116 protein-coding genes and 1 pseudogene (1 of these 117 only partly in view) are annotated in these 111320 nt (G+C 60.5%); 36 read left to right on the top strand and 81 right to left on the bottom strand.

Going from position 1 to position 111320, the window contains the following annotated elements; all coding sequences use genetic code 11:
- A protein-coding gene (locus KI797_RS02860; RefSeq protein WP_226172978.1) for an MATE family efflux transporter crosses the window boundary here: on the top strand, positions 1-1202 show its 3' portion. It extends 133 nt beyond the left edge of the window; 1202 of the gene's 1335 nt are visible here — the last part of the coding sequence; the start codon falls outside the window, past its left edge; it ends in the stop codon at positions 1200-1202.
- Positions 1203-1239: 37 nt separating this feature from the next.
- Here the strand turns inward: KI797_RS02860 and KI797_RS02855 are convergent, their stop codons facing one another.
- On the bottom strand, positions 1240-1716 hold the full coding sequence (locus KI797_RS02855; RefSeq protein ID WP_226171353.1) for an FxsA family protein: 477 nt from the start codon (positions 1714-1716) through the stop codon (positions 1240-1242).
- Between the two features lie 448 nt (positions 1717-2164).
- On the opposite strand from KI797_RS02855, the gene aspA reads away from it, so the two are divergent.
- Positions 2165-3607, top strand: coding sequence for an aspartate ammonia-lyase (gene aspA, locus KI797_RS02850; protein WP_005331800.1), 1443 nt, complete (start codon positions 2165-2167; stop codon positions 3605-3607).
- A gap of 129 nt (positions 3608-3736) precedes the next feature.
- Positions 3737-5056, top strand: coding sequence for an anaerobic C4-dicarboxylate transporter (locus KI797_RS02845; RefSeq protein WP_041206386.1), 1320 nt, complete (start codon positions 3737-3739; stop codon positions 5054-5056).
- A gap of 128 nt (positions 5057-5184) precedes the next feature.
- On the opposite strand, the gene gshA is transcribed toward KI797_RS02845, so the two are convergent.
- Genes gshA through KI797_RS02825 form a run of 4 tightly spaced genes read right to left on the bottom strand, consistent with a single transcriptional unit; the run spans position 5185 to position 11084 of the window.
- Positions 5185-6783: a glutamate--cysteine ligase gene (gshA, locus tag KI797_RS02840; RefSeq protein WP_226171351.1), complete on the bottom strand. Its 1599-nt coding sequence runs from the start codon at positions 6781-6783 to the stop codon at positions 5185-5187.
- A 60-nt stretch (positions 6784-6843) separates the two neighbouring features.
- Entirely contained in the window at positions 6844-9657 is a 2814-nt protein-coding gene (locus KI797_RS02835) for a M16 family metallopeptidase (protein ID WP_226171349.1), read from the bottom strand.
- A gap of 27 nt (positions 9658-9684) precedes the next feature.
- A complete protein-coding gene (locus KI797_RS02830) occupies positions 9685-10122 on the bottom strand; it encodes a YqaA family protein (RefSeq protein WP_226171348.1) in 438 nt (145 codons plus the stop codon).
- The gene (locus KI797_RS02825) at positions 10119-11084 is read right to left on the bottom strand and encodes an NADP-dependent oxidoreductase (RefSeq protein WP_226171345.1); all 966 of its coding nucleotides are present in this window, start codon (positions 11082-11084) and stop codon (positions 10119-10121) included. The genes KI797_RS02830 and KI797_RS02825 overlap by 4 nt, the downstream gene beginning before the upstream one ends.
- Before the next feature lie 56 nt (positions 11085-11140).
- Here KI797_RS02825 and KI797_RS02820 point away from each other — a divergent pair, with 56 nt between their 5' ends.
- Complete coding sequence (locus KI797_RS02820) at positions 11141-11308, top strand: hypothetical protein (RefSeq protein WP_162472074.1); 168 nt, start codon at positions 11141-11143, stop codon at positions 11306-11308.
- A 45-nt stretch (positions 11309-11353) separates the two neighbouring features.
- Here KI797_RS02820 and KI797_RS02815 read toward each other — a convergent pair whose 3' ends face one another.
- A complete protein-coding gene (locus tag KI797_RS02815; RefSeq protein ID WP_226171342.1) occupies positions 11354-12352 on the bottom strand; it encodes a Preprotein translocase subunit SecY in 999 nt (332 codons plus the stop codon).
- A 246-nt stretch (positions 12353-12598) separates the two neighbouring features.
- On the opposite strand from KI797_RS02815, the gene KI797_RS02810 reads away from it, so the two are divergent.
- The 3 genes from KI797_RS02810 (at position 12599) to KI797_RS02800 (ending at position 13774) form a co-directional block, all read left to right on the top strand.
- The gene (locus tag KI797_RS02810) at positions 12599-12889 is read left to right on the top strand and encodes a hypothetical protein (RefSeq protein WP_226171339.1); all 291 of its coding nucleotides are present in this window, start codon (positions 12599-12601) and stop codon (positions 12887-12889) included.
- 26 nt (positions 12890-12915) lie between these two features.
- Entirely contained in the window at positions 12916-13296 is a 381-nt protein-coding gene (locus KI797_RS02805) for a hypothetical protein (RefSeq protein WP_005331789.1), read from the top strand.
- A 280-nt stretch (positions 13297-13576) separates the two neighbouring features.
- Positions 13577-13774 (top strand): hypothetical protein, encoded by a 198-nt coding sequence (locus KI797_RS02800; protein WP_226171336.1) that lies wholly within the window; start codon positions 13577-13579, stop codon positions 13772-13774.
- A gap of 16 nt (positions 13775-13790) precedes the next feature.
- Here KI797_RS02800 and KI797_RS02795 read toward each other — a convergent pair whose 3' ends face one another.
- From KI797_RS02795 to rpsF, 4 genes are all read right to left on the bottom strand, one after another.
- Positions 13791-14534, bottom strand: coding sequence for a ferredoxin--NADP reductase (locus KI797_RS02795; protein WP_226171333.1), 744 nt, complete (start codon positions 14532-14534; stop codon positions 13791-13793).
- Between the two features lie 113 nt (positions 14535-14647).
- Complete coding sequence (gene rplI, locus KI797_RS02790; protein WP_005331773.1) at positions 14648-15094, bottom strand: 50S ribosomal protein L9; 447 nt, start codon at positions 15092-15094, stop codon at positions 14648-14650.
- A gap of 49 nt (positions 15095-15143) precedes the next feature.
- The gene (gene rpsR / locus KI797_RS02785) at positions 15144-15374 is read right to left on the bottom strand and encodes a 30S ribosomal protein S18 (protein WP_005313392.1); all 231 of its coding nucleotides are present in this window, start codon (positions 15372-15374) and stop codon (positions 15144-15146) included.
- A 32-nt stretch (positions 15375-15406) separates the two neighbouring features.
- The gene (gene rpsF / locus KI797_RS02780; RefSeq protein ID WP_005331771.1) at positions 15407-15793 is read right to left on the bottom strand and encodes a 30S ribosomal protein S6; all 387 of its coding nucleotides are present in this window, start codon (positions 15791-15793) and stop codon (positions 15407-15409) included.
- A gap of 236 nt (positions 15794-16029) precedes the next feature.
- Between rpsF and KI797_RS02775 the strand changes: the two genes are divergently transcribed.
- Positions 16030-17253, top strand: coding sequence for an Nramp family divalent metal transporter (locus KI797_RS02775; RefSeq protein WP_042648813.1), 1224 nt, complete (start codon positions 16030-16032; stop codon positions 17251-17253).
- A gap of 113 nt (positions 17254-17366) precedes the next feature.
- A complete protein-coding gene (locus KI797_RS02770; protein WP_226171330.1) occupies positions 17367-18215 on the top strand; it encodes an alanyl-tRNA editing protein in 849 nt (282 codons plus the stop codon).
- 27 nt (positions 18216-18242) lie between these two features.
- Here KI797_RS02770 and KI797_RS02765 read toward each other — a convergent pair.
- The 5 genes and pseudogenes from KI797_RS02765 to rnr all read right to left on the bottom strand — a co-directional run bounded on the left by KI797_RS02765 (position 18243) and on the right by rnr (position 23412).
- Positions 18243-19079 (bottom strand): annotated as a pseudogene (locus KI797_RS02765) (EamA family transporter).
- A gap of 104 nt (positions 19080-19183) precedes the next feature.
- Positions 19184-19639, bottom strand: coding sequence for a GNAT family N-acetyltransferase (locus KI797_RS02760; protein WP_226171328.1), 456 nt, complete (start codon positions 19637-19639; stop codon positions 19184-19186).
- Between the two features lie 56 nt (positions 19640-19695).
- The gene (locus KI797_RS02755) at positions 19696-20262 is read right to left on the bottom strand and encodes a Crp/Fnr family transcriptional regulator (RefSeq protein WP_171274276.1); all 567 of its coding nucleotides are present in this window, start codon (positions 20260-20262) and stop codon (positions 19696-19698) included.
- Positions 20263-20272: 10 nt separating this feature from the next.
- Positions 20273-21022, bottom strand: a complete 750-nt coding sequence (rlmB, locus tag KI797_RS02750) for a 23S rRNA (guanosine(2251)-2'-O)-methyltransferase RlmB (RefSeq protein ID WP_226171325.1) — start codon at positions 21020-21022, stop codon at positions 20273-20275.
- Positions 21019-23412, bottom strand: a complete 2394-nt coding sequence (rnr, locus tag KI797_RS02745; RefSeq protein ID WP_042648815.1) for a ribonuclease R — start codon at positions 23410-23412, stop codon at positions 21019-21021. Before rnr ends, rlmB begins: the two co-directional genes overlap by 4 nt.
- Positions 23413-23545: 133 nt before the next feature.
- Between rnr and KI797_RS02740 the strand changes: the two genes are divergently transcribed.
- The gene (locus KI797_RS02740; RefSeq protein WP_226171323.1) at positions 23546-24568 is read left to right on the top strand and encodes a GGDEF domain-containing protein; all 1023 of its coding nucleotides are present in this window, start codon (positions 23546-23548) and stop codon (positions 24566-24568) included.
- A 58-nt stretch (positions 24569-24626) separates the two neighbouring features.
- Here the strand turns inward: KI797_RS02740 and luxS are convergent, their stop codons facing one another.
- The 8 genes from luxS to KI797_RS02700 form a co-directional block, all read right to left on the bottom strand.
- Entirely contained in the window at positions 24627-25136 is a 510-nt protein-coding gene (luxS, locus tag KI797_RS02735; protein WP_226171321.1) for an S-ribosylhomocysteine lyase, read from the bottom strand.
- A gap of 17 nt (positions 25137-25153) precedes the next feature.
- Positions 25154-25747 (bottom strand): transglycosylase SLT domain-containing protein, encoded by a 594-nt coding sequence (locus KI797_RS02730; protein WP_139751230.1) that lies wholly within the window; start codon positions 25745-25747, stop codon positions 25154-25156.
- A 61-nt stretch (positions 25748-25808) separates the two neighbouring features.
- On the bottom strand, positions 25809-26147 hold the full coding sequence (gene glnB / locus KI797_RS02725; RefSeq protein WP_005308848.1) for a nitrogen regulatory protein P-II: 339 nt from the start codon (positions 26145-26147) through the stop codon (positions 25809-25811).
- Positions 26148-26156: 9 nt separating this feature from the next.
- Positions 26157-27779 (bottom strand): NAD+ synthase, encoded by a 1623-nt coding sequence (locus tag KI797_RS02720; RefSeq protein ID WP_226171319.1) that lies wholly within the window; start codon positions 27777-27779, stop codon positions 26157-26159.
- A 156-nt stretch (positions 27780-27935) separates the two neighbouring features.
- Positions 27936-30041 carry a type IV pilus modification PilV family protein gene (locus KI797_RS02715; RefSeq protein WP_226171317.1) on the bottom strand — a complete coding sequence of 702 codons (2106 nt, stop codon included), beginning with the start codon at positions 30039-30041 and terminating at the stop codon, positions 27936-27938.
- 14 nt (positions 30042-30055) lie between these two features.
- On the bottom strand, positions 30056-31171 hold the full coding sequence (locus KI797_RS02710; protein ID WP_226171315.1) for a PilX N-terminal domain-containing pilus assembly protein: 1116 nt from the start codon (positions 31169-31171) through the stop codon (positions 30056-30058).
- Complete coding sequence (locus tag KI797_RS02705) at positions 31168-31785, bottom strand: prepilin-type N-terminal cleavage/methylation domain-containing protein (RefSeq protein WP_226171313.1); 618 nt, start codon at positions 31783-31785, stop codon at positions 31168-31170. Before KI797_RS02705 ends, KI797_RS02710 begins: the two co-directional genes overlap by 4 nt.
- Positions 31779-32300 (bottom strand): GspH/FimT family pseudopilin, encoded by a 522-nt coding sequence (locus tag KI797_RS02700; RefSeq protein WP_226171312.1) that lies wholly within the window; start codon positions 32298-32300, stop codon positions 31779-31781. The genes KI797_RS02705 and KI797_RS02700 overlap by 7 nt, the downstream gene beginning before the upstream one ends.
- 87 nt (positions 32301-32387) lie before the next feature.
- Here KI797_RS02700 and KI797_RS02695 point away from each other — a divergent pair, with 87 nt between their 5' ends.
- A complete protein-coding gene (locus KI797_RS02695) occupies positions 32388-32774 on the top strand; it encodes a type IV pilin protein (protein WP_319003245.1) in 387 nt (128 codons plus the stop codon).
- A gap of 190 nt (positions 32775-32964) precedes the next feature.
- Here KI797_RS02695 and ispH read toward each other — a convergent pair whose 3' ends face one another.
- The 6 genes from ispH to murJ form a co-directional block, all read right to left on the bottom strand.
- Positions 32965-33900: a 4-hydroxy-3-methylbut-2-enyl diphosphate reductase gene (ispH, locus tag KI797_RS02690; protein ID WP_226171311.1), complete on the bottom strand. Its 936-nt coding sequence runs from the start codon at positions 33898-33900 to the stop codon at positions 32965-32967.
- Positions 33900-34352: an FKBP-type peptidyl-prolyl cis-trans isomerase gene (gene fkpB / locus KI797_RS02685; RefSeq protein ID WP_226171310.1), complete on the bottom strand. Its 453-nt coding sequence runs from the start codon at positions 34350-34352 to the stop codon at positions 33900-33902. Before fkpB ends, ispH begins: the two co-directional genes overlap by 1 nt.
- Positions 34349-34852, bottom strand: coding sequence for a signal peptidase II (lspA, locus tag KI797_RS02680; RefSeq protein WP_171272651.1), 504 nt, complete (start codon positions 34850-34852; stop codon positions 34349-34351). The genes fkpB and lspA overlap by 4 nt, the downstream gene beginning before the upstream one ends.
- Positions 34852-37713, bottom strand: coding sequence for an isoleucine--tRNA ligase (gene ileS / locus KI797_RS02675; protein ID WP_226171308.1), 2862 nt, complete (start codon positions 37711-37713; stop codon positions 34852-34854). The genes lspA and ileS overlap by 1 nt, the downstream gene beginning before the upstream one ends.
- Entirely contained in the window at positions 37713-38687 is a 975-nt protein-coding gene (gene ribF / locus KI797_RS02670) for a bifunctional riboflavin kinase/FAD synthetase (RefSeq protein ID WP_041206402.1), read from the bottom strand. Before ribF ends, ileS begins: the two co-directional genes overlap by 1 nt.
- A gap of 120 nt (positions 38688-38807) precedes the next feature.
- On the bottom strand, positions 38808-40370 hold the full coding sequence (gene murJ / locus KI797_RS02665; protein WP_226171306.1) for a murein biosynthesis integral membrane protein MurJ: 1563 nt from the start codon (positions 40368-40370) through the stop codon (positions 38808-38810).
- A gap of 191 nt (positions 40371-40561) precedes the next feature.
- Here murJ and rpsT point away from each other — a divergent pair, with 191 nt between their 5' ends.
- Positions 40562-40825 (top strand): 30S ribosomal protein S20, encoded by a 264-nt coding sequence (gene rpsT / locus KI797_RS02660; protein ID WP_005308808.1) that lies wholly within the window; start codon positions 40562-40564, stop codon positions 40823-40825.
- Positions 40826-40874: 49 nt separating this feature from the next.
- Here the strand turns inward: rpsT and KI797_RS02655 are convergent, their stop codons facing one another.
- The 8 genes from KI797_RS02655 to rppH form a co-directional block, all read right to left on the bottom strand.
- Positions 40875-41177: an ArsR/SmtB family transcription factor gene (locus tag KI797_RS02655; RefSeq protein WP_005332359.1), complete on the bottom strand. Its 303-nt coding sequence runs from the start codon at positions 41175-41177 to the stop codon at positions 40875-40877.
- Positions 41178-41226: 49 nt separating this feature from the next.
- On the bottom strand, positions 41227-42159 hold the full coding sequence (nhaR, locus tag KI797_RS02650; RefSeq protein WP_005332358.1) for a transcriptional activator NhaR: 933 nt from the start codon (positions 42157-42159) through the stop codon (positions 41227-41229).
- Positions 42146-42526: a Rossmann-fold NAD(P)-binding domain-containing protein gene (locus KI797_RS02645; RefSeq protein ID WP_171269505.1), complete on the bottom strand. Its 381-nt coding sequence runs from the start codon at positions 42524-42526 to the stop codon at positions 42146-42148. The genes nhaR and KI797_RS02645 overlap by 14 nt, the downstream gene beginning before the upstream one ends.
- A gap of 20 nt (positions 42527-42546) precedes the next feature.
- Positions 42547-43737, bottom strand: coding sequence for a Na+/H+ antiporter NhaA (gene nhaA, locus KI797_RS02640; protein ID WP_171272654.1), 1191 nt, complete (start codon positions 43735-43737; stop codon positions 42547-42549).
- Positions 43738-44022: 285 nt separating this feature from the next.
- Positions 44023-44817: a thymidylate synthase gene (thyA, locus tag KI797_RS02635; RefSeq protein ID WP_171272655.1), complete on the bottom strand. Its 795-nt coding sequence runs from the start codon at positions 44815-44817 to the stop codon at positions 44023-44025.
- Positions 44814-45641, bottom strand: a complete 828-nt coding sequence (gene lgt / locus KI797_RS02630; RefSeq protein ID WP_041207083.1) for a prolipoprotein diacylglyceryl transferase — start codon at positions 45639-45641, stop codon at positions 44814-44816. Before lgt ends, thyA begins: the two co-directional genes overlap by 4 nt.
- A 67-nt stretch (positions 45642-45708) precedes the next feature.
- A complete protein-coding gene (gene ptsP, locus KI797_RS02625; protein WP_226171304.1) occupies positions 45709-47988 on the bottom strand; it encodes a phosphoenolpyruvate--protein phosphotransferase in 2280 nt (759 codons plus the stop codon).
- 13 nt (positions 47989-48001) lie between these two features.
- A complete protein-coding gene (gene rppH, locus KI797_RS02620) occupies positions 48002-48529 on the bottom strand; it encodes an RNA pyrophosphohydrolase (RefSeq protein ID WP_041206409.1) in 528 nt (175 codons plus the stop codon).
- A 733-nt stretch (positions 48530-49262) separates the two neighbouring features.
- Here rppH and mutH point away from each other — a divergent pair.
- Together mutH and KI797_RS02610 are read left to right on the top strand one after the other, a co-directional pair.
- The gene (mutH, locus tag KI797_RS02615; protein WP_226171300.1) at positions 49263-49937 is read left to right on the top strand and encodes a DNA mismatch repair endonuclease MutH; all 675 of its coding nucleotides are present in this window, start codon (positions 49263-49265) and stop codon (positions 49935-49937) included.
- An 83-nt stretch (positions 49938-50020) separates the two neighbouring features.
- The gene (locus tag KI797_RS02610; protein WP_171269301.1) at positions 50021-50350 is read left to right on the top strand and encodes an isoamylase early set domain-containing protein; all 330 of its coding nucleotides are present in this window, start codon (positions 50021-50023) and stop codon (positions 50348-50350) included.
- Positions 50351-50455: 105 nt separating this feature from the next.
- On the opposite strand, the gene rplS is transcribed toward KI797_RS02610, so the two are convergent.
- The 5 genes from rplS to ffh form a co-directional block, all read right to left on the bottom strand.
- Positions 50456-50803, bottom strand: a complete 348-nt coding sequence (gene rplS, locus KI797_RS02605; protein ID WP_005313505.1) for a 50S ribosomal protein L19 — start codon at positions 50801-50803, stop codon at positions 50456-50458.
- A 32-nt stretch (positions 50804-50835) separates the two neighbouring features.
- A complete protein-coding gene (gene trmD, locus KI797_RS02600; RefSeq protein WP_011704631.1) occupies positions 50836-51585 on the bottom strand; it encodes a tRNA (guanosine(37)-N1)-methyltransferase TrmD in 750 nt (249 codons plus the stop codon).
- Between the two features lie 34 nt (positions 51586-51619).
- Positions 51620-52141 carry a ribosome maturation factor RimM gene (rimM, locus tag KI797_RS02595; protein WP_005332346.1) on the bottom strand — a complete coding sequence of 174 codons (522 nt, stop codon included), beginning with the start codon at positions 52139-52141 and terminating at the stop codon, positions 51620-51622.
- 24 nt (positions 52142-52165) lie between these two features.
- The gene (gene rpsP / locus KI797_RS02590; RefSeq protein ID WP_042649810.1) at positions 52166-52414 is read right to left on the bottom strand and encodes a 30S ribosomal protein S16; all 249 of its coding nucleotides are present in this window, start codon (positions 52412-52414) and stop codon (positions 52166-52168) included.
- A 179-nt stretch (positions 52415-52593) separates the two neighbouring features.
- Positions 52594-53973 carry a signal recognition particle protein gene (ffh, locus tag KI797_RS02585; protein WP_226171298.1) on the bottom strand — a complete coding sequence of 460 codons (1380 nt, stop codon included), beginning with the start codon at positions 53971-53973 and terminating at the stop codon, positions 52594-52596.
- 286 nt (positions 53974-54259) lie between these two features.
- Between ffh and KI797_RS02580 the strand changes: the two genes are divergently transcribed.
- The gene (locus tag KI797_RS02580) at positions 54260-55051 is read left to right on the top strand and encodes a cytochrome C assembly family protein (RefSeq protein WP_226171295.1); all 792 of its coding nucleotides are present in this window, start codon (positions 54260-54262) and stop codon (positions 55049-55051) included.
- Between the two features lie 39 nt (positions 55052-55090).
- On the top strand, positions 55091-56371 hold the full coding sequence (locus KI797_RS02575) for an HlyC/CorC family transporter (RefSeq protein ID WP_041206412.1): 1281 nt from the start codon (positions 55091-55093) through the stop codon (positions 56369-56371).
- A gap of 31 nt (positions 56372-56402) precedes the next feature.
- Here KI797_RS02575 and KI797_RS02570 read toward each other — a convergent pair whose 3' ends face one another.
- Positions 56403-56870 carry an Rrf2 family transcriptional regulator gene (locus KI797_RS02570; protein WP_041206413.1) on the bottom strand — a complete coding sequence of 156 codons (468 nt, stop codon included), beginning with the start codon at positions 56868-56870 and terminating at the stop codon, positions 56403-56405.
- Positions 56871-56981: 111 nt separating this feature from the next.
- Here KI797_RS02570 and hmpA point away from each other — a divergent pair, with 111 nt between their 5' ends.
- Positions 56982-58175, top strand: a complete 1194-nt coding sequence (hmpA, locus tag KI797_RS02565; RefSeq protein ID WP_226171293.1) for an NO-inducible flavohemoprotein — start codon at positions 56982-56984, stop codon at positions 58173-58175.
- Between the two features lie 86 nt (positions 58176-58261).
- Here hmpA and KI797_RS21070 read toward each other — a convergent pair whose 3' ends face one another.
- The 6 genes from KI797_RS21070 to KI797_RS02535 form a co-directional block, all read right to left on the bottom strand.
- Positions 58262-58852 carry a tetratricopeptide repeat protein gene (locus tag KI797_RS21070; RefSeq protein ID WP_139751261.1) on the bottom strand — a complete coding sequence of 197 codons (591 nt, stop codon included), beginning with the start codon at positions 58850-58852 and terminating at the stop codon, positions 58262-58264.
- Positions 58853-59259: 407 nt separating this feature from the next.
- Positions 59260-60195 carry a malate dehydrogenase gene (gene mdh / locus KI797_RS02555; RefSeq protein WP_041206414.1) on the bottom strand — a complete coding sequence of 312 codons (936 nt, stop codon included), beginning with the start codon at positions 60193-60195 and terminating at the stop codon, positions 59260-59262.
- A gap of 242 nt (positions 60196-60437) precedes the next feature.
- Positions 60438-61100: an arginine ABC transporter permease ArtM gene (gene artM, locus KI797_RS02550; protein ID WP_226171289.1), complete on the bottom strand. Its 663-nt coding sequence runs from the start codon at positions 61098-61100 to the stop codon at positions 60438-60440.
- Positions 61101-61102: 2 nt separating this feature from the next.
- A complete protein-coding gene (gene artQ, locus KI797_RS02545) occupies positions 61103-61753 on the bottom strand; it encodes an arginine ABC transporter permease ArtQ (RefSeq protein ID WP_226171288.1) in 651 nt (216 codons plus the stop codon).
- Between the two features lie 3 nt (positions 61754-61756).
- Positions 61757-62494, bottom strand: a complete 738-nt coding sequence (locus tag KI797_RS02540) for a transporter substrate-binding domain-containing protein (protein WP_005332335.1) — start codon at positions 62492-62494, stop codon at positions 61757-61759.
- Between the two features lie 24 nt (positions 62495-62518).
- Positions 62519-63259, bottom strand: coding sequence for an ATP-binding cassette domain-containing protein (locus KI797_RS02535; RefSeq protein WP_226171287.1), 741 nt, complete (start codon positions 63257-63259; stop codon positions 62519-62521).
- Between the two features lie 200 nt (positions 63260-63459).
- Between KI797_RS02535 and argR the strand changes: the two genes are divergently transcribed.
- Entirely contained in the window at positions 63460-63930 is a 471-nt protein-coding gene (gene argR / locus KI797_RS02530) for a transcriptional regulator ArgR (RefSeq protein WP_005308670.1), read from the top strand.
- Between the two features lie 80 nt (positions 63931-64010).
- On the opposite strand, the gene KI797_RS02525 is transcribed toward argR, so the two are convergent.
- The 5 genes from KI797_RS02525 to glnK form a co-directional block, all read right to left on the bottom strand.
- Positions 64011-64916 (bottom strand): Dyp-type peroxidase, encoded by a 906-nt coding sequence (locus KI797_RS02525; protein ID WP_226171286.1) that lies wholly within the window; start codon positions 64914-64916, stop codon positions 64011-64013.
- An 81-nt stretch (positions 64917-64997) separates the two neighbouring features.
- The gene (locus KI797_RS02520; protein ID WP_226171285.1) at positions 64998-66032 is read right to left on the bottom strand and encodes an ABC transporter ATP-binding protein; all 1035 of its coding nucleotides are present in this window, start codon (positions 66030-66032) and stop codon (positions 64998-65000) included.
- Between the two features lie 72 nt (positions 66033-66104).
- A complete protein-coding gene (locus KI797_RS02515; protein ID WP_171269306.1) occupies positions 66105-67730 on the bottom strand; it encodes an ABC transporter permease in 1626 nt (541 codons plus the stop codon).
- 39 nt (positions 67731-67769) lie between these two features.
- Positions 67770-68777 (bottom strand): Fe(3+) ABC transporter substrate-binding protein, encoded by a 1008-nt coding sequence (locus KI797_RS02510; protein ID WP_081805780.1) that lies wholly within the window; start codon positions 68775-68777, stop codon positions 67770-67772.
- A gap of 232 nt (positions 68778-69009) precedes the next feature.
- Positions 69010-69348, bottom strand: a complete 339-nt coding sequence (gene glnK / locus KI797_RS02505; protein ID WP_005332325.1) for a P-II family nitrogen regulator — start codon at positions 69346-69348, stop codon at positions 69010-69012.
- Between the two features lie 201 nt (positions 69349-69549).
- Between glnK and arfB the strand changes: the two genes are divergently transcribed.
- The gene (gene arfB, locus KI797_RS02500) at positions 69550-69966 is read left to right on the top strand and encodes an alternative ribosome rescue aminoacyl-tRNA hydrolase ArfB (protein ID WP_005332323.1); all 417 of its coding nucleotides are present in this window, start codon (positions 69550-69552) and stop codon (positions 69964-69966) included.
- Between the two features lie 27 nt (positions 69967-69993).
- Positions 69994-70488 (top strand): methylated-DNA--[protein]-cysteine S-methyltransferase, encoded by a 495-nt coding sequence (locus KI797_RS02495; protein WP_226171284.1) that lies wholly within the window; start codon positions 69994-69996, stop codon positions 70486-70488.
- Between the two features lie 420 nt (positions 70489-70908).
- Here KI797_RS02495 and KI797_RS02490 read toward each other — a convergent pair whose 3' ends face one another.
- The 7 genes from KI797_RS02490 to KI797_RS02460 form a co-directional block, all read right to left on the bottom strand.
- Positions 70909-72105, bottom strand: coding sequence for a NupC/NupG family nucleoside CNT transporter (locus KI797_RS02490; protein WP_226171283.1), 1197 nt, complete (start codon positions 72103-72105; stop codon positions 70909-70911).
- Positions 72106-72287: 182 nt separating this feature from the next.
- A complete protein-coding gene (locus KI797_RS02485) occupies positions 72288-73223 on the bottom strand; it encodes a LysR family transcriptional regulator (RefSeq protein WP_226172974.1) in 936 nt (311 codons plus the stop codon).
- 82 nt (positions 73224-73305) lie between these two features.
- Complete coding sequence (locus tag KI797_RS02480) at positions 73306-73842, bottom strand: glutathione peroxidase (RefSeq protein ID WP_025325677.1); 537 nt, start codon at positions 73840-73842, stop codon at positions 73306-73308.
- A 59-nt stretch (positions 73843-73901) separates the two neighbouring features.
- Positions 73902-74465, bottom strand: a complete 564-nt coding sequence (locus KI797_RS02475) for an NnrU family protein (RefSeq protein ID WP_043128944.1) — start codon at positions 74463-74465, stop codon at positions 73902-73904.
- Positions 74466-74682: 217 nt separating this feature from the next.
- Complete coding sequence (locus tag KI797_RS02470) at positions 74683-75816, bottom strand: glycerate kinase (RefSeq protein ID WP_226171282.1); 1134 nt, start codon at positions 75814-75816, stop codon at positions 74683-74685.
- Positions 75817-75825: 9 nt separating this feature from the next.
- Positions 75826-77088, bottom strand: coding sequence for a GntP family permease (locus tag KI797_RS02465; RefSeq protein ID WP_025325674.1), 1263 nt, complete (start codon positions 77086-77088; stop codon positions 75826-75828).
- 119 nt (positions 77089-77207) lie between these two features.
- Positions 77208-78323: a sugar diacid recognition domain-containing protein gene (locus tag KI797_RS02460; protein ID WP_226171281.1), complete on the bottom strand. Its 1116-nt coding sequence runs from the start codon at positions 78321-78323 to the stop codon at positions 77208-77210.
- Between the two features lie 348 nt (positions 78324-78671).
- On the opposite strand from KI797_RS02460, the gene KI797_RS02455 reads away from it, so the two are divergent.
- The 3 genes from KI797_RS02455 to KI797_RS02445 all read left to right on the top strand — a co-directional run bounded on the left by KI797_RS02455 (position 78672) and on the right by KI797_RS02445 (position 80419).
- Positions 78672-79046, top strand: coding sequence for a YacL family protein (locus tag KI797_RS02455; RefSeq protein WP_005332296.1), 375 nt, complete (start codon positions 78672-78674; stop codon positions 79044-79046).
- Positions 79047-79096: 50 nt separating this feature from the next.
- Positions 79097-79393 (top strand): hypothetical protein, encoded by a 297-nt coding sequence (locus tag KI797_RS02450; protein ID WP_005332293.1) that lies wholly within the window; start codon positions 79097-79099, stop codon positions 79391-79393.
- Between the two features lie 195 nt (positions 79394-79588).
- Positions 79589-80419, top strand: a complete 831-nt coding sequence (locus KI797_RS02445; protein WP_226171278.1) for a CPBP family intramembrane glutamic endopeptidase — start codon at positions 79589-79591, stop codon at positions 80417-80419.
- Positions 80420-80498: 79 nt separating this feature from the next.
- On the opposite strand, the gene KI797_RS02440 is transcribed toward KI797_RS02445, so the two are convergent.
- The 5 genes from KI797_RS02440 to KI797_RS02420 all read right to left on the bottom strand — a co-directional run bounded on the left by KI797_RS02440 (position 80499) and on the right by KI797_RS02420 (position 83493).
- The gene (locus KI797_RS02440; RefSeq protein WP_041206420.1) at positions 80499-80918 is read right to left on the bottom strand and encodes a DUF4426 domain-containing protein; all 420 of its coding nucleotides are present in this window, start codon (positions 80916-80918) and stop codon (positions 80499-80501) included.
- Between the two features lie 4 nt (positions 80919-80922).
- A complete protein-coding gene (gene yggU / locus KI797_RS02435; protein WP_226171276.1) occupies positions 80923-81231 on the bottom strand; it encodes a DUF167 family protein YggU in 309 nt (102 codons plus the stop codon).
- On the bottom strand, positions 81231-81782 hold the full coding sequence (locus KI797_RS02430) for a YggT family protein (protein ID WP_025325667.1): 552 nt from the start codon (positions 81780-81782) through the stop codon (positions 81231-81233). The genes yggU and KI797_RS02430 overlap by 1 nt, the downstream gene beginning before the upstream one ends.
- Positions 81783-81805: 23 nt before the next feature.
- Positions 81806-82633, bottom strand: a complete 828-nt coding sequence (gene proC / locus KI797_RS02425) for a pyrroline-5-carboxylate reductase (RefSeq protein WP_226171273.1) — start codon at positions 82631-82633, stop codon at positions 81806-81808.
- 158 nt (positions 82634-82791) lie between these two features.
- On the bottom strand, positions 82792-83493 hold the full coding sequence (locus tag KI797_RS02420) for a YggS family pyridoxal phosphate-dependent enzyme (RefSeq protein WP_226171270.1): 702 nt from the start codon (positions 83491-83493) through the stop codon (positions 82792-82794).
- A gap of 39 nt (positions 83494-83532) precedes the next feature.
- Between KI797_RS02420 and tapT the strand changes: the two genes are divergently transcribed.
- The 3 genes from tapT to yaaA are packed head-to-tail and all read left to right on the top strand — an operon-like array spanning position 83533 to position 86509.
- Entirely contained in the window at positions 83533-84567 is a 1035-nt protein-coding gene (tapT, locus tag KI797_RS02415) for a type IVa pilus ATPase TapT (RefSeq protein WP_041206426.1), read from the top strand.
- Between the two features lie 26 nt (positions 84568-84593).
- Positions 84594-85703, top strand: coding sequence for a PilT/PilU family type 4a pilus ATPase (locus KI797_RS02410; protein WP_042649788.1), 1110 nt, complete (start codon positions 84594-84596; stop codon positions 85701-85703).
- Positions 85704-85735: 32 nt separating this feature from the next.
- A complete protein-coding gene (gene yaaA / locus KI797_RS02405) occupies positions 85736-86509 on the top strand; it encodes a peroxide stress protein YaaA (protein WP_043128932.1) in 774 nt (257 codons plus the stop codon).
- A 185-nt stretch (positions 86510-86694) separates the two neighbouring features.
- On the opposite strand, the gene srmB is transcribed toward yaaA, so the two are convergent.
- Positions 86695-87918 carry an ATP-dependent RNA helicase SrmB gene (gene srmB / locus KI797_RS02400; protein WP_005332263.1) on the bottom strand — a complete coding sequence of 408 codons (1224 nt, stop codon included), beginning with the start codon at positions 87916-87918 and terminating at the stop codon, positions 86695-86697.
- A 128-nt stretch (positions 87919-88046) separates the two neighbouring features.
- Between srmB and KI797_RS02395 the strand changes: the two genes are divergently transcribed.
- Positions 88047-88757 (top strand): tRNA1(Val) (adenine(37)-N6)-methyltransferase, encoded by a 711-nt coding sequence (locus KI797_RS02395; RefSeq protein WP_171275399.1) that lies wholly within the window; start codon positions 88047-88049, stop codon positions 88755-88757.
- Between the two features lie 236 nt (positions 88758-88993).
- Entirely contained in the window at positions 88994-90256 is a 1263-nt protein-coding gene (gene brnQ / locus KI797_RS02390) for a branched-chain amino acid transport system II carrier protein (protein WP_042649820.1), read from the top strand.
- 88 nt (positions 90257-90344) lie between these two features.
- On the opposite strand, the gene KI797_RS02385 is transcribed toward brnQ, so the two are convergent.
- The 3 genes from KI797_RS02385 to zur are packed head-to-tail and all read right to left on the bottom strand — an operon-like array spanning position 90345 to position 91487.
- The gene (locus KI797_RS02385; RefSeq protein WP_005332257.1) at positions 90345-90572 is read right to left on the bottom strand and encodes a hypothetical protein; all 228 of its coding nucleotides are present in this window, start codon (positions 90570-90572) and stop codon (positions 90345-90347) included.
- 5 nt (positions 90573-90577) lie between these two features.
- On the bottom strand, positions 90578-91039 hold the full coding sequence (locus KI797_RS02380) for a chemotaxis protein CheX (RefSeq protein WP_005332255.1): 462 nt from the start codon (positions 91037-91039) through the stop codon (positions 90578-90580).
- Positions 91029-91487 carry a zinc uptake transcriptional repressor Zur gene (gene zur / locus KI797_RS02375; protein ID WP_041206428.1) on the bottom strand — a complete coding sequence of 153 codons (459 nt, stop codon included), beginning with the start codon at positions 91485-91487 and terminating at the stop codon, positions 91029-91031. Before zur ends, KI797_RS02380 begins: the two co-directional genes overlap by 11 nt.
- 136 nt (positions 91488-91623) lie before the next feature.
- On the opposite strand from zur, the gene dusA reads away from it, so the two are divergent.
- Both dusA and KI797_RS02365 read left to right on the top strand, forming a co-directional pair.
- The gene (gene dusA, locus KI797_RS02370; protein ID WP_171275398.1) at positions 91624-92610 is read left to right on the top strand and encodes a tRNA dihydrouridine(20/20a) synthase DusA; all 987 of its coding nucleotides are present in this window, start codon (positions 91624-91626) and stop codon (positions 92608-92610) included.
- Positions 92611-92612: 2 nt separating this feature from the next.
- Positions 92613-92762 (top strand): hypothetical protein, encoded by a 150-nt coding sequence (locus KI797_RS02365; protein ID WP_005332250.1) that lies wholly within the window; start codon positions 92613-92615, stop codon positions 92760-92762.
- Positions 92763-92837: 75 nt separating this feature from the next.
- On the opposite strand, the gene KI797_RS02360 is transcribed toward KI797_RS02365, so the two are convergent.
- Entirely contained in the window at positions 92838-93263 is a 426-nt protein-coding gene (locus KI797_RS02360; RefSeq protein WP_042649818.1) for a hypothetical protein, read from the bottom strand.
- A gap of 113 nt (positions 93264-93376) precedes the next feature.
- A complete protein-coding gene (gene hupA / locus KI797_RS02355) occupies positions 93377-93649 on the bottom strand; it encodes a nucleoid-associated protein HU-alpha (protein ID WP_005305063.1) in 273 nt (90 codons plus the stop codon).
- Positions 93650-93987: 338 nt separating this feature from the next.
- Here hupA and KI797_RS02350 point away from each other — a divergent pair, with 338 nt between their 5' ends.
- Both KI797_RS02350 and KI797_RS02345 read left to right on the top strand, forming a co-directional pair.
- Positions 93988-94470: an Rsd/AlgQ family anti-sigma factor gene (locus tag KI797_RS02350; RefSeq protein ID WP_041206431.1), complete on the top strand. Its 483-nt coding sequence runs from the start codon at positions 93988-93990 to the stop codon at positions 94468-94470.
- Between the two features lie 102 nt (positions 94471-94572).
- Positions 94573-94956 carry a PilZ domain-containing protein gene (locus KI797_RS02345; protein ID WP_041207087.1) on the top strand — a complete coding sequence of 128 codons (384 nt, stop codon included), beginning with the start codon at positions 94573-94575 and terminating at the stop codon, positions 94954-94956.
- A 57-nt stretch (positions 94957-95013) separates the two neighbouring features.
- Here the strand turns inward: KI797_RS02345 and radA are convergent, their stop codons facing one another.
- Entirely contained in the window at positions 95014-96378 is a 1365-nt protein-coding gene (gene radA / locus KI797_RS02340; RefSeq protein ID WP_171275397.1) for a DNA repair protein RadA, read from the bottom strand.
- Positions 96379-96478: 100 nt separating this feature from the next.
- Between radA and KI797_RS02335 the strand changes: the two genes are divergently transcribed.
- Positions 96479-98845, top strand: coding sequence for a PilZ domain-containing protein (locus KI797_RS02335; RefSeq protein ID WP_171275396.1), 2367 nt, complete (start codon positions 96479-96481; stop codon positions 98843-98845).
- 59 nt (positions 98846-98904) lie between these two features.
- On the opposite strand, the gene KI797_RS02330 is transcribed toward KI797_RS02335, so the two are convergent.
- Complete coding sequence (locus KI797_RS02330; protein ID WP_171275395.1) at positions 98905-99810, bottom strand: alpha/beta fold hydrolase; 906 nt, start codon at positions 99808-99810, stop codon at positions 98905-98907.
- 28 nt (positions 99811-99838) lie between these two features.
- Positions 99839-100843 carry a phosphoserine phosphatase SerB gene (gene serB, locus KI797_RS02325; protein WP_171275394.1) on the bottom strand — a complete coding sequence of 335 codons (1005 nt, stop codon included), beginning with the start codon at positions 100841-100843 and terminating at the stop codon, positions 99839-99841.
- Between the two features lie 126 nt (positions 100844-100969).
- On the opposite strand from serB, the gene KI797_RS02320 reads away from it, so the two are divergent.
- The 3 genes from KI797_RS02320 (at position 100970) to KI797_RS02310 (ending at position 104735) form a co-directional block, all read left to right on the top strand.
- On the top strand, positions 100970-101608 hold the full coding sequence (locus KI797_RS02320; RefSeq protein ID WP_041207088.1) for an AhpA/YtjB family protein: 639 nt from the start codon (positions 100970-100972) through the stop codon (positions 101606-101608).
- Between the two features lie 506 nt (positions 101609-102114).
- Positions 102115-103794 (top strand): DUF3300 domain-containing protein, encoded by a 1680-nt coding sequence (locus KI797_RS02315; protein ID WP_226171267.1) that lies wholly within the window; start codon positions 102115-102117, stop codon positions 103792-103794.
- Positions 103794-104735 carry a DUF2950 domain-containing protein gene (locus tag KI797_RS02310; RefSeq protein WP_081805783.1) on the top strand — a complete coding sequence of 314 codons (942 nt, stop codon included), beginning with the start codon at positions 103794-103796 and terminating at the stop codon, positions 104733-104735. Before KI797_RS02315 ends, KI797_RS02310 begins: the two co-directional genes overlap by 1 nt.
- A 352-nt stretch (positions 104736-105087) precedes the next feature.
- Here the strand turns inward: KI797_RS02310 and deoD are convergent, their stop codons facing one another.
- From deoD to KI797_RS02280, 6 genes are all read right to left on the bottom strand, one after another.
- Positions 105088-105801 carry a purine-nucleoside phosphorylase gene (gene deoD / locus KI797_RS02305; protein WP_005332225.1) on the bottom strand — a complete coding sequence of 238 codons (714 nt, stop codon included), beginning with the start codon at positions 105799-105801 and terminating at the stop codon, positions 105088-105090.
- Between the two features lie 77 nt (positions 105802-105878).
- A complete protein-coding gene (locus KI797_RS02300; protein ID WP_171275392.1) occupies positions 105879-107087 on the bottom strand; it encodes a phosphopentomutase in 1209 nt (402 codons plus the stop codon).
- Positions 107088-107101: 14 nt separating this feature from the next.
- Positions 107102-108433 carry a thymidine phosphorylase gene (gene deoA, locus KI797_RS02295; RefSeq protein ID WP_005332220.1) on the bottom strand — a complete coding sequence of 444 codons (1332 nt, stop codon included), beginning with the start codon at positions 108431-108433 and terminating at the stop codon, positions 107102-107104.
- A gap of 72 nt (positions 108434-108505) precedes the next feature.
- Positions 108506-109279 carry a deoxyribose-phosphate aldolase gene (gene deoC / locus KI797_RS02290; RefSeq protein WP_043128921.1) on the bottom strand — a complete coding sequence of 258 codons (774 nt, stop codon included), beginning with the start codon at positions 109277-109279 and terminating at the stop codon, positions 108506-108508.
- 390 nt (positions 109280-109669) lie between these two features.
- Positions 109670-109840, bottom strand: coding sequence for a XapX domain-containing protein (locus KI797_RS02285; protein WP_005332215.1), 171 nt, complete (start codon positions 109838-109840; stop codon positions 109670-109672).
- A 123-nt stretch (positions 109841-109963) separates the two neighbouring features.
- The gene (locus KI797_RS02280) at positions 109964-111238 is read right to left on the bottom strand and encodes a NupC/NupG family nucleoside CNT transporter (RefSeq protein WP_042649780.1); all 1275 of its coding nucleotides are present in this window, start codon (positions 111236-111238) and stop codon (positions 109964-109966) included.
- Positions 111239-111320 lie beyond the last annotated feature (82 nt).

Below are 111320 nucleotides of genomic sequence, written 5' to 3'. Positions count from 1 at the left end.
CCATCAGCTTCACCTTCCCGGTCACCTTCGTGGTCACTTCCCTCACCATGGGGCTGGGAGCGGGACTGTGCGCCCTGCTCGGCCATGCCCTGGGCCAGGGCCGTCACGACGAGGCCGCCCGCATCACCACCGACTGCCTGTTCCTTGCCGTCATCCTGGTGACCCTGCTCGCCGTGCTGGGGACGCTGACCATAGAACCCCTCTTTACCTTGCTGGGCGCCAGCGCCGAGCTCATTTCGCTGATCCACGGCTACATGCTGATCTGGTATCTGACCGTACCCATGCTGGTCATTCCCATGGTCGGCAATGCCGCCATCCGGACCACGGGGGATACCAAGACCCCCAGCCTGGTGATGGGGGTGGCCGGTCTGGTCAACGGGGTGCTGGATCCCCTGCTCATCTTCGGGCCCGGCCCTTTCCCCGAATGGGGCATTCGCGGCGCCGCCATCGCCACCTCCCTCTCCTGGTTGATGGCCATGCTGGTCAGCCTGCACATACTGCGCCAGCGGGAAGGGCTTCTGCTGTGGCAGCTATCCCCCCGTTCACGACTGCTGGCTCACTGGCGCGCCCTGCTGCAGGTGGCCGTGCCCGCCTCCTTTACCAACATGCTCAATCCGCTGGCCAGCGCCGTGCTGATGGTCATCTTCGCCGGTCTGGGTACCGAGGTGGTGGCCGCCTACGGAGCCGCCTCCAGGGTGGAGGCGCTGCTGCTGATCGTGATGATGGCGCTCTCCTCGGTGCTGGCACCCTTCGTCTCGCAGAACTGCGGGGCGGGCAATCCGGCGAGGGCCAGGGCCGCCCTGCTGCTCTGCATGCGGTTCGCCCTGCTGTTCCAGCTCATCATCTACGGCCTCGTCTGGTTGCTGGCGCCGCTCATCGCCAACCTGTTCAGCGATCACCCTCAGGTCGTTCGGCTGATCGTGCTCTACCTGCATTTGGTGCCCATCGGCTACGGTTTTCAGGGCATGGTGATGTTGCTAGCTTCGGCACTCAACGGCGTCAGGGCCTCGACGGTGTCATTCGTCTTCAACGGCATGCGGCTGTTCGTCTTCTTGCTGCCAGGGGCCTGGCTGGGCGCAAAACTGGGGGGAGAGCAGGGGATCTATCTGGGGATATTGCTGGCAAACCTGGCGGCGGGGCTGCTGGCCTGGGGCTATGCCCACCGCAGGTTTGAGAGGCTCTGCCATCAGGTCAACCCCTGACGGCAAGGGCCCCGGGATGGCGGCCGATTCCGCTCACTCACTCTTTGCGTTCAAATTCCCCTTCAATCGTGGTTCCACCACCCTTGGCCCGATCCGGCTGCCCCTCGCCAGGGTGCGCTCCGAACGGCGGTTGCTGTGCCTGGAAGCCACCCATCTGCATCCTGAACTGGCTGCTGCCCACCAGCTTGTCGGCCAGCCGGTTGCGCAGCCAGGGCTGCAGCAGCAGGATGCCGAAGAAGTCGGTCACGAAGCCCGGAATGATCAGCAGCAGACCGGCCAGCGCCAGCAGCATGCCCCCCATCACCTCGCGGCCCGGCATCTCGCCCTGCTGCATCTTCTGCTGGGCGCTGAACAGGGTCTTGATCCCCTCGCTGCGCACCAGGGAAGAGCCCAGCACCGCGGTCAGTACCAGCAGGCCCACGGTCGGCAAGGCACCTATCACCGAGCCCACCTCTATCATCACGGTGAGCTCCAGCAATACCAGGCCAACCAACAACAGTAACAACTTGCCCATAGCAACCTCAGTGCGGTGAATAAATGAACCTGCAATCACACAGTCAGCGGAGTATGGCCCATACCAACTCGCCATCACGCAGGTCTCTTGTTAGTAAAATGGGGAGTCATACCGGTTTTTCAAGTCTGCGACGCCAGACACCTCGGGATCGGAAGAAATATTTGGTCGACCAACTGTGATTGAAGTGATTGTTCTGTCAAAGTTAATCGCTCAATTGCAATATCTGTTTAATGACCACAAGATATTTGAGGTTGCCTCAAATTTAGTGATCCAAGTCTAATATCAGATACCCCAATTGAGGTAAGATCTATTCCAGTCATTGCACAGGGAACCACGGGTTCCCCACTGCCCCACCCGATGTGTGGTGCTTCAGGATGAAATGTGCGTAAGGATGTCGCGGCCACTCGGTGAGGATCGTTTCCATTTATCTGATTTCTGAGGCATTACAATGAGCGACATCAAGAACGTCCGCATTGAAGAAGACCTGCTGGGCACCAAAGAAGTTTCCAACGATCTCTATTACGGTGTGCATACCCTGCGCGCCGTCGAGAACTTCAAGATCAGCACTCAGAAGATTTCTGACGTTCCCGAATTTGTCCGTGGCATGGTGCTGACCAAGAAGGCCGCCGCACTGGCCAACGGTGAGCTCGGCACCATCCGTCCCGAAATTGCTGACAAGATCATCGAAGCCTGTGATCTGATGCTGAATACCGGCAAATGCTTCGACCAGTTCCCGGTCGATGTCTATCAGGGCGGCGCCGGTACCTCCGTCAACATGAACACCAACGAAGTGCTGGCCAACATCGCTTTGGAAATCATGGGTCTGGAGAAGGGACGTTACGACGTCATCAACCCGAACGACCACGTCAACAAGTGCCAGTCCACCAATGACGCCTACCCCACCGGTTTCCGCGTCGCCGTGGTCAACAGCACCGACACCACCCTGTATGCCCTGGAAGCGCTGATCGCAGCCTTCGATACCAAGGCCCAGGAATTCAAGAGCATCCTGAAGATGGGCCGTACCCAGTTGCAAGATGCTGTTCCCATGACCCTGGGTCAGGAGTTCCATGCCTTCGCCGTGACCCTGCGCGAAGAGATCAAGTCCATCAAGCGTTGCCAGGAGCTGCTGCTGGAAGTGAACCTGGGTGCCACCGCCATCGGGACCGGTCTGAACACCCCGCCCGAGTACTCCGCCCTGGCCATCAAGCGGCTGGCCGAGATCACCGGTCGCGCCTATGTGCCGGCAGAGGATCTCATCGAAGCGACCTCCGACTGCGGTGCCTATGTGATGCTGCACGGTGCCATCAAGCGTCTGGCCATGAAGCTGTCCAAGATCTGCAACGACCTGCGTCTGCTCTCCTCCGGTCCGCGCACTGCCCTGAAGGAAATCAACCTGCCGGAAATGCAGGCAGGCTCCTCCATCATGCCGGCCAAGGTCAACCCGGTCATTCCGGAAGTGGTCAACCAGTCCTGCTTCAAGGTGTTCGGCAATGACGTCACCATCACCTTCGCCGCCGAAGCCGGTCAGCTGCAGCTGAACGTCATGGAGCCGGTGATTGGTCAGGCCATGTTCGAATCCCTGAGCCTGATGGAAAAAGCCTGCATTTCCCTGCGCGAGAAGTGTGTGGAAGGCATCACCGCCAACCCGGACATCTGCATGAACCACGTGCTGAACTCCATCGGCATCGTGACCTACCTGAACCCCTTCATCGGTCACCACGAGGGTGACATCGTCGGCAAGATCTGTGCCCAGACCGGCAAGAATGTCCGCGAAGTCGTGCTTGAGCGCGGCCTGCTGACCGCCGAGCAACTGGACGAGATCCTCTCCATCGAGAACCTGATGAACCCGCAATACAAGGCCAAGCGTTACACCCGCGAAGCCACCGTATAAGCGAGCAGATGGGCCGGGTTTATCCCGGCCCATTAAAGTCAATTCCCGAGCGACCTCCTGCAAGTCCCATCGGGAATTGGCTTTTCAGCCCAATAAAACCTAAAAAAACTGGAAAATGGAGTGTTCGCTATGATTGGAATCGAGTTACTTGTGGTGCTCGCCGCTATCTATCTGGGAGCCCGGATAGGCAGCATAGGTATCGGCTTCGCCGGTGGTCTGGGGGTATTGGTGCTGACCTGGGGGCTGGGCATGCCCATCCCGAGCGATCAGCTGGTGACCTACCTCCCCTGGGACGTGATCATGATCATCGCGTCCGTCATCTGCGCCATCGCCTGCATGCAGCTCGCCGGCGGGATGGACTATCTGGTGCACCTGGCCGAGAAGGCCCTGCGCAAGAATCCCAAGCACATCACCTTCGCCGCCCCGGTCGTCACCTACCTGATGACCATGCTGGCCGGTACCGGTCACACCGCCTTCTCCACCCTGCCGGTGATCGCCGAAGTGGCCAAGGAGCAAGGCATCCGCCCGTCCCGTCCGCTCTCCATCGCGGTCGTTGCCTCCCAGATCGCCATCACCGCTTCCCCCATCTCGGCGGCCGTGGTTGCCTTCTCCGGCATGCTGGAGCCGCTGGGCGTTGACTACCTGACCCTGCTGGCCATCTGCATCCCGTCCAGCTTCATCGCCTGCCTGCTGGGGGCCTTCGTGGCCAACATGCTGGGCAAGCCGCTGGAGCAGGATGAAGTCTATCTGGAGCGCAAGGCCAAGGGCCTGATCAAGCTGCGGGGCACCAGCAAGGTGGAGCTCAAGCCCTATGCCAAGCTCTCCGTCGGCATCTTCATCGTCGCCATCGTCGCGGTCATGGCCTATGCCACCGCCATCTCAGGCAACGTGGGCCTGATCGCCAGCCCGCCCATCCCCCGCGATGGCGCCATCATGGGCATCATGCTCTCCGCCGCCACCCTGATGGTGCTGTTCTGCAAGCTGGACGCCGCCCAGATCACCAACATGCCGACCTTCAAGTCCGGCATGTCGGCCTGTATCTGCGTGCTGGGCGTGGCCTGGCTCGGCAACGTCTTCGTGAAAGGCAACATGGTCGAGATCCAGGCGTTCGCCGGCGATCTGCTGAGCCAGTACAGCTGGCTGCTGGCCGTGGTGCTGTTCTTCTCCTCCATGCTGCTTTACTCCCAGGGCGCCACCACCAAGGCCCTGATGCCGGCTGCGCTGGCACTGGGTGTCAGCCCGCTGGCGGCCATCGCTTCCTTCGCCGCCGTGAGCGCCCTGTTCGTGCTGCCGACCTACCCGACCCTGCTGGCGGCGGTCGAGATGGACGACACCGGCTCCACCCGGATTGGCAAGGCGGTGTTCAACCACCCCTTCTTCATCCCGGGCGTGGCCACCATCGCCATGGCAGTGGCACTGGGCTTCTTTTTCGGCGGTCTCATCCTCTGATAGCGGTCCCCTCCTTTGCGAAACGGCCCTCCGGGGCCGTTTTTTTATGTCCGGCCGCCGCGGATGGTTCCTGAACGCCCATGAAAAAGCCGCTCAAGGGAGCGGCTCTCGTCACTGTGATGGCACCCTCAGGCAGTGGTCTGCCGGGTCCCGAAATAATCGGCGAGGAAGTCGTCGAAGGAGAGGCTGTCGCCGCGCTCCCGCTCCCGCTGCTTGGCCAGGGACTCCCGCGCCTCACCGGCGAAGTAGGCCTCATCCCAGTACTGCAGCTCACCGGCCAGCATCTCTTCCCGGTAGCAGCTCGCCAGCTCGTCGCCGAAACAGCCGTTGTCCTGGCCGCTTTCCAGCAACTGCTTGAGCAGGCGGGCGGAATAGGTCAGCTCGGGATTGAGCAGCTTCTCGCGGTGCATGGCCAGCGTCTCGCGGTAGCGGTTGCGGCCGCAGCAGCGATCCAGCAGCCCGGCGACCTGGTCCAGCTCGTCGAACAGCTGGAGTCCGAACTCCTTGAGGCCAATGGCAGCACCCTGTTCATCTTCCAACTCCAAACCAGGACGGCGCCCTTCCAGCACCACCTTGTTCTGGTTGCGGCGGTTACGGGCAATCTCCTCCTCGGTCAGCAGCGGGGAGGGGCGCAGCAGGCACCAGACCAGGAACAGATCGAAGAAGCGGATCTGATCCACCTCGATGCCGAACGGGGTGAAGGGGTTCACGTCCACGGTGCGCAGCTCGATGTATTCGATACCGCGCTGCTCCAGCGCATCCGAGGGCTTCTCGCCGCTGCGCGGGGTGCGCTTGGGCCGGATAGGAGCATAGAGCTCGTTCTCCAGCTGCAGCACGTTGTCGTTGAGCTGGCGGTACTCGCCGTTCACCTTGACCCCAATCTTGGCAAACTCGGGATCATGGGTGTTGATGGCGCGGCGCAGGCTGCTCACGTAGGCCGGCAGGTTGTCATGGCTGATCTTGAGCCCCGCCTGGGCGCTGTTGGTGTAACCGAGATCGGACAGTCGCAGGGCGGTAGCATAGGGCAGATAGAGGGTCCCCTTGCCGGTCTTCTGGAATGGCAGGCTGCTCTTGCGCCCCTTGAGGAAGGAGTCGCAGATGGCCGGGGAGGCGCCGAACAGATAGGGCACCAGCCAGCCGAAGCGGTAGACGTTGCGAATAAGCCCCATGTACTTGTCGGAGATGAAGCGCTGGCTGCAGCACCCCTCTCCCACCAGATCCTGCCACTCGCACCAGAAGCTGTCCGGCATGGAGAAGTTGAAGTGCACCCCGGCGATCACCTGCATCAGGCTGCCGTAGCGGTTCTTCAAGCCTTGGCGATAGAGGGTCTTCATCCGGCCTATGTTGGAGCTGCCGTACTGGGCCAGGCGAATGCTCTCCTCGTCGCCGACGAAGCAGGGCATGGAGAGCGGCCAGATCCGCTCATCCCCCAGGTGGTGAATGGCGTGACGGTGGATGTCGCCAAGCTGCTCGATCAGGCTCTCGATGGAGTCGGTCGCCGGGGTGATGAACTCCAGCAGGCTCTCGGAGTAGTCGGTGGTGATGTTGGCATGGGTCAGCGCCGACCCCAGGCCTCTGGGGTGATCGGTCTGGGCCAGGGTCCCTTCGGGGGTGATGCGCAGACATTCACGCTCGATCCCGCGCCGGATCCCCTTGAGGGCGGTCACCCGTTCCGGGGTTCCCAGCGCGGTCAGCAACTCGGTGAGCGACAAGCTAGTAGTAGTCATATTCACGGCTCATGTATGGCCGCCCCACCTGGGGCGGCGCTCATTTTTATGCAACGCCCCTCAAGGCAATTGCAGTGGATAGATGGGAAGATGAAGCTCGCTCAAGGGTTTTTCAAGCTTTTGCTTGTCCCCCACCACCACAATCACCATGTCGGCGGGATCGAGCCAGCGGGCTGCACTGGCTTTTAGCGTCTCGGGTGACACCGTTTTGATCAGCTGATTCTGGGCCTGCACATAGTCCGGCTTCAGGTCATACATGATCATCTGCAGCAGGAAGCCCGCCTTCTGGCCAAGGGTCTCGTAGGAGAGCGCATCCTGCTGGGAGACGGCGTTGCGCATGTAGGCCAGCTCCACCGGGGTGGGTCCGCTCGCACGGTAGCCGTCCATCTCCTTGAGGAACTGACGGATGGCATCCGCGGTGGCGTCAGTGCGCACGTTGGCGCCGGTGGCGAAGATGCCGGCCTCGCGGTTCGCCTGGAAGCCCGAGCTGGCGCCATAGGTGTAGCCCTTGTCTTCCCGCAGGTTGAGGTTGATGCGGCTGTTGAAGTTGCCCCCCAGGTTGAAGTTCATCAGGTTTGCGACGAAGTACTCTCCCGTGGTGTCAAACGGCATGGCACGGCGACCGATGCGGATCACCGACTGGGGCGCCCCCGGCTTGTCCACCAGGTAGATGCCCACCTTGGCCTGCTCCCCCTTGAGCTTGAGATTCCCCAGAGTCGGTGCCGCCCCCTGCCACTCGGTGAGGAAACCCAACTGCTGTTCCACCTGCTGCTGGGTCACGTCCCCGGTCACCACCACCTTGGCATTGGTCGGGTTGTAGTAGGCATGATAGAAGCGCTTCACGTCCGCCAGGGTCAGCTTCTCGACGTCGGTCAGCACCCCGTCGGTCGGCTGGCCGAGGCGGTTCTGCTTGCCGTACACCAACTCCCGGAACGCCTGCCCCGCCAGCCACTCGGGCTGCTGTTCGCTCTGTTTCATTCCTTGCAGCGTCTGTGCCTTGAGCCGCTCGAAGTCCGCCTCCCGCAGACCGGGTTGCAGCAACACCTCGCGCACCAGTGCCAGCGTCTGGGGCAGCTTGTCGGTCAGGCTGCTGATGGTGATGAGATTATTGTACTGGGCGGTCGAGACGCTGATGCTGGCGCCGAGCTTTTGCAACTCGTCGCTGAGCTCGGCCTCGGAGAGGCGCGCCGTCCCCTGCCCCAGCATGGCGGCGGTGAGGCTGGCCAGCCCCAGCTCGCCCTTGCCCTCGGCCCGGATGCCCCCCGGCAGGGCGATCATGATGGAGACGGCCGGGATCTCGTCACTTCGGGTACCGATGATCTCGATGCCCTTGTCCAGCTTGCCATGCCAGATGGCGGGCACCTTGACGCTGACCGCCTCTGCCGTCTTGGGCTGCACGCTGCGCTCGAAGTTGTCCTTGACCGATTGCTGGACCAGCGGCTCCCCATGCTGGCTGTAATCCGGCAGCTCGCGCTTGGCCGGGGTGAAGTTCGGCGTGCCCGCCTGCCACTGGGTCTTGCCCTTGGGCACCACGCTCAGCACCACGGAGTGCCTGTTCGCGATGAACTTGTCGTAGGCTGCCTTGACCTGCTGGGCATTCACCTGGCTGATGGCATCCAGGTTCTTGAACACATAGTTGGGATCCCGGGTCAGCACCTGACCCATGGCGAGCTGGCTCACCTTGCCCTCGATGCTGTCCAGCCCCCAGATGGCGGAGGCACGGTAGCTGCTGATGGCCTTCTCCAGATCCGCGGGCTTGATGCCGCGTTGGGCAAATTCGCCGATCACCTTGTCCACCTCCCCCTTGAGGGTCTTGAGGCTGCCATCCACCGCCGGGTTCGGATAGGCATAGACCGCCAGGGTACAGGCCAGCTCTTCGCAGGAGTGGGAGGCCCCCACCTCGATGGCCTTGCCGGTCTTGACCAGGGACTGATAGAGCATGGAGCTGGCGGAGCCACCGAGCACGTCGGCAAAGATGTCCAGCGCCGGCTCCTGCGGATCACCAAGGGACACTGTCGGGTAGCTGATATAAAGCAGCGGCAGGTGCACCTTGTCTTCCAGTGTCACATAACGGGTCTCGGGTAGGACCGCAGGTTTCGGCGTCGGCTCGGCGACCTCGGGGCCACGGGGGATGGGGCCGAAGTATTGCTCAATCCAGGCCAGCGCCTGCTTGGTGTCGAAGTCGCCCCCCAGGGTCAGCGTGGCGTTGTTCGGGCCATACCAGCGCAAGAAGAACTGCTTGAGGTCGTTCACATCGACCCTGTCCAGATCCTCCACATAGCCGATGGGCTGCCAGGAGTAGGGGTGGGTGCGCGGATAGAGCGCCTCCCCCACCTTCTCGCTGAGCAGGCCGTAGGGCTGGTTGTCGATGCGCTGGGCCCGCTCGTTCTTGACGGTGGCACGCTGGATCTCGAACTTCTTCTGGCTCACCGCATCGAGCAGGAAACCCATGCGATCCGCCTCCAGCCAGAGCACCTTCTCCAGCTGGTTGGCCGGTACCGTCTCGAAATAGTTGGTCCTGTCCTTGTTGGTGGTGCCGTTCATCTCGCCACCGGCCTCATTGATGATCCGCATGTGCTCCTGATCGCCCACGTGTTTGGAGCCCTGGAACATCATGTGCTCGAAGAAGTGGGCAAAACCCGACTTGCCGACCGTCTCCCGCGACGACCCCACGTGATAGGTGACATCCAGGTGTACCAGGGGATCGGATTTGTCCGGCGCCAGGATCACGGTCAGGCCGTTGTCCAGCCTGTACATCTGATAGGGAATGCCAAGCTTGCCTTCCTGCCTGACCTGCTCGGACACCAGGGTGGGCGCTGCCAGCACGGGCAGGGAAAGTCCCAGGAGAATGCTTAATGGAATGAGTTTGTTCACGGTTACCTCGTGAGTGACAAAAATGGGCTAGAAGATCTGGCTGGCCAGCAGAAACACCAGGGCATAACGAAACAATTTACCGAGCCCGATCAGGATGAGAGAGCGCCAGAAGGAGAAGCGAAGCCAACCGGCCAGCAGGCAGAGGCCATCGCCGATCACTGGCGTCCAGGCGAGCAGCAGGCACCAGTGACCATGCTGTTTGAGCCAGGCAAGCGCCTTTTGTTCCCCACGGCCTTGAAAATCTTCCGGTTTTTTCTTGTGTGTGGCGAGCCGGCCGAGCCACCAGGTGGTCATGGAGCCCAGGGTGTTGCCCAGCGTCGCCCACAGCAGCAGGCTGGCCATGCTCCACTCTCCCTGGGTAGCCATGGCCCCCAGCAGCACTTCCGAGCTGCCGGGCAGCAGGGTGGCGGAGGTGAAGGCGCTCAGAAACAGCCAACCCAGCCCCATCTCGGCAATGTCGTTCATCCGGGCTGGCTGTCGGCGGCAGGCATGCGCAGCAGCAGCTTGCCCCGCACATGACCGCCCTCGATGGCGCCATGGGCCAGTGCCCCTTCCGCCAGGGGGAACTCACCGGAGAGGGTGACATGCACATCTCCCTGACGCAGCAGCATCAGCACCTGGGTCAGCTGTTTTTGATCGGGGTGGACCAGCATGCCGAGCACCTCTATGCCCGCCTCGGCCCCCGCCTCCTTGATCTGCTGGGCCGTGATGGTGGGTACAGTCACCAGGCGGCCACCCGGTTTGACGCAGGCCAGCGCCGCCATGCCACTCTCGCCCCCCATCAGATCCAGCACCAGATCGACCTGACCCACCTGGGCAACCCAGTCTGCATCATGGTAATCCACCATCTGGCTGGCCCCCAGCCCGTGCAGGAAGCTGTGGTTGTCGCGACTCGCCGTCGCAACGACCTCGGCGCCATAAGCGCTGGCAAACTGCACCGCCAGATGGCCCACACCGCCGGCACCGGCCAGGATCAGCACGCGCTGCCCCCCCTTGAGGGCACCGTGTTCGAACAGCCCCTGCCAGGCGGTGAGGCCCGCCAGCGGCAGCGCAGCCCCCTGCTTGAGACTGACCCCGTCGAGCCTGACCAGCTCGTCCTCGCGTACCACCACAGATTCCGCATAGCCACCGGCCGTCAGGGGAAAGCCCACCATGCCGCACACCGCATCCCCTTCCACCAGGGTGGCGACATGGGGGCCGACCTTCTCCACCACGCCGGAGACGTCATAGCCCGGGGTCCAGGGCAACTTGTCCTTGTTCTGGGCCGCCGCCCAGCCGAGGCCGGCCCGGGTCTTGGCATCGATGGGGTTGACCCCCGCAAAACAGATGCGTACCCGGACCTCCCCCTCGGCGGGCACCTTGTCCAGGGAGGGGTTGAGCCGAAGTACCGAGGGGTCGCCGAATGCGGTAATCTGTAGCTGCGTCATTGCACAATCCATCCTGTTGATTGATCAAGGGTCAACAGAATAACAGCGAGGACACCATGGCTCGAATGTTTCTTATTCCTCTGTTGCTGGCCCTGGGGTGGTGGGCGTTTCTGCTCTACTTCCGCATTCCGCTCAAGCAGGGTGCCAAGGGGTTTTACTGGATCATCGGCATAGGTGGGGGACTTGCCGCCTTCTTCAGCCTGATGATGGTGCTCACCCACTGACGCCGCCTGCGGCAACAAAAAGGCCACCCTGAGGTGGCCCGGATCTCAACCCGCCTGCGCACTGAGGTGGTAGTGGCGATTGCTGCCCTGCCCCAGCACCCCCTGGGCCAGCAGATGCTGGAACACCCTGTCCACCTCTTCCAGCGACAGGGAGAGGGCCTCGGCCACCTTGCGCTTGCTGCACTTGAGCTCGCCACTCTCCAGCGCGCTGCGCACCTGGGCCACCACGGCCGGTGCGGGCTCGGGTCTGCTCACCACCATGGGCACGGCGACAGCTGACTCGACTTGGCGAACCTCGGCTTCTTCCCGCGCCCGTTGCCACTGCCATTGACGGCGGAAGCGGTTCTCCTCGCCGATCAGGCTGACGAAAAAGGCACCGAACGCATCCAGCAACACAGAGAGGAAGCAGACCAGCAGGAACTGTACCTGGCTGATGCTCATGCCCACCCCGTCCGCCAGGCTGCTCATCAACCCCAGCATGGAGGATTGCTCATTGAGAGGCTTGGCGTCGCGCTCCTGGCGCAGCTCATCCTGCTTCAGCCTGAGCTTGGTGTTGGCCTGCTGCAATCCGCTCACCCCGCTGGAGATCCGCGCCATCTCTATGTATTTGCGCGCCGCCTCCTCGTTGAGCTGGATCTGCCGCTCTATGCTGGCAATCTGCTCGTCGAAGCGGGCGATCTCCCGCTCGTGGCGCGCCTGCTGGCTCAGGATGGTGTTGGTGGCGCTGTTGATGCCGCCAATGCTGCCACCGATGGAGATGGCAGCCAGCACGCTGTAAAACAGCAGCGACCAGAAGGCACCGCCGAGATCCCGCCGTGCCTTGCACTCGCCATATTCATACCAGACATAGAACTTGCCCAGTTCGAAGATGATGGCCAGACCGCCAAACAACCACTTCATCAGGGGATTGTCGTCGATGGAGAGAAACAGCAGCAGGGAGAAGACGATGGAGGCCAGAATGGCCAGCCCGGTAAAACTGTACACCGTGGTCAGTGCAAACCAGCCCTTGGGATAGCGCAATGCGGCGGGAGCCTGTGTGGTCATGATGAAGAGGGTATGCCGTGCAGGAAAAGTTGGCTGCCGATTATAGTCACCGGGCGGTCGGAGAGAAGGGCAAATACCTGAATTCCTTCATATGGATAACCAGCTGTCCATAGTGCGACCAAAACGGACGAATCGGCAGCAGAAAACCGCTACAATCGACCTCAGACTTGAAGGGAGTATTTCGTTGTGCCTGGGTTCAGCCCGGCGCGCTACACTGACTCCCTATTGCCATTATCCGAGGACATCATGAACAGAACGACTACGCTGCTGCTCTCCCTGCTTCTGGTTGCCGGCACCTCCATCTCATCGGTCCAGGCTCAGGAGCAGGGGAATAACGCTTTCTCCGTTGACGAGCTCACCTTCAATCTGGACTGGAATGACACGCAATTTGACTGGTCGCAGACAAGTTGTCTCAATCTGGGGGTCGGTGAGGATGCCTCTGCCGATTGCAAGGGCGTCAAGCTCAACCTGGATGATGAGACGCCCCGCAACCAACCCCCCAGCACCAACCAGATCCCGGCTAGCCCGGAAGAGTGACTAGTCACGACAGGAGCCTCTCTGATATGACACATCCCAAGCGCAATACCATGATCAACCGCACCGCTCTGCTGCTCTCTCTGTTCATTGTCCACGGCGTCGCCTTTGCTGCGCCTCCTTCCAAGAACAACGACGACATCAAGATCTCCACCGATCGGGGCCAAATCAGCCTGGATTGGGACGACAAGGAGTACGACTGGTGGCAGAACAACTGCCTGAATATCAGCACCCGCAGCAGCAGTATCAAACTCAACTGTGACAACATGGATGGCAAGTATCGCGACCACTACAACCGTAGCATCCACAGCGGCAACAACCCGGGCAAGGGCCACGACAAGAACGACTGGGACAGCAACGACAACGCGAAGTACAAAGAAAAAGGCAACGGGAAAGGCAAGAACAAGTGATGGTTCAGGGGTTCCGGCCCCTGAATGCGTTCGCGCTGACAATGGCCAACTTATTGCCAAAGTTCAGAACTCATGAAACTCCGTGACTGTTGACTTCCCCCCTATCAAGACTCGATAGCCCCCCTCCATGGTCTTGGCAAAAAGTTGAATCATGTCATTTTACGAACGTTCACCACCCATTCCTCACCAGATCAATCACCATGGTGCCAAGGTGTTGTTCCGCCCCGGTTAAGGCTGGCGGCGATAGACTGCCTCTCCTCCAGCCGTCATCGAGGCCATCATGCGCAACCCCATTTCCCACCTGCTCGCCCGGTTACTGAACAGCGGCGCAGCATTTGAAGCCCCTCTTGCCCGGCGCAGCCCCGCCCAAGATGCTGGCTCCCATCAGGAAGAACAGGGAGCGAGAAGGCAGCCACTTGGCGATATTCCCCGCACCGAGGGCTCTTGCAAGCACGATGGTGACAAGATAGGTCGCTGACCGCCCCTGCTGGCGTCTACCAGTAATTTTCCATGCTGATGTTGCCGGGTGCCCGGCGCAGGTTCTTGGCAAGACCAAGCTCCAGCAGGGTTTGCTGCGTCTCCTTCACCATGGCGGGATTGCCGCAGATCATCACCTGGCTGTGTTCAGCCGAGAATGCGAGCCCGACCCTGGCCTGCAGCTCGCCACTGGCAATGGCCGCCGGGATCCGACCGGGCAACGCATCGGGCCAGGGTTCGCGGCTGACGAAAGGCACGTAGTGAAAACGGGGCCCATACTGCTCGACCAGGCTGGTAATCAGGCCCTGATAGGTGAGCTCCTCCCCCTTGCGCACCCCGTGCACCAGCACCAGATTCTCGAAACGCTCGAAGACCTCCCCCTCCGCCAGCATGGCGAGGAAGGGGCCAATGGCCGTGCCGGTGGAGAGCAGCCAGAGATCCCGTCCCAGCGGGAGCTCGTCCAGGGTCAGGAAGCCCGTGGCCTGAGACTGAACCAGCAAGGAATCCCCCGGTTGCAAGGCACCGAGGGAGGGAGTCAGTTCGCCATCCGGGATCTCGACCAGATAGAATTCGTGGTAGGGGGCGGAGGGGGGATTAACGAAGGAATAGGCGCGCTGGATCCGCTGATCGCCCCGTTGCAGGGCAAGCTTGGTAAATTGCCCCGCCTTGTAGGGGGCGAGATCCGCCGCTATGCGCAAGGAAAACAGGGTGGGCGTCCACTCGATGCGCTCGAGTACATGACCTTCGACCCAGGCTGCCATACAGGTTCTCCTCCAAAGAAACAGAACCTCACTCTACCCCTTGATCCCCTCTTGATTCAAAAAGAAAAAAACCCGCGCATGTGCGCGGGTTTTTTCTGCAAAGCGAATAGCTATTACAGAGCAACAACCTGGATCTGTACGGTTGCCTTGACGTCAGCGTGCAGCTGAACAACAACTTCGTACTCGCCGGTGTTACGCAGAACGTTGCCCATACGGACTTCGCTCTTGGCAACGGCGACGCCGGCAGCAGTGATGGCTTCAGCCACGTCACGGGTACCGATGGAACCGAACAGCTTGCCTTCGTCGCCAGACTTGGAGGCGATGACAACGGCAGCCAGTTCACCCAGCTTGGCAGCGCGCTCTTCAGCGGCAGCTTTACCGGCAGCCAGTTTGGCTTCCAGTTCAGCACGGCGAGCATCGAAGGTCTCGATGTTGGCCTTGGTAGCCATAACGGCTTTGCCTTGCGGGATCAGATAGTTACGGGCGTAGCCAGCTTTAACAGCGACTTGATCACCCAGACCGCCCAGTTTGGCGATTTTGTCGAGCAGGATAACTTGCATTACCTTTCCTCTATAAAAGTTGAGTTAGGCTTAAGTGCCGGACCGATTCTTACTTGTTGTGCAGATCGGTGTACGGCAGCAGAGCCAGGTAACGAGCACGCTTGATGGCGCGTGCCAGCTGACGCTGATACTTGGCGCGGGTACCGGTGATACGGCTCGGTACGATCTTGCCAGATTCAGTGACGTAGTTTTTCAGAGTAACGATATCTTTGTAGTCGATCTCGGTAACGTTCTCGGCGGTGAAGCGGCAGAACTTACGACGACGGAAATAACGTGCCATGGCCTTTATCCTCTAATGCGGTGATCTAAGAATTACTCTTCGGAAGACGCTTCAACAGCATCTTCGCGGCGCTCGTCGTCACGACGGGTGAAGCGCTCTTCCTTGGCCTTGGCCATCGGAGAAACTTCAGTCACGGCGTGCTTGGTGCGCATGATCATGTTGCGGATAACGGCATCGTTGAAGCGGAAGTTGGTTTCCAGTTCGTCGATAACGGCCTGCTCAGCTTCTACGTTCATCAGAACATAGTGAGCCTTGTGCAGCTTGTCGATCGGGTAAGCCAGCTGACGACGGCCCCAATCTTCCAGGCGATGAATAGTGCCACCAGCGGTGGTGATAGCGCCGGTGTAACGCTCGATCATGCCAGGTACTTGCTCGCTCTGGTCCGGATGAACCATGAAGACGATTTCGTAATGACGCATTTTAGCTCCTTACGGATTAATTCAGCCTCCGCCCAGGTGCAGCCAGACCTCGGAGGCAAGGAACATAGTGGTGTTTAGACGCTGCTTTCTAGGGCGGCGTATTGTACGAAATAGCTTCTCCCACTGCAACTGGCGTCGACAGATGTTTTTGTCGATGACCCTGATGCAAAACTTCAATTGATAATAATTATCATTTATATCTATTCTATCTCCATGCTCTTATGGAGGGTGACACCATGCAACCCGCATTGACCACGGCCATCCCGGCCCGCAAATTCAAGCTGACCCTGCTTGGCCCCGCCTTCATCGCCGCCATCGGCTACATAGATCCGGGCAACTTCGCTACCAACATCCAGGCCGGTTCCACCTTTGGTTATCAACTGCTGTGGGTGGTGGTCTGGGCCAACCTGATGGCCATGGTGGTGCAGACCCTCTCCGCCAAGCTCGGCATCGTCACCGGCAAGAATCTGGCGGAGCACATCCGGGACAAATTACCCAAACCGGCAGTCTGGGCCTACTGGGTGCAGGCGGAGATCATCGCCATGGCCACGGATCTCGCCGAGTTCATCGGCGCAGCTGTGGGCTTCAAGCTGCTGTTCGGGGTGACGCTGCTGGAAGGGGCCTGCATCACTGCCGTGGTCACCTGGGGCATTCTCATGCTGCAATCCCGCGGCCAGAAGCCGCTGGAGTTCGTGGTGGGAGGTCTGCTGCTGTTCGTGGCCGCCGCCTACATAGTCGAGCTGGTCTTCTCCCGCCCCCATCTGCCCAGCCTGCTGGAAGGCGCCCTCTTCCCCGGCCTGCCCAACGGCGATGCCGTCTATCTCGCCGCTGGCGTGCTCGGTGCGACAGTCATGCCCCACGTCATCTATCTCCACTCGGCGCTGACCCAGCACACCCAGGATCAGGGCAGCGTGCCCCAGCGGCTGCACAGCACCCGGGTCGATGTGGCCATCGCCATGACCATAGCCGGCTTCGTCAACCTGGCCATGATGGCCATGGCCGCTGCGGCCTTCCACGACGCGGGCCACCAGCAGGTGGCGGAACTGGAAACGGCCTACCAGACACTCACTCCCTTGCTGGGTCAGGCTGCCGCCACCCTGTTCGGGCTCTCTCTGGTCGCGTCTGGCATCTCCTCCACCGTAGTCGGGACTCTGGCAGGCCAGGTGGTGATGCAGGGCTTCGTGCGCTTCACCATACCGCTCTGGCTGCGCCGGGCCATCACCATGGCCCCCGCCTTCGTGGTGATCGCCATGGGACTCAACACCACTGAGATCCTGGTGCTGAGCCAGGTCATCCTGAGCTTTGGCATCGCCCTCGCGCTCATTCCGCTGCTGATCCTGACCGGCGATCGCACCCTAATGGGGGAGCATCGCAACCATCCACTGACCCAAGCAATCGGTCGCGTCATCGTCGCGCTGGTGATCGGCCTCAACGCCTATCTGCTGGTCACCATGATCTAGTGTTCACTCCGCCATCTTCGAGCCGGCTCGTTAACAGAGGTTAATGAGCCGGCCCCCGCTTTGGCGTATGCTGCCGCTTTCTCTTCTCTATTTCTCGTTGCGGAAGCCTTGCCATGGAACATACCCGAGTCAGCTTCGTGCTGGGCCATCATCAGGAACAGGCCAGCGTCGTCTATTGCGAGCAGGGGCAAACCAGCCTGCTGGTCACCGACCTCACCCCCTTCCATCCCCAGAGCCACCTCTGGCCCGATCAACCGGGGGATGTGGGCACTGTGCACTGGGATGGGGGCGAGGCGGCCGTGGGCCCCTGCCGGATGGGGGCCATCAGCCCGGAAGGCAGGCTGTTCGTGGATCAGGATATTCCGGTCAAGCGGGGCGCCGAGGGCTGGGCCTTCGTGGTGGTGCATCCCCTCGCCGGCTCCCATCAGCTTGCCATCGGCACGCAGGTGGAACTGAGGGTGGATGCCGAGGCCCGCCACTCCTTAAGTCTGGGTCACAGCGGCTGCCATCTGGTGGCGCTGGCCCTCAACCGGGCACTCGTCCCTTACTGGCGCAAGGAGGTGAGCGAGCGCGATGCGCTGGATCAGCCCGACTTCGACCGCCTCGCCATCCAGACCTCGCGGGTCGAACCTCTGAGCTCCCGGGAGCAATACCGCATCGGCAAAAGCCTGCGCAAGAAGGGAGTCAACAGTGAGGCACTGCTGGCGGATCTGGCGCTGATAGAAGAAAAGGTCAACCGGCAACTCGCCGGCTGGCTGGCTGCGGGTGGCGAGATCAGTCGCTCGCGAGCAGGCGAGGCCATCATCGACTCCCGCTACTGGCACTGCACGCTTGAGGGAAAAGAGCTGACCATCCCCTGCGGCGGCACCCATGCCGGCACTCTGGCGGAGCTGGGTCAGGTCAAAGTACAGCTCGCCCCCGCAGAGGAGGGGTTCAGCCTGCTCTCCGAAGTCACCCCCTGAGTCGACGACAGATCCGGTTTATCCCCATCAGCCAAGCCGGATCAACAATATGCCGCAGAGGATCACCAGGGCCGCCATCAGCCTGACTCGCCCCAGCCGCTCCCCCAGCCAGAGCCAGGAGAGCAGCACGGCAAACAGCACGCTGCTCTCGCGCAGCGCCGCCACCAGCCCGATGGGAGCCAGGGTCATGGCCCAGATGACGATGCCGTAGGCAAGCAGCGAGAGGGCGCCGCCCAGGGCGCCCGAATACCACTCGGCCCGGGTCAGGCTGCGCAAGGCGGTGCGGCTCTGCCATCTCATCAGCAGCGGCATCATCAGGGCCGTCAGGGTAAAGAGCCAGAGGGTATAGCGTATCGGCTCCCCCGCCGAGCGGGCCCCGACCCCGTCAGACAGGGTATAGGCGGCGGTAAACAGCGCCGTGATCAGCACGGCGCACAGGGCCGCAGGCGCCAGCCGGATGCCGCCGCGCCAGGCCATCAGCAAGACCCCGCCCACCAGCACCATGGCCCCCGCCACAGCCACGACACCGGGCACCTCCCCCAGCAGCAAGGCGCCGAGCAGCAAGGTCACCAGGGGCGCGCTGCCACGGGCCAGTGGATAGATCTGGCCGAACTCCCCCAAACGGTAGGCCCAGCCGAGAAAGAGGCAATATCCGCAGTGCAACAGGATGGAGAGTGCCAACCAGGGATATTAGACCGGGGCCGGCCACCCCACCAGCGGCAGGAAAGGCAGGGAGAAGAGGCCGGAGCAGAGGGAGACCAGCAACACGCTGACACGCCCCTCGGCCTGGCGCTTGGCCAGCGCATTCCACAGGGCGTGCAGCAAGGCGGCCAGCAAGATGGCCGCGAAGATGGAGAGGGTCACGACGGGGTTCCAATCAACAAGGGAGTGGGATCATACCCGTTTGTGTCGCAACAAGGTGGGAGCCCGCTCATGTCTGCCCCCTATCCCTTTCACAGCACAGAGAGTCAGCCCGGCAGCTTGCGCATGCCAACGTGAGGAATATCGTCCTCCAGATAGCCCTCCCCTTCGGGTGCGAAGCCGTGCTGGCCATAGAAGCCCTGCAGGTGAGCCTGGGCGCCGAGCCAGATGCTGTGCTCCGGCCAGCGGGCCGTGCAGGCGGTCACCGCCTCATCGAGCAAGCTGTGGCCCAGACCGCCCCCTCTCGACTGGGGGGAGGTGACCACCCGGCCTATGGCGGCGCCACTGTCGTCACCGATGCCGGGGGCCATGATGCGGGCATAGGCGGCCAGATGATCGCCTTCATAACCGAGCAGGTGCAGCACACCGTCCCGGCGATCCACTCCGTCCAGATCCTGGAAGGGGCAGCTCTGCTCCACCACGAACACCTCGGCCCGCAGTGCCAGCAACTCATACAACTCGTCCGTGGTCAGTGCAGACCAGGGTTTCAGGATCCAGTTCATCGGCGACTCCTTATCAATTCGGCCTGCCAGCATAGGTGAGCGCAGCCAGGGCGGCATTAACCTTTGTTAAGACTTTTAAGCCGTTTGCGAATGCGGCTCAGGCTGATGGGGCTAATGCCGAGATAGGCGGCGATCTGGTGATCCGGCACCCTGGCATCCAGTGCGGGGAAGCAGTCCAGGAAGTGCTGATAGCGGGCCTGGGGGCTCTCGGTCAACAGCAGCAGCTCTTTTTCTTCCTTGATGCGCAGCTGCACTTCCAGCAGGTGCTGATACCAGGCGGACCAGCAGGAGAGCGGACGCAGGTCGGCCAGCTGGAACAGCTGCAAGCGGCAGGGTTCCAGCGCCTCCACGCTGTAGCGGGCGGGTTCGCCACTGAGCAGGTGATGGAAGTCGAGAAACTCGTCCCCCTCCCAGTAGAACTCCTTGATGTACTCGCGGCCATCCGCCAGCACCACCCTGGCCCGCAGCAACCCCTGCTCCACCCTGATCAGCAGATCCGGACTGTCGCCGGCGTGCCAGAGGCAAGATTTAGGGGCGAGCGTCAGCGGCCGGGCAAAAGAGAGGAGGCGCCTGGCCTCCTGCTCATCTGTGACCCTGTCCCGGAAAAAGGGAGGTCTGTCCATCATCACGGCGTCAGCTGCGGCGCTGACGCACGGCTTCGAACAGGCAGACGCCGCTCGCCACCGAGACGTTGAGGCTGGATACTGCCCCCGCCATCGGTATGCTCACCAGTTCGTCGCAATGTTCGCGGGTCAGGCGACGCATCCCCTTGCCCTCGGCGCCCATCACCAGCGCCATGGGGCCGGTCAGCTTGGCCTGATAGAGGTCGTGGTCCGCCTCACCGGCGGTACCGACTATCCAGACACCGCGCTCCTGCAGCTCGCGCAGGGTGCGCGCCAGGTTGGTGACCTGAATGAGCGGCACCACTTCGGCTGCGCCACAGGCGACCTTGCGCACTATGGAGGTTAAGCCGGTGGCCTTGTCCCGCGGCACTATCACCGCATGGACCCCGGCCGCATCGGCGCTGCGCAGGCAGGCGCCGAGGTTGTGCGGGTCGGTTACCCCGTCCAGCACCAGCAGGAAGGGGGCTGTCTCTTGCGCCGCCAGGCCGTCCAGCAGACTGGCCAGGTCGTGCTCGGCCAGCTTGGGCGCCTCTATCACCTTGGCCATGATGCCCTGGTGATTGTTGCCCTCTGCCTTGTCATCGAGGGTCTTGCGGTTCACGCTCTGCACCTTGATGCCGAGGGATTCCAGCTCGGTCAGCAAGGGTTGCAGCCGGTCGTCATCGCGGCCCTTGAGGGCCCATACCTCGATGAAACGCTCCGGGGTGCGCTCAAGCAGCGCGGATACAGCGTGAATGCCGTAGATCAGTTCTGTACTCATTTAGTGCTCTTGGCCTTGTCGCGAGCGTTTTTGCTCGGTCGTCTGTTGCTGGGCTTGGCGCGGCCACCTTTGTCGGATTTGCCGTGATCCTTGCCCTCTTTGCGTTTCTCGTGGCGCTGGGCGCTCTTGGCCTTCTCTTTCTTGATCTCGGCCTGCTTGCGCGCCATCTCCTTGGCGTTCTTGCCGGTGGCCTGGAGCGGCTCTTCCACCATCACGAAGTCGATCTTGCGATCGTCCAGGTTCACGCCCATCACCTTGACCCGCACCTTGTCACCCAGACGGTAGCGACGACGGAAGTTCTCGCCGATCAGCTGCATGTGCAGGGGATCAAACTGGTAGTAGTCGTTGGTGAGGGTACTGACGTGTACCAGACCGTCGATGTGGATATCCGCCAGACGGACGAAGAAGCCAAAGCCGGTGACGCTGGCGATGACGCCATCGAACTCGTCACCCACGTGATCCAGCATGTACTCGCACTTGAGCCAGTCGGCCACGTCGCGGGTCGCATCGTCGGCACGGCGCTCTGTCATGGAGCAGTGCTCGCCCATCGGGTCCACTTCTTCCAGCTGGTAGTGGTAACCACCGCTCGGGGTCCACTTGTGGCGCAGGTTGCCCTGCTGCTCTTTTGCAGTCTGGTATTTGATGGCACGGTGCAAGATGAGGTCGGGATAGCGACGGATCGGCGAGGTGAAGTGCGCATAGGACTTCAACGCCAGACCGAAGTGACCTATGTTGTCAGCCTGATAGACCGCCTGACGCATGGAGCGCAGCAGCATGGTGGAGAGCAGCTCGGCATCCGGGCGCCCTTCAAACTTGGCGGCCAGCTCGGCAAAGTCTTTCGGCTCGGGCTCGAGACCGCCCTTGAGCTCCAAACCCAGTTCGGCCAAGAAGTCACGAAAACCGGTCAGACGCTCTTCACCCGGACGGTCGTGCACCCGGAACAGGGCAGAGGCTTCGTTCTTCTCGATATAACGGGCGGCGGCCACGTTCGCCTGGATCATGCACTCTTCGATGATCTTGTGGGCATCGTTGCGCACCAGCGGCACGATCTGGTCGATCTTGCGCTGGGCGTTGAAGATGAAACGGGTCTCCTCGCTCTCGAACTCCACCGCACCGCGCTGGTGACGAGCGTGCTTGAGCGCCTTGTAGAGGTTGTTGAGCTCTTCGATGTGGCCCACCAGCGGATCATATTGCTGACGCAGCTTGGGATCACCATCCAGAATGGCCGCGACCTTGCTGTAGGTCATGCGGGCATGGGAGTTCATCACCGCTTCGTAGAACTTGTAACCGGACATGCGACCAGCGGCGGAAATGGTCATCTCGCACACCATGCAGAGACGGTCAACCTGCGGATTCAGGGAGCACAGCCCGTTGGAGAGCACCTCCGGCAGCATGGGCACCACGAACTCGGGGAAATAGACCGAGTTGCCGCGCTGATAGGCTTCGGCATCCAGCGCAGTGCCGGGCTTCACATAGGCGGATACGTCCGCAATGGCAACCCACAGACGCCAGCCGCCGCCACGCTTGGCTTCACAGAAGACGGCGTCATCGAAGTCGCGGGCATCTTCCCCGTCAATGGTGACCAGCGGCAGGGCACGCAGATCGATGCGACCCTCTTTGGCTTTCTCCGGCACCTGTTCGCCCAGACCGGCGACCTCCTTGGTCACCTCCTCCGGCCAGGTATGCGGGATACCGTGGGTACGCAGGGCGATCTCGATCTCCATGCCAGGGGCCATGTTCTCGCCCAGCACGTCCAGTACGGTACCGACTGCGTTGATGCGGGAGTTGGCGCGCTGGTTGATGCGCACCACCACGACCTGGCTCTGGCGAGCACCCTTGTTTTCGCCTTCAGGGATGATGATGTCCTGACCGATGCGGCTGTCATCCGGCACCACGAAACCCACGCCGTTCTCGACAAAGTAACGGCCGACGATGTCTGCCTCACGGGGCTTGAGCAAGCGAACCAGACGTGCTTCCTGACGACCCTTGCGGTCGATCTCGGTCGGCTGCACCAGGGCATAGTCACCGTGCATCAGGCGCTGCATCTCGCGGTTGTTCAGATACAGATCCGGTCCACCACCTTCCGGGCGCAGAAAACCGAAACCATCTTTATGGCCGAGTACATACCCTTTGACCAGATTCAGACGATCCGGCAGGGCGTAACATTGGTTGCGAGTGAATACCAACTGCCCATCGCGCTCCATGGCGCGCAGACGACGGCGCAAGGCTTCCAACGGCTCTTCGTCAGTCAGCTTGAGTGCCTTGGCCAGCTCTTCGCGGGACATCGGCTTTTCGTGACCCTTGATGAGTTCGAGGATCAGCTCGCGACTGGCGATGGGGTTTTCGTATTTTTCGGCCTCGCGTTGGAGGAAAGGATCTTTTTGAGACATAAGCAGGCCTTAGGGTAGGTAGTAACCCAGACATTATATCGAAGGGGGGAGCTAATGGCATCCATCGACTGCCTTTTGGCCAATCTCTCTGTCATACTGGCGACAGTTTGCAGGTATGTGAGACTCGGAACTCATGAGCAAGGACTCGTTCGCCCAATCGGCCGCCTATTTGAAACAGGCGGTCCCCCTGATGATCAAGTATCAAATCCCCACCACCCCGAACAATTACCATCTTTGGTACAACTATGTCTCTGGCGCCATGCCCGAGCTGAACAACGCCGTCGATCACGCGATAAAACTGCAGGGTACCTTCTCCCTCACCACCTGTGAGCGTCTCTATCACCAGCATCTGGCCAGCCAGGACGAGCAACAGATGGAGGCGATGAAGCTCAATCTGGTCGCCATGGCCAATGAGCTCGGCCACTCCATGCAGGATGCGCTGGTCGATACCGGCCAGTTCCAGGCCATGCTCGACAAAAGCTTCGACAAGTTGAACCTCATCGATGACGAAGGACTGAGCCTGGACGACACCATGGTCATCTTGCGGGAACTGGTACGCGAGTCGCGGGACGTGCGCATGTCCACCCTGCACTTTCGCAACCAGCTCAGCAGCGCCGAGAAGGAGATCAAGGAGCTCAAGGCAGCACTGAACGAGACGCGCAAGATGGCCACCGAGGACGCTCTCACCTCGCTGCTCAACCGTCGCGCCTTCGATCTGGAGATGGAAAGCCTAATCCGCAGCAAGCAGCCCTTCTCGCTGATCATGACCGATATCGATCGTTTCAAGAACTTCAACGACGAATATGGCCATCTGCTGGGAGATCAGGTGCTGCGCATCGTCGGCAAGCGGCTGCGGGAAGTGAGCAAGGAGGGCATCACGGCCTATCGGCTCGGAGGGGAAGAGTTTGCCCTGCTGGTACCGGGCCGGGTGTTGGCACTGACCCGCCAGATGGCGGAGAGCCTGCGCAGGGTCATCGAGCGGATGTCGCTGCTGGATCGCAAATCAGGCCGGCGCATCGATCACATCACCGCCTCCTTCGGTGTGGGGGAATATAATGGGCAGGAGACGGCGGACGCCCTGATAGAGCGCACCGACAAGCTGCTCTACAAGGCCAAGGAGCTGGGTCGCAACCGGGTGATGCCACTCCCATCCTGATCCCCCAGATATGAAAAGGCCGGTCACAGACCGGCCTTTTCATTTTTCCGCATTCTGCTCAGAGGCTTTTCAGCTTCTCTTCCGGCAGCGCCAGCTCGTCGTTGTGGTTGACGCCGATGCCGCGCTCCAGCACGTGGCGGGCGATGGCATGGGCCTCTTCCAGGGAGTGCATGCTGTAGGTACCGCACTGGTATTCGTTCAGCTCGGGGATCTTGCCCTGCTCCTGCACGGTCAGCACGTCGCTCATGGCGGTCTGCCAGGCCGCGCCCACGCGGGCCTCGTCCGGCGCGCCGATCAGGCTCATGTAGAAGCCGGTACGGCAGCCCATGGGGGAGATGTCGATGATCTCGACCCCGTTACCGTTCAAGTGATCCCGCATGAAACCGGCAAACAGATGCTCAAGGGTATGGATGCCGCGCTCGGAGAGGATCTCCTGGTTCGGCACACAGAAGCGCAGATCGAACACGGTAATGGTGTCCTTGTTCGGGGTCTGCATGGTCTTGGCCACCCGGACTGCCGGGGCTGCCATGCGAGTATGGTCGACGGTAAAACTGTCCAATAACGGCATTTCTGACTCCTGATTGGTTACGAGAACCAGCCCCCGCTGGGGAGCCGATCCTTGCATTGTCGATACTGGGCGCCGTAGCGTTGGGCACGGGCCTCCACCTTGCGAGAGACCTTCATCAGCCACCCCTTGCTGCGGTAGCTGCCGCGCCGGTAACCACCCCAGCCTTCGTGATAATTGAGATATTGACCGTAGGCATCCCACTTGGAAGTGCCATTGAGCCGCTGCGCCTTGTGAGTGTACCAGCCCATGAAATCGATGGCGTCGGCGAAGTCGTCACGATCGCTCCAGCCGTTGCCGCTCTCCCGCTGATAATCATCCCAAGTCTCATCCTTGACCTGGGCATAGCCATAAGCAGAGCTGGCACGCCCGGTCGGGATGAAGAGAAAATATTGCATCGGCGGCTGGGCATCGTGCACGAAGGAGGACTCCTGATACATCATGGCCATCACCACATGTACCGGGGTCCCCCACTTTTCGTTCATCTTGAGTGCCGCCTTGTGCCACTCGGGTTTTTCCCGAAAGATCTGGCACAGGTTTTCCGGCTGGGCCGGTGGCTGACTACTGCAAGCAGTCAGCACCATCAGCAGGCCGGCGGCCACCATGAGACGCATCCTTGGTATCGGATGGGTTACATTTTCGTTCTCTTGGTCGTTACGAGGCACATCCATCACATCAAATCGCGTCTTCGTTCTCTTCACCGGTGCGGATGCGGATCACACGCTCCACCTCGCAGACGAAGATCTTGCCATCACCGATCTTGCCGGTACGGGCAGTGTTCTGGATCGCTTCCAGACAGGCGTCGAGATCCTCGTCCTGCACCACCAGCTCTACTTTTACCTTGGGCAGGAAGTCGACCATGTACTCGGCACCGCGATAGAGCTCGGTATGGCCCTTCTGGCGCCCGAAGCCTTTGACTTCGGATACGGTCATGCCGTTGATGCCGATCTCGGCCAGGGCTTCGCGCACATCGTCCAACTTGAACGGCTTGATAATGGCTTCAATCTTCTTCATGGTGACTCCTTACCAGTTCTGTTTACCGAACCCGGACGTAATGGGGTAGCGGCGATCCTTACCAAAGTTGCGGGTCGTGATACGGGGCCCGACGGCAGCCTGACGGCGCTTGTACTCGTTGAGATCCACCAGACGGATCACCTTGCGCACCACGGCTTCTTCGAAGCCCTCCGCCACCATGTCAGCGACCGAGGCATCTTCTTCCACATAGCGCTTGAGGATGGCGTCCAGAATGTCGTAGGGGGGCAGGCTGTCCTGATCCACCTGATCCGGTGCCAGCTCTGCCGAAGGGGGACGATCAATGACCCGCTGCGGGATCACATAGTCGACGGAGTTGCGGTATTCGCACAGCTTGAAGACCAGCGTCTTGGGCACGTCCTTGAGCACGTCAAAGCCGCCCGCCATGTCACCATACAGGGTGGCATAGCCGACCGCCATCTCACTCTTGTTGCCGGTGGTCAATACGATACGGCGACGCTTGTTGGAGAGCGCCATCAAGAGCACTCCACGGCAGCGGGCCTGCAGGTTCTCTTCGGTAGTGTCGCGGGCCGTCCCTTCAAACAGCGGCGCCAGCTGAGCCATAAAGCCCTCGAACATGGGCTCGATGGAGATGATGTTGAACTCGACCCCCATCCGCTCGGCCTGCTCCTTGGCATCCTCCACGCTCATCTGGGCGGTGTAGCGGAACGGCATCATCACCGCCTGCACCTTATCGGCGCCGATGGCATCTGCCGCGATGGCGAGCGTCAGGGCGGAGTCTATGCCGCCCGAGAGGCCCAGCACGGCCCCCTGGAAACCGTTCTTTGTGACGTAGTCATGCACCGCCAGCACCAGCGCCTGATAGGTCTCGGCCAGGGGCGCCAGCGGCGCGGCGGGTTCCCGCTCTTTCAGCGGCTGACCGTCGACAAAACGCACCAGCGCCAGCTCTTCGGCAAAGGGGGCCAGCTTATGGGTCAGCTCGCTCTGGCTGTTGAACACCTTGGAGCAACCGTCGAAGATCAGTTCGTCCTGACCACAGACCTGATTGAGGTAAACCAGCGGCAAGCCGGTCTGATCACAGCGCTCGGCCATCAGCTCGCGGCGGATCCAGGGTTTTTCCTGATCGTAAGGGGAAGCATTGATGGTGAGCAGCAGCTCGGCACCGGCCGCCTTTGCCGCGAGTGCCGGGCCCGGTTGCCACAGGTCTTCACAGATGAGCAAGCCCAGTTGATGGCCACGGAACGACACCACGCAGGTATCGCTCGCCGCGGTGAAGTAGCGCTTCTCGTCGAACACCCCGTAGTTGGGCAGATCCTGCTTGAAGTAACGGGCGATCAGCTTGCCCTGCTCATAGAGAGAGGCGGCATTGTAGAGCGCATCTCCTTCACGCCAGGGGTGGCCCACCAGGATGGCGCAACGACCCTGCCAGGCCACAACACGAGCCAGAGCCGCCTCCACCCGGACCATCAGATCGCTGCGCAGCAGCAGATCTTCAGGCGGATAGCCGGTCAGCGCCAGCTCGGAGCAGACCAGCAGATCGGCGCCTTGCTGGTCGGCCTCTGCGGCGGCAGCCAGCACCTTGTCACAGTTATCTTCGATGGCGCCTACCGTCAGATTTAACTGGGCAAGCATCAGAGAGAGGGCTTTTGCCATGGCGATGCATCTTGAATTCGAAAATGATGGGGAATGATAAAGAAAAGGCGCTGGCTGTGCCAGCGCCTTGGGGAGAAGGGCATCCGTTATTATTCCATCACGCTACCTATGACTGATGACGGATATACACATGCCTCCATATCACAGCACATCAGGCTAGGGCACTGTGGTGCACGTCGTCGTCGGCGTCGGCGTCGGTGCAGGTGATGCGGTCAGCAACGTCTCCTGTACCATCATCACACAACCGCCCACCGAGGTACCGCTGGCTGGCAGGGTAAATGTCTGGGAGGCCGGCGTGATCTGGTAACCGCTCTTGGAGAGGGTCAGCGTAAAGCTGCTGCCTGGTACGCCGCTGCACGAGTAGTTCGGTGTTGCCGGATGGCCCAGATCCAGTACCTGACAGGTCACATTGGCATTATTGACGCCAACAGTCAGGCCAATGGAGGTGGCATCACAGGAAACGGTTTTGTTCGTCACCTTGTCATTTCCAGTGACCTTCGTCTCAAGCTGGAAGCACTCAATGATTCCATGCAGGCCAGTAACGGGCTGATCCAGAATGCTGACCAGCACGGTGGAAGTCATGGTGGCGGTGACATCTTCCGGCAAGACGGCAGCACCCACTACCCCCGAGTTGCCTTGATAAGCACTGGTCGTGATGGTGATGGGGTTATCGGCTGGCGGAGTGCCAGAGAAGGTCGTACTCTTGGCCGTCAGCACCCCCCGGCTATAGGTACCGTAATAGTTGTTGTCCGGGTCAACGATAGTGGCTATCGGCTGACTGGTCACGGTGCCCTTGTTGGTGTCGCTGCTGCTCCATTCGCTTAGCAGCGTCATGTTCACATCCTGAAACGGGATTTTGGCCAAAATCGGTTCGCTCACATCCCCTTTAAAGACCTCATCGCTTAGATAGCTGGGGAGCATGATATCCACGTAGATGCCACGGCTGATCAATTGCCTCGAGCCTATCGAAGTCGACAGGGCCGTGGTACTGTCACCAGCCCGGTTCGCCGCCAGCCAGCTATTGAATGACTGGATCGCAGCGGAAGAGTTGGGGGCCGACCAACTGCTGTCAGTTGTCCCAGCGAAAGCCGTTTTCTGCCATTTGGCATGCTCTGTCACCACATAGACCACATAAGCCTGATAGTTTGCCAGATTGGTGGCATCGTTCAGAAAGCTGGCGGAGAAACTGGTTAGGCTCGCAAGGCGCCAATCCGGTGCGGGGCGGTAGAAACCATCGATACGGATAAACCGGCAGGCATCCAGATAATCACCTGTGCTGGCCGCCACCAGGCTACTCCCGCTTACTTGGTATCTGCCCCTGCTCGTGTTCAGTGGTGCGTAATAGCCGGCAAATCCTTGGGTGCTTACATCATAATGTTCATTGCAACAAGTCGAGCAGAGTGTTTCCTGCTGATTGGCATTGCCTTTCAGCACCCCGACAGACTTGCTCAACTGTGTACCTGACTTCCAATATTGCAGATCATCGGACTCGATATAATAGGGACGTGCGGGCAAATAAGCCGTTCCTGTGCCACCGGAAAAAGTGCAGCTGCAATAAACCGTGGCAGTATCCTGAACCGACTGTCGCTGACTGCCGGTTCCTATAGTCTGGTAAGTCGCCGTATCAAATTGAATGGTTCGGCTGGAACTGGATCCTCCCGATATATGGGGTAAGGGCTTGCTCGTCTCTTTATTACTGCCATTCCCCAGCGCAACTGAAACCACGTCCGGAACGCTTCCCTGCGTATAGTCAACCGTGGGACTTTCACGGGGTTTAACCAGACCGTCTCCGGTTTCTTCACTGGTGAAGGAACCTGTAGGGGAAATTGCGCCAACTAGCTCTAATGAACGGTCATCGCCACTGTTATCCTCCCAAGTAACCCTAACCAATATCTGCTTACGCTCGGGGTAGTCGTAAGGATAAGCGGCAGGCGGAGTTGCCGACCAGACACCACTATTCAGATACTGATTTGTGACCGTCCAGTTCACAGCATAGCTGTCGTTCGAGAGTGACTGGCTGCCGCTACCGGTGGCAATATCCTTATAAGCGGTGAGTGGCGGGATCGCAGTGCGTACTTCGTTGAAGTTGCGAAACTCATCGAGCTTGGACTCGGCCAATCGCATGGCTATCTCGTAACGCCCTCCTTCCCGGGCCGTGCTCAACATGCCACGCGCCAGCGAGACCAGCCCTGCTACCCCCACCCCGAGCAGTACCAGGGTAATCAGGATCTCCAGCAGACCGAATCCTTTCTGCTTTTTCATATGCGTTCCTCGCCCTACCAATCCCGCCAACTACCGGGCACCATCTTTGTGGTCTGAAAACTGGCGCCCTGTTGAACACCGTCAAGCACGGATTGATCGTATTTGACATTGAAAGTACCGCTCGTGATATCGATAGGGGCATTGGCAATCAGGGAGCCATTCACCGTTGCCGTACCATTTGCTTTCACCCGCGGAGGATTACTCGGATCATCCGAATGCGCGAAAATGATGCCGTTGAATACCAAGCCGCCATTCATCGTCAGGTCACCATCCCGGACAATCAGCACCACGGGAGCCCCCGCACTTCCAATCAGACTCGCGGTGAAGTCGCAATCGACGCCGACATCGACAATAAATATCCCGGTCGATGTCGCCCCCAGAGAGCTGCAATTGGGGATAGAAATCGCCCCGTTATCGAACATGTTAGCCCAGCCTTCATCTGTATCCGGCTCTCCAAACAGATACCAGAGCAGATCGTCTGGGAAGGTGGGATCACTTGCCTTTATATCCGGCCCGATATCATTATCATCGCTGAGATTAGTACTGCAGCTGCCGCCGCTAAAATCCCCTTGGTGACACGTCTGCCAGGATCCGCTGCCCCCTACAGCCTGATCAGACCAGACCGATAGCGGTACCCCTGGCCCTCCACCGTTTGGATTGGCAACCACAGTGAAGTTTCCCCCAATAGAGGCCCCTCCCGCGACCATCAGAGGTACCGCTTTGGCTGCGGAAAGCAGATGATAGGCCGCCACCTGAACCCGCACTGTGGCTGTTCCCAGATTGCTGGGCAAGGTGGCGGTGGACTTTAACTCCACCGGCGTCACATCAAGAGTATTGGGGGAGGAGCCGACCGTGATCGACGTTGTGTTGGTCGTAGTGAGCAGATAAGTGCCTTGTGCCGAGCTGACCGTCAAGCCGCCGCCGGGGATGGCAATACCGGCGTCCTGCCGACTCAGACCATCGGCAATGCCCAGCTCTGCCAGCGCCAAGGCCTGCCGATATTGAACCTCGTTGACGCTGATCTTGCGGTCGGCCACCATCAATTTCCCCACCAACAGGGAAACACCGACAAGGATAAGGATTAGCAGCAGGGTAATCGTAAAGGTAGTGAAACCGGCATGACGTTTCATGGTAAGAACCCGTCGTTACGCAGCTTGATATCCCGCTGCAGAGTGAGCGCCAGGGCCGGGGATTTAATATCGTTGCCCGAGATAGTCAGCCTGATGGTTCTGGCTCCTGAAGAGATAGAGCTAGGCAGCAGGGTAAAGGTCAAGTCGGTGATCTCGACCGTAGCCTCCGTGTTGATCCTGCTGCCGTTCGAGCAACTGGCGGTACCCCCTTGGTCGAACCTGACCGCGTTGTCCGCACTGCTGTAGTTGTAGAGCCGGGTCTCACCGGCTGCAGAGGTGTTGTCCAACACGCCGTTCTCATTATCGTCGTACCTCACCCAGATGCAGTTGCTTGCCAGATCCGTGGTCGAATCGAAACTGAAATCCGAACCTTCACCAGAGAGAGTATGTGCCGCCGCACTGGCATCATAACCGGCACGCTGGATATCTCGGGCCATCATGTCCGTAATCGACTGAAGCTCCTGATTGAGGCGACTCACCTGCATCGCCGTCTTGTTGGCCTTGAGTATGCTAGCGAAGAGTGCCGACGCGGCGGCAACCAGCAACAAACCTGCCACCATGGCTACCATCAGCTCCACCAGGTTGAAACCTTTCATACGATGACGTCTCAGCATGTGTCCCCCTCCACGCAGGTACTGATCCGGCCATAGGTTGCGATGACCACCCTGTTCGTCGTGCTGGCATCATTGGAGACGATCAGATTGCCTCCGAGAAAGGTGCCCCGGCGTGGCGTGAAGGTGATGCTGGCGGTGGAGCCACTCTTGTATTGGTTCGACGCATCGATCACCACGCCGCCAAACTCGTTTGCATCGGCGCCTTTGCGGCCCTCGATACTGGAGCAATGGTCGGCACAACTGCTGCAGGTAGCGTCTATCGCGATTCGATAACACCAGTTCGACTGACCAGCGTTGAAGAGTTTGAGCGTCAAGGGGCCGCCGCGTTTTATGGCCTCGGACTTGAGCAGCATCATGTCAGTATAAAGCGCCTGGGTGGCGGCCCTGACCATCTGCTCCTGGCGCAGCGAACGATAACTGGGGAGCGCGACGGCAACCAGGATCGCCACCAGTGCCAAGGCGAGTATCAGTTCTATCAGGGTAAAGCCGGACACCGGCCTGATTCGCATTTCCATGTTTGCCCAGACTCCTGTCTGTAGCCCGTTCTCGGGCCGGCGAGTACTATCCTATGATAGTCTCAACTCACCTATGGAACCATGCCGATGCCAATACGCTTCGCAAGAGGAATAACGCTGATTGAATTGATGGTCGTAGTCGCCATCGTGGCCATCATTGCTGCCATCGCCTATCCCTCTTTCCAAAACGGACTACAGCACTCCCGACGCGCCGATGCGTTCAAGACTCTGCTGACCATGCAACTCAAGCAGGAAGAGTATCGAATCACCAGCAGCGCTTACAGCACGAACCTGGCAGATCTTGGCAACCCCAGCAGCAACTATTACAGTTTTTCCGTGGTTGCCGCCTCCACCGGTGCCGCCACCTACAAGCTGCAAGCTCAAGCTATTGGTGCCCAGCTCGGCGATACAGGCTGTACCCTGCTAACCATCACCAAGGCCGATGTGAAAGACCCAGCCGAGTGCTGGAAGTAAACCTTCATAGCCATCAACACCCAGTTGGAGGTGCCTGAGAGGTTATCTCTCATGCATAGGGATAACACTGGAATCATAAGAAGGTGAAGCCAGTGCCAATCACGATGCTTTCCCCGGAAACGCCTTTGACCTCGATGCCGACGATTTCCACTCTACCTATAAAAATGCCGGCGCTGGGCCGGCATTTCCATCAGAGGATACGCAACTCTGGCGGCACCTCGAATACTACGTTTTCCTCGCGACCAGGGTGTTCTGTCACTATCTTGCCCCCCAACTCACGCAGACGGGCGATGACATTTTGTACCAGCACATCGGGGGCCGAGGCCCCTGCAGTCACCCCGATACGCTCGACCCCTTCCAGCCAGGGGGATTCAATCATGGAGGCATCGTCGATCAGGTAGGCTCGCGCCCCCACTTTCTCGGCCAGCTCCCGCAAGCGGTTGGAGTTGGAGGAGTTGCGCGACCCCACCACCAGCATGGCATCCACCAGCCCGGCCATCTCCCTGACTGCATCCTGACGGTTCTGGGTGGCGTAACAGATGTCATCCTTGCGCGGTCCTTGAATTTTCGGAAAGTGCCGGCGCAGCGCATCGATGACGTCCGAGGTCTCATCCACGCTCAGGGTGGTCTGTGTCACGAAGCAGAGGTCATCCGGGTTCTTCACCTTGAGCCTGGCCACATCCTCCGGCGTCTCCACCAGATACATGCCCCCTTCCGGATTCTCGTACTGCCCCATGGTGCCGATCACCTCGGGGTGGCCCGCGTGACCGATGAGTACGGCCTCGGATCCCTTGCGACTGGCACGATGGACTTCCATGTGCACCTTGGTCACCAGCGGACAGGTGGCATCGAATACCTTGAGAGCACGGGACTTGGCCATCTCGCGCACCGTCTTGGCCACGCCATGGGCGGAGAAGATGACGATGCTGTCGTCCGGCACCTCGTCCAGTTCCTCGACGAACACGGCTCCCGCCTCCTTCAGCTTGTTCACCACATAGCGGTTATGCACCACCTCGTGACGGACATAGATGGGGGCACCGAACTTCTCCAGCGCACTCTCGACTATGCTGATGGCACGGTCGACACCGGCGCAGAAGCCACGCGGGTTAGCCAGCAAAATATCCATCAGCTCACCTTTTCCTCGTCATCCACGCCCAGGATCTCCACCTCAAAGGTAACGGTGTGACCCGCCAGCGGATGGTTGAAATCGACCGTCACCGACATTCCTTCCACCGCCCGGATGATCCCCGGCAATTCGCTGCCGTTGGGCTGGTCGAACAGTATGATGGTGCCGACCTTGGGTTCCACATCGGCACCAAACTTGGCTCTGTCCAGATGGTAGATGTTGTCGGGATTGGAGAGGCCAAAGGCCTCTTCCGGCGGCAATGTGAAGCTCTTGCTATCACCTTGCCTGAGCCCCAGCAGGCACTGCTCGAAGGTGTTGGTCAGGCTGCCATCCCCCATCCGCAGGCGGGCCGGTTTGCCGTGCAGCGCCGTGCTGTCAGCTACCGAGCCATCTTCCAACTTGATGGAGAAGTGAAACAGCACACTGCTGTCTGCAACAATCAGCCGGCTCATTGCATCACGTCCTTCTTCTTTTCACTGCGAAAACCTTCCAGCACTATCATGGCGGCGCCGATGAAGATGAAGCTGTCGGCCAAGTTGAATGCAGGCCAATGAGCTCGCTGCCAATAGAAATCGAGGAAATCGACCACGTGGCCCAGCACCAGCCGATCAAAGACATTGCCAAGCGCCCCGCCGATGATGAGCGAATAGGCGATGCCGCTCCAGCGCTGAGCGACGGACTGCTTGCGCAGCCAGTGGATCAGCAAGCCACAGATGGCAAACGCCAGCACCGCAAAGAACCAGCGCTGCCAGCCGCCCTGATCGGCCAGGAAGCTGAAAGCCGCCCCCTTGTTGTAGACATGGACCAGGTTGAAGAAGGGGGTGATCTCCACCCCCGGGTAGCCAAATGGCAGCAGCTTGACCACGGCGAGCTTGCTCGCCTGGTCCAGTACAAAGGCCAGCACTGCCAGCCACAGCCAACGCAGGCCGCTTTTATGGTGAGTCATGTTCATCAGGCAAATTGACGAGTTTCGCCGTCACCCTCGACGTTGGTGACGCAGCGGCCACAGATCTCTTCGTGACCAGCGATGGTGCCCACGTCTTCCACATGGTGCCAGCAGCGGTCGCACTTGGCGGCAGCAGACTGGGTCACGTTCAGCCACAGATCATCGCGCTCGGTCGCAACGGCACCTTCCGGCGCTGTGTCAGCCACCACCACCTTGGCCTTGGAGGTGAGCAGCACGAAGCGCAGCTCATCGGCCAGGGCATTCAGGCGCTTGGCCAGCTCGGGCTTGGCGAACAGGGTCAGCTCGGCCTGCAGGGAGCCACCGATGCGCTTCTCGCCACGGGCGGCTTCCAGCGCCTTGTTCACTTCACCGCGCACGGTGAGGATCTCGGCCCAGAAATCGTCGTTCAGCACTTCGTCCGCTTCCAGCCCGAACAGGCCGTCGTACCACTCTTCGGTGAACACGAACTCACCGCGATCACCCGGCAGCAGAGCCCAGATCTCGTCGGCGGTGAAGCTCATGATGGGCGCCATCCAGCGCACCATGGCCTCCGCGATGTGATAGAGGGCGGTCTGACAGGAGCGACGGGCCAGGCTGTCCGCCTTGGCGGTGTACTGGCGGTCCTTGATGACGTCCAGATAGAAGGAGCCCATCTCGATGGAGCAGAACTGCATCAGCTTCTGGGTCACACCGTGGAAGTTGTACTCGTCGAACGCAGTCATGATCTCGGCCTGTACCGCCTTGGCACGACCCACGGCCCAGCGATCCACCACCACCATGTCGGCAGGCGCCACCATGTCGGTCGCCGGATTGAAGCCGTTCAAGTTGGCCAGCAGGAAGCGGGCTGTGTTGCGGATACGGCGATAGGCATCGGCGGAGCGCTTGAGGATCTCGTCGGAGACCGTCATCTCGCCGGTGTAGTCGGTGCTCGCTACCCACAGACGCAGGATGTCGGCGCCCAGCTTGTTCATCACGTCCTGCGGGCTGACCACGTTGCCGATGGACTTGGACATCTTGCGGCCCTGGCCGTCCACGGTGAAGCCGTGGGTCAGTACCTGGTTGTAGGGAGCCTTGTCTTTCATGGCCACGCCGATCATCAGGGAGGACATGAACCAGCCACGGTGCTGGTCAGAGCCTTCCAGATACATGTCGGCCGGGTTGCCGTTGAACTCGGGACGGGCGTCGACCACGGAGGAGTGGGTCGAACCTGAGTCGAACCAGACGTCCAGGGTGTCGGGCACCTTGTCATACAAGTCGGCGTCGCTGCCCAGCAGTTCGGCCTTGTCCAGATCCCACCAGGCCTGGATGCCGGACTGCTCGACCCGCTTGGCCACCTCTTCCATCAGGCGCACGGACTCCGGGTGCAGCGCCTGGGTCTCCTTGTGAACGAACAGGGAGATAGGCACGCCCCAGGTACGCTGACGGGAGATACACCAGTCAGGACGGTTCTCGACCATCGCCTGGATGCGGTTCTTGCCCCATGCCGGCACCCAGCCGCTCTGGCCGTGCTGGGCAATGCCATCTTTCTCGATGCGCTCGATCTCTTCCAGCGCGCGCTTGCGCAGCCCCTTCTGCTCCATGCTGATGAACCACTGCGGGGTAGCGCGGAAGATGATCGGGGTCTTGTGACGCCAGCAATGCGGGTAGGAGTGGTTGAACACCTTGTGGTGCAGCAGGGCGCCACGCTCGGTCAGCACCTCGACCACGGCCGCATTGGCCTTGAACACGTGCTGGCCGGCAAACAGTTCGGTATCAGGCAGGTAGACGCCGTTGCTGCCCACCGGGTTGGCGACTTCCAGACCGTACTTCTGACCGACCACGAAATCTTCCTGACCGTGGCCAGGGGCGGTGTGCACGGCGCCGGTACCGGCATCCAGGGTGACGTGATCACCCAGCACCACAGGCACGTCGAAGCTGTAGAAGGGGTGGTTGAAGCGCAGCAGCTCGAGCGCCGCGCCCTTGGCATAGCCCAGGTTGTGGAATTTCTCGATACCGGCGCGGTCCATCACGTCCTTGACCAGTTCGGCGGCCAGGATCAGGCGCTCGGGGTTGTCGCCCTCCACCTGTACCAGGGCGTAGTCCAGATCGGCGTGCATGGCGATGGCGCGGTTGGCCGGCAGGGTCCAGGGAGTGGTGGTCCAGATGACGGCAGAGAGCGGGCCCTTGCCGAAGTGACCCTCGGGGCAATCAAACTTGGCGGCCACAGCTGCCTCATCGACGGCCTTGAAGCGTACGTCGATGGAGGGGGAATTTTTGTCGTAGTACTCCACTTCGGCTTCTGCCAACGCGGAGCCACAGTCGGTGCACCAGTGCACCGGCTTGGAGCCTTTGTGCAGATGGCCGTTCTCAACGATCTTGGCCATGGAGCGGATGATGTTGGCTTCGGTGCCAAAGTCCATGGTCAGATAGGGGTGTTCCCAGTCACCCAGCACACCCAGGCGGATGAAGTCGGTCTTCTGCGCCTCGATCTGGGTCTTGGCGTATTTACGGCACTCGGCGCGGAACTCGGCGGCGGAAACCTTCTCCCCCGGCTTGCCGACCATGCCTTCCACTTTCAGCTCGATGGGCAGACCGTGGCAATCCCAGCCCGGCACATAGGGGGAGTCGAAGCCGGAGAGGCCCTTGGACTTGATGATGATGTCTTTGAGGATCTTGTTGACCGAGTGACCGATGTGAATGCTGCCGTTCGCGTAGGGAGGGCCATCGTGCAGAATGAAAGAAGGCTTGCCCGCTTTGGCGCGGCGAATGGCGCCGTAAAGATCCTGATCGTACCAACGCTTGAGCATGTTGGGTTCGCGCTTGGCCAGATCGCCACGCATCGGAAACTCGGTTTCCGGCAGATTCAGGGTGTGTTTATAGTCGCTCATCAGTCCTGGGTTCCCTTCTTTTCTAAAAGAGTGCTGGGTAAATTGAATGGTGGCAGCCCGAACCAGGCTCGGGCCGCCAGGGCATCTCGTTCGATCTGCTCTTTCAAGGCGGTGAAAGAGGCAAACTTCTGCTCTTCGCGCAGCTTGTGGCGAAGCAGCACCTTGACCTGCTGACCGTATAGATCACCAGAAAAATCAAATAGATGTACTTCCAATCTGGCTTGTGTACCGCTCAAGGTCGGCCGTACACCCACATTGGCGACACCGGGGAAGGTCTTGCCGGAACATAACACTTCCACCGCGAACACGCCACCGACCGGGATCACCTGCCGTTTAAGCGCGAGATTGGCGGTGGGAAAACCTATGGTGCGCCCCAGCTTGTCGCCGTGGGCCACCCGACCGCTGATGGCGTAGGGGCGGCCGAGCATCAGCTCCACCTCCGCCATGCGACCGGCTGCCAAGGCCTCGCGCACCAGGGTGCTGCTGACCCGCTGGCGTTCGACCTGAAAACTCTGGGTGCTGATCACTTCAAAGCCGAAACGACGGCCCGCCGCCTCCAGCAGATGGAAATCCCCTTCCCGCCCCTTGCCGAAGCGAAAATCATCGCCCACCACCAGGTAGTGCACGCCGAGTTTCTCTACCAGCAGTTGCTCGATGAAGGTGCTGGCGGCCTGCTCGGCGAAGCGATGCGTGAACCGCACGCAGAGCATGCGATCTATCTGCATCCCCTTGAGGGCTTCGTACTTCTCCCGCCAACGGCTGAGACGGGCAGGGGCGGCGTCCCCCGCAAAGAGCTCAAGGGGCTGCGGCTCGAACAGCATGACGCAGGCGGGCAGGCCAAGCTGGGCGGCTTTCTCCTGCAAGCGGGCCAACACCGCATGGTGTCCCTGATGAACCCCATCGAAGTTGCCTATGGTCAATACACAGCCCCGGTGACGGGGCTTGATATTGTGAATGCCGCGAATGAGCTCCATCAGTGCCTTGTGCGTTGCTGCCATGGAAATCGGCGGATTATATATCAGGCAGCAATCAGGGTCAGCCCTGCTGTTGAGCCGATTTCAGGTATCTGGCCCGGAACCCGGGCCTCATCAGCCTCATTGCTGACCCGATTTCAGGTGTCTTGGCCTGACCCCCAGCACCAGTAGGACTACCCCATACAACGCCCCCCCAAGGCAGAGCAGCAGGGTCAGCTCCAGACTGGCCTTGCCCATGCCCCAGGCCCCCCATTGGGCAAGATCCGGTGACAGATAGCCAAGCAGGCCCCCCATCAGCACGGTCGCTGCCAGCAGCTTGAGGCAGAACACGCCCGTGTTGCGGGAAGGGCGATAGACGGCCTGCTGATAGAGCCCCTTGAACAGTAGGGCCGCATTCAGGGTGCCGGAGCAGGCGGTGGCGAGCGCCAGCCCCACATAGCCAAGCGGATAGATGAAGATGAGGTTGCATACCATGTTGGCCACCATGGCCATGATGCCGATCCGCACCGGCGTCCTGGTGTCCTGGCGGGCGTAGTAGCCAGGGGCCAGCACCTTGATCAGCATCAGCGACAGCAAGCCCGTGGTGGATGCCAGCAGGCTGGCGCTCGACATCGCCACCTCGTGCAGGCCGAACTCGCCGCGCATGAACAGCACCCGCAGTATGGGCTCGCGCAATACGGCAATCCCCATCATGGCGGGCAGGCCGAGCAGCATCACCATGCGCACCCCCCAATCCATGGTGCGGGAGAAGTCGGCCGGATCCGCATCCACATGCTTCCTGGCAAGCGCCGGCAGGATCACAGTGCTGATGGCGACCGCGAACAGGCCAAGGGGAAACTCCAGCAGGCGATCCGAGTAATAGAGATAGCTGATGGCACCGGTCGCCAGGAAGGAGGCCAGCATGGTGTTGATCAGCAAATTGATCTGGCTGACCGAGACGCCGAACAGCGCCGGTATCATCAGGGTGCGGATCTTCACCACACCGGGATGGTGCCAACCCCACTTGGGCCACACCAGCATGTTGATCTGACGCAGGAAGGGGTACTGGAACAGAAACTGCACCAGGCCGCCGAGGAAGACGCCGATCGCCAGCGCGATCTCGGGCCGCTCCAGCAACGGGGCTATCCACCAGGCCGCCGCAATCATGGTGAGGTTGAGAAACACCGGCGTGAAGGAGGAGACGGCGAAGCGACCGAAGGTGTTGAGAATGGCCCCGGCCATGGCGGTGAAGGTGATGAACCAGAGATAGGGGAAGGTAATCTTGAGCATCAGGCTGGCCAGCTCGAACTTCTCGGCCGCCGGCCCGCCGTGCAGCCAGTCCCAGAACCAGCCCCAGCCGAACAGGGCCGTCAGCACACCGGAACCCAGCACACCGAGCAGGGTGACTATGGTGACAATGCCGCCAAGGGTGCCCGCCACTGCGGCCAGCAACTCGCGAACAGCCTGTTCGTCACCGTTTTTCTTGTACTCCGTCATCACGGGAACAAAAGCCTGGTTGAAGGCCCCTTCGGCGAACAATCGGCGCAGGAAGTTAGGAATGCGGTTGGCGAAGAAGAAGACGTCTGCGGCCACCCCGGCACCGAGCAGATTGGCGATGACCACATCGCGCACCAAGCCCATCACGCGGGACGCCAGCGTCATTCCGGACACTATCATGCCGGATTTGATCAATTTCTTACTCAAGACGAGGCCTCTGGAACTGTCAGAAAGAAAAGAATGCTGTTAGAATCGGCCGACAGTTTAACCGTCTCCCATCTGACACACCACCGGGGGGCGGTGTTTATTTGCACAAATCATTTGACAATATGTGGTTGGGAAGGCATATTTCCGGGCCTTTTCAATACACTCGCTAAGACAGTTTTAGGAGTTTTACCTTGGCTAACATCAAATCTGCTAAGAAGCGTGCTCTTCAGTCAGAGAAACGTCGTCAGCACAACGCCAGCCGTCGTTCCATGACCCGTACTTACCTGAAGAAAGTGATCGCTGCCATCGCCTCTGGCGACAAGGCTGCTGCCACTGCCGCTTTCGCTGTTGCTCAGCCGATCATGGATCGTATGGCGACCAAAGGCCTGATCCACAAGAACAAAGCTGCTCGTCACAAGAGCCGCCTGTCTGCCCAGATCAAAGCTATGGCTTAATCAGCTTCGGCTGAACAAAGCTAAAAAAACCGGCCTTAGTGCCGGTTTTTTATTTGGGTTCGCTGCAATACAACCTGTGCAACAATCCAATCATCTCGCGTACCTCGTGGCTGCGCAGCGAATAGTAGACCGTCTGGGCCTCTTTTCGTGTCGTCACCAACTCATCGCGCCGCAACACCGCCAGATGTTGTGACAGCGCCGATTGACTCAGTCCAAGTACCTCGTTGAGTTCCCCCACCGACAACTCCCGCTCCAGTAACTGGCACAGAATGAACAAGCGCCGCTCATTGGCCAGCGCCTTGAGCAGGGTGACCGCACGTCCGGCATTCGCCTCCATCTCTTCCAACTGCATCGCATTCCCTCCCCTGCAAGACAGGAATCATACCCCCTGCCTCATCGATTTAAAATGACAGGGTTGCTGGCTGAATGGTGGTGAAGTCCTCCTGACCGGCAAACAGGAAGGAGAAATCACTCTCACATACCCGCTTCACCGCCGGATGCTGGATCATCCGCTCTGCAAAGATGACGTAGTACTCCTCCATCAGATCCTGGGTTTCTCCGATCAGCATCACCTCCTCCCCCTCCAGGATCTCCTCCCGATAGATGGTCGGCGCCATGAAAATACCCTGATTGAAGAAGCCAAACGCCTTCATCAGGGCCGCATCGTCGAACTCACCCAGGATGCTGGGAGAGATGCCCTGCTGCTCGAACCACTGCGTCAACTGTCGACCCATGGCGGTACGCCGGCCCGGAATGAGCAGCTTGCGCTCCTCGAGACAAGCGGGAAAAGGCTTTTCGGGCAGCGGTGCCTTGCAGAAGAAGCTGACGCCACACCCCCCCAACCGCTTGGAAAGCAGACCGGCGTGCTGGCTGGAATCCACCGGGCAGTCGGAGAGGATCATGTCGAGCTTGTGTTCGCTCAGTTGCTCCAGCAGCAGCTCGTGAGTCGATTCGAAGCAGCGCAGGTGGATGGAGCCGTCATTGGGGATGACAGAGAGCAGCACCCGACTGGCGAGACGCTTGGAGAGTGCATCGGCAATGCCGACGTCGAACAGGATCTGGCTCTCCTTGCGGTAGTTGACGATATCCAGCATCTCGTAGGAGAGGCTGAACATCTTGTCGGCATAGCGAAACACCAGTTGACCCAGCTCGGTGGCCTCGAGGGAACGCCCCTTGCGGATCAACAACTTGCCGCCCAGGCGCTGCTCCAGCAGCTTGATCTGACCTGTGACGGTCTGGGGAGTGAGAAAGAGGGCTTCCGCCGCCTGGGTGACGGAGCCCTTCTTCTGAGTCATCCAAAAATAATAGAGATGGTTGTAGTTAAGGTGTGACATCCGGTGGGGTTCCCGCGCCGCGCGGGCTCCGATAGCAGCTAAGTTCAACCGCCAGAATGTCATACATGTCGCTGATCGAGTCAACTTTGTTTGCGCCGAACTGCTCTTGCAGGGTCAGCTTGAGGCGGGCCGGATCCGGCATCCGCTCCCCACAGTAGCGCTTGTTCGACTGCTTGACTCTCTCGCCAGCCCGGCTGCTCAGGGCCCGTTCAGCAAAGGTCTCGCCGAATTGGGCCTTGGCCTGCTTGTCTCCCAGCATGAGGGCGCTGTCTACCACGCCATTGAGGTAAGCCGAACAACTGGCCGACGTTGCATCCTGCTGGCACTCCGCCAGACTATTCGCCCAGAGTGCCGGACTCGCCAGCATGACTAACCATCCGAGTCTTCTCATAACCCCTCCGTGCTTTGATTCGCCTCCCGATTGGGCAGCGATATCCGCAGGGCGATAAAACCGATCACGGCCGCCAGGGTGGATCCCACCAGGATACCGAGGCGTGAGTAGCTGCCGTAGTCCAGTCCGCCATGCTCGAATGCCAGCGACGCGATGAACATCGACATGGTAAAGCCGATGCCACACAGGATGCTGACGGCAAAGATCTGCTTGAAGTTGACGCCACTCGGCAGCTGGGCGATGCCGAGTTTCACCGACAGCCAGCTGACGGTAAAGATGCCGAGGGGCTTGCCGATGAAGAGCCCCAGTATGATGCCCATGGGCACCGGGCTGAGCAGATCCGACAGCTGGATCCCGTCGAGGGAGACACCAGCGTTGGCAAAGGCAAACAACGGCAGGATCAGATACGCGCTCCAGGGGTGCAGCGCATGCTCCAGGTGCTTGAGCGGCGAGGCATAACGCTTCCCGGAGATAGGGATCATGAAGCCAACGATGACGCCGGCCAGGGTCGCATGAACACCTGACTTGAGCACGGCCACCCAGAGCACCAGACCCACCAGCATGTAAAGGCCGATCCTGTCCTCACCACGGCGGTTCATCCAGAGCAGAGTAAGGGTCGCCACTATGCCGACCGCCAGTGCGGTCAGCGACAGCTGTTGGGTATAGAAGAGGGCGATGATGATGATGACCCCCAGGTCATCCATGATAGCCAGGGCCAGCAGGAAAACCTTCAGGCTGGTCGGCACCCGCTTGCCGAGCAGCGCCATCACCCCGAGGGCGAAGGCGATATCGGTCGCAGCCGGAATGGCCCAACCGGCCCGGGTGACTTCGTCCTCGTAGTTAAAGAAGGTATAGATGAGCGCAGGGGCCAGCATGCCGCCCACGGCGGCGATGGCCGGGAAGGTGGCCTGTACCCGGGATGAGAGCGCCCCTTCCAACATTTCGCGCTTGACCTCGAGCCCGACCAACAGGAAGAAGAGTGCCATGAAGCCGTCGTTGATCCAGAGCAGCAACGGCTTGTTGATGTCCAGGGCGGCAATGCGCACCTGTACCTGAGTATTGAGGAAACTCTGATAGTGCTCCGCTAGGGCAGAGTTGGCCAGACCGATGGCCAGCAAGGCGGCCAGGATCAGAATTATTCCGGAGGCTGACTCCAGTTTGAGAAATCGCTTGAACACATCGCTCATGGTCTAACTATCCATAAAATTGTACTTTTTCAGTCTAGGGGGCGAGTGAACTAATGAAAAATCGTTTCTAACTGCCAATAACAACGGAAAAACCGAAGGCAAAATAAATCATGTCTGCTATAAGCACGTTTTCCCCTGCGTTCCCTCGCCTGTGGAGTATTCATTTCTTTGCATATTAATTCTTTCCAGGCATGAAAAAGGCGCCCGCAGGCGCCTTTCGAACAGATGGAATAGCATAGCGGGAGATCCCGCCGAGAGCCGCTCGCCATCATGGCGGATGCAGGATCAGATGGCGACAGGGGCCTTGATACCCGGGTGAGGATCATAGCCCTGGATCTCGAAATCCTCGAACCTGTAGTCGAAGATGGAGTCCGGCTTGCGCTTGATCACCAGCTGCGGCAAGGAACGCGGCTCGCGGGAGAGCTGCAGCGCCGTCTGCTCCATGTGGTTGGAGTAGAGGTGCACATCGCCACCGGTCCAGACGAAGTCGCCCACGGCCAGATCGCACTGCTGGGCCATCATGTGGGTCAGCAGGGCGTAGCTCGCGATGTTGAACGGCAGACCGAGGAAGACGTCGCAGCTGCGTTGATAGAGCTGGCAGGAGAGCTTGCCGTCCGCCACATAGAACTGGAAGAAGGCATGACAAGGGGCGAGCGCCATCTTGTCCAGCTCACCCACGTTCCAGGCGGAGACGATGATGCGGCGGGAATCCGGGTTGTGCTTGATGTCATCCACCGCCTTCTGGATCTGGTCGATGACAGTGCCATCGGCCGCCGGCCAGGAGCGCCATTGGGCACCATAGACAGGGCCCAGATCGCCGTGCTCGTCAGCCCACTCGTCCCAGATGCTGACGCCGTGCTCTTTCAGGTAGGCAGTGTTGGTGTCGCCATTGAGGAACCACAGCAGCTCGTGAATGATGGAACGCAGGTGGCACTTCTTGGTGGTGACCAGCGGGAAGCCTTCCGCCAGATTGAAGCGCATCTGATGACCGAACAGGGAGACGGTCCCCGTGCCGGTGCGATCGGATTTGACTGTGCCTTCATCCAGGATCTTCTGCATCAGGTCAAGATAGGCCCTCATTGCTTTGCCTCCTTCGCTGCGTTGCCGAACAACTGCGGACGCTTGTAGGCAACCCAGATCATCAGGGCGCCGATGATGATCATCGGGGTGGAGAGGATCTGGCCCATGCTGATCTCCTGGAAGTAGAGACCCAGCTGACTGTCAGGCTGGCGTACGAACTCAACCAGGAAGCGGAACAGGCCGTAGAACAGCAGGAACATGCCGGAGATGGCGCCCCGTGGCGGGTTCTTGCGCCAGAACAGGTTCAGGATGATGAAGAGCACCACACCTTCCAGGGCGAACTGATAGAGCTGGGAGGGGTGACGCGGCTCGGGGCCGGCCTCCGGGAAGATGATGGCCCAGGGCACGTCCGTGACCCGGCCCCACAGCTCGCCGTTCATGAAGTTGCCGATACGGCCGACGCCGAGACCGAATGGAATGAGCGGTGCCACAAAGTCCGCCACGGTGAAGAAGTGACGCTTGGTCTTGTGCGCAAACCAGATCATGGCGGTGATGACCCCGATCAGGCCACCGTGGAACGACATGCCGCCGGTCCAGATCTTGAACAGGTAGGTGGGATCGGCCAGGAAGAGATCGAAGTTGTAGAACAGCACATAGCCGATACGACCGCCCAGGATCACCCCGAGGAAGCCGTAGAACAGCAGGTCCGAGACCTCGTTGCGGGTCCAACCACTGTTCGGCGCGTCGGCGCGGCGGCCTGCAAGCCACATGGCAAAGGCAAAACCAAACAAATACATGAGACCATACCAGCGTACCGATAGTGGTCCCAAACTGAATGCTACGGGATCAATCTGCGAGAAAACCCAATATCCGTCGTGCTGCATGGCGCGGCCCCAGTCATAAGAAAAGCCGCATTCTCCGATCATTCGTCAGCAGGAACAAGACTGAATATCAATCGGGCAGCTTGGTCTTGTGACCCGCACGCAGCAAACCGCCCAGACCGTGCTCTTCCAGGTAGCGGGCAAACAGGCCACGGAGCACGTGGGGATTGTCGTGCTTGAGGCCATCGGCCATCAGCGCCTTCAGCTCGCCGAGATCGGATTGACGCAGCACGTACTTGATGCGGGAAATGTTGTGGGTGTTCATGCTGAAACGGCGATAGCCCATGGCCAGCAGCAGCAGCACGCCGACCGGATCCCCGGCCAGTTCGCCACAGACCGAGACCGGCTTCTGGTAGCGATGAGAGGCATCGACCAGCAGTTGCAGGGCACGGATCACCGCGGGGTGGAAGGCGTCATAGATACTGGCGACCCGGGCGTTGTTGCGATCCACCGCCAGCAGATACTGGGTCAGGTCATTGCTGCCCACCGACCAGAAGTCGATGAGAGGAGCCATCTCCGGCAGAATGTAGAGGGCGGAGGGCACCTCTATCATCACCCCCAGGCTGGGGTAGCGGATCACCGCATCGCGGCTCGCCGCCTCTTCCGACACTTCACGCCAGGCTTGATCCAGCAGCCGGCGGGAGGCCTTGATTTCACTGACGCTGCTGATCATCGGCAACATGATGGACAGATTGTCCAGCCCTTCGCTGGCGCGCAGCATGGCCTTGAGCTGAACCAGGAACAACTCGGGGTGATCCAGGGTGAGCCGGATCCCCCGCCAGCCAAGGAAGGGATTTTCCTCCACTATGGGGAAATAGGGCAATTGCTTGTCCCCCCCCACATCCAGGGTACGCATGCACACCGGGCGATCCCGATAGGTCTCCAGGATCCCGCGATAGCGCGCCGTCTGCTCCCATTCGGAGGGGAAGCTGTCCTGCAGCATGAAGGGGATCTCGGTGCGATAGAGCCCGACCCCATCTGCCAGATGGTTGAGGGAGATCTCGGTGTCGGCGCTGAGGCCGGCGTTGAGCAACAAGGAGACAGGGGTGCCGTCAGCCGTCTCCGAGGGTTGATTGTCGACGCTGCGCACCAGGGTATCGAGCGCCCGCTCCTCGTTCAGCAGTTGCCGGTACTCGGTCAGGATCACCTGATTGGGCTCAATGAAGAGATCGCCGCTGTAGCCGTCGACCACCAGAGTGCGCCCGCCTATGTCGCCGAGCGGCAGATCCACCCCCATGATGGCCGCCACCCCCATGGCACGGGCCAGGATGGCAGCATGGGAGTTGGTCCCGCCCTTGAGGGAGACCACACCGCTCAGAAACTCCCGCGGGATCTCGGCGAGTATGGTGGCGGTCACCTCGTCGGCGACCAGCACCACCGGCTCTCCTATGGTGAGCTGCTCGGGCTCGTCCTGCACTAGACGGCTGATGAGCCGCTGGGCGATGTCTTTCACATCGGTTGAGCGCTCCCGCAGATAGGGATCCTTCATCCCCTTGAACTGATCGATCAGCCGATCGCTGATGATCTTGACCGCGGAGATGGCGGTCCAGTGCTCCTTGCTGACCTTGTTGCGGATCGGCTTGATGTAGCCGGGATCGTTCAGCAGGTGCAGATAGATGTCGAAGATGGCGACCGAGTCCTGGCTGTAGCTCTCGCGAAAGCGCAGCGCCAGGCTCTCCAGATCGTGGCGCACCTCTTCCACCGCAAGCTCCAGCCGGGCCAGCTGCTTGCCGTGCTCCTCATCCTTGCGCGGGGTGATGCTATTGAGCGCCTTGCGCGGACGCCACACCCAGGCCTTGGCGATGGCGATGCCGCTGGCACCGGCGATGCCACGCAGCGGCTTGCTCCAGTCAGTCTTCTGCAACCAGCCCTTGGCCTGGGCCTGGGCGATGCGGGCCGCCAGTTGCGCCGCCAGGGTGACCATGAAGGACTCTTCCCCTTCATCGAACAGCCGGCTCTCTTTCTGCTGCACCACCAGAATGCCGACCACCTGACGCTGGTGCATGATGGGGGCGCCGAGGAAGGAGCGAAACGCCTCTTCCGCGACATCGGGCAGAAACTTGAAACTCGGATGAGAAGGGGCATCGGCCAGGTTGATCAGCTCTTCCCGCTGACCCACCAGACCGACTATGCCCTGCTCGAACGGCAGGGTGGCTTTGCCCACCGCCGACTCGGCCAGCCCATCGGTCGCCGCCAGTCTATAGCGGCGCATGTCGGGCTCGGCGACATAAACGGAGCAGCAGTCCACCATCATGGCAAGCCGGGTCTGGCTCACCAATGCTTGCAAGGCCTGTTCGAGGGTGTTGGCCTCGGCCATGCTCTCGACGATGCGTCTGAGTTCCGTCAGCAACTAATTGTGCTCCTTAGCGCGAGCGGTTGCGCCGCCCATCCTTTCGATTAACCTGCACCACCGGCACCGGCATGGCCAGCGGGGCAAACTCCTTCATCACCCGGCGGTAAACTTCCCGCTTGAAGGAGACGACCTGACGAACCGGGTACCAGAAGCTGACCCAACGCCAATCATCAAATTCCGGGTGACCATGACAGCCGAACTGGATCCTGGACTCTTTGCCAGGCTCGAGCTGCAACAAAAACCATTTCTGCTTCTGGCCAATACAGACCGGTGAACTGTCCCAGCGAACGAGTCGTTTGGGTAAGCGGTACTTCAGCCAGTTGCGACTGGTCGCCAGTATGGTCACATCGTCGGGCTTGAGGCCTATCTCCTCATACAACTCACGATACATGGCCTGTTCCGGCGATTCACCATCATCAACCCCCCCCTGCGGAAACTGCCAGGAGTGCTGCCCATAGCGCTTAGCCCACAATACTTGCCCGTCACGGTTACAGATCACGATGCCGACATTGGGACGAAATCCGTCGCCATCTATCACGTGATCACCTTATAAAGGCTGAATCTATAAAGAGATTGTTCCACATTCACCCCGTGGCGGCAAACAGGGACTGTCATCTTCCACTCATGAATAACTTGGCATTTCAAGCAAAGTTATAAACAAACCTGAAGGACAAGCTCCGCAAGTTGCCCACCCAGACTGTGCATAAGCCTGTGATCAAGCGGGTATATACAGTAGTTTTATACTACGACTTCAAATCATGCCGTATCATACCCGATTCATATAAAAACAAAATATTCATTTAAATACATATAGTTAATATTTAAAGACTGGATCAAGATCCATGTCTTTTGCGCCCGAGGATCCTGGCTGTCAATTGTGAACAAGTTCGACTGTTCAAAGATCCACCAAGGCTAGTTTATCCACAAGGATGGCGCATTATCTGCACCGATCTGGCGAGAAAAATCGGTGTGCTCTCACATTTATTTCTGATGCCGGACCCTGTATCACCACTTTATGTCAGTTATCCAAGATTTCTGTGGATAACTGTGTGCAACAGCCAGGCCAAACCCTTGGACAACTCGCTGCAACCGGGATCCTCTCGTACTCCAGGCTGGAGAAAAAAGTCAAATTCCTTTAAAATCATTGCCATAGATGATAATTCACAAACTTGCCCCCCCTGTGCATAGCCGGGCAAGGATCGGTTACAAAAACAGCGATCCTCTGTCAGGATCACACTTGTCCACCCCCTTCTCGCCAACAGGAGCCCCTCATGCCCGCCAATCCACAGTCAGAGCAGGAATTGATGGCGCGCGCCTACGCCATGGCGGGCTTCACCCTGGCCCAGCTCGCCGCGACGGCCGGCATCCCGGTGCCACGGGATCTCAGACGGGACAAGGGCTGGATCGGTCAGCTGATCGAGTGGCAGCTGGGTGCCAGCGCGGGCAGCCGCCCGGAGCAGGACTTCCCCGATCTCGGCATCGAGCTCAAGACGATCCCGATCGATCCTCAGGGCAAACCGCTGGAAACCACCTTCGTCTGCGTCGCTCCCCTCATCGGGATCAGTGGCCAGCGCTGGGAGGAGTCCAATGTGCGCAACAAGCTGTCGCGGGTACTCTGGATCCCGGTGGAAGGCAGCCGCACCATCCCCGTCGGTGAACGCCGGGTAGGCATGCCCTTGCTGTGGAGCCCGAGCGAAGAAGAAGACAGGTTGCTGCGTCAGGATTGGGAGGAGTTGATGGACATGATAGTGCTGGGGGAGGTGGAGCAGATCAGCGCCCGCCACGGCCAAGTCATGCAACTGCGCCCCAAGGCGGCCAACAGCAAGGCACTGACCCGCGCCATCGGCCGCAATGGCCAGCCTATCCAGACACTGCCAAGGGGCTTCTACCTCAAGATTGAGTTCACTCACCAATTGCTTCGGCGTCATTTCGCCCTGCCTGTCTGATGATTGCTATCAACATCCTTGTCATAAAGTGATATAAAAATGAACAGAGCTACTTTCTTCGCAGTCAGTGACAAGGAGTCGATATGCCGATCAACAAGCAATTTCTCAAGTCCCGCCCCGAGGTCAAGGTGACCTTCGCAGTGGAAAAAGAGGCCGCAGGCGAGGCCGAACAGGTCTTGCTGCTGGGGGAGTTCAGCCAGTGGCAACCCATTGAATTGAAAAGAATGAAGAGCGGGGAGTTCAAGACGACCCTCAACCTTCCCACCGATGGCCCCAGCCATTTCGAGTATTGCTATCAACTGGTGCAGCCAGACGGGGAGACCCGTTATGACAACGACTGGGAAGCGGACGAGTATGTGCCCGGCCCCTTCGGGCGCGACAACTCTGTGGTGCGGGTCAGCCAGCCTGGCTGAAGCCGGCCTGTGCGAAACCCACATACAAAAAAGGCTCGCCATTGGCGAGCCTTTTCACTACCTGTCGAGCTATTCGTCGACATACCGACACCAATTCGAATCGAATTAGTTGAGCTTCTCTTTGATACGAGCAGCTTTGCCGGACAGGTTGCGCAGGTAGTACAGCTTGGCGCGGCGAACATCACCACGACGCTTCAGTTCTACACTGTGGATCAGCGGAGAGTGAGTCTGGAATACACGCTCAACACCTTCGCCGTTGGAGATCTTGCGAACGGTGAAAGCAGAGTGCAGACCGCGGTTACGCTTGGCAATAACGATGCCTTCGAAAGCCTGCAGACGCTCTTTACCACCTTCTTTAACACGAACTTGAACACGTACGGTGTCGCCCTGGGCAAAAGCCGGGATGTCGGTACGCAGTTGCTCTTGTTCAAGCTGCTGAATAATCTTGCTCATTGTCTTTCCTTACCTAGGATAAACTGAAAACTCTACTTAACGCTGTCACGCACTTCGCGGACATACTCGGCAAGAAGTGATTCTTGCTCGTCAGTCAGAGCTAGGTTGTTAATAAGTTCCGGCCTTCTCTGCCAGGTTCGTCCGAGCGACTGCTTGAGACGCCAGCGCCGAATCACTTCGTGATTGCCGCTTGTCAGCGCCTCGGGCACCGCCAATCCATCCAACAACTCCGGCCGAGTGTAGTGGGGATGATCCAGCAGGCCATCCGTGAAGGAGTCCTGCTCGGCACTGGCCTGATCGCCCAAGACCCCAGGGACCAGACGCGAAACCGCATCGATCAGGGTCATGGCAGGCAACTCGCCACCACTTAACACGTAATCCCCGATAGACCACTCTTCGTCGACTTCGGTTTGTATCACGCGTTCATCGATACCTTCGTATCGACCGGCGACCAGAATCAGTTTCTGATTCGTCGCCAACTCGGTTACGCCCGCTTGAGTCAGCTTGCGCCCCTGAGGAGAGAGATAGATGACTTTCGCCCCGTCTCCCGCCGCTTGCTTGGCTGCATGAATCGCATCACGCAGCGGCTGAACCATCATCAGCATCCCAGGTCCACCACCATAAGGACGATCATCGACCGTACGGTGTTTGTCGTGGGTGAAATCCCGAGGGTTCCAGCACTCAATCTGCAGCAGGCCACTCTTGACGGCCCGACCCGTTACCCCGTGCTCGGTAATGGCTCGGAACATTTCCGGGAAGAGGCTAATTACCCCAATCCACATAAGAAACCTCCGGCACCCGTGTTAGCGCGGGAAACTAGAAACCAGGATCCCAATCAACTTCGATTGTTCGAGCAGTCAGATCAATATTCTTGATCACCTGCTCTTCCAGGAACGGGATCAGCCGCTCCTTTGCACCAAAGGCATCTTTTACATTGGCCTCAACCACCAACACATCGTTGGAGCCGGTTTCCATCAATTCGGTCACCTTGCCCAGGTCGTATCCCTTGGTGGTCATCACGGAGCAACCAATCAGGTCACGCCAGTAGAACTCACCTTCAGGCAACGCAGGCAACAGATCGGCGGCTACGCCAATCTCGACATTGGTCAATGCCAGGGCATCCTCGCGCACATCGATACCATCGAGCTTGCAGATCAGACCCTTGTTGTGACGCTTCCAGGCCGAAACCTGAATCTCACGCCATACCCCGTTCTGATTGATCAGCCAGGGGTTGTAATCGAAAATCGCTTCGGCAACATCGGTGAAGGAGTTCACTTTAAGCCAGCCCTTGATGCCGTAGACGGTACCCAGGGTGCCCAGAACTATAGGTTTTTCCACCTTAACTCCTTACCGCTTGGCTGATTAAGCAGCTTTTTTAGCGTCTTTGATCAGCTTGGCAACACGGTCAGAAACAGTGGCACCAGTAGCAACCCAATGCTCGATACGAGCCAGGTCCAGGTTCAGCTTTTCAGCGTTACCAGCAGCAACCGGGTTGAAGAAACCAACGCGCTCGATGAAGCGACCGTCACGGGCGCAACGGCTGTCAGAAACTACTACCTGGTAGAACGGACGCTTTTTCGCGCCACCACGTTGTAAACGAATGGTTACCATATCGTCCTCATGAACATCTAATGAACAAGGCCTGCAAATACGCAGACCCTAGCTTAAAATAAGCCGCGTAATTCTACTTGGATTCGTAATAATTGCAACCAAGCCTGCTATTTTTTGCGCAGGAGTTGGCATGAAAAAGGCTCACCGAAGTGAGCCTTTTTGCCTGACAAGCAGGAAAATCAGAACGGACCGCGTCCGCCACCACCGAATCCGGGTGGCAGCATGTTCTTCATCTGGCCCATCATCTTGCGCATGCCACCCTTGCCAGACATCTTCTTCATCATGCGCTGCATCTCGGTAAACTGCTTGAGCAGCTTGTTCACGTCCTGCACCTGCATGCCGGAGCCCGCAGCGATGCGACGCTTGCGGGAGCCCTTGATGAGATCGGGATGAGCACGCTCCTTGGGCGTCATGGAGCTGATGATGGCCTCCATCCGCACTGTGATCTTGTCATCCATCTGATCTTTCACGTTATCCGGCAGACCGGACATGCCGGGCAACTTGTCGAGCATGCCCATCATGCCGCCCATGTTGCGCATCTGGGCCAGCTGCTCGCGGAAATCTTCCAGATCGAAGCCCTTGCCGCTCTTGACCTTGCTGGCCAGCTTGGCGGCTTTCTCCTTGTCGACCGTGCGTTCCACTTCCTCGATGAGCGACAGCACGTCCCCCATGCCGAGGATGCGGGATGCGAGTCGGTCCGGGTGGAAGGGCTCGAGGGCATCGGTCTTCTCACCCATACCGATGAACTTGACCGGCTTGCCGGTGATGTGGCGCACCGACAGGGCGGCACCGCCGCGGGCGTCGCCGTCCGCCTTGGTGAGGATGACGCCGGTGAGCGGCAGCGCTTCGTTGAACGCCTTGGCGGTATTGGCAGCATCCTGACCTGTCATGGCATCCACCACGAACAGGGTCTCGACCGGCTTGATGGTGGCGTGGAGATCCTGGATCTCCGCCATCATCTCGGTGTCCACGTGCAGACGACCGGCGGTATCGACGATCACCACGTCATAGAATTTCTTGCGCGCCAGATCGATGGCAGCGGTGGCGATCGCCACCGGCTTCTGGGTCACATCGCTTGGGAAGAAATCGACCGAGATGTCATTGGCCAGGGTCTCGAGCTGCTTGATCGCCGCCGGGCGGTAGACGTCGGCACTGACCACCAGCACCTTCTTCTTGTGGCGTTCCTTGAGCAGCTTGGCGAGCTTGCCCACTGTCGTGGTCTTACCGGCACCCTGCAGGCCCGCCATCAGGATGATGGCCGGCGGCTGTGCGGCCAGATTGAGCTGCTCGTTCGCCTCTCCCATGACGGAGACCAGCTCGCCATGCACTATCTTGATGAAGGCCTGGCCCGGGCTCAGGGACTTGGCCACTTCCTGGCCGACGGCACGCTCTTTCACGCGGGCAACGAAGTCACGCACCACCGGCAGGGCCACGTCCGCCTCGAGCAGCGCCATGCGCACTTCACGCAAGGTATCCTTGATGTTCTCTTCGGTCAGCCGGCCACGGCCACTGACATTGCGCAGGGTGCGCGAGAGTCGTTCAGTCAAATTCTCAAACATGACGCATTCCGATTCTTGGCGTAACTAGTGGGGCATTATACCCCAGTCAGCACTGTGGGGACGATTACTCACCGCTTGCGGCGGTGACCCGCCATCGAATGAGCGGGTGTAACAAATGGAGGGCATTATACCCCAGTCAACGCCGGAGGACGATTATTCGCCGTATGGGGCTGTCAGCCGCTACTTATATATGGGCAGTTAGCCCCTGGCACAACTGGCGAGCATATCTTGTGCAAGGTATACTGCCCCTCTTATCCATAAAAGCTTGTTCGACAACGACCTGGTTATGATCGTGATCTCTGTTCTGGCCCTGGCGTTTTACCTGCTGGCCATCATCGCCTCTCTGCACCTGCTGCTCAGCGCCAAGCCCGTCGGGCAGGTGTCGCTGTTTGCCTGTGTCGGCCTGGCCCTGACCGCCCATGGTGTGGCGGTGGGAAGCGAGGTGCTGGCCACCCATTCCGGCCAGAATCTCAGCATGTTGAACGTCGCCTCCCTGGTCAGCCTCATCATCAGCTGCTTCATGACCTGCGTTACCCGCCGTTTCAACGGCTGGATCCTGCTGCCCGTGGTCTACAGTTTCTCGGCCTTGCTGCTCGCCGCCAGCGCCCTCATACCGGGTCGCTACATCACCCATCTGGAAGCACACCCTCAACTGCTGCTGCACATCGGGCTCGCCTTGATGGCCTATTCGGTACTGATGATCGCCTGCCTGTTTGCGCTCCAGCTTGCCTGTCTGGATCGGCAACTGAAGTCCAGAAAGATAAGCCATCTGCCGGCCATGCCGCCCCTGATGACGGTGGAGAAGCGTCTGTTCCAGCTCATCTCCGCGGGCCTGTTGCTGCTGACCCTCTCCATCGCCTCGGGTCTGTTCTTCCTGGAAGACATGTTTGCCCAGGGCAAATCCCACAAGGCCATCCTCTCGATCCTGGCCTGGTGCGTCTACGCCTTGCTGCTGTGGGGTCACCACACCCGTGGCTGGCGTGGTCGCAAGGTCATCATGCTGAGCCTCATCGGCAGCATCATCCTGACCCTGGCTTACTTTGGCAGCCGCTTCGTCAAGGAAGTCTTGCTGAGCTGACGGTTCAGCCCCCAAAAACCACCCCAACAGGAGCCCTTCTTGGACAGTATCTCAACGAGCACATTACTGATTGTTCTCGTTATTTTGATTGTGTTGTCAGCCTTCTTCTCCAGTTCCGAAACCGGTCTGATGTCCCTCAACCGCTACAAGCTGCGGCATCTGGCCCAAACCAAACACAAGGCAGCCCGTCGAGTCGAAAAGCTGCTGGCCCGACCGGACCGCCTGCTTGGCCTCATCCTCATCGGCAACAACCTGGTCAACATTCTGGCCTCCGCCATCGCCACCATAGTCTGCATCAGGCTGTTTGGGGATCTCGGCGTCGCCATCGCCACCTTCGGCCTCACCCTGGTGGTGCTGGTGTTCGGGGAAGTCACCCCCAAGACACTGGCGGCCATGTTTCCCGAGCGCATCGCCTATCCCGCCTCCTGGGTCCTCAAGGGGCTGATGGTGCCCTTCGCCCCGCTGGTCTGGCTCATCAACAGCATCACCAACCTCTTGCTCAAGCTGCTGCGCCTCGAACATCGCAAGGATGACTCCCTCAACACCGAAGAGCTGCGCACCATAGTCAACGAGGCGGGCAGCCTCATCCCCCAGCGCCATCAGGAGATGCTGATCAGCATTCTGGATCTGGACAAGATGACGGTGGAAAACATCATGGTGCCGCGCAGCGAGATCTCTGCCATCGACATCAATGACGACTGGAAGAGCATATTGCGCCAGCTGGCCCACTGCGCCCACACCAAGATCCTGCTCTATCGCGACAATATTGACGACGTAGTCGGATTTTTACACTCGCGTGACGCCCTCAGGCTCGTCGCCAGGGACCAGTTCAGCAAGTCCAGCCTGCTGCGGGAAGTCGATCCCATCTACTTCATTCCACAAGGCACGCCGCTCAACGTGCAGCTGGCCAAGTTCCAGCGCAACAAGGAGAGGATCGGGTTGATTGTCGACGAGTATGGCGATATTCAGGGGCTGATCACCCTGGATGACATCCTGGAAGAGATCGTGGGCGACTTCACCACCTCCATGGCACCGGCGCCGAGCGACGAGATCCACCCCCAGCCGGACGGCTCCTTCCTGGTGGAAGGCTCCGCCAGCATCCGCGAGCTGAACAAGGAGATGCACTGGCACCTGCCCATCGACGGCCCGCGCACCCTCAACGGGGTGATTCTGGAGTACCTGGAGGAGATCCCCCAGCCCAACATCAGTGTCAGGCTGGCGGGTTACCCCATCGAAATCCTCGAAGTAGAAAACAACATGGTGAAGATGGCGAGGATCATGCCACACCTCTACCGTAACGAGTCAGGTTACGAGGATTGAAAAAAGGCTGCCGATGGCAGCCTTTTTTGTCTCACTCGCTCTCGTCATCCGGCTCCAGCACCAGGGTCGGGATCAACTCGCCAAACACCTGCTGCAGCTCGTCGCGGTTAGCCAGCAAGTCTTGCAGCGTATAGCCGTCCATCACCGCCAGGAAGGCGTTCATCGCCTCCTTCAGTGCACTCTTGAGCAGGCAGACAGAGACGATATGGCAGACGGGGGAACCGCAGTCGATCCCATCCAGATTGCCCTCCAGCGCCCGGATCACCTGGCCTATGTTCACGCTCTCAGGGGAACAGGCCATGCGGATCCCGCCATTCTTGCCACGCTGGGACTGCAGATAACCCAGCTTCACCAGCTGGTTCACCACCTTTACCATGTGATTGCGAGAGACGTCATACAAGGCAGACACCTTGGCCACGCTCGACAATTCCCCCTCCGGCAACGTGGCCAGATAGAGCAGGGCTCTCAATCCAAAATCGGTATAGCTTGTTAGTCTCATAGTGCCTGTGGCGCATAGCGCAAAGAATTGATGATTGATCCAGATCAATTAAACATTTAGGATGCAACTTATTAAGTGACATTCCAGATGTTCAATTAGAAAGGACCTCCTATGTTAGACCAAGCCACCATCGCCGTCATCAAGAGCACCATTCCTTTGCTCGAATCGGCGGGGCCTGCCCTCACCCAGCACTTCTACCAGCGCATGTTCAGCCACAACCCCGAGTTGAAGGATGTGTTCAACCTGGCTCATCAGCGCAGTGGCGGCCAACCCCTGGCCCTGTTCAGCGCAGTGGCGGCCTACGCCAGGAATATCGACAACCTGGGGGCCCTGGCCGGTGCCGTGGAACGCATCGCCCACAAGCACACGGGTTTCCTGATCCAGTCGGAACAATATCACATTGTGGGTAGTCATCTCTTGGCCACGCTCAAAGAAATGGGTGGCAGCGCGGTGACTGACGAGGTATTGGAGGCCTGGGGCAAGGCTTATGGGGTGCTGGCCGACATCTTCATCGGCCGGGAGGGCGAGCTCTACCGGGAGAAGGCGAGCGAGATCGGCGGCTGGCAAGGTGCTCGCGCTTTCCTCATCAAGGAGAAGCGCCAGGAGAGCGAGCTTGTCACCTCCTTCGTGCTGGCCCCCGTCGACGGCAAGCCCGTACTGCGCTTCAAGCCGGGGCAATATATCAGCATCAGGCTCAATCACCCGACACTGGAGCATCAGGAGATCCGTCAATACTCTCTCTCCGATGCCCCTAATGGCCGCGACTACCGCATCAGCGTCAAACGCGAGCCCCAGGGCCAGGCCTCCAACCTGCTGCATGACCAGCTTCACATCGGTGACGAGGTGGCGCTGATGCCACCGGCGGGGGACTTCTTCTTGCAGACCGAGACGGCCACCCCAGTGGTACTGATCTCCGCCGGAGTGGGTCTGACCCCCATGCTGAGCATGCTGAACCAGTTGCTGGCTGAACAAGCGGGGACTGAAATCCGCTGGCTGCACGCTTGCGAGCATGGCGCCCTGCACGCCTTCAAGGAAGAGATCCAGATAAAGAGCAGCCAGCACGCCAGCTTGCAGAGCCGGGTCTGGTATAGGACACCTGCCGAACAGGACCTGCTGGGGAAGGACTACGACTTTAGCGGCACCCTGGCGCTGGAACAGGTCACTGACCTCATCCCGGCCAACGCTCACTACTACTTCTGCGGCCCCCTGGGCTTTATGAAGGCTGTGAAAGATCAGCTGAGCAGTTTGGGCGTCCCCGCAGACAGAATGCATTACGAGGTGTTCGGCCCCCATCAGGATCTCTGATCTCGCCTCCTGACAGGGAAAATGAACAAGGCCCACGAACGCAGGTTCGCGGGCCTTGTTGTATCGAGTGGCCTGGCTTGCCGGACTTAGTGCATCGCCTTGGCGCGGGCGATGGCATTGGCGGGCATGCGATTGCCGAGTCGGCTCAGCAGGCTAGCCGCCTTCTGGTGGGTCGCCTTGTCGCCGATGACGGCGCCGTGCAGCCAGTGGTAGGCCTCCTCGTAATCCAGCGGACTGCCCATGCCCTGCAGCAGCATCTCGACCCACTCTATCTGGGCCCGCTGGAAACCCAGGCTGGCAGCCTCCCGCATCAGGGTCTCGGCCCGCACCAGGTCCTTCTGGACCAGGATGCCTTTCCAGTAGTAGCGCCCCAACTGCTCCAGTGCGGGAGCCAGACCCTGATTGGCCGCCTCCCACATGTATTGCACCCCGACCTGGGCATCCGGCTTGGTGCAGACGCCCCAGGCCAGCATGTCCCCCCACAGGAACTGATAGGCCGGGATCTTCATCACAGAGGCGCGTGCCTCTATGTCCTGGGTCAGCTGGCACCTGTCCTGCTTCACCCGGGTCAGATGACGTCCCTGCTCTATCCAGTTGAGCAGCTCGTCCTGCCGATAGAGCGGCACAGCCTGCAGCTCTCCCTTGGCCAGGGATCCAGGATTCACCGCCCTGGGCAGCGGAGCAGCCGCCGGGGTTGATGCCACTGGAGCGGGTGCGGCAAGGGTCGACAGCACAGGGGCCGGATCAGTCGCCGGCACAGCGGCTGAGGGTACAGCTGCGGTGGCCGGTAGGGTCGCTGACGCAACCGGCACTGGCGCTGGGGCGGTCGATGGCATGGCCGCCGAGGGTGCCGGGACGGAGGCAGCCACCACCGACTGGGTTTGTGTGGCCGCCGAGATCGGCTCGGCCCCCTGCAAGGGGAGGCTGCACAGACCGACGAGGCCGATGAGGGTACTGGGTTTCATCATAGGGATCTCCTGCTGCCCTCTTTATCGGCAGCCGGGTTCATCTCCTTAGTCCGCCATGGCAAACCCCGGAAATGACAGAGGGGAGCCTGGGCTCCCCTCATGATCGACGCTGCGGCTTACTTGACGAAGTCGACACCCAGCTGGATATCGGCCTTCAGGGTAGCCAGCATGCTGTCCATGGACTCTTGCTCGAAGGCGCTCAGCTTGCCGTAGTCCAGCACGCTCTCGACACCGTTCTTGCCTAGCAGCACCGGCTGCGCGAAGAAGGTGGCGTGCTCGCCGTTGCCTTCCACATAGGCACACTCGATGACGTTGGCTTCACCCTGCAGACCCTTGATGAGGGACAGGCCAAAGCGGCAGGCCGCCTGACCCATGGAGAGAGTGGCAGAACCGCCACCAGCCTTGGCTTCAACCACTTCGGTACCGGCATTCTGGATGCGCTTGGTCATGGCAGCCGCTTCTTCCGCGGTGAAGCTGGCCCCTTCGATCTGGGACAGCAGCGGCAGAATGGTCACGCCACTGTGGCCACCGATCACGTTGACGCGGATCTTGTCGATGTTCAGGCCCTTGGCCTCGGCCACGAAGGTCTCGCCACGGATGACGTCCAGGGTGGTCACGCCGAACAGACGACGCTTGTCATAGACGCCGGCCTTCTTCAGCACTTCGGCGGCGATGGCGACCGTGGTGTTGACCGGGTTGGTGATGATGCCGATCAATGCCTGCGGGCAGGAGGCGGCACACTTCTCCACCAGGTTCTTGACGATACCGGCGTTGATGTTGAACAGATCGGAACGATCCATGCCGGGCTTGCGCGCCACGCCGGCAGAGATCAGCACGACATCGGCGCCGACCAGAGCCGGGCTCGGATCTTCACCGCAGAAACCTTTTACTTTCACGTCAGTCGGAATATGGCTCAGGTCCGCCGCCACGCCCGGAGTGACCGGGGCAATGTCATACAGGCTCAACTCGGAACCGGCAGGCAGGCGATTTTTCAACAGCAGAGCAAGGGCTTGGCCGATGCCACCGGCGGCACCCAGAACGGCAACTTTCATGATCAACTCCATGTCTAAGCGTAGGTTTAAGGTTGTTTCTAGTTGGGTTAACGCTGTTTCTTATTGTGCGCCTCACCTTAAAGGATCCCCTGCTAAAAAACAATCTGATAACAGTTGTAATCACGGGTTCTGTGAGCCAAGGAGCAAGCGGTGACGAAAGCGGAGAGGAATATGCGATAAATGAGAGGAAAGACACAGATTTCCTGTGTCTCCCTCACCATTAAGAGGTAAATACGACTGCTTCAGGACTGGAATGCCAGTGCACGCTTCTCGCACCAGCGGAAACCAACTGTTAACAATCCATTCATGGTCAGGTAGAGGCCCCCGGCCACGGTAAACACCGCCAGGGTGTCATAGGTCTGGGCGTTGAGACGCTGGGCCAGCCCCATGATGTCCATGATGGTGATGGTACTGGCGAGCGAGCTGCCCTTGAGCACCAGGATCACTTCGTTGGAGTAGGCAGGCACCAGCCGACGGGCGGCGTGGCGGGTCTTCATCCACAGGGTCTGGCCGGCCGAGAAGCCGAGCGCCCGGCAGGCTTCCACCTCGCCGGCGGGGATGGCGTCGAGCGCCCCCTTGAACAGCCGGGTGGAGTAGGCCGCGGTGTTGAACCCGAGCGCCAGCACGGCGCAGAACCAGGGCTGCTTGAGCAACGGCCAGAGCGGTCCGGCCTTGAGCCATTCAAACTGGCCAGGCCCGTAGTAGATGAGGAAGATCTGGATGAGCAGGGGCGTGCCGGTAAAGACCAGCACCCACAACTGTACAAGCTGGGTCACCACCGGAATGCGGCGTTCTAGCACCCAGGTCATGCCAGCCGCCATCAGCACGCCAAGCAGCAGGCTGAACGCGGTGAGCTGCAGGGTAATCGCCAGCCCCCCCAGCAGGGTCATCAGGTAATCCTGCATGGTCAGCCTCCGTAACGGCGGGTGTAACGGGCAGCCTGCTTCAAGCCAAACTCACTCACCAGGCTGATGACCAGGTAGATGAGGGCGGCGGCGGCGTACCAGGTGAAGGGTTCATAGGTGCTGGCCGAGGCCATCTGGGCCTGGCGCATCATCTCGTTCACCCCGATGAGCGACACTAGGGCCGTGTCTTTGAGCAGCACCAGCCACTGGTTGCCCAGCCCCGGCAAGGCGTGACGCCAGGCCTGGGGCAGCACGATGTGAAAGAAGATATGGCTCTTGCCAAGACCCAGCGCCAGCGCAGCCAGCCGCTGCCCGGCGGGCACCGCATTGAGCGCCGCCCGCAGGGTCTGGGTCGCATAGCTGGCGAACAGCAGGGAGAGCGCCAGCACGCCGCATGCGAAGGGGCTGAACTCCACATACTCGCCGGTGATGAGGAACAACACCTGGGTCGAGCCGAAGTAGATGAACAGCACCACCAGCAGCTCGGGCAAACCACGAATGAGCGTGGTCAGCGTGGCCACAGGCCACACCAGCCAACGCTGCTTGCTGAGCTCGGCGGCGCTGAATGCCAGCGCAAGCGCCATGCCCCCGACCAGTGATGCCAAGGCCAGCCCCAGGGTCATCCAGGCTGCATCCAACAACAGGCTCAGCATGGCTTACTGCGCGAAGTACTTGTCGAAGATCTTCTGATAGGTGCCGTTGGCCTTGATCTCGGCCAGCCCCTTGTTCAGCTGGGTCAGCAGCTCCTGGTTACCCTTGGCCACGGCGATGCCAAAGCCGGTACCGAAGTACTTGGCGTCGGTCACCGGTGTACCGATGACACCGTACTCCTTGTGCTGCTTGAGCCAGTCGGCGGCAACGGCGGTGTCGGCGAAGACGCCGTCGGTGCGACCGTTCATCATGTCGAGGAAGGCGCTCTGGTAGCTGGCGTAGGGCACGGTCAGCAGACCCTTGCTCACCCAGTTGTCCACCAGGTAGGACTGATGGGAGGTGCCGTTTTGCACGCCGACTGTCTTGTCCACCAGCTCTTCAGGCCCCTTGAAGGCGCCCTTCTTGGCCACGAAGACCGCGGAGTTCTCGTAATAGATGTCGGAGAAGTCGACCTGGGCTGCCCGCTCCGGGGTTACGTCCATGGCGGCAATGACGGCGTCATAGCGACGGAACTTGAGGCTGGGGATCAGGCTGTCGAAGGCCTGGTTGTGGAAGCTGCACTCCAGCTTGGCCTGCTCGCAGACGGCACGGGCCAGATCGATGTCAAAGCCCTGGAACTCGTTCTTGTCATCCAGGTATTCGAACGGCGCATAGGTGGCCTCGGTGGCGAACTTGATCTCCTTGGCCAGCACCGAGGTGCTCAGCAGACCCATGGCAGCAACCAGCAACAGACTCTTTTTCATGACAGCTTCCTTATCGATTCAGTATCAATGCATCAAGAATTCGGCAAACCGGCTGGTTTGCGGAGATTGGAAGATGGCGGCGGTGCCGGATTCGATGATCCGCCCCTTCTCCAGATAAATCACCTGACTGGCCACCTTGCGGGCGAACTCCACCTCGTGGGTCACCACCACCTGGGTGATGCCGGTCTGGCTCAGGGTGCGGATGATCTCCGCCACCTCTTTGGTTATTTCAGGATCGAGCGCCGCGGTGGGCTCGTCAAACAGCAGTACCTGGGGATCCATCATCAGGGTTCTGGCGATGGCCACCCGCTGCTGCTGGCCGCCGGAGAGGCGCGCCGGCCAGGCATCCCGCTTGTCGGCCAGCTGCAACTGGGCCAACAGGTAGGCGCCCTTCTCGATGGCGGCCGCCTTGCTCATGCCGAGCAGTTTTACGGGCGCCTCGATGAGATTCTCCATCACGGTGAGATGGGGCCACAGATTGTACTGCTGGAACACCATACCCACCTTGCGGCGCAAGGCCTGGGCCTGGCGGTTGAATTCCGCGGGAGAAAGGCTGGACGGGAAAGAAAATTCACTGTCGGCTATGCGCAGCACACCCGCATCCGGGGTGTCCAGCAGGTTCATCATCCGCAGCAGCGAACTCTTGCCCGCACCGCTCGGGCCCAGCAATACCAAGGTCTCGCCGGGTGCAGTCCGGAAGCTGACCTGTTGCAGTACCGGCACCTTGTGCCAGGATTTTTCGATGCCGATTAATTCGATACCCATACAGCCCAATTGAATAAGTTTTCAAAATTTCGTCCTGATTCTAGCGCCAGCATAAGTTGATGCAAGCTATATTTGAATCAATATGCAGAACAAGCGCCGCTTCCTTGCCAAAACAGGCATATGAATGCAAAATAGCAGCGCTGTTCGTATCTGCCGCCTGAGCGTGACAGGCGGTCACCTCCCTCATTCGTGAGTCCAAGATGAAACATAACGACAAGCAAGAAAAACTGGCCAAGGCCTTTAAAGCCTTGCTGAAAGAGGAGCGATTTGGCTCCCAGGCAGAGATAGTCACTGCCCTGCAAGAGATGGGCTTTGAGAACATCAACCAGTCCAAGGTCTCGCGCATGCTGAGCCGCTTCGGCGCCGTCCGCACCCGCAATGCCAAGATGGAGATGGTCTACTGCCTGCCGGTGGAACTGGGTGTGCCCACCACCTCCAGCCCGCTCAAGAACCTGGTACTGGATGTCGACCACAACGGCGCCCTGGTGGTGATCCACACCAGCCCAGGGGCGGCCCAGCTCATCGCCCGCCTGCTCGACTCCCTCGGCAAGGCCGAAGGTATCCTCGGCACCATCGCCGGTGATGACACCATCTTCATCACCCCGACCAGCGACACCGACATCGAAGAGCTCTACCTCTCCGCCCTCGAGCTGTTCGAACAGACCCCCTGATCCGGTCGCGCTCGCACCACCTGAACGAAAAATCCCGGCCAAGGCCGGGATTGTTGTTTCTGCGCGATCGGCAAGTGGGCTTACTTACCTTGGGCGACCAGAAAATCGATGGAGGGGGCGAAGAAGGCCGCCCCTGTCACGGCCCTGGTGAAGCGCAGCAGGTGATCGAAGTGGTTGCCCTCCCCCTTGTACATGCTGGCCAGCATGGCATTGAAGTGCTGCGGGGTGCGGCAGCAGGAGATGAAGTAGAGCCCCTGCTCGCGCATGGTACCCCAGGGCATGCTCTGACGCAGTATCTCCATGGACTCCCCCTTCGGGGTCTTGAGGTTGACCCGCTTGATGTGGGAGGTCAGCGGCTTGTCAGCTGATTCATACTCGATGTTGTCGGCCTTGGTGCGGCCAATGATGTCCTCCTGCTCCTTCAGGGCCAGCTTCTCCCAGTCGCTCATGGCATGCACCCAACGCTGGACATGGACATAGGATCCACCGGCAAACTCGCCCCCCTCCAGCAGCGCCACCTCGGCCCTGTGCTCATCCTGGGGGTTCTCGGTGCCGTCGACGAAACCGGTCAGATCCCGGCAATCCAGGTTGCGGAAACCACGCACCTCTTCGGCCAGCTCCACCAGCCCGGCCAGCAGCGCCATCACACGCTGTCCGGCATGATGCAGCACGTCGACCCGATCGGCGCGCAGTTGCACGAACAGATCAAACGGGGTATTCGGTGCTTCCTGGCCGTTGGCAGACTGCGCCATGAAGCCACGGAACTGGGGCGGACGGGCGACAGGGTAGATGGCATCCCAGCCCTCGGCCCCGACGGCAACCAGACCGCTGAAACCGGCGTCGGGGAAATCGGCGCTCACCGTATCCCACAGAACCGGCAGCCTGGCCAGACGGGCTGCCAGCTCGACACCGTCACCGGTGCGATTGAACATCAGATAGAGGGCATGCAGATTCGGCTCTGCGCAGATCCCGGCTTGGGCTTTCATTTCTCTCTCCAAAGGCATTGGCTATGGGCGTGGCGCGATTATAAACCGGAACGGAGTCAATTCCTTGATTTCACATCACTATCAGGACATCTGTTCGAACAGCACCAGGGCATGGGGGGCCACGGTGACCCGCGCCCTCTCCCCTTCGAGAGGCTCCCCTATGCTGGCCTCCAGCACCTGGCCGGCACACTCCACCAGCACCCGGCAGTGATGACCGAGGAACTGCTGCTCCCGCACCAGCAAGTCGCCATCGGCGGCGGCCGCCAATGCCAGCTGCTGGGGCCTGAGCATCAGCTGCAGCCGCTCTCCCGGGGCGCGACCGTGCGGCTCATGGCCACAGATGACCCCGAGCGCAGTCTGCACGCAGTGGCTGTCCACCACCTCGGCCGCCAGATAGTTGACCCCGCCGAGAAATTCCGCCACGAAGCGGTTCTGCGGCTGGCGATAGAGTTGTTCCGGTTCCCCTACCTGCTCGATGTGACCGGCTCGGAACAGCGCCAGCCGGTCGGCGAAGGCAAACGCCTCTTCCTTGCTGTGACTGACGAAGATGGCGCCTATCCCCTGACGTTTGAGCAGGGCGCGGATCTCGAGGATCAGCTTCATCCTCACCTGGGTGTCGATGTTGGAGAAGGGCTCGTCCAGCAGCATCAGTCTGGGCTTGCACACCAGGGCGCGGGCGATGGCGACCCGCTGCTGCTGGCCACCGGAGAGCTGATGGGGATAGCGATCCCCCAAGCCCTGCAGGTTGACCAGGGTCAGCGCCTCGTCGATCTGCTGCTGGCGGGCCTCGCGAGGCGCCCGAGTCAGCCCGAAACCAATATTCTCGGCCACCGTCAAATGGGGGAAGAGGGCGTAATCCTGAAAGATCATGCCGATGTGGCGACGCTCAGGCGACACCGTCACGCCGGGTCCATCCAGCAGAGTATCGCCGAGACGAATGCTGCCTTCCGCCAGTGGCAGCAGGCCGGCGACAGCCTTTAGCAGGGTGGTCTTGCCACAACCGCTCGCCCCCAGCAGGCAGACGATCTCGTTGTCGGCCACCGTCAGGGAGAGCTGCTCCAGCACGTTCTGGCCGTTGTAACGGCAGCTAACCTTCTCTACTTGCAAGCAAGACACGACTCAGTTCCTCTCGTTTCGTGGCATCCCCCGCCGATGGCCGGGGTACGCTCATGTACCCTGGTGACAGGCCTAATGACCCGGGCTGTCCAGACTGCGATTGACCCAGATAAGCGGTACCAGCCCCACCAGCACGATGACGATGGCGCCGAGCGCCCCCCGCTCCAGCATCTCGTCCGAGACGAACTGGTAGACATGGGTCGCCAGGGTCTCGAAGTTGAACGGCCGCAGCAGCAGGGCCGCGGGCAGCTCCTTCATGGATTCGATGAACACCAGCATGGCACCGGCAAAGAGACCTCGTCGCACCAGAGGCAGATGCACCCGGCGCAGCATGCCCCCCGTCCCCTGTCCCAGAGAGCGGGCCGCCATGTCGAGGCTGGGGGAGATCTTGCCCATGCTGCTCTCCACCGAGCCGATGGCGATGGCCACGAAGCGCACCAGGTAGCCGAATACGATGGCGGTGAGGGTGCCGGTCAGCAGCAGGCCTGGTCCCTGCATCCCGAGCCACTCGGCCAGATCGTTGAGACCAAAATCCAGCGCCGTCAGCGGCACCAGCACCCCGATGGCGAGCACTGTGCCCGGCATGGCATAACCGGTGGCGGCGATGCGCAGGGGCAGCAGGCTGCGAGTGCCACCATCGAGACGGCGGAAGAAACCCAGCAGCAGGGCGATGGCCATGGCGAGCAGGGCAGTCAGGGCCGAGATGAGCAGACTGTTGCCGGCGAAGCGCACGAATTCCGGCGTCCACGACAGTGCGAAATAGCGCACCCCGTAATCCAGCAGGATGACGAACGGCAGAGCGAAACCGGCCAGCACCAGTCCCCAGCACCAGAGCCCGGCCAGCAGACGGCTGGCCCCCTTGAGGGGATAGCGCAGGGGCTGTTCATGGCCCATGGATTTCTGGAATACCTGCTGGCGCTGGCGGGAGCGGCGCTCCAGGGCGATGAGCAGCACCACGGCCAGCAGCATCAGGCAGGAGAGCCGGGCGGCAGTGGCCAGGCTGCCGTAACCGAGCCAGGTGTCGTAAATGGCCGTCGTCAGGGTGTTGATGGCAAAGAAATGGACGGTGGCGAAGTCGGCCAGGGTCTCCATCGCCACCAGCGACGCCCCGACCATGATGGCAGGACGGGCCAGGGGCAGGCTGAGGCGACGAAAGCTCTGCCAGGGGGTGCAGCCGAGCAATCGGCTGGAGTGAATGAGGCTGACCGACTGTTCCAGGAAGGAGGCGCGCGCCAGCAGATAGACATAGGGGAAGAGCACCAGCGCCAGCACCCAGGCGGCACCGCCGAGGGAGCGGATGGCCGGGAACCAGTAATCGGTCGGGCTCTGCCAGTCAAACAGGGCTCTCAGCCCCGCCTGCAGCGGGCCCGAGTAGTCGAGCAGGTCGGTATAGACGTAAGCCACTATGTAGGAGGGCATGGCCATGGGCAGCATCAGCGCCCACTGCAGGGCGCGGCGCCCGGGCACCTGGCACATGGCGACCAGCCAGGCAGTGGGCACCCCGAACAGCAGGCTGAGCAGCACCACCCCCAGCACCAACCCTGAGGTGTTGCGAAGGTAATCGAGCAGCACCGTATCGACGAGGTGGCGAAACAGGTCTCCGTCTGCCGAGAGGGCAGAGAAGATGAGGGCAAGCACCGGCAAACCCAGCAGCAGAGCGGTGGCCCAGCTGCCGGCAATCCATCCAAAATTTTTCATGAGACCACAGAGATTGATGGGGCCCTTGGCCCCATCTGATTACAAGTCGAATTTCACTTCATCCAGCAGTTGCAAGGCGTCCTTGCGGTGCTTGGCGTAGTCGCTGACCGGCATGGGGTCAGACTTGAAACTGCCCCAGGACTTGACCATGGCGGAAGGCTCGACCCCGGCCTTGACCGGGTACTCGGCATTCACGTCCGCGTACATGTGCTGGGCGGTGTCGCCAGAGAGAAACTCCATCAGCTTCTGGGCCGCGTCCTTGTTCTTGGCGTACTTGGTCATGGCCACACCGCTCACGTTGACGTGGGCACCGCGATCACCCTGGTTCGGGAAGTTGATGTAGACCGCATCGGCCCAGGATTTCTGTGCCGGGTCTTTCAACATGGCACCCAGGTAGTAGCTGTTGCCCAGAGAGACGTCGCAGATACCATCCTTGATCGCCTTGACCTGATCCCGGTCGTTGCCTTGCGGCTTGCGCGCCAGGTTGGCCTTGACCCCTTCCAGCCAGGTTTTAGCGTCCGCCATGCCGTGATGGGCGATCATGGACGAAACCAGCGCCACATTGTACTCGTGCTTGCCGCTGCGGGTACAAATTTTTCCTTTGAATTCAGGCTTGGCCAGATCTTCGTAACTGATGGTGTCGAGCTTGCCGAGGCGATCCTTGCTGGAGTAGATGGCGCGTACCCGGGTGGTCAGGGCGAACCACTTGTTGTCCGGATCCCGATAGATGGACGGGATGTTCTCCTGCAGCGTCTTGCTGTCCACCGGCTGCACCAGATCCTTCTCCACCAGATCAGTCAGGCGGCTGATGTCGACGGTCAGCATCAGATCCGCCGGGGAGAGCTTGCCTTCGCGCTCCAGACGCTCGTTCAGCCCCTCTTTGGCAAACACCACGTTGACCTTGATACCGGTCTCTTTCTCAAACTGCTGGATGATGGGCTTGATCAGCTCATCCTGCCGAGTGGAGTAGACATTCACTTCCGCAGCGGCAAAGGCCGACTGGGCGATCAGCGAGGAGAACACCAGCGCCAGCATCTTCATTTTCATCATCCATTCCTTGTCTGTGCATAAAGTGATAACTATTTTCGTTTGCATTCTGCATGAATCAGGATGAGAGGATCAAGGTGGTTTACAGAGGTAGGGCCACATATTTAATCGCCGCTAAAACAAAAAGACCGGATGGAATCCCACCCAGTCTCTCCATGACCACGTATTCTCTTTTTCTGCCGGGTCTGCCTGAGTGCTCCTCGGGCTTAGCCACCGGTTCCATGGCGCGGGATCACAGTGCCTCGTCGTCGCTCTCGCCGGTACGGATGCGCACTGCCTGCAGCAGGTCATAGACGAAGATCTTGCCGTCCCCTATCTTGCCGGTATAAGCCGCCTTGCAGATGGCCTCGATCACCCCTTCCACGTTCTCGTCGGCGGTGGCGATCTCCAGCTTTACCTTCGGCAGGAAGTCGACCTGGTACTCGGCCCCCCGGTATAATTCGGTGTGCCCCTTCTGGCGACCGAAGCCCTTGACCTCGGACACGGTCAGACCCTCGACCCCCAGGTTGGCGATGGCCTCGCGCACGTCGTCCAACTTGAAAGGTTTGATAATCGCAGTAATCAGCTTCATCTGGTTGCTCCCAATCCATGGTATGTCATGAAGAGGTCATCAATTCTTGTGCCAAGTATTTTTATTGTTTATTTTCATAAAGATAGCCATTAACCCTTGAGCCGTTTCGACTCAGGATCACCAAGGAAGCGCATCTCGCCCCATAATGAGGCACCAAGCTGCACCAGACTCCCTTGATGCACCAAATGAGAGCATCACCCCATGTTAGTCATCTCCAACAGCGTGATCATTCCCTGGCATGAGCTGCAGTTTCAGACCATGCGCGCCCAGGGTGCCGGGGGTCAGCACGTCAACAAGACCGACTCCGCCGTCTGGTTGCGCTTCGATTACCGCGACTCCCCCAGCCTGCCGGATCTCTACAAGGAGGGGCTGGAGAAGCTCAGCGACAGCCGGGTCCACGACGGCTTCATCCAGATCAGGGTCGAGACCCACCGCAGCCAGGACATGAACCGCAAGGAGGCCATGAGCCGCCTGACCGAACTGCTGAAAAAGGCCGCCTGGCGCCCCAAGGCACGCCATGCCACCAAGCCGACCCGCAGCTCCCAGCGCAAGCGGGTCGACGCCAAGAAGCGCAAGGGCGAGATCAAGTCGGCCCGCGGCAAGCCCGGGATGGAGTGAGCCGTTCAGGCCGAGGAAGAGAGACCCATGAGATACAGTTTTTGTGAGAGCGCCCAGGGCCCCCTGCTGGTCGCCATCGACCAGGATGGCCTGCGCTTCGTGGAGTTCATGCGGGGGGAGCAGCCGGTCACCCCCACAGCGGAATGGCAACGGGACGATATGGCCCTGGCCCCCTACGTCGAGCAGTTCGAGGCCTACTTCGCCGGCCGGCTGCAGCGCTTCACGCTGCCCCTCGCCGCCAGAGGCACCCCCTTCCAGCAGTCTGTGTGGCACGCCCTGTGCGACATCCCCTACGGCGAGACCGTCAGCTATCTCGAGATAGCCCAGGCCATCGGCAACCCCAAGGCGGTGCGGGCGGTCGGGGCCGCCAACGGCCGCAACCCCCTGAGCATCATAGTGCCCTGCCACAGGGTGATCGGCAGCAGCGGCGCGCTGACGGGGTACGCCGGCGGCATCCCCATCAAGCGCTGGTTGCTGGCACTGGAACAGCAGACGGTCGACAACTTCACCCTGGCTCCCTGAGTCCCTGATTAGCCGGCCGCATTCCGTTCACAACGCTGGTTGCTGGCACTGGAGCAGCAGACGGTCGACAACTTCACGCCGACTCCCTGAGTCCCTGATTAGCCGGCCGCATTCCGTTCACAACGCTGGTTGCTAGCACTGGAGCAGCAGACTGCCGACAACTTCGCGCTGACGCCACCGGGCGTTTAGCAAAATGAACAGAGTATGAAGAATCGCCTCAGAAGGGCTTCAGACAACATCAGGCATCATGGCCTCACACTTGGATGGCACGGCTCATCCCTCATTCAAGTGGCACCCATGTGACGCTTCCAATCTGTCTTTTTCCCCGCGCCTCCTCTGAGGCGCTTTTTTTTGCCCGAGTGGCCACAAAAAAGCCCGCCGAAGCGGGCTTTGATCTGAAGGCGCGAGCCTCTAGGTCACTCAGAGGGCGAGGAACAGGCCAGCGAGCGAGGCGCTCATCAGGTTTGCCAGCACCCCCGCTAGTATGGCCCGCATACCGTAACGGGCGATGAAGGACTTGCGCTCCGGCACCATGGCCCCCAGGCCGCCAATCAGGATCGCCATGGAGGAGATATTGGCGAAGCCGCACAGGGCGAAAGTGACTATGGCCTTGCTCGACTCGTTCAGAGTCTGATCCTGCACCAGGGCGATGAAGGCGACGAACTCGTTGATGACGATCTTGGTGCCGATCAAGGCGCCGGCGGCCTGAGCCTGATCCCAGGGCACGCCGATCAGCCAGGAGACGGGGGCGAACAGCCAGCCCAGGATGATCTGGAAGCTCAGATCCAGCCCCACCAGATCACCGGCCCAGCCCAACAGGCCGTTGAGCATGGCGATCACCCCGACGAACGCCAACAGGGTCGCGCCCACCGCCACAGCGATGTTAAGGCCGGACATGGCGCCATCGGCCGCCGCTTCGATCACGTTGGTGGCGCGCGGGATCACCACATCTTCATGATGATCTTCCTCATCGGCACCGGGCGGTACCAGGATCTTGGCCATGGCCAGACCGGCAGGTGCCGACATGAAGGCGGCGGCGATCAGATATCTCAGCTCGACCCCGATGCTGGCATAGCCCACCAGGGTGCCACCGGCCACCGAGGCGAGACCGCAGCTCATCACCGCAAAGAACTGGGAGTCAGACATCTTGGAGAGGTAGGGCTTGACCACCAGGGGGGCCTCCACCATGCCGACGAAGATGTTGGCGGTGGCGGAGAGGCTCTCGGCACGGCCGGTGCCCAGCAGCTTCTGCAGACCGCCGCCCAGCAGGGCGATGACCCGCGGCATCAGGCCGATGTGGTAGAGGATGGCGATCACCGCGGAGAAGAAGATGATGACCGGCAGCACGTTGAACGCGAAGATGAAGCCCAGTTTGAACTTGGCCAGATCCCCGAACAGGAAGGCAATCCCCTCCTGGCCGTAGCCGATCACGCTGCTGACGCTCTCGCTGATGCCGTTGAGCACCTGCTGACCCGCAGGCAGCCAGAGCACCAGAGCGGCGAAGATGACTTGCAGACAGAGGGCGAGACCCACTGTTCTCAGCGGGATACGACGACGATTATCAGAGCAGAGTGCGGCTAGCGCCAGGATACTCAAGATGCCGAGCAGGGCGATCATAGGGATTCCATCTATTTGGGCTGAAGATGGGCGCGGATTCTGCTCCCCTGCCCCCATCACTGCAAGTCCACCTAGTTACAGCCCTGTTAGCAAAAACGTTTGCACGATATCGGTTGCGTCAACTTGCTGATTTGGCTCGTTTTTGGTATCAGGCGAAAGTCAGTGTTTCAATATGGAAACGATTATTCCTCCACACCGGACAATCTGCCTCCCAGCCAGGGGGCCAGCCGCTGCGCCCAGTAGGGTTCGGGGCCGAAGCTCTCCTTGAGGAAATCGATGAAGAGGCGGATCTTGGGATCCAGGTGCTCCCGTCTGGCGTAGACGGCGTGCACCGCCATCTTCTGGTTCGGGCGCCACTGGGGCAGCAGGGGAATGAGCTGGCCGGATTGCAGCTCCTTGTCCAGCAGGTAGTTGGCTACATAGGCGATGCCGAGCCCGGCCAGGGCGGCATCCCGCACCGCCTCCGCCAGATCCACCCTGTAGTTGCCGGCCACCTGCACCGTCTGGCGCTCCTTGCCCTGGCGAAACGACCACTCGTGGTAGCGCCGCTCCCGGCTCTGGTAGGTGATGCAGTTGTGCCTGGCCAGATCCCTGGGGTGCAGCGGGGTACCGTGGCTCAACAGATAGTCCGGCGAGGCCACCAGCACGAAGCCGATGTCCGCCAGCCGCTGCCCCACCAGGGCTTCGGGCTTGTTCTCGTAGGTGGTGATCCAGAGATCCAGCCCCTCATCCACCAGGTTGGTTCTGTGATCGAACAGGGAGACTTCCAGCTCCAGATCGGGGTAGCGCGCCTGGAATGCCTTGAGCCGCGGGATCACGTGCAAGCGGCCGAAGGACTGGCCCACCCCCAGGTGCAGCACGCCGCTCACCTTGCCGCGTCGCTCCGCCACCATGGAGTCCGCCTCCAGGGCCACCGCCACCAGGGCGCGGCAGTGACGGGCATACTCCTGACCGAGTTCGGTCAGGGAGAAGCGGCGGGTGGTGCGTTGCACCAGTTGGGCCCCGAGCTCGGTCTCAAGCTGGGCCAGCTGCTTGCTGATGTGGGACTTGGAGACCCCGAGCCGCCGCGCAGCGGCAGAGATGCCCTGCTCGCGGACCAGGGCATCGAAGATCACCATTTGGGGAAGACGTTGCAGCACGGGATAACCAGAGTGGGTGGCGGGCCCCCATTATTCCAGAGCCGCCCGCCAGGGGGTAGGGTCAGCGTCCCAGCGCCTGGATCAACTGCTCCTTGAGGGGATCATCGGCCGGATTCTGGTTGGCGCCATAACTCGCAATCAGCTTGCCATCGCGGCCCACCAGGTATTTGTGGAAGTTCCAGTTGGGCGCATCCCCATCGGCGGCGGCCGCCAGCCCCTTGAACAGGGGTACCGCATCGGCGCCACGCACCGAGACCCGGTTGAACATGGGGAAGGTCACACCGTAATCCCGGCGGCACACCTCGGCGGTCTTGTTCTCATTGCCCGCCTCCTGCCAGAAGTCGTTGGAGGGGAACCCCAGCACCATCAAGCCCTTGTCCTTGTAGCTCTGATAGAGCGCCTCCAGATCCCGGAACTGGCCACTGTAACCACAATAAGAGGCGGTATTGACCACCAGCACCACCTTGCCCTCGGTCAGCTGGCAGAGGTTGTGACGCTGGGTGTTGTTGAGCTCCCGCATCTCCACATTGAAGTAGTCGGGACAGGCGGCAGATGCCGCGCCAGATCCGAGCAACAGCAGCAGGGTGAACCATTTCATTGACGTGACTCCTCGGGTTTTCTCCATCATACGCGAGAACCCCGAACAAGGTTCAGAGATCAGTGCAGCGGGATCCCGGTCAACCAGCCGTGGCCCCAGAAGACCAGCAGGGCCGTGAGCATCAGACCGGCGCCCACGCTGATCCCCGTCCCCTGCCAGGTGGCCGCCGGCCGGGGCTTGGTGCGCCAGTCCCGCACCGAAATCCAGACGATGCTGACCAGCGCCCAGGCGCCTATCCCTCCGAACAGCACCAGGGAACGCGCCTCGCTGTTGACCGCCAGATGAGCGCAGGCCCAGAGCAGGGTACCGAGCAGTTGGGGATGTACCAGCCAGCGGCGCAGGTGGTTCGCTCCCTGCCCTGCGCACAGCAGGATCAGCGCGACCGGCATGGCCGCCATCACCAGCATGGGTCCCCAGGCGGGCGGGAAGTAGAGCGGCATGGGGCTGGCGCTTCGCCAGCCGGCGAGGATGCAGCCGATGGCGACGAACACCAGCAGCGAGAAGAGTCCCTTGTAACGGTTCTCCCCCAACCGATCGCGCAGCCGGACACGGTGCGCTGCGGCGAAGCAGGGATAGAGATGGATCAGGGTAAATAGCACTACCCCCAGGGTCAGCAGGATCATGGGCGTCTTCTCGCACGTTGCCCCTCACGGGATGGGGAGATCACTATGCCGCAAAGGTCCCCGGCAGAATACAAAAACCATATAGAAGACAGCAGGATAATAAAAAAGCCGATCCTGGGATCGGCAAGGTGCGTCAGAGGGTCCGCCCTCAGGCGAGCAACCACATCCGCTACACGGGGCTGGGTGTGGCCGGTGACGGGCACCGGCCAGAAGAGGGTTAACGACGCAGCAGATAGAGGGCGGCGACGTTACGGGCCGTGAGCTGCAGGTTGGTGGTGGCGGTTGCGATCGCCTCCGGCAGTGACATGGCCCGGTTGACCACCGCAAACACGGCGTCGATGCCATGGTCATGGACCACGCCGCAATCGTCGGTGAGGCAGCCGGCGATGCCGATCACCGGTTTGCCAAACCGCTTGGCGCAGCGTGCGACACCAATTGGCGTCTTGCCGTGGATGGTCTGGCTGTCGATGCGCCCTTCGCCGGTGATGACGAGATCCGCATCGGCCACTTCATCGGCCAGTTTCAAGGCGTCGATGACGATCTGGATGCCGGGCTTGAGCTCGGCACCGAGCAGGCCGACCAGGGCGGCGCCCATGCCACCGGCGGCGCCCGCCCCCGGAATATCCTTCACCTGCTTGCCGAGGGCCTGTTCGATGCAGTCGGCGTAGCGGGCCAGGTTGGCATCCAGCTGGGCCACCATCTCCGGAGTCGCCCCCTTCTGCGGGCCGAACACGGCGGAGGCGCCTTTCGGGCCGCACAACGGATTGTTCACATCGCAGGCCACCTCGATGACCAGCTCGCTCAGGCGCGGATCCAGCCCGCTCAGGTCTATGGTCGCCAGCTCGGCCAGGCCGCCCCCCCCCAACTCGATGGCAGAGCCATCCGCTTTGAGCAACTTGCCACCGAGCGCCTGGATCATGCCGGCGCCGCCGTCGTTGGTGGCGCTGCCACCGATGCCGAGAATGAGGTGCTTCACCCCCATCTCCAGCGCCGCCAGGATCAGCTCGCCGGTACCGACGCTGGAGGTGAGCAACGGATTGCGCTGCTCGGGTGCCACCAGATGAATGCCGGAGGCAGCGGCCATCTCGATGACGGCCCGCTCGCCATCCCCCAGCAGACCGACGAAGCCCTGCACTTTGTTACCGAGCGGTGCAGTCACTTCAACCTGCAGGATGCGGCCACCGGTGGCATCCACCAGCGACTGCACTGTACCCTCGCCGCCATCGGCCATGGGCAATTTGACGTAGGTGGCATCCGGCAACACCTGCTTGAAACCCGCCTCGATGGCATCGGCCACCGCCATGGCGCTCAGGCTCTCCTTGAATGAATCGGGTGCAATAACAATTTTCATATCAATTCCTTAGGCGAGGCCAAACACGCCAAACATCAGGGTGGAGACAGTCGCAATGGTCAGACCGACCGCGGTTTCGTACGGGATGAGCTTGAGGCGCTCGCCAACGCCCATGTGAACGCTACCACCGGTAGCGTGGAAGAAGGAGCCGTGGGGCATGTGGTCAAACACGGTAGCACCGGCGTGGATCATGGCGGCCCCCGCCAGACTGCTGATGCCCAGTTCAATCAGGGTGGAGCTGAATACATTGGAGGCCACCACTGTACCGGCCGTGGTCGAGGCTGTCGCCAGCGACATCAGGGCACCGGAGATGGGGGCCAGCAGGTAGGAAGGCAGACCGGAGGCGGTCAGGCCGCTGATCAGCACGTCCTTCAGGCCGGAGTTCGCAATGATGCCCGCCAGGGTACCCGTGCCCAGCAGCATGATGGCGACCGGCGCCATGCGGGCAAGGCCGGAGACCGCAAACTGGTTCACCTTGCTGAACTTGCCCATCATCAGGGCACCGACCAGGCCGCCGAGGGGCAGGGCGATGAGCGGATCCACAACTATACCGGCCACCGGACGCAGGGCCAGCAGCAAGATGGCGACCAGGGGGGCGCTGATGGCGGCGAAGAAGCCGGGCAGCTTGCCACCGTCAAAGTTCACCACTTCGTCGGCCGCGACCTTGCTGCCCCGCTTGTTGAGGCGTTTGGCGAGCCAGTAGGCCATCACCAGTCCGAACAGGCCTGGGATGATGCCAGCCGCCATCACGGACGTGAGGGGCAGGTGGAAGGCGTCGGACGCGGCGATGGCGTTGGGGTTGGGGGACATGACGTTGCCCGCCTTGCCGCCCCCTATCATGGCCAGCAGTATGGCGGCCTTGGAGAGATCGGCGCGACGGGCGATGGCAAGCGCTATGGGGGCGACAGTGATGACGGCCACATCCACGAAGACGCCGACCGCGGTCAGGATCAGGGTCGCCAGGGCAAGGGCCAGCAGGGCACGGGTCTCGCCGAGCTTGCGGACTATGGTCTCGGCGATGGTGGTGGCGGCACCGGATTCGATCAAGACGCCGGCCAGCACACCGGCCGCCAGGATCCGCATCACGGCCGTGGTGATCCCCTGGGCACCACCGATCATCAGGGCGACGGTCTGGGTCAGGTCGGCGCCGCCGATCAGGCCACCGGCCAGGGCACCGACTATCATGCCGTAGGCAGGCGGCACCTTCTTCAGAATGAGGAAGATGGCGATGGAGAGCGCAGCGAGAGCACCGAGCGCGGATACAGGGATCATGACGGGCACCTTTCAAATGAGTGAGTGGTGGCCATTATGGTGATCCCAACCCGGAATGCTTTGGCTTAAAAGCCAAAACTTGCGTTTCAACAGCCTTTATTTTTGTTCATATGAACAAGTCAGCCGTCGAGATTGAGCCCGAGATAGAGCAGGAACTTGTCATCTAACTTGTTGAAATTCAAGCCTGTTATCTGCTCTATCCGGGTCAGCCGGTAACGCAGGGTATTGGGGTGGATGAAGAGCGCTTCGGCACAGGGATGCAGATCACAATCCTGCAAGAAATATTGGCGCAGCGTTTTTTGCAGCGTTCCTTTTGCATCCTCCTTTGCCAGCCTGAGCAGCGGGGCCCGCAGCTGATCCGCCTGCCAGGAGTCCGCCAGGCTGCCGAGCAGCACAGGCAGGCGGTAATCCTCGAAGAAGTAGACCTGCTTGCGCGGCGCCTGGCTCATGCCACGGCGCAGGGTGTCACGGGCGGTCTGGTAGGAGCGCGCCAATCCGCCCGTCCCGGCGAAGTAATCACCCACCCCTATGCGTACCTTGAAATGAGGAATGCGGGCCAGTAACTGCTTGATGCGGCTGCGCTCCTGCGCCGATTGCCAGACGCCGTCACAGAGCTGCGCCGGCTTGAGCACCACTATCTCGTCCAGACCGTTGATGGCCACCAGGTTGTCCCGCTCCGGGTTTTCCAGCAGGTGCACCAGTTCCCGCAGGCGGGCGGGCTCCGCTTCCTCCAGTGCCAGCACGGCGACGACGCGAGGCTGCGCCAGATCGAGATCGAGGAAGCGGGCCGCCTGCTGCAGCTGATCCACCCGCCCCTCGCCGCGGATGAGCTGCAGCACCAGTTCCTCCTTGTGGCGTTTGTCCCACTGCAACTGCTCGGTGAGCGCCGCCTGCTCCAGGATGAGCTCGGCGGTCATCCGCACCAGCTCGGCGTAAGCACGCACTTCCTCCGGATCCCCAGAGATGCCGATGACCCCGAGCAACTCCCCCTGATAGGAGATGGGCAGGTTGATGCCGGGCCTCACCCCCTTGAGCTGCCGGGCAGTGGCATCGCTGATCTCCACCACCCGGTTCTCGGTCAGTGCCAGCACGGCCCCCTCGTGGCGCTGATGGAGCCGCTCCGGGTTGCCGGAGGCGATGATGAGGCCCCGCTCGTCCATCACGTTGACCGAGAACGACAGTATCTTCATGGCCCGGCTGACAATCTGATGAGCGAGCGCGTCATTGAGCTGCATAACATCTCCGGATAGATAGCCGAGGGGTTCCGGAGGCGATCCCCAGACGATGTGGCTCCTCCATCACCTTGGCCGAGCACGACCGTCTCTGCATCACCTTGCTGACGATCTGCCGGGGGAGCGTGTCATTGCGTTGCATCATATCTCCATATCATTCGTTGACAGGGCACCCGGGTGGCCTGGATCCGGGGGACAGACCCGTTAAAGATCCCACATCATCAAGACAAGCGCGGGGGGGATCGCTAGAATAGGCCACTTTACGCTATCTGTGCCCCACCATGGATCATGGATCCGGCGTCATGCCGCTCCCTATTGTGGTGGCTCCACCCTTCCGATAGGGACTCCGCTATGGATTATGAATTTCGCCGCGACCCGTTCGGTGGCTATCGCGCCCGGTTCTCCATGGGCCACGAGGCCATCGGTCAGTGGCTGATCGATGAAGTTGGCAAGGATGAGGAGACGCTCGACGAGCTCTTCTCCATCATTGACCAGCTATCCAATCGAACCCGCACTGAGTACCAGCGTCATGGCGGTGACTATTCACTGCTGCTCACCCCTGAGGAGGCCGAGGTGAAAGCCAACGTCCTCAATATCGAGCTGGATGAGGATCTCGACGATCTCGCCTACTACGATGATGAGCAGCTGGCCATGTGCGGACTGGAAGACTTTGCCCAGGTGCTCGGCTCCTGGCGCGCCTTTATCCGCAACGAGGATATGGGCTGAATACCCACATTTCGGGCGAGCATGCCCCTTGCAACCCAACAGGATTGACTATGTCCATTTACGATTTTGATGACGAACTGCCGGAAGACGAAGAACAGGAATCCAGCCAGAAAGCCGCCGTGCCTGCCAAGAAGAAGGGCAAGCAGGTGATGAATACCCAGGTCAACCTGAGCCCGCGCGATGCCAGCCGCCTGAACGGCCTGCACGTGGAAGCCATCACCACCCTGGACGATGTCAGCCTGCCGAAGAACGTCATCTTCAAGGCCGGCCTCATCGCCCTGGGCGAGCTGGAAGCCACCAAGCGCGCCGACATCATCGCCCGCGTGATTGCCGAATCCGGCCGTTGACATGGCCTGGGCCCGTGCATTCGGGCCACCATCTATCCCCAAAGCCGGAGCCTCTGCTCCGGCTTTTTTATTGTCCGCTTTGGTCAGCACCGGCGGCAAGAAGGAGCACGCCTGGGCTCCGACCAGTCCATTGCGCCTTGTGCGAGAGGCGAAGGCTCGTTAAGGTGCGCCCCTTGCAACCCACAAGGAGACTCAATGTTACCACTCCCTGACACCCTCATCTGGCTCGCCCTGGGACTGGCCGTGCTGCTCTGCCTGGCCCGCCAGCAGAGGAGCAGCCTGATCCTGCTGGGGATTGCCCTGCTGACCGCACTCTGGCTGGAGCGACTCAGCCCCGTCGCCGCGCTGGTCAGCCTCGCCGGTCTCTTGCTGGCCTGGCGCACGCCCACCCTCCCCCAGCCCTGGCGTGGCGTCGCACTGACACTGGTGCTGCTGTGGGCCCTGGCCCTGACGCTGCACCTGGTGCCGGGCTTTGACAACCTCAAGGTGCTGGATCGGGTGCAGGCCAGTCCCGCCAGCGTCCCCTTCACCCTCTACCTCAATCTGGACAAGCCGCTCATCTTCTTCGGCCTGCTGCTGGCCTGGCCCGCCCTGCTCGGCCCGGGCGGCGCGATACGCTGGCGACCGCTGGCTCTGCTCATACTGCCGCTGGCGGCCCTGTTGATCACCGCCTGGCAACTGGGGGCCCTCAAGCCCGAAGTGGGGCTGCCCCACTGGTGGTGGCTGTTCGCTCTCAACAACCTGCTGTTCACCTGCGTGGCGGAAGAGGCGCTGTTTCGCGGCCTCATCCAGCAAGGGGTCGCGAGCCGAAGCAAGCCCTGGCTCGGCCTCCTGGTCGCCAGCCTGCTGTTCGGGGCCGCCCACCTGGCCGGCGGCCCGCTGCTGATGCTGTTTGCCGCACTGGCGGGGGCCTGCTATGGCCTGGCCTTCCTGCTGAGCGGGCGCCTGAGCGTCGCCATCGCGATCCACTTCCTGTTCAACTTCGCCCACCTGGCCCTGTTCACCTACCCGCTAGCCAGCCGCTAACTGGTGTAGGCAGGTTCTCGCCGGATAAAAAAATGCCCCGAACCTGTGGGTTCGGGGCATTTTCATCACATCCAGACAGCTAGTCGACGTAGAAGGTCTGCTGGAAGGTCAGCGTCTGCTGCTGCCCCTCCCCCATGATCTTCAGGGTGAACTGGTAGGTGTCCTCGTTCCGGTAGGGCAGCACCGCCAGGTAGTAAATGGAGTCCCCCTCCTTCACCTCCTGGAAGCTCAAGGTACGGATGGTGCCGGTGAGGTTCTTGGCCTCGCCGCTGATGCCCACCGCCTGAGCCACCCCTTGCTTGTTCTGCACCGCGATGTTGACGATGCCGTTGTAGCGGCTGCGCTCCAGGCCGTAAGCCTTGGCCACCTCAGGGGTGAGGAAGCTGGAGTTGAAGGCGCTGTAGTGCACCTGCCAGGGGCCCAGCTCCTTCATCTGTTCCGCCCGCAGTGGCAGTGTCATCAAGAGTGCCAGCAGGCAGCTCATCCAGACTGTTTTCATGATGTCATCCTTCTCGTGTTCCACTCTCCAGCAGGGCGGCGATCTCGGCGGGGATCTGTCTTGGTGCCTCGATGGCGACCGTCTTGTGCCGTCCCAGCTCCCCCCGCACGATGCGGACCTGCCCCTTGGCCACCTTGCACTGCTTGGCCAGATACTTGATCAGATGGCTGTTGGCCTGACCATCCACCGGCGGTGCCGTGATGGCCACTTTCAACTCGTCCCCGTGCAAGCCGACGATCTGATCCCGGCTCGCCTTGGGCTGGATCATCAGGTGCAACACCAGCTCGTCCTCTTCCAGCAGGACGGCGGGCATCAGATCATCCACCACAGCTGGCCGAACAGATCCCCCAACAGATAGTTTATGGCCTGCAGCGCGATGAAGGCGACCAGCACGGAGAGATCCAGGCCACCCAGCGCCGGCAGTATGCGGCGGATGGGTGCCAGGAAGGGCTCGGTCAGCTGATGCATCACGTATTCGATGGGGTTGCGGCCCTGGCTGACCCAGCTCAGGATGGCACGGATCAGCAGCACCCAGAAGATCATGGATCCCGTCTTCTTCAGTATGGTGAGCACCGCAAACAGGCTGAGGGTCAGCCAGTCGGTCAGCAGCACGTTCATGCTCTTGAGCAGCGCCAGCTTGGCGAAGGCGATGATGAGTGCCAGCAGCACCGAGGCCATATCCAGCCCGCCGAAGCCGGGGATGATGCGGCGCAGCGGGATCACCAGGGGGTTGGTCACCTTGACCACCATCTGGCTCATGGGGTTGTAGAAATCGGCGCGGGCCCACTGCAACCAGACTCGCAGCAGCACCACCATGAGGTAGAGATCAAAAATCGTATTAATCAAAAAGTAAGCCGTGTTCATCCGGGCTCCTTGCTACAAAAGGTTCAGAAAAGGGTTTCCATCTCGGCAGCCCGGGTGACGGCCGCCTGCATGGCACGTGAGGTCAGCGGCTTCAGCCCCTGCTCCTGGAATGTCTTGACGGCCTCGGCCGTGGTGCCGCCCTTGCTGGTAACCTGCTCGCGCAGGGCCTGGAGGGAGAGCTCGGGGTTCTGCTCCACCATGGCGGCGGCGCCAAGGGCGGTCTGCTGCACCAGCAGACGGGCCTGCTCGGGAGTGAAACCCATGGCCTCCGCCTCCTCGGCAATCCCCTGCATGAACAGGAAGAAGTAGGCAGGGGCGCTGCCAGCCGCCGCGATGACGCCGTTGATGCCGCTCTCCTGCGCGACCCAGAGGGTCTTGCCGACGGCCTGCATCATCTGTTCGGCGAAGTCGCGATCCGCCTGTTCTATGCCGGTCGGAGCATAGAGCCCGGTCATTCCCAAGCCCAGCAGGGAGGGGGTATTGGGCATGGTGCGGATGATGCGGGAGTGCCCCCCCGCCATCTCCTGCAACCGCTCGACCTTGATACCGGCGGCAATGGAGATGAGCAGCTTGCCCGCCAGCGACCCCAGCTCGGCCACCAGCGCCTCCAGCATGGCCGCCATCAGCTGGGGTTTGACCGCCAGCACGATGACGTCGGCCTCACGGGCCGCCTCGGCGTTGTTCTGGGTGATGCGAATGCCGAACTGATCAGCCAGTTCGTCCAGCTTGGGCCGACTGGGGTTGGCAGCGATGATCCGCCCGGCCGGATAACCGGCCTGGATCAGGCCGGCAATGATGCTGCGGCTCATGTTGCCCGCCCCGATGAAGGCGAGGGTTCTCTTATGCTGCATCTTGCACTCCTGCTGATGAAATGACTGCGGAGCCCTGCGTGCCCGCCCCAATAAAGGCGAGAATTCTATGTTGCATCACACACTCCTGTTAATGGCTTCCAATGCGGCGGTGTGCCGGGCCGACGAAGGCGAGGACAGGCTACACCGCATGCTTCTGTTCATGAGTAATCACGGGCACCGAAGATGGCGGTGCCGACCCGGACCATGGTGCTGCCATGGGCGACGGCGGCCTCGAGATCCTCGGTCATGCCCATCGAAAGGGTGTCGACGCTCGGGTATTGTTGCGCAAGCTCGGTGAACAGAGCCTGCATGCGCCGCATCTGCACAGCCAGAACCGCCTCGTCGCTGGTGTGCTCCGGGATGGCCATCAGGCCACGCAGCACCAGTCGCTCGCTCTGGGCAACCAGGGCGGCCAACCGGAAAATCTCTTGCTCCGACGTACCGGATTTGCTGCTCTCTCCGCTAATATTGATTTGCAGACAGACATTTAGCGGTGACAACCCGGCTGGACGCTGGTTGTTGAGGCGCTCGATAAGTTTGTCACGATCGACGCTTTGCACCCAATCGAATCGCTCCGCCACCAACCTGGATTTGTTCGATTGCAGCGGGCCGATAAAGTGCCACTCTATGTCTTGGCAGGTAGCCTGCTCACGCAGGGCATCAATCTTGAGGGCGGCCTCCTGGGCATAGGATTCGCCAAAGCGGCGCTGACCGGCGGCATAGGCGGCCTGGATATCTTCAAGCGGCTTGGTCTTGCTGACCGCAAGCAGCTGGATATGATCGGTGCCACGGCCAACTCGCCTGGCGGCCTGTACAATACGTTCCTTTACCTGAAGCAGGTGCTGGGCAATCTGGCTCATATTTCGTTCGTGATCTTGTGATGGGAGAATAACAAATCTATGGATATCACAGAGTTATTGGCTTTCAGTGTAAAGCATAAGGCCTCGGATCTACACCTCTCAGCCGGGGTTCCCCCGATGATCAGGGTTGATGGAGAGGTTCGCAAGATCAATTTACCCGCCCTGGATCACCGTGAAGTGCACGCCCTGATCTACGACATCATGAACGACTATCAGCGCAAGGAGCTGGAGGAGAATTTCGAGGTGGACTTCTCCTTCGAGGTACCCGGCATGGCGCGTTTTCGGGTCAACGCCTTTCAACAGGCGCGGGGCTCTGGCGCCGTGTTTCGCACCATACCCAGTACCGTTCTGACCCTGGAGGATCTGGAAGCTCCCGAGATGTTCCGCAAGATAGCCGAGTTTCCGCGCGGCCTGGTGCTGGTCACGGGCCCGACAGGTTCAGGCAAGTCCACCACGCTTGCGGCCATGGTCAATTACATCAATGACAACTTCCACCACCACATCCTCACCATTGAGGATCCCATCGAGTTCGTACACGAGAACAAGCGCTGCCTGGTCAACCAGCGCGAGGTGCACCGCGATACCAAGAGTTTCGCCAACGCCCTTCGCTCGGCCCTGCGTGAGGACCCGGACATCATACTGGTGGGTGAAATGCGCGACCTCGAGACCATCCGCCTCGCCATGACGGCGGCAGAGACCGGTCATCTGGTATTCGGTACCCTGCACACCTCGTCGGCGGCCAAGACCATAGACCGGATCATCGACGTCTTCCCCGGCTCGGAGAAGGACATGGTGAGATCCATGCTCTCAGAGTCCCTGCGGGCGGTCATCTCCCAGACCCTGCTCAAGCGGATCGGCGGTGGCCGGGTGGCAGCCCACGAGATCATGCTGGGGATCCCGGCGGTGCGAAACCTCATCCGGGAAGACAAGGTCGCCCAGCTCTACTCCGTCATCCAGACCGGGATGACCCACGGCATGCAGACCATGGATCAGAGCCTCAAGCAGCTCGTCAACCGGGGCGTGGTTGCCGCCCTCGATGCCAGGGCCAAGGCGGCCGATCCCAACAGCATTTAAGATGCTTTCATACCCAAGGAGACACTATGAACATGGATGTTCTGCTCGCTGCACTGGTTGAACAAAAGGGATCGGATCTCTTCATCACGGTCGATGCCCCCCCCACCCTCAAGGTCAATGGACGCCTGGTACCGCTCGAGGGGGGGCCGCTGGACAGGCAGGCGGCGCTGGCCCTGGTCAGGGATAGCCTGGACGAGACGCACTTCGAGCGATACCTGCATAGCCGGGAGGCAAACTACGCCATCCACCGCGAAGGACTTGGCCGATTCCGGGTCAGCGCCTTCTGGCAGCAGGATATGCCGGGCATGGTGCTGCGTCGTATCGAGACCCGTATTCCCACCTTCGAGGAGTTGGTACTGCCCCCCATCCTGCAGGATGTGGCCATGGCCAAACGCGGGTTGGTGCTGTTCGTCGGTGCCACGGGGGCTGGCAAGTCCACCACCCAGGCGGCCATGATCGGTTATCGCAACCAGCACGGCGACGGCCACATACTGACGGTGGAGGATCCGGTGGAGTTCGTCCACCAGCATGGGCGCTGCCTGGTGACCCAGCGGGAGGTCGGCATAGACACCGACTCCTTCGACGTGGCCCTCAAGAATTCCATGCGCCAGGCTCCGGATGTCATCCTGATCGGTGAGATCCGTACCCAGGAAACCATGGAACTGGCCATCCAGTTTGCCGAGACGGGCCACCTCTGCCTCGCCACCCTGCACGCCAACAACGCCAACCAGGCGCTGGATCGCATCCTCCATCTGGTGCCGGAGGCGAAACACCGCCAGTTCCTGTTCGATCTCTCCTTCAACCTGCGCGCCATCGTGGCGCAGCAACTGCTCCCCAGCGTGAATGGCAGCCGCCGGATCGCCGCCTTCGAGATCCTGCTCAACACCCCGCTCATCACCGACATCATCCGCAAGGGCGAGATGCACAGGCTCAAGGAGGTGATGACCAAATCCGGCGAGCTCGGCATGCAGACCTTCGATCAGGCGCTGTTCACCCTGTTCTGCGCCGGCCAAATTGGCTACAGTGAGGCTCTTGCCCATGCCGACTCCGCCAACGACCTGCGACTGCTGATCAAGCTGTCGGGTCGCGAGCAGCTGGGTGCAGGCACACTCGACAACGTGACCCTGGATGAATGAGGGACGTGCGTCACCGCTAGTAAAGGACAGTTATGCTGATTGTGGTTTCCCCGGCCAAGACGCTGGATTACGAGTCGCCGCTGGTGACCTCCCGTTTCACCCTGCCCGAGCTGCTGGATCACTCCGCCCTACTGATCCATCGGGCCAGGCAACTGGCCCCGGATCAGATCGCCAGCCTGATGAAGATCAGCGACAAACTGGCGGGACTCAACGCCGCCCGCTTTGCCGAATGGCAGCCGGATTTCACCCCTAACAATGCCCGCCAGGCCCTGCTGGCCTTCAAGGGTGATGTCTACACCGGCCTCGCCGTGGAGGATTTCAGCGAGGCGGATCTCGACTTTGCCCAAGCGCACCTGCGCATGCTGTCCGGCCTCTACGGCGTGCTGCGACCGCTGGATCTGATGATGCCCTACCGGCTGGAGATGGGGATCCGCCTCGACAACGAGCGCGGCAAGGATCTCTATCAGTTCTGGGGTGACATCATCACCGAGCACCTGAACAAGGTGCTGGCTGCACAGGGCAGCGAAGTGCTGATCAATCTGGCGTCTGACGAATACTTCAAGTCGGTTCGCCCGAAGGCCCTGAAGGGCCGCATAGTGACGCCGGTGTTCAAGGACGAGAAGAACGGCCAGTTCAAGATCATCAGCTTCTACGCCAAGAAGGCCCGCGGCATGATGGCCCGCCACATCATCAAGCACCGGCTGACCGAGGTAACCCAATTGACCGGGTTCAATGAGGCTGGCTACTATTTCGTTCCACAAGAGTCCGACGATCACACGCTGATGTTCAAGCGCACTGAAAATTAATTACAAATGGAGGGAACCAAGTTCGGGATCTCCGGGTCTGAACCTATGAATCCTCTGTTGTAAGCACTTTTTGTTGGCCGACGTTAATGCGTCGGCTTTTTTCTGCGCGCTTCTCACCACACGGGCCCGGAAGACCGGCAGCAAAACGGCCATCCGAGGATGGCCGTTTCAACGTCAATGGGGCATTACTTCTTTTTCTTCTTGGTGCTCTTTTTCTTGCCATCCTTCGGTTTCTTCTTCTTCACCGGCACTCGCGCCTCCTTGTGCCTCGGGCGTAGCTCCTCGATCACCCGACGCTTGAGCCGCTCCTCGGTGTAGCGCTCGATCTTGGCCACCATGGCCATGTCGTGGGCTTCCACCAGGCTGATGGCGCAGCCACGGTTGCCGGCACGGCCGGTACGGCCGATGCGATGAACATAGACATCGGTACCGTAGGGCATGTCGTAGTTGATGACGTGGCTGACGTTGGGCAAGTCGATACCCCGGGCGGCCACGTCGGTGGCGATGAGGAAGGGCACTTCACCTTCGTGGAACTTGCGGATCGACTCGACGCGCTTGCTCTGCTCCATTTCGCCACGGATCCAGGCACAGGAAACACCGGCCGCCTGCAACTGGCCGGAGAGCTCCGCCAGCCGCTCGCGGGTCTTGACGAAGACAATGGCCTTCTGGGTCTGCGGATCCTTCAGAATATGGATCAGCAGCGCCAGCTTGTGGGCCGCGTCATCGGCCAGGTGTACCCACTGGGTGATGGGACGACGCTCGCTGCGGGGCGGCTCGGCGTGCAGTTCGACCGGATCATTGAGGATCTCATTGGCAAACTTGGTCAGGCCGGCTCCTTCCAGGGTGGCGGAGAACAGCATGGTGTGCTTGCGGTAACGCGCCTCTTCCACGATGCGGTTCACATCCTTGATGAAGCCCATGTCCAGCATGCGGTCCGCTTCATCCAGCACCAACACCTCGATGTCGTGGCTCTCGAACTCTTCCTTCTCGATGTACTCGAGCAAGCGACCCGGAGTGGCCACCACGATGTCGGTGGTCTTGGTCAGGGCCGGCAGCTGCTCTTCATGGCTGACGCCACCGATGATGGTCTCGATACTGAGATGGGTATGTACCGCCAGCGCCCTGGCATGGGCACTGACCTGAAGTGCCAGCTCGCGGGTCGGGGTGAGGATCAGCATGCGGCACGGGCCCGGCTTGCGGCGCGGGAAGTCCAGCAGATGCTGCATGGCTGGCAGCAGGAAGGCGGCGGTCTTGCCGGTACCGGTCGGCGCGGATGCCAGAATATCGCGGCCGTCCAGGGCTGGCTCCAGCACCATCTGTTGAATGGTAGTGGGGCGGGTGAAACCCATCTCGGCCAAGGCCCGGTTGAGGGCTGGATTCAGGTCGAAATCATCAAAGGACTGGCTCATGGCAATACTCGGTCATTAAGGAAACGGCAGATTATAGGCGATTATGCCGCCAGCTCCTATGGCGACTGTGGCTTAGCCGCTATAATCGCCGATCATTTTCGCTATGGCGGACGAGCAACGAGGGTCAGATGGGGTGTAGCAGCGGTTTTACCTTCAAACAATTTCATATCGACCATGACCGCTGTGCCATGAAGGTGGGCACAGACGGCATCCTGCTGGGAGCCTGGGCTCCTGTCGCCGATGCGCGTCGAGTACTGGATATCGGTACCGGCAGCGGCCTCATCGCCCTGATGCTGGCCCAGCGCAGCACGAACGACTGCCGGATCGACGGGGTGGAGCTGGATAAGGATGCAGCGGAGCAGGCCAGGGATAACGTGGCGGCCTCCCCCTGGGCCTCCCGGGTCACCATTATCGAGAATGCCATTCAGGACTATCAGGCTGTTCCTTACGATCTCATCGTCTCCAACCCCCCGTATTTCTTGGCAGGTCAGGTATTTAGCGATCCGGCCAGGGCGCTCGCCCGTCACACGGGTGCGCTCGGTCCCCATGCGCTGCTGGCGGCAAGCCGTCGCCTGCTGAGTCAGGATGGACGGCTGGCACTGGTGCTGCCGACCGCCATGGCAGATGAAATTTTATGCATCTCGGCAGATTATGATCTGTACAGCCTTTGTTATACAGCTGTTATCACCAGAGAGGGGAAAGAGGCAAATCGCGTTTTATTGCTACTTGGCAGAGGATTAAGCAGGTGTGAGCAGGGTGAAATTGTGATCCATTCTACTGCTGGAGGCTATTCCGACAGATACATCCAACTAACCCACCCCTTCTATTTGAAGATGTAAATTTCGCCTTGAACTATTTTTTCACATCATTATGCTGGCTATCAAACGAGCGCCCGCTCAAGACCAGCTCAAACCACTGGTGGCGATGAAAAAAGCAGCGGGGCTCCTTTTTTTTACCCCTGAACAACGCCGGTCACTGACCAATAAAAAACTATAACAAGCAATAGTTTACAAGACAGACGAGGTTGAACTTGACGAAATCACTCACATTGTCCGATGTACTCGGATTGGGCTTCATGACCTTCGCCTTCTATCTGGGCGCAGGCAACATCATCTTCCCGCCCCTGGCCGGTTACATGGCAGGTGAACACCTCTCCCTGGCCATGCTGGGCTTCCTGGTGACTGCCGTGGGCCTGCCCCTCATCACCATTCTCGCCGTCGCCAAGGCCGGCAATGGCTGGGCCGGCATGACCAAGTTGCTGCCCACCGGCATCGCCACCGCGCTGGCCGTCGCCATCTACATCATCATAGGCCCGGCCTTTGCCGCCCCCCGTACCGGCCTGGTAGCCTACGAGATGGGTCTCAAGCCCTTCCTCGGTGACATGGGTCAATCCGGACTGGCCGCCTACACCGTGGTCTTCTTCGGCGTGGCCATTCTGGTCTCCCTCAATCAGGGCAAGCTGATGGATGCCATCGGTAAATACCTGACCCCGGTACTGATGCTGCTGCTGCTGACCCTGGCCATCGGCGTCTTCGTCGCACCCCAGGGCTCCATGCCCGCCGCGTCAGGCGACTATCAGCACAGCCCCCTGGTGAAAGGGATCCTGGAAGGCTACAACACCATGGACACCCTGGCGTCCCTGATGTTTGGCGCCCTGATCGTCGATCTGCTGCGCAAGAAAGGCATCCACGATTACCAGAGCCAGTTCAAGTACCTGGCCATCGCGGGCATCATCTCCGCCATCGGCCTGTCCGTGGTCTATGTCTCTCTGTTCCAGCTGGGTAACACCGCCGGCGGGGTCGCCACCGACATAAGCAATGGCGGCGCCATCGTCAACGCCTATGTCCTGAGCCTGTTCGGCCAGCCGGGTCAGTTCATTCTGGCGGCCATCATCACTCTGGCCTGTTTCACCACGGCCGTGGGCCTGATCTCCGCCTGCTCCGACTTCTTCCACAATCTCACCGGTATGAGCTACCAGAAGCTGGTCGTACTGCTGGGGGCCGTCTGTGCCGTGGTGGCCAACGTCGGTCTGAGCCAGCTCATCAGTCTCTCCATCCCGGTGCTGGTCGCCATCTATCCGGTTGCCGTGGCGCTGGTGCTGGTTACCTTCCTGAAGAGCTACTTCGGACGTCCTCGTCTGGTATTCCGCTCCGTCCTGCTGGTTGCCTTCCTGTTCGGCTGCCTGGACGGTCTGGGTGCGGCCGGCATGAAGATGGATGCGTTCGCCTTCCTGCCGCTGTTCGACAAGGGCCTGGCCTGGTTGCTGCCCACCCTGCTGGCCTGCGGCCTGGGCACCATGGTACGTGGTGGTGACAAGCTGGCTGCCGAAGCCGCCTGATCGTCACCCCAACAACATAAAAGAAGAGGCCAGCATTTGCTGGCCTCTTTCATTTGTGCAACGAGTGCATTGCAAGGTGGTTTCGTGTTCAGAGCACGGATGCCGGCTTGGGTTTGCCTGCCAGGCCGTACCAGTGGCTCTCGACCTGACCGGCATGCCAGCGCAGGGTGCCCCAGGGCTGCTCGCCCTGCCAGCGCGGGAAGTTGATCTGCACGCTGTTGTCTTCGTACTTGTAGAGGGAGGTGCTGATCTCGATATCCGACAGGATAAGCAGCACTACCCCCCCGATAACACTCCATTTCAGCATCTTCCACATGGCGGTTACTCGAAGCAGATCTCTATGGTGGCGCGGCCATACTCGGAATCGAACGGCATCATGATCTTGGCACCATCGGCCCTGTGGGTAATGGTGTGGTTGGGGCCGGAGACGATGATGGGAGTCGCCATGTCGAACTCATAGCCCTTCTCCCCCAGCATGCGCTTGGCGCCACCGGTCACCATGTTGGTGATCTCGCCCACCATATCGGTCACCTCTTCATTGATGGTGGCCGGCGCCTCCCCCAGCATGCGGCGCATGATCTCCAGCGCCAGCCCCTTCTCGAAGCTGATGGAGAGCGACCCCCGGGTCTGTGGACCCACCATGCCGATGAGGCCGGAGACATCCCCCCGCGCCAGCTCATCCGTCTTGCGCTTGGGAGCACCGGGTTTGAGTTCCATCTGTGCCATGGTGGAGAGCACGTTGAGCAAAGAGAGCAGGAACGGGTTTACGAAATCAGCCTTCATCTTCACTTCCTACGGTGTCGGAGCAACGAGCACATTGGCCATGAGCCTCTATGGTCTTGTTGGTAATAGTAAAACCATGCAGATGAGCCTGCTCGGAAAAGGCGCTGTCGATGGCTGGGTCATGCAGCTCCACCACCTCTTTGCAACGATCGCAGATCAGCAGTTGCATGGGATGGGCATGGTCAAAGTGACAGCAGAAGATGAAGGCATTGAGCGACTCCACCTTGTGAGCGAATCCCTGCTCGAGCAGAAAGTCGAGTGCCCGGTAGACGGTGGGGGGCTTGGCATGGGCCTCGGTCTGCTGCAACTGGGCCAGCAGATCATAGGCGCTGATGGCATTGCCATGGGCGGCAAGCAGTCGGAACACCTGGCGCCGGGTCGGGGTGAAACGGATCCCCCGCTGGTCGCAGAGACGTTCCGCTCGTTGTAGAAGTAGGTCTTGATTCATGATCACGCAGATACCCTGTCAATTAGCCGGATACTATCACAGGGCCTCGCTGGCGCGGCGACAAAATTCATTTTCTGAGGCTGTCTCACGTTGTGGTAGAATCCGGCCCCTTCTTTTGCCAACCCGGATGATTTTTATGCAGGCGCAGCGCTTCTCCATCGCCCCCATGCTGGACTGGACCGATCGGCATTGCCGTTATTTTCACCGTCTGATGACCCGCCAGACCCTGCTCTATACCGAGATGGTGACCACCGGCGCCATCATCCACGGCAAGGGAGATTATCTTGGCTACAGCGAGCAGGAACACCCGCTCGCCCTGCAACTGGGAGGCAGCAACCCGGCGGATCTGGCCCGCTGTGCGAAGCTGGCCGAAGAGCGTGGCTATGACGAGATCAACCTCAACGTGGGTTGCCCGTCGGATCGCGTCCAGAATGGCCGCTTCGGCGCCTGTCTGATGGGGGAGCCCGCCCTGGTGGCCGATTGCGTCAAGGCGATGCGCGACGTGGTGAACATTCCGGTGACGGTCAAGACCCGTATCGGCATCGACGAGCAGGACTCCTACGAATTCTTGCAGGCCTTCATCGAGCAGGTGCGCGATGCCGGCTGCGAGACCTTTATCGTTCACGCCCGCAAGGCCTGGCTGAGCGGCCTGAGCCCGAAAGAGAACCGCGAGATCCCGCCGCTCGACTACCCGCGCGTCTATCAGGTCAAGCAGGACTATCCCGAGCTGACCATCGCCCTCAACGGCGGGGTCAATTCTCTCGAGCAGACCCTCGAACATCTGCAGCAGGTGGACGGGGTCATGATGGGGCGCGAGGCGTACCAGAACCCCTACATCCTGGCCGAGGTCGACAACCGGGTATTCGGTCTGGGTGGTGAGGTGCCGAGCCGCCACGAGGTGGTGCGCATGATGCTGCCCTACATGGAGCAGGAGCTGGCCAAGGGCAACTACCTCTCCCACATGACCCGCCACATGCTGGGCCTGTTCCAGAACATGCAGGGAGCCCGTGCCTGGCGTCGTCACCTGAGCGAGAATGCCTGCAAACCGGGTGCAGGCATCCAGGTGGTGCTGGACGCCATGGCCAAGGTGCCGGAATTCGTCAGCGCCGAGTCGGTGGAGTAACCATGTATCGCTTCACCGGTTCCTGGCTGCACAAGGCGCTGGTACGCCTCTGCGCCGGCCTGCTCGCCATCCTCGGCATCAAGCTCAGCGTCTTCTATTTCATCGGGCTGCTGATCGTGCTTGGCCTGCACAGGGAGCAGTTGCTCGGCTGATCCCGCCAGCCACTCAGGCAAGAAAAAGCCGGAACAGCGATGTTCCGGCTTTTTTATCTGGATGATGGCGCCCGTTCACTCTTCCAGCGCCACAAACTGCAATTCCGGAGGGGAGGAGGTCAGCACGTCGGCGCAATAATCCCAGGTCGAGATGCGATAGTGCTGCAAGTCCTCGTCCAGGTGCAGGCCATCGGACTCCTGATGGAACCAGCTGGCGAAACGGGACGGCGTGATCAGCTGGATCTGCTCCTCGATGACGTGGCTGTCCCGCCCTTCCGCCAGATCGCAATCCTCCATCACCCGCACGGCGAAGATATGGCGGAAACTGACCCGGCACAGCGGCTGCGGCGGCAGATCTATGCTGCGGGCGCGGCCCAACACGATCGTCAGATTGTCGCTCCAGATATCCTGATGCAGTTCGGCTACAACCAGGCCGGGGGGAAGTTGGCGGGAGGGTGCCCAAGGCACGGCCACCTGCCGGATGGCATTCTTCTGTTCCATATCCACCTCACTACAGCGCATGCCATATCCTGAGTGTATCTGAAACAAATTTTAACGAAGATGGCAAGAAAAAACCCGGCATAAGCCGGGTTTCATTTGATTACTTTACGCGATTACTTGACGGCGTCTTTCAGCGCCTTGCCTGCCACAAAGGACGGCACATTGGCGGCTGCAATCTGGATCTCTTTGCCAGTCTGCGGGTTGCGACCGGTGCGGCCCGCGCGATGGTTGACCTTGAAGGTACCAAAACCCACCAACTGAACGGCATCGCCCTCTTTCAGGCTCTGGGTAATACCATTGATGATCTCTTCCAGAGCGACTTTGGCCTGAGCTTTGCTCAGGTCTGCTTTGGCGGCAATTGCATCGACAAGTTGAGCTTTGTTCATAACATTTCCTTTATGATCGGGCATTTAGCACCGGGCCACTCTATTCAAAAAAAAACACTCAGGCAAAGGCTTTATCAGCCGGATTGGCTTGAATGCTGGGGTTTTCATCAAGATCTGCGGAAATAGTCACATATCTCGTCCCCGCGCCCTCCTGACTGGCGACACGGGACGAGAAACCGACGGAGACTTGTATGCAAACCCCCGCCTGATGTAACAATATCCCCACACTCCTATTGACGGTCAACAGGATTTTCCCTAGTTATAGGAGTGTCGTCAGTCGATGAGAATGACCGAAGGCCTGCAGCCATCGCGCTTCATGCCATGCCCATGGAGGGACTATGTTAACTGAACTGGAACAAACCAAGCGCGCGCTGGCAGGCAAGCACAGGGCAATCGATGACTGGCTGGATGCCAGGCAGGCATTGCTGGTCGAATACATGCGGCTGGCCGGGCTCATGCCCACCAAGTCCAAGCAGCGCTCCCTTCCCGGTCACGTCGAACTGCAGCGCTTCTGCGAGCAACTGGTCGACTACGTCAGCGCCGGTCATTTCGAGATCTACAACCACGTGGTCACCGCCTTCGAACAAGCCAGCGGTGACAAACTGGAGTTGGCCAAACGCATCTATCCCCATATTCGTGCCTGCACCGAGTTTGCCCTGGAGTTCAACGACAAATACAGCAATGCCGACGAGGCCCAGCTGTTGCAGCTCGATGAGGATCTGAATCAGCTGGGGCCCGTGCTGGAGGATAGGTTCAAGCAGGAAGACAGGCTGGTCAAGGCACTTCAGGTGGTCGAATCCCTCAGTCAACAGCGGGTCTGATGTCCAATATCGGAGCCAGTTCAACATCCTGATGCGCCAGCTACATTACACTCTGGGGCATGGATGGTTAGCACTGTGCTCGCACGCAGACCGGAGATGAACATGGCCGAGCGCCGCCACTTTACACGAGTCTTCTATTTGACCGCCGCCAAACTGACGCAGGGAGTACACCAGTGGCACACCCAACTGGTGGATGTCTCCCTGCAGGGCGCCCTGCTGCTGAGGCCCGAGGATTGGGTCGGCAGCGATGACAAGGAGTACGAGATCTGCTTCATGCTCGGCGGCAGTGACATCGAGATCAGGATGCAAGTGGAGCTAACCCACGAGGCCAGCAAGAAGCTGGGCTTCTACTGCCACCACATCGACATCGACAGCGCCACCCACCTCAAGCGGATGATGGAGTTGAACATCGGGGAAGAGCAGCTGCTGTATCGCGAGCTGGAGCAGTTGCTGCAAGAGCACAAGGAACACAATCCTCCCACCTGACTCACCATCAGTGAAAAAGGAGCGTCATACGCTCCTTTTTTGTTCTCTTTTGGGCTGTTACAAGGCCTCCAGGGCATCGGACAGCTTCTTCACCGGCACCACCTCCATCCCCTCGATAGGATGCTTGGGTGCGTTGGCATGAGGCACTATGGCACGGCGGAAACCGTGCTTGGCCGCCTCCTGCAACCGCTCCTGGCCAGAGGGTACAGGTCGGATCTCGCCAGACAGCCCCACCTCGCCGAACACCACCAGATCCTTGGGCAGGGCCTGATCCCGGAAGCTGGAGACCATGGCCAGCAGCAGCGCCAGATCAGCACTGGTCTCCTCGACCTTGACCCCGCCAACCACATTGATGAAGACATCCTGATCCGCCATCTGCAACCCGCCGTGACGGTGCAGTACCGCCAGCAGCATGGCGAGACGGTTATGATCCATGCCCACCGCTACCCGGCGCGGATTGGAGAGCTGGGAGTAATCCACCAGCGCCTGCAACTCCACCAGCAGGGGTCGCGTCCCCTCCCAGATCACCATGACGATGGAGCCGGGTGCCTGCTCCTCGCCACGGCTCAGGAAGATGGCGGAGGGATTGCTCACCTCTTTCATCCCCTGCCCCGTCATGGCGAAGACACCGAGTTCGTTGACCGCACCGAAGCGGTTCTTGTGGGAGCGCAGGGTCCGAAAGCGCGAGTCGTGGGCACCGTCCAACAGCACGGAGCAGTCGACACAGTGCTCCAGCACCTTGGGACCGGCCAGGGTGCCGTCCTTGGTGACATGGCCCACCATGAAGATGGCGACATGATTCTGCTTGGCATAGCGGGTGAGCAGGGCCGCAGATTCGCGCACCTGGGAGACGGAGCCGGGGGATGACTGCACATCCGCCACATGCATTACCTGGATCGAGTCGATGACCATGATCTGCGGCTGCTCCTGCTGGGCAATGAGGCAGATCTGCTCCACGCTGGTTTCCGACAGCATGCGCAGCTTGTCGGTGGGCAAGCCCAGCCTGCCGGCCCGCATCGCCACCTGTTGCAGCGACTCCTCCCCGGTCACATACAGGGTCTTCATCCGCTGTGCCAGACCACACATGGTCTGCAGCAGCAGGGTCGATTTGCCTGCCCCCGGGTTGCCACCAATGAGGATCGCCGAGCCCGGCACCACACCGCCACCGAGCACCCGGTCCAGCTCCTTGAAGCCCGAACTGAAGCGGGGGATCTCGGTGGTCGCGACCTCGGCCAGGGTCTGCACCTGGCTACCGATGGCACCGGCATAACCGGTGTAGCGGGCACTCTTTCCCGGTGTCGTGACGCCCAACCGGACCTCGGTGATGGTGTTCCACTCCTTGCACTCGCTGCATTGGCCTTGCCAGCGGGAGAAGTCGGCGCCACATTCGGAACAAACATAGGCGGTTTTGTTTTTGGCCATGGATAACTCGGGGACAGGATGAATTCCTGCTTGATATACTGGTTTGCGACCGACAGATCAAACCCAGAATCGGAAAAGTGACTTTCCGCGGCAGGAATACATGGATTCAGAACAACCACTCCACCTGATAGAACAACTGGTCTCCCTGCTCCGGGAAAAGGACTTCGACGAGATCTTCAACCGCCTGACCCAGAACGAGAATACCAACGGCCGTTTCCTGCTGAAGATGGAACTCAAGCGCAAGTGCACTCCCTGCCGGCGCGTGATCGACATGCGCAACGAACTGGGGCCCCTCTGTCAGGTGCACGAGTTTGAGGGTGTCACCCACTTCATGCCCGCCGAGGCCATCGAGCAGTTCCAGTCCCAGTGCTACCTCTACCGGGACAGCTACACCCTGGGGGTCTACGAGGCGCTGCAAGCCTGGTGCAAGCTCAATCAGGGGCGCAGCGAGAGCCTCTCCTTGCCCGTCAGCCCGTTCCGCCCCTTCGATGTCAATGCCATTCCCTTCGCCAGCCACTACGGCCGGCAGGAGGAGCGGATGCACTTCAGCTCACCCATGGTGCTCAAGCTGGCGAGCGGAGAGAAGCTGCAGGCCAAGAGTTCAGACATCTCTCTCGGCGGGATCCGGGTCTTGGTCCCCTATCTGCCCGACTACCAGACCGGCGACCACATCGAGGTCTTCTTCACCGGCCTGGAACGCGAGCACCCCACCCCCATGCTGCGCCAGTCGATCGACTATCAGATCCTGGGGAAGGAGCAGAAAGAGGGAAAATTCTGGCTGCGGCTGGTGAAGAGTGACGATCATCCCGCCTTCGATGCGTTCCTGCGCGACTTCATCGAGCGCAACCGCAGCCGCTATCGGGTCAGCGTCGACTACCTGCTGTCGGCCGCCATCATCAAGGGGTACGAACAGTTCTACCTGCCGCGCATGACCGGCATGCCGCTCTTCTTCGGCCAGGGTGCAACCCCTGACCTGGAGATCGCCCTGCGTACCGAGAACAACCAGCACATCCTCGAATACTGGCGCGACGCCAAGAACCGCGACATGCTCGCCAGCCTCTTCACGCCAGCGCGCATGCCGTCACTGTTGCCCGCCAAAGGGGGGCTTCGCGAAACCCTGATCTACAGCTTCACCCACTCGGTGCGCAGCCACCTCTACTTCTTCTCCGCTACCCGGGAAGAGCTTGAGCAGAGCGGGCTGACTGCCCTGTTCTTTCAGATAGGCGCTCGCCGCCCCAGCTGGCGTGTCTACAAATTCAGCCTGGAGGCCTGCACCCTGGCCGAGGCCGATCTCGACAGCCAGCCGGGAGGGGCGCACCAGTTGCAGGACATGTTGCTGCGCGAGCGGCTCGGCCAGCTGGGCTATGTGGGCATGCTGCAGGAGATCGGGCTCGACAACCAGCGCGGCGAGTTCCGGTTCGACAGCAGTCAGACGCACAACGCCAACGCCTTGCAACGCTTCGGCCACGACATCCATGCGATCCCCTTCGAGATAGAGACGCTGCACTACGTGCAACTGCGCAAGGAGGCACGCTACGTCCACAAGACGGCGATCGTGATCCGCCACCAGGATCGCGCCTGGCTCGGCTGGACCCGCGACATCTCGACCCACGGCATGCAGATAGAGCTGGAGGAGCCGTTCTCTGGCGAGAAGGGGGACATCATCCAGGTCGCCCTGCCCCGCCTGCAGGATCTCGCCAGGAACATGGATCTGCAGCACCTCCCCTATCGGCTGGTCAGCCTCAACCTGAGTCGTACCGTGCTGCACCTGTGCATCGAGGGGACGGCAGAGCGCCACATCGGCCACCAGTTTTTCAGCCTGCTGATCGAGAGCAACCAGAACAAGCTCAAGCCCACCAAGGAGCACAAACGCTATCGTGGCATGGCAAGGGCACTGCGCAACCTCTATACCCACCACCTGTTCAACACCCCTGTCTATGTGAACAAACTCAACGGGCCACCTCGCCCCGCCGCCCTGGGGCTGGCGCCCAGACCGCGCAGCCTCGCCGGACTGTTGCAGGCTTGCGCCGAACAAGAGAAACACCTGAACCTCTACCCCCTGTTCCAGGGAACGCTGCTCAAGACCCTGCTGCTCAACCCCCTGCGCACCATAGAGCGGGAAGACAAGCCGGAAGAGGAAGAGGTCTATATCGCCGGACTGCACACCAAGAGTGGCACTCCCCTGTTTCGCAGCCAGCTTGCCAGCAGTTTTGCATCGGTTGAGCAGAAGCGCCGTTTCATCGAGTTGGCTCGGCAGCAGGGTGAGTTCTATTCGGTGCTGGTCGGCATCTCCCGCACCGGCCGCCCCGACACCAGCTTCATCGCGGGCGAGCTGGACTACATCGCCAAGTTCGCCATTCACAAGGCCAAGAAACTGGAGGAGGAGCTGTGGAGCGTGGTGGGGGTGGGCGAGTTGACCGACACCACAGAGGCCACCCTGTTCCGGCTCGGCATCCCGGCGCTCTGACCCTGGCGGGACGAGCGCCATCCACGACAAGGGCGGCCATGTGGCCGCCCTTGTCCATGTCAGGCCGCCTGCGGGTTGCGCAGCCAGGCCAGGATCTCGGGGAAGTGATCCTCCTGGGCCTGGGGGGCCGTCAGCATGTTGATGTGATCGTAATCGAGCCGGTTACCGTTGTCCCGGCCGAGGCGGGTATGACGCGCGGCGGAGCCCATCTCGTCGCTGAAGCGGCGCACGTCGGTCGGATGACCCAGCACCTTGTCTGCCTTGGCCGAGATCATCCAGAGCGGCGGCCAGTTGACCCTGGCTGCGGCCTCCCCGTAGGCGAAGCCATCGTGGGGATCCTGCCAGGGCCCGCATTTCACCCAGGGGATGGTCTCCTGCAGGTAGCGCAGCGGCTCATCGTCCGCCCCAATCCGCAACCGGCGCGCGGCCAGAAAACCGCGGTTTCGCGCCAGCCAGGGTGCCAGCCGGTTCCAGATTAGATCCACCTTTAACCAGCGCTCGGGGTTCTGTACCGAGACCCCCCGCTTGGTGCCAAAAAACACCAGACTGGCTATCTGGTCGGCCAGCTCCGGGAAGCGCACCAGGGTCGAGGCCATGATGACCCCGCCCCAGGAGTGGGCCATCCAGTGCACCCTGGCGCCGACATGACGAGCACCGACCCAATGTTGCAGGGCCGGCAGATCCTCGGTGATCAGCTCATGCTGGCCGTGGCCGGCCCGCTCGGCGATGGCCGGCGTGCTCTGGCCCCGCCCGCGCAGATCCGCCACATACACCTGATAACCGTGCCGTGCCAGGAAACAGGCCAGCCCCTTGCCGGATTCGGTGTAGAAGATGCGTCCGTTCTCGATGGCGCCGTGCACCATCAGGATGGGATCGGCATGCACGGCGACACCGGGCTGAATATGACGCACATGCAGCCGATGCTCGCCACAGGGGACAAACAGGGATTGTTGCAACAGTTCCATCTTGTTCTTTGCTCCTCCTTGAGCGGGCTCAACACCAGCGCCGGTCGCGGCAGGCCAGCGCGCCGAGCAGGCAGAGCACCCCTTCCAGATCATGGTGATTGAGGGTGGCGGCCGCCTGGGCACGTACCAATGGCTTGGCGTGGATGGCAATGCCGAGCCCGGCCACCCCCATCATCTTGAGATCGTTGGCGCCATCGCCGACCGCCACCGTCTGGGCTACGGGGATCTCATGCTGCCGCGCCAGTTGCTGCAACACCTCGGCCTTGACGGCGGCATCTACGATGCGCCCGCTCACCTTGCCGGTCAGCAGGCCTCCCTCCACCGCCAGCTCGTTGGCAAAGATGGCGTCCAGCCCGAGCGCCTGCTGTAGTTCGCCGGCGAAACGGGTAAAGCCGCCCGAGGCAATCGCCACGGTCCAACCCGACTGTTTGAGGGTATCGACCATCAGTTGCAAGCCGGGCATCCAGGGCATGGCGGCCGCCACCTCATCGAGGATGGTGACCGGTGCACCGTCCAGCAGCGCGACCCGGCTGCGCAGGCTGTCGGCAAACTCCAGCTTGCCCTGCATGGCCGCCGCCGTCACCGCCGCCACCTGATCGCCCACTCCGGCCAGACGGGCTATTTCGTCGATGCACTCGATCCGGATCGCGGTGGAATCCATGTCCATCACCAGCAACCCGGGTTCTCCCAGGGTCGGCAGGATGGCAAGATGGCAGACATCGATGTCCCACTCCTGCCCCTTGATGGCCTGCACCAGCTCGGGAGAGAAGCGGTTCGCGCCGAGCAGAAGCAGAGGAACACCGGCCTGCTCCCCCAGGGGATAGAGGCTGGCTTCGACCCCATGGTCTGCCAGCAGCCTCGCCACCTGTGCCAGGTGGCGAGCATCCAGCGCCTTGCCAAACATGACGAGCCAGGCGCCATCGTGGGCACTGGCCGCGGGCAACAGGGCTTCAGGGGTAAGCTGCCAGCAGGGAACACTGCACAGGGCCTTGGCCCAGTCATGCGGGGAACGGGGGAGTTGGGACAACAACATAAGAGAGACGCCTTCCTTGGAGATCACGGGGTTCATCATGCGGGCCCAGAGTAGCGTATTGCTTTTTGTACAGGCAAGCGCCAAGATCCCCCACCATTGTTCATTCACCGCAAGAGGCTCAGCGCTGTGCGTCATCTCCCCATCAAACGTGTTATCAGCCTGGCAGCAGGGATCCTGCTCGCCCTCTGGGTGCTGGCGCTGATGATCCACATGCAGGGAGCAAGCCAGGCCGCATTGCACAGCGCGGCGCGGGACAGAGCCCAGGCGCTGGTCGCCTACGCCGCCCGGGACATGCGGCGCTGGATCAAGGAGGACAAGGAGAGCGAGCTGGAGCGGCTGGCACAGGATCTCGCCGCCGAACCCGAGATCCTCGATGTCACACTCTATGATGCCCGTGGTATCCCGCTCGCCCAATCGGATCAAGCGGTACCTCTGGACAGCCTGTTGCCCATCGGCACCGACAACAAGTCACTGCCGGAGCAGGGCAAGGGGCGCACCCAGTTCGTGCAGGAGATCCAGGAGGGTAACCTGACCCTGGGCTACCTGAGGATCACGTTGGAGGAGCAGACGCTGATCGCCGCGCAAGACACCCACCTCAAGGTGAGTCAGGAGAAACAGCGGCTGATGCTGCTGGTGATGCTGCTGGCCGGCCTGCTCATCTCCTACGGGGTGCGCCGCAACTACATGCGGGTACGCAAGCACAAGAAGAGATCGGTGCAGAGCCAGGCCTCCGCCGATCACGCCCCGCCGCCCGGCATCGAATAAGGCGCAGTTCGCAAAACGCGTTGCTCATGTTATCCCCCCCCAACTGTTCGAGCTTCTGATCGAACAGAGTATCGAGACACTTGGCATCGCGTCATCGCTGAGGCGCTCGTTAACGAAGTGACGATCCACGATCACTTCATGCCGCAGTTGCTTGAGCAGCCTATCCAGCCATTTTCGCTGTATCGACATCCAACTGTACTGCGCCTAGTTCTTCTCCATCCCCAAGTGCATTGATTGAATCTCGAGCCCACAGAAGGCGGTATCCCATAGCCCTTAACTTCTCAGGTCTGCCCACCTGACTTTGGTGACATCCTGGGGTTCAGGCGTAGCTTGAGACTGAAGCAAACGAATTTTTCACACCTTTCCAGCCGGTTTGGGGTGTGATCTCGATTAGTGGTTTATGTTTTCGGTATGAGACGCCCGCATTGAATGCAATGAGATACAACGTTTGTAGACATCTTCAGGCAAGAGGCGCATCAGCCACTCCAGCAGAAGGAAACAAGGTCATGAAGCAACCCCGATTTCGCCGTAGCGTGTTGGCGGCCGTGATTGCCCTCGGCACGGTATTGGCTGCCTGCAAGGAGGAGCCCCCCCCCGTCACGCAAAGTGTCCAGCCCAGCGCGGCCTCCAGCACAACCAGCGCTGCGGTCGCACCACAAGCGCAACCTATTGGCACCCAAGCATCGAAATATACCCCGGAGGCTCTCGAGACCCTGCTTGCGCCCATAGCCCTTTACCCTGATGCGGTATTGGCTCAGGTGCTGGCCAGCGCCACCAATCCGCAAGAGGTGCTCGATGCCGGCAACTGGCTGGTCGCCCACCCCGATCTCAAAGGGAAAGAGCTGACCGCTGCCATTGCGCCGCTGGGCTTTACACCGCCCACCATGTCGCTGATGCACTTCCCGACCGTCATGGACATGATGTGCTTGAAGATGGAGTGGACGACCGAGCTGGGCAGTGCCTTCCTGGCCGATGAACCGGGCGTATTGGCAGCCGTTCAGCGCCTGCGCCAACAGGCGATGGCGGTGGGCAACCTGAAAGACTCAGAGCAGATGAAAGTGGCCAGGGATGAACAGAACAATCAGCAGATCGTCACCATTGCGCCTGCCAACCCTGACGTCATTTACGTCCCGCAATACGACCCAACCGCCGCCTATAGCGCGCCAGCTGCCGGGCCAGCTCCCGCGCCGGTGACCACGGAAACCACGGAAACCACGACAACGACTGCGCCTGCGCCTGCGACAACCGCCACGACAGTGGTTGAACATGACGACGATGATGAATACGACCGCGGTGATATGGTCTTGACGGGCTTGCTCGCCTTTGGTGCTGGCATGTTGGTCAACGAGGTCTTCAACGACGATGATGATGAGGGCGATTACTATTACCCGCGGTGGGGATCGGGTTATCCCGACGGTTATGTTCCCTATCGTTATAACCCCAACTATGGCAATGGTTTTCGTCCCACCAATGGCTACAACCGTCCGGTCAACTATCAGCGGGGCTCTAACAACAATATTTATATCAACGCCAAGGGGAACGATTACTTCAACAAGTTTGAGCGCGGCCCCAACAACTACCTGCGCCAGGCCAACAGCCCCATCACGGCGGCGCGCCCCCAGCGCGCTGAGCTGACTACCCTGGAACAACGCTCGCTGAATAACGAGGCAGGGGGGGGGCGACGAGATGCTACACCGAAGGGGAGTTATGCGGGGGCCAATCGCCAACCAAAAAGCGAATACGCTGGCGCCCCGCGCGCTGTCGATGAGGTGAACAGGGAGGCTCGCGCAACCGCGCCGAAGGGGAGCTACACAGGAGCCAACCGCCAACCCAAGAGCGACAATGCCAAGGTGACGCGCGACGCCAGACAGGCAAACAGGGAAGCAAATGTGGCCCAACGCACGCCGCGCCAGGGCGACTACGCAGGAGACAAGGTCAGGCGGCAGCAAATCACGCCACAGACCGCTGGCGCACGTGATCGCGGCTATGTCCAGCCACGCGCCACTCACAGCAAAAACGCAGCACAGACGGCGACGCGCAGAGCACCTGCTGCCTCAAAGAGTGCCTTCCAAGGGGTACAGAATTCGGGTAGAACCGAGCGCGCCGCCAGCCAACGTGGGCGTGAAAGTGTGGCTAGCAGCGCGCGTGCCGGGCGCACCACTCAACCCAGACGGAGTACGCGATAATGAAGCGTTTGTTGAAATGGAGTTGGGCCCCCTCATGGGGTTTGGCCCTGCTGGCTCTGACCGTTGCCTGCGACGCAAGCGCCATGGCACAGCGCACCTTCGCCACCCCGGATGAAGCGGTGCAGGCCCTGATCTCGGCCCTGGAGCGGAATGATGTCACCGCACTGACGCTGTTGCTCGGCGAAAATAGTGAGGAGGCCATTACCTCGGGGGATGAGGTGGCCGATGCCAATGATCGCACCGCCTTCGTCGCGAGCTTCAAGAGCAAGCACCAACTGATGGCCGAAGGTAAGGATAAAATGATACTGGTCGTGGGGGAGTCGGATTGGCCACTGCCCATCCCCCTCGTGGCCGCAGATGGCAAGTGGTATCTCGATGGTGCCGCCGGTGCCAAAGAGATCGCCTATCGCCGCATCGGTCGCAATGAGCTGGGGGCGATTGCGGTGTGCCGTGGCTTTATCGACGCGCAGATAGAATACGCCGCCATGGGGCATGATGGCCAAACTGCGGGGCTCTTTGCGGCAAAACTGCGTAGTGATGCAGGACAACAAAATGGACTCTATTGGCCTGTAGGCGAGGGGGAACCAGCAAGCCCGGCCGGAGAGGAAGTCGTCAGTGCCGCGGCAGAGGGCTACAAGACTGTGGTCGGTCAACGCACACCCTATCATGGCTACTACTACCGTATCCTGTATGCCCAAGGGGCCGCAGCCAATGGGGGGAGTAAAGAGTACTTTGTCGAAGGACAATTGAGAGACGGTGTCGCCCTGATCGCCTGGCCAGCCGATTATGCCAACAGCGGGGTGATGACCTTCATGGTGAATCACGAGGGGCGGGTTTACCAAAAGGATCTCGGCGCCGAAACGGCAACTGTCGTTGAGGCGATCCAGCTGTTCGATCCCGACAAGAGCTGGTCGCTGGTGGTTAGCGAAGAAGGTGATTAGGGTTCTTTATCTACCACAGGATCTTGGCGACTAGCATGGCGAGCGCAGCGTGATTGAGATCACAGGAGGTGATGCGGGGCCAACCGGTTCCGCCGTCGGCCAACAGAAAGGACATCGTTGTCGATCTGCGGATCTGCCAACCCTTGCCTCACCTCTCGCTGGCCCACGCGATGTTCGGCATCAGAATGAAGCGCCGCTGAGTCAGAATATGCCGTCGTTTCATGGTGTTGCTCTCGTGGTGGGCGGCCAGAAAGGATAAACGGCACACCCAGCCTCTGGGCTTCCTTCCCCAATGAGGCATAAAAAACGGCGACCCAAGGTCGCCGTTTTGCATGGAGCCGAAGCCGCGGGATCAGTCGCCCAGCAGCACGGAGTCCAGTGCGATTTCGATCATGTCGTTGAAGGTCAGCTGACGCTCTTCGGAGGTGGTCTGCTCACCGGTACGGATGTGATCGGAGACGGTGCAGATGGTCAGTGCCTTGGCACCGTACTCTGCGGCCACGCCGTAGATACCGGCGGCTTCCATCTCGACACCCAGGATGCCGTATTTTTCCATCACGTCGAACATGGAAGGATCCGGGGTGTAGAACAGGTCGGCGGAGAAGATGTTGCCCACGCGCACGGCCACACCCTTGTTCTTGGCGGCTTGCACGGCATTGGCCACCAGACCGAAGTCGGCGATGGCCGCGAAGTCGTGATCCTTGAAGCGCAGGCGGTTCACTTTGGAGTCGGTGCAGGCACCCATGCCGATCACCACGTCACGCAGTTTCACGTCTTCACGCACGGCGCCGCAGGAGCCCACGCGGATCAGGGTCTTCACACCATAGTCCTTGATGAGCTCGGTGGCGTAGATGGAGCAGGACGGGATGCCCATGCCGTGGCCCATGACGGAGATGCGACGGCCCTTGTAGGTGCCGGTGAAGCCGAGCATGCTGCGCACGTCACACACCTGCTCGACGTTCTCCAGGAAGGTTTCGGCGATGTACTTGGCACGCAGGGGATCCCCTGGCATCAGCACGGTATCCGCAAAGGCGCCATCTTTCGCATTGATATGAGGAGTTGCCATTCTCTTGATTCCTTCACACTAGGTTGAGTTTTATTGTTTTATAAAATTGCCCGCCGCCGAAGTGGCGGGCGGGTAAGTTACAGGAAACTGGTGCCGTATTGCAGCTTGGGCAGACCGTGATAGGTCGCTATGCTCTGGCCGATATCGGCGAAGGTCTCGCGGCGGCCGACGGAACCGGCCTTGACTGGCTTGCCGTAGAACAGCACGGGGATGTATTCACGGGTGTGATCGGTGCCATTCCAGGTCGGATCGCAGCCATGGTCGGCGGTCAACACCACCACATCGCCATCTTGCAGTATCTCGAACAGCTCCGGCAGGCGGGAGTCGAAATACTCCAGCGCATCGGCGTAGCCCTTGACGTCACGACGGTGGCCGTAGGAGGAGTCGAAGTCCACGAAGTTGGTGAAGACGATGGTGTTGTCACCGGCCGCTTTCACCTCTTCCAGGGTTCTGTCCCACAACTCGGTCAGGCCTGTGCCCTTCACCTGTTTGGTGATGCCTTGCTGGGCATAGATATCGGCGATCTTGCCGATGGAGACCACCTGGCCACCCGCATCCTTCATGTAGTCCAGCACGGTCGGCGCCGGCGGCAGCACGGAGTAGTCGTGACGGTTGCCGGTGCGCTTGAAGTTGCCCTTGCCGCTGCCCACGAACGGACGCGCGATGACGCGGCCTATGTTGTAGGGCTCCAGCAGCTCACGCACTATGTGGCACAGCTCATAGAGCTTCTCGAGGCCGTAGGTCTCTTCGTGGCAGGCAATCTGGAACACGGAGTCGGCAGAGGTGTAGAGAATGGGCTTGCCGGTACGCATATGCTCTTCGCCCAGATCGTCCAGCACCTGGGTACCGGAGGCGTGGCAGTTGCCGAGGTAGCCCGGCAGACCGGCCTTCTCGACGATGGCATCCAGCAGCTCCTGGGGGAAGCTGTTGTGGTGATCGTGGAAGTAACCCCACTCGAACAGGACGGGCACACCGGCGATCTCCCAGTGGCCGGACGGGGTGTCCTTGCCGGAGGAGAGCTCCTGGGCGAAGCCGTAGGCACCGATCACCTCGATATCCTTCTTCAAGCCAGCCGGGAAGTAGCCGGAAGCCTGCTCCCCCGCGTGGCCCAGGCCCAGCTTGTTGAGGTTGGGCAGGTTGAGGGCGCCACGGCCTTCGATCTCACCGGCGGCGCAGGCCTTGGCGATATGGCCAAGGGTGTTGGCGCCCACATCTCCGAACTTCTCGGCATCGGCGGCAGCGCCAATACCGAAGGAGTCCATCATCAGAATAAAGGTACGTTTCATGGGTCTTCCCCTTGTTACAAATCGGCCAGACCGATGCGACGGTAAACCTCGGGCAGTGCCTGGGGTCGAGTGTCACCGATCTTGACGGCTGCCTGCACCATGCGGGCGGCCTCGGCAAATTGAGCTTCTGTCTGAGCGTGGATCAGCGCGAGCGGCTTGTCAGCCTCGACGCTCTGCCCCAGGCGGATAAAGTCGGTCAGACCGACCGCATAATCGAGTTTGTCCCCGGCAGCGCGGCGACCACCGCCCATGGCGACCACGGCCAGGCCCAGTTCGCGGGTATCCATGGCGGTCACGAAGCCGCTCTGCGCGGCATACACGGGGCGCACTATGCCAGCCTTGGGCAAATAGCTGTCGTAACGCTCCATGAAGTCCGCCGGACCACCGAGGCCGGTCACCATACGACCGAAGATCTCGGCAGCCTTGCCGTTGTCCAGCACCGCCTGCAACTTGGCACGGGCGTCATGCTCATCGCTGGCGAGGCCCGCGGAGATCAGCATCTCGGCACACAGCGCCAGGGTCACTTCGTGGATGCGCGGGTTGCGATACTCGCCGGTCAGGTAGCGTACCGCCTCGCGCACTTCCACCGCGTTGCCAGCGCTGGAGGCCAGTACCTGGTTCATGTCGGTGAGCAGCGCCGAGGTGCGGCAGCCGGCACCGTTGGCCACGGCGACTATGCTCTTGGCCAGCTCCTCAGATGCTTCGAAGGTCGGCATAAAGGCGCCTGAGCCCACCTTGACATCCATCACCAGGGCTTCCAGCCCGGAGGCGAGCTTCTTGGAGAGGATGGAGCCGGTGATCATGGCGATGGATTCGACGGTGGCCGTGATGTCCCGTACCGCATAGATCCGCTTGTCGGCCGGGGCGAGATCGCCGGTCTGACCTATGATGGCCACGCCGGCCTCTTTCACCACTTTCAGGAAGCGATCGTTGTCGACCGAGGTCTGGTAGCCGGGGATGGCATCCAGCTTGTCCAGAGTACCGCCGGTGTGGCCCAGGCCACGGCCGGAGATCATGGGCACGAAGCCACCGCAGGCGGCGACCATGGGACCGAGCATCAGGGAGACCACATCACCCACGCCACCGGTGGAGTGCTTGTCGACGATCGGGCCGCCCAGGTTCAGATGATCCCAGGTCAGCACCATGCCGGAGTCGCGCATGGCACAGGTCAGGGCCACCCGCTCATCCATGGTCATGTCTTTGAAGTAAACAGCCATGGCCAGCGCCGCAATCTGGCCCTCGCCTATGGTGTTGTTGGTAATGCCCTGGACGAAGAATTGAATCTCTTGGGTACTGAGCGCTTCACCGTTGCGCTTCTTGCGAATGATTTCTTGAGGCAAAAACATCTTTCATTCCCTCCGTGCGCCGTGCACGAACACAGACCGAACAGGGGACGGCATGCAGCCCCCTGTCACCGCTTAGTAACCGCTGGTGTTGGCTGGCTTGTCGCCGTGGCCCAGGGTCGCCAGCAGGCTGGCCAGCAGGCTGGAAGCGCCGAAGCGGAAGGTGCGCGGGGAGACCCACTCCTTGCCCAGGATCTCTTCGGCCATGGCCAGGTACTGACCGGCAACGGCTGCGTCTTTCACGCCACCGGCAGGCTTGAAGCCGACTTTCGGGTTCTTGGCTTTGATCACTTCCATCATGATGCGGGCAGCTTCCGGGGTCGCATTGACCGGCACCTTGCCGGTGGAGGTCTTGATGAAGTCGGCACCGGCGTCGATGGAGATCTCGGAGGCGCGACGGATCAGCGCCTCTTCCTTCAACTCGCCGGTCTCGATGATCACTTTCAGCAGCGCCTTGTCGCCACAGGCTTCCTTACAAGCTTTGACCAGATCGAAGCCGACCTGTTCATTGCCGGCCATGAAGGCGCGGTACGGGAACACCACGTCCACTTCATCGGCACCGTAGGCGACGGCAGCACGAGTCTCGGCCACGGCGATCTCGATGTCGTCGTTGCCGTGAGGGAAGTTGGTCACGGTGGCGATGCGCACGTCGGCGGCACCGATCTCACGCAGGGTCTTGCGAGCAATGGGGATGAAACGGGGGTAGATGCAAACGGCGGCGGTGAGGCCGGCCGGTGACTTGGCCTTGCGGCACAGGTCGATGACTTTCTGATCGGTGTCGTCATCGTTCAGGGTGGTCAGGTCCATCAGGTTCAGGGCGCGTTGGGCGGCCAGTTTCAGATCAGTCATGCTATGTCTCCAAAGTCTCGATAAGTCCCCTCACCCACGATCCGCCGCCACCGAACACACAGGATCGGCGAGGAAAGATCCCGGACGAACGGGATATGGAATTACAGCGCAAATGCACAGGCAATACGGCTGCAAATAAGGCAAGAGCCCTGTCACTTTCTTACAAAAGTGCGGACTTGGTTCCATGAAGACTTGAGAAAGGCCGACAACCGCAGACCCGACTTCCCAATCAATTCCATTTGACCGCCAACACCCACTTCATGTGGGCATTAGTCAATGCCAGCACCCTGCTGGCATCGCCTATTTCAGCCGAGATACCCCTTGTTTGCAAGCCGGATTTGCCAATTTCAGAGGTACCTCACACCCGGCAAATCCAGCACTGGTAGGTGCTTAAGAGAAGAAGCGGGTCAGGATCCAGGAGTAGGCAATCCCCCCCAGATAGACCCCCACAATCCCCATTACCCCGGACAGTACGGGAGGTGCCGGGATCGGCAACTTGAGGAAAGAAAACAACACGCCAACGATAAAGCCGGCAGCAATCGCCAGTAGCACTTCATTCATAAAACCTCCGATTTGACTCATTTTATTATTAGTCTAGAAAGGAAAACGGTTGTCACCGCCCCAAACGAGAACGCCACAGCTTTTCGCTGTGGCGCTCGTTTCAACTTGTCTGTCAGACAAGCATTACATGGCTGTCAGTGCCAGGAAGAAGCCTGCGATGGTGGCAGACATCAGGTTGGACAGAGAGCCGGCCAGTACGGCCTTCAGACCGAACTTGGCGATGGTGCCGCGACGGTTCGGTGCCATGGACCCCAGACCACCCAGCAGGATGGCAACGGAGGACAGGTTGGCGAAGCCGCACAGGGCGAAGGAGATGATGGCCTTGGTGTGGTCGGACATGGCCACGCCGTTGATCAGCACTTCATCCTTCAGGTAGGGAGCGAAGTTCAGGTAAGCCACAAACTCGTTCACTACCAGCTTCTGACCGATGAAGGAACCGGCCACGACCGCTTCGCTCCAGGGCACACCGATCAGGAAGGCCAGCGGGGAGAACAACCAGCCCAGCAGCAGCTCCAGGGAGAGCTCAGGCATGCCGAACCAGCCACCCACGCCGGAGAAGATGCCGTTGATCATGGCGATGAGGCCGATGAAGGCCAGCAGCATGGCACCCACGTTCAAGGCCAGCTGCAGACCGGCGGAGGCACCGGCAGCGGCGGCGTCGATCACGTTGGCAGGCTTGTCGTCCAGATCGCCATCGGCAGAGTTCTCGTCGTAGCTCGGGGTCTCGGTTTCCGGTACCAGCAGCTTGGCGAACAGCAGACCACCCGGGGCAGCCATGAAGGAGGCGGCGATCAGGTATTCCATCTTGACGCCCATGGAGGCGTAACCGGCCAGCACGGAGCCGGCAACGGAGGCCAGGCCACCACACATGACGGCGAACAGCTCGGAGTCGGTCATCTTGGAGATGAAGGGACGCACCACCAGCGGGGCTTCAGTCTGGCCGACGAAGATGTTGGCAGTGGCAGACAGGGATTCGGTACGGGAGGTACCCAGCACCTTCTGCAGACCACCACCCAGCAGCTTGATCACCCACTGCATGATGCCGAGGTAATAAAGAACCGCGATCAGGGAAGAGAAGAAGATGATGACAGGCAGGACACGGAAGGCGAAGATGAAGCCACCGCCACCGAACACTTCGAACATCTTGTTGCTGACCAGACCACCGAACAGGAATTCGATACCGTTCTGACCATAACCGATGACGCTGGAGACGGCGTTGGACACGCTCACCAGAATATCCCGGCCAACCGGGACATACAGCACGAAGGCACCCAGGCCTGCCTGAATGGCAAAGGCACCGCCCACGGTACGAATTTTGATTGCCTTGCGATTGCTGGAGAACAGCACCGCGATAAGGATGAGCGTTGCCATCCCCACCAGACCCATTATCAGATTCATTATTAACACTTCCTCTTTGGTAGCACCTGCCAGCTTGTTAACGTTTTGTGTATGAAAGCCGCTAATCAAGGGTGCGCATTAT

The sequence above is a fragment of the Aeromonas media genome, from assembly GCF_020423125.1.
Classification (GTDB): Bacteria; Pseudomonadota; Gammaproteobacteria; order Enterobacterales; family Aeromonadaceae; genus Aeromonas; species Aeromonas media.
Note: the sequence above shows the minus strand (reverse complement) of the source record. Positions and strands in the feature narration are given on the sequence as shown.

What these genes read in the sequence shown, in the direction of transcription:
- KI797_RS02455 (WP_005332296.1), top strand. Translation starts at nt 78,672, where the DNA reads ATGGATTATGAATTTCGCCGCGACCCGTTCGGTGGCTATCGCGCCCGG.
- KI797_RS02820 (WP_162472074.1), top strand. Translation starts at nt 11,141, where the DNA reads ATGGCTCGAATGTTTCTTATTCCTCTGTTGCTGGCCCTGGGGTGGTGG.
- KI797_RS02360 (WP_042649818.1), bottom strand. Translation starts at nt 93,263, where the DNA reads ATGGAACAGAAGAATGCCATCCGGCAGGTGGCCGTGCCTTGGGCACCC.
- arfB (WP_005332323.1), top strand. Translation starts at nt 69,550, where the DNA reads ATGTTAGTCATCTCCAACAGCGTGATCATTCCCTGGCATGAGCTGCAG.
- ribF (WP_041206402.1), bottom strand. Translation starts at nt 38,687, where the DNA reads ATGGAGCTCATTCGCGGCATTCACAATATCAAGCCCCGTCACCGGGGC.
- KI797_RS02385 (WP_005332257.1), bottom strand. Translation starts at nt 90,572, where the DNA reads ATGTGGAAGATGCTGAAATGGAGTGTTATCGGGGGGGTAGTGCTGCTT.
- KI797_RS02515 (WP_171269306.1), bottom strand. Translation starts at nt 67,730, where the DNA reads ATGAAAAATTTTGGATGGATTGCCGGCAGCTGGGCCACCGCTCTGCTG.
- ffh (WP_226171298.1), bottom strand. Translation starts at nt 53,973, where the DNA reads ATGTTTGAGAATTTGACTGAACGACTCTCGCGCACCCTGCGCAATGTC.
- KI797_RS02775 (WP_042648813.1), top strand. Translation starts at nt 16,030, where the DNA reads ATGCAACCCGCATTGACCACGGCCATCCCGGCCCGCAAATTCAAGCTG.
- KI797_RS02440 (WP_041206420.1), bottom strand. Translation starts at nt 80,918, where the DNA reads ATGAAAACAGTCTGGATGAGCTGCCTGCTGGCACTCTTGATGACACTG.
- KI797_RS02755 (WP_171274276.1), bottom strand. Translation starts at nt 20,262, where the DNA reads ATGGACAGACCTCCCTTTTTCCGGGACAGGGTCACAGATGAGCAGGAG.
- KI797_RS02710 (WP_226171315.1), bottom strand. Translation starts at nt 31,171, where the DNA reads ATGAAACGTCATGCCGGTTTCACTACCTTTACGATTACCCTGCTGCTA.
- artQ (WP_226171288.1), bottom strand. Translation starts at nt 61,753, where the DNA reads ATGCTGAGCCTGTTGTTGGATGCAGCCTGGATGACCCTGGGGCTGGCC.
- rpsP (WP_042649810.1), bottom strand. Translation starts at nt 52,414, where the DNA reads ATGGTAACCATTCGTTTACAACGTGGTGGCGCGAAAAAGCGTCCGTTC.
- KI797_RS02730 (WP_139751230.1), bottom strand. Translation starts at nt 25,747, where the DNA reads ATGCGTCTCATGGTGGCCGCCGGCCTGCTGATGGTGCTGACTGCTTGC.
- KI797_RS02430 (WP_025325667.1), bottom strand. Translation starts at nt 81,782, where the DNA reads ATGAACACGGCTTACTTTTTGATTAATACGATTTTTGATCTCTACCTC.
- KI797_RS02335 (WP_171275396.1), top strand. Translation starts at nt 96,479, where the DNA reads ATGGATTCAGAACAACCACTCCACCTGATAGAACAACTGGTCTCCCTG.
- KI797_RS02450 (WP_005332293.1), top strand. Translation starts at nt 79,097, where the DNA reads ATGTCCATTTACGATTTTGATGACGAACTGCCGGAAGACGAAGAACAG.
- KI797_RS02655 (WP_005332359.1), bottom strand. Translation starts at nt 41,177, where the DNA reads ATGCAGTTGGAAGAGATGGAGGCGAATGCCGGACGTGCGGTCACCCTG.
- KI797_RS02795 (WP_226171333.1), bottom strand. Translation starts at nt 14,534, where the DNA reads ATGGCAGCCTGGGTCGAAGGTCATGTACTCGAGCGCATCGAGTGGACG.
- KI797_RS02855 (WP_226171353.1), bottom strand. Translation starts at nt 1,716, where the DNA reads ATGGGCAAGTTGTTACTGTTGTTGGTTGGCCTGGTATTGCTGGAGCTC.
- rplI (WP_005331773.1), bottom strand. Translation starts at nt 15,094, where the DNA reads ATGCAAGTTATCCTGCTCGACAAAATCGCCAAACTGGGCGGTCTGGGT.
- deoC (WP_043128921.1), bottom strand. Translation starts at nt 109,279, where the DNA reads ATGACTGATCTGAAACTGGCCGCCCAACGCGCCCTGAACCTGATGGAC.
- KI797_RS02460 (WP_226171281.1), bottom strand. Translation starts at nt 78,323, where the DNA reads ATGCAGCTCAATGACGCGCTCGCTCATCAGATTGTCAGCCGGGCCATG.
- KI797_RS02610 (WP_171269301.1), top strand. Translation starts at nt 50,021, where the DNA reads ATGCCGATCAACAAGCAATTTCTCAAGTCCCGCCCCGAGGTCAAGGTG.
- KI797_RS02760 (WP_226171328.1), bottom strand. Translation starts at nt 19,639, where the DNA reads ATGAACTGGATCCTGAAACCCTGGTCTGCACTGACCACGGACGAGTTG.
- srmB (WP_005332263.1), bottom strand. Translation starts at nt 87,918, where the DNA reads ATGAGCCAGTCCTTTGATGATTTCGACCTGAATCCAGCCCTCAACCGG.
- nhaR (WP_005332358.1), bottom strand. Translation starts at nt 42,159, where the DNA reads ATGTCACACCTTAACTACAACCATCTCTATTATTTTTGGATGACTCAG.
- KI797_RS02445 (WP_226171278.1), top strand. Translation starts at nt 79,589, where the DNA reads ATGTTACCACTCCCTGACACCCTCATCTGGCTCGCCCTGGGACTGGCC.
- KI797_RS02535 (WP_226171287.1), bottom strand. Translation starts at nt 63,259, where the DNA reads ATGGGTATCGAATTAATCGGCATCGAAAAATCCTGGCACAAGGTGCCG.
- nhaA (WP_171272654.1), bottom strand. Translation starts at nt 43,737, where the DNA reads ATGAGCGATGTGTTCAAGCGATTTCTCAAACTGGAGTCAGCCTCCGGA.
- rnr (WP_042648815.1), bottom strand. Translation starts at nt 23,412, where the DNA reads ATGTCTCAAAAAGATCCTTTCCTCCAACGCGAGGCCGAAAAATACGAA.
- fkpB (WP_226171310.1), bottom strand. Translation starts at nt 34,352, where the DNA reads ATGAGCCGGCTGATTGTTGCAGACAGCAGTGTGCTGTTTCACTTCTCC.
- rlmB (WP_226171325.1), bottom strand. Translation starts at nt 21,022, where the DNA reads ATGAGTACAGAACTGATCTACGGCATTCACGCTGTATCCGCGCTGCTT.
- dusA (WP_171275398.1), top strand. Translation starts at nt 91,624, where the DNA reads ATGCAGGCGCAGCGCTTCTCCATCGCCCCCATGCTGGACTGGACCGAT.
- KI797_RS02845 (WP_041206386.1), top strand. Translation starts at nt 3,737, where the DNA reads ATGATTGGAATCGAGTTACTTGTGGTGCTCGCCGCTATCTATCTGGGA.
- radA (WP_171275397.1), bottom strand. Translation starts at nt 96,378, where the DNA reads ATGGCCAAAAACAAAACCGCCTATGTTTGTTCCGAATGTGGCGCCGAC.
- hmpA (WP_226171293.1), top strand. Translation starts at nt 56,982, where the DNA reads ATGTTAGACCAAGCCACCATCGCCGTCATCAAGAGCACCATTCCTTTG.
- KI797_RS02830 (WP_226171348.1), bottom strand. Translation starts at nt 10,122, where the DNA reads ATGAACGACATTGCCGAGATGGGGCTGGGTTGGCTGTTTCTGAGCGCC.
- argR (WP_005308670.1), top strand. Translation starts at nt 63,460, where the DNA reads ATGAAACATAACGACAAGCAAGAAAAACTGGCCAAGGCCTTTAAAGCC.
- artM (WP_226171289.1), bottom strand. Translation starts at nt 61,100, where the DNA reads ATGCAGGATTACCTGATGACCCTGCTGGGGGGGCTGGCGATTACCCTG.
- KI797_RS02465 (WP_025325674.1), bottom strand. Translation starts at nt 77,088, where the DNA reads ATGATCCCTGTATCCGCGCTCGGTGCTCTCGCTGCGCTCTCCATCGCC.
- KI797_RS02300 (WP_171275392.1), bottom strand. Translation starts at nt 107,087, where the DNA reads ATGAAACGTACCTTTATTCTGATGATGGACTCCTTCGGTATTGGCGCT.
- mutH (WP_226171300.1), top strand. Translation starts at nt 49,263, where the DNA reads ATGCCCGCCAATCCACAGTCAGAGCAGGAATTGATGGCGCGCGCCTAC.
- KI797_RS02475 (WP_043128944.1), bottom strand. Translation starts at nt 74,465, where the DNA reads ATGATCCTGCTGACCCTGGGGGTAGTGCTATTTACCCTGATCCATCTC.
- KI797_RS02740 (WP_226171323.1), top strand. Translation starts at nt 23,546, where the DNA reads ATGAGCAAGGACTCGTTCGCCCAATCGGCCGCCTATTTGAAACAGGCG.
- KI797_RS02285 (WP_005332215.1), bottom strand. Translation starts at nt 109,840, where the DNA reads ATGAATGAAGTGCTACTGGCGATTGCTGCCGGCTTTATCGTTGGCGTG.
- KI797_RS02395 (WP_171275399.1), top strand. Translation starts at nt 88,047, where the DNA reads ATGGGGTGTAGCAGCGGTTTTACCTTCAAACAATTTCATATCGACCAT.
- KI797_RS02345 (WP_041207087.1), top strand. Translation starts at nt 94,573, where the DNA reads ATGGCCGAGCGCCGCCACTTTACACGAGTCTTCTATTTGACCGCCGCC.
- KI797_RS02420 (WP_226171270.1), bottom strand. Translation starts at nt 83,493, where the DNA reads ATGAGCCAGATTGCCCAGCACCTGCTTCAGGTAAAGGAACGTATTGTA.
- KI797_RS02705 (WP_226171313.1), bottom strand. Translation starts at nt 31,785, where the DNA reads ATGCTGAGACGTCATCGTATGAAAGGTTTCAACCTGGTGGAGCTGATG.
- lgt (WP_041207083.1), bottom strand. Translation starts at nt 45,641, where the DNA reads ATGCAGCACGACGGATATTGGGTTTTCTCGCAGATTGATCCCGTAGCA.
- KI797_RS02800 (WP_226171336.1), top strand. Translation starts at nt 13,577, where the DNA reads ATGCGCAACCCCATTTCCCACCTGCTCGCCCGGTTACTGAACAGCGGC.
- KI797_RS02410 (WP_042649788.1), top strand. Translation starts at nt 84,594, where the DNA reads ATGAACATGGATGTTCTGCTCGCTGCACTGGTTGAACAAAAGGGATCG.
- ispH (WP_226171311.1), bottom strand. Translation starts at nt 33,900, where the DNA reads ATGGATATTTTGCTGGCTAACCCGCGTGGCTTCTGCGCCGGTGTCGAC.
- KI797_RS02315 (WP_226171267.1), top strand. Translation starts at nt 102,115, where the DNA reads ATGAAGCAACCCCGATTTCGCCGTAGCGTGTTGGCGGCCGTGATTGCC.
- KI797_RS02525 (WP_226171286.1), bottom strand. Translation starts at nt 64,916, where the DNA reads ATGAAAGCCCAAGCCGGGATCTGCGCAGAGCCGAATCTGCATGCCCTC.
- glnB (WP_005308848.1), bottom strand. Translation starts at nt 26,147, where the DNA reads ATGAAGAAGATTGAAGCCATTATCAAGCCGTTCAAGTTGGACGATGTG.
- KI797_RS02490 (WP_226171283.1), bottom strand. Translation starts at nt 72,105, where the DNA reads ATGATCGCCCTGCTCGGCATCTTGAGTATCCTGGCGCTAGCCGCACTC.
- KI797_RS02330 (WP_171275395.1), bottom strand. Translation starts at nt 99,810, where the DNA reads ATGGAACTGTTGCAACAATCCCTGTTTGTCCCCTGTGGCGAGCATCGG.
- KI797_RS02485 (WP_226172974.1), bottom strand. Translation starts at nt 73,223, where the DNA reads ATGGTGATCTTCGATGCCCTGGTCCGCGAGCAGGGCATCTCTGCCGCT.
- serB (WP_171275394.1), bottom strand. Translation starts at nt 100,843, where the DNA reads ATGTTGTTGTCCCAACTCCCCCGTTCCCCGCATGACTGGGCCAAGGCC.
- KI797_RS02715 (WP_226171317.1), bottom strand. Translation starts at nt 30,041, where the DNA reads ATGAAAAAGCAGAAAGGATTCGGTCTGCTGGAGATCCTGATTACCCTG.
- KI797_RS02645 (WP_171269505.1), bottom strand. Translation starts at nt 42,526, where the DNA reads ATGCTGGCGAGTCCGGCACTCTGGGCGAATAGTCTGGCGGAGTGCCAG.
- KI797_RS02495 (WP_226171284.1), top strand. Translation starts at nt 69,994, where the DNA reads ATGAGATACAGTTTTTGTGAGAGCGCCCAGGGCCCCCTGCTGGTCGCC.
- KI797_RS02540 (WP_005332335.1), bottom strand. Translation starts at nt 62,494, where the DNA reads ATGAAAAAGAGTCTGTTGCTGGTTGCTGCCATGGGTCTGCTGAGCACC.
- KI797_RS02480 (WP_025325677.1), bottom strand. Translation starts at nt 73,842, where the DNA reads ATGAAATGGTTCACCCTGCTGCTGTTGCTCGGATCTGGCGCGGCATCT.
- KI797_RS02720 (WP_226171319.1), bottom strand. Translation starts at nt 27,779, where the DNA reads ATGGCAAAAGCCCTCTCTCTGATGCTTGCCCAGTTAAATCTGACGGTA.
- rpsF (WP_005331771.1), bottom strand. Translation starts at nt 15,793, where the DNA reads ATGCGTCATTACGAAATCGTCTTCATGGTTCATCCGGACCAGAGCGAG.
- gshA (WP_226171351.1), bottom strand. Translation starts at nt 6,783, where the DNA reads ATGACTACTACTAGCTTGTCGCTCACCGAGTTGCTGACCGCGCTGGGA.
- KI797_RS02310 (WP_081805783.1), top strand. Translation starts at nt 103,794, where the DNA reads ATGAAGCGTTTGTTGAAATGGAGTTGGGCCCCCTCATGGGGTTTGGCC.
- KI797_RS02770 (WP_226171330.1), top strand. Translation starts at nt 17,367, where the DNA reads ATGGAACATACCCGAGTCAGCTTCGTGCTGGGCCATCATCAGGAACAG.
- KI797_RS02510 (WP_081805780.1), bottom strand. Translation starts at nt 68,777, where the DNA reads ATGAAAATGAAGATGCTGGCGCTGGTGTTCTCCTCGCTGATCGCCCAG.
- KI797_RS02570 (WP_041206413.1), bottom strand. Translation starts at nt 56,870, where the DNA reads ATGAGACTAACAAGCTATACCGATTTTGGATTGAGAGCCCTGCTCTAT.
- KI797_RS02580 (WP_226171295.1), top strand. Translation starts at nt 54,260, where the DNA reads ATGATCGTGATCTCTGTTCTGGCCCTGGCGTTTTACCTGCTGGCCATC.
- ileS (WP_226171308.1), bottom strand. Translation starts at nt 37,713, where the DNA reads ATGAGCGACTATAAACACACCCTGAATCTGCCGGAAACCGAGTTTCCG.
- yggU (WP_226171276.1), bottom strand. Translation starts at nt 81,231, where the DNA reads ATGCCCGCCGTCCTGCTGGAAGAGGACGAGCTGGTGTTGCACCTGATG.
- rplS (WP_005313505.1), bottom strand. Translation starts at nt 50,803, where the DNA reads ATGAGCAAGATTATTCAGCAGCTTGAACAAGAGCAACTGCGTACCGAC.
- KI797_RS02700 (WP_226171312.1), bottom strand. Translation starts at nt 32,300, where the DNA reads ATGGAAATGCGAATCAGGCCGGTGTCCGGCTTTACCCTGATAGAACTG.
- KI797_RS02470 (WP_226171282.1), bottom strand. Translation starts at nt 75,816, where the DNA reads ATGAAAATTGTTATTGCACCCGATTCATTCAAGGAGAGCCTGAGCGCC.
- thyA (WP_171272655.1), bottom strand. Translation starts at nt 44,817, where the DNA reads ATGAGGGCCTATCTTGACCTGATGCAGAAGATCCTGGATGAAGGCACA.
- lspA (WP_171272651.1), bottom strand. Translation starts at nt 34,852, where the DNA reads ATGAACATGACTCACCATAAAAGCGGCCTGCGTTGGCTGTGGCTGGCA.
- trmD (WP_011704631.1), bottom strand. Translation starts at nt 51,585, where the DNA reads ATGTGGATTGGGGTAATTAGCCTCTTCCCGGAAATGTTCCGAGCCATT.
- KI797_RS02810 (WP_226171339.1), top strand. Translation starts at nt 12,599, where the DNA reads ATGAACAGAACGACTACGCTGCTGCTCTCCCTGCTTCTGGTTGCCGGC.
- deoD (WP_005332225.1), bottom strand. Translation starts at nt 105,801, where the DNA reads ATGGCAACTCCTCATATCAATGCGAAAGATGGCGCCTTTGCGGATACC.
- KI797_RS02695 (WP_319003245.1), top strand. Translation starts at nt 32,388, where the DNA reads ATGCCAATACGCTTCGCAAGAGGAATAACGCTGATTGAATTGATGGTC.
- KI797_RS02280 (WP_042649780.1), bottom strand. Translation starts at nt 111,238, where the DNA reads ATGAATCTGATAATGGGTCTGGTGGGGATGGCAACGCTCATCCTTATC.
- KI797_RS02350 (WP_041206431.1), top strand. Translation starts at nt 93,988, where the DNA reads ATGTTAACTGAACTGGAACAAACCAAGCGCGCGCTGGCAGGCAAGCAC.
- KI797_RS02825 (WP_226171345.1), bottom strand. Translation starts at nt 11,084, where the DNA reads ATGACGCAGCTACAGATTACCGCATTCGGCGACCCCTCGGTACTTCGG.
- KI797_RS02365 (WP_005332250.1), top strand. Translation starts at nt 92,613, where the DNA reads ATGTATCGCTTCACCGGTTCCTGGCTGCACAAGGCGCTGGTACGCCTC.
- zur (WP_041206428.1), bottom strand. Translation starts at nt 91,487, where the DNA reads ATGAATCAAGACCTACTTCTACAACGAGCGGAACGTCTCTGCGACCAG.
- proC (WP_226171273.1), bottom strand. Translation starts at nt 82,633, where the DNA reads ATGCAGCATAAGAGAACCCTCGCCTTCATCGGGGCGGGCAACATGAGC.
- deoA (WP_005332220.1), bottom strand. Translation starts at nt 108,433, where the DNA reads ATGTTTTTGCCTCAAGAAATCATTCGCAAGAAGCGCAACGGTGAAGCG.
- KI797_RS02815 (WP_226171342.1), bottom strand. Translation starts at nt 12,352, where the DNA reads ATGACCACACAGGCTCCCGCCGCATTGCGCTATCCCAAGGGCTGGTTT.
- hupA (WP_005305063.1), bottom strand. Translation starts at nt 93,649, where the DNA reads ATGAACAAAGCTCAACTTGTCGATGCAATTGCCGCCAAAGCAGACCTG.
- tapT (WP_041206426.1), top strand. Translation starts at nt 83,533, where the DNA reads ATGGATATCACAGAGTTATTGGCTTTCAGTGTAAAGCATAAGGCCTCG.
- KI797_RS02805 (WP_005331789.1), top strand. Translation starts at nt 12,916, where the DNA reads ATGACACATCCCAAGCGCAATACCATGATCAACCGCACCGCTCTGCTG.
- rpsR (WP_005313392.1), bottom strand. Translation starts at nt 15,374, where the DNA reads ATGGCACGTTATTTCCGTCGTCGTAAGTTCTGCCGCTTCACCGCCGAG.
- aspA (WP_005331800.1), top strand. Translation starts at nt 2,165, where the DNA reads ATGAGCGACATCAAGAACGTCCGCATTGAAGAAGACCTGCTGGGCACC.
- KI797_RS02380 (WP_005332255.1), bottom strand. Translation starts at nt 91,039, where the DNA reads ATGAAGGCTGATTTCGTAAACCCGTTCCTGCTCTCTTTGCTCAACGTG.
- luxS (WP_226171321.1), bottom strand. Translation starts at nt 25,136, where the DNA reads ATGCCGTTATTGGACAGTTTTACCGTCGACCATACTCGCATGGCAGCC.
- mdh (WP_041206414.1), bottom strand. Translation starts at nt 60,195, where the DNA reads ATGAAAGTTGCCGTTCTGGGTGCCGCCGGTGGCATCGGCCAAGCCCTT.
- glnK (WP_005332325.1), bottom strand. Translation starts at nt 69,348, where the DNA reads ATGAAGCTGATTACTGCGATTATCAAACCTTTCAAGTTGGACGACGTG.
- yaaA (WP_043128932.1), top strand. Translation starts at nt 85,736, where the DNA reads ATGCTGATTGTGGTTTCCCCGGCCAAGACGCTGGATTACGAGTCGCCG.
- brnQ (WP_042649820.1), top strand. Translation starts at nt 88,994, where the DNA reads ATGACCTTCGCCTTCTATCTGGGCGCAGGCAACATCATCTTCCCGCCC.